Source organism: Balneola sp. EhC07, from assembly GCF_001650905.1.
Lineage (GTDB): Bacteria > Bacteroidota > Rhodothermia > Balneolales > Balneolaceae > Balneola.
In genome coordinates this window covers 57,672-173,014 of sequence record NZ_LXYG01000002.1, presented here as the reverse complement: position 1 = coordinate 173,014, position 115,343 = coordinate 57,672, and the positions used below count along the sequence as shown (strand labels likewise).

Below are 115,343 nucleotides of genomic sequence, written 5' to 3'. Positions count from 1 at the left end.
AGGTTCAGAGGGGAAAAGGTAGAGTTTGATCATTTTCTGATTAACCGAGGAAATATAGCCTCTACATTTGATATCAAGATCTACAATTGGGATCAAGGTGATTATGACCTTGAAGATCTGGAATGGTTGAATGGAACTAAGTCTAAAATTCAGAATACCGACACTTTATTTCAGACAATAACTTTAAATCCGGGAGAGCGATTCGACTTCAGATATTCAGGTGCAATTAATGAAGCTGAAGATGATTCGATCACTTCTATCATTAATGTAGAGGCCATTTCAAGAGAGTTTGACGTCAAGTTGTTAAAACGTGATTCCGTATATGTTTTATCAGGAGCTAGAATTGAGTTAAATAAAACTCAGTCAGGTAGTGAGGAAAAACTACCGAATGAAAACTTTACATATACAATTGCCGGAATAAACAAGGGAGATGTTTCAGCATTACCTAGAAGCGGAATTACGATTGATGGAATAGCGTCGAATAAAATTATACTGCTTGACTCTATCCCTTCGAATGTGAGTTTTGTTCAATTTACAGAAACAACAAACGGACAAGAGCTTTATGGTTATGAAGGGAATGGTAAATATGAATTTACCAGCTCATTACCTTCAGATCCGGCTTTAGTTTCTTTCATTGGTCTTGCTTTTGATGAACTAGGTCCGGGAGAAGAATTTAGTACGACTTTCCAGGTACAGATCAATCCGGGAGCGAGCGATACCGTACAAAACAGAGCAGAAATAAGCTATAGTGATCCGGAACAAAATATAGTTGTTGATGCGGCTTCGGATAATGTAGTTGCATTCCTTCCTTCAAACGGTGCTACGATTGATTATTATACTGATGATACTTTTGGAAAGAAAACAGGTACATCAAGTATAGGTCGTAAACTTAATCTCCAGGCAACTGCTGCAGCATGTAATGAGTTCAGATCCAGGATTGATACAACAGAAATAACGCTACAATCTTTTGAAACCAGTGATTCTGAAAAATTCATTGGAATTGAAACAGGGATCAATACCAGTTTATTCAGAATTGCAGGGGGTGTACCAACCCGAAATGCCGCTGATTTTGATGTGATAATTGGTAACAATATTCTTGAAACGGTTGAAGATGATGTAATCCAAGCAAGATTGAATTGTAGCGGGATCAATAACACCGGAGGTGGTGGTGAAGGAGCTAGAATTGAAACTACGGTTATTGTAGATCCTTATGGTATTGTTTTCGACAGCGAAACTAATCAGCCGATCAGAAATGCAAAAGTAACAGTAATAGATGTTACAGGAGCTAACAATGGCGGTGACGCCGGTGGAAGAGCTAAGGTTTTTGAAACAGACGGAACAACTCCTGCTCCAAGCGAATATGTGACCGGTCCTGACGGTAGATTTGCTTTCCGATATCTTGAAACCGGAACTTATAAAGTTGAAGTAGAAACTCCGGAGGGTTATACCTTTACATCAGAAGTACCATTGGGACTTCTGCCGGCAGGTCGTAAAGTCGATACCTTAGCATCTTATGGCAAGGATTGGGTTTTCAGCAATGTTCCTCAAGGTACAGATTTTGATATTCCTTTAGATCCACAGGCTAGAGGTGTTCTGTTCACCAATAAAACAGTAGATCGTCCAACTGCAGAAATTGGTGATTATATCAATTACACAATTACTATAAAGAGTGAAGCGATTAATACAGTTAGAAACCTGTTTATTGATGATCTGCTTCCATTCGGTTTCGAATATCAATTGGGATCTACAAAACTGGATGGGGTAAAACTTCAGGATCCCGAAGGTGGTAAAGGCCCGAGTTTAAAATTTGATGTAGGAGACATAGAATCAGGAACAACCAAAGAATTAACATACAGAGTATTTGTAGGTCCTGGATCAGAAAAAGGGAAAGGAATTAACGTTGCAATAGCCAAGAGTGACGAAGTAGTAGTTAAAAGCAGTAATGAAGCTAAAGTAAAAGTTGAGGTTCGTGGTGGTCTGTTTAATGACAATGCTTATGTAATAGGTAAAGTTTTCCAGGACTGTAACGAAAATGATATGCAGGACGCCGGTGAAGTTGGAGTGCCTGGTGTGCGATTATATATGGAGAATGGTACTTATGTTGTTACCGATAGTGAAGGGAAATATACATTCTATGCAGTAAGCCCTAATAAGCATGTTCTTAAAGTTGATAACTATTCATTGCCGGAAGGAAGTAAGCTTTCTGTTTTGGATAACCGTCATGCAAATGATCCTTCCAGTAGATTTGTGGATGTTAAAAAAGGTCAACTTCATAGAGCTGACTTTGCAATTTGTGAATGTACTCCGGGGGTAAATGAGGAAATTAATTCCAGAAGAGAGTTGCTTTCTCAAACATCTAAAGATGCACTGACCGGTTCTTTAAAAAGAAGCTTCACATTAAATGAAAGTAACGCTCAATCAGGCAGAGGTCAGTTTGAAAATGCAAGTGGTACTGTAGACGGAAAGGTTTCAGTATCCAAAAAAGCTGCAACTAGCCCTGACGGAAAAATAACAAACGCAGCTAAAGAAGAAGAAATAGCTCCATCACAAGGTGTATTACTTGAAGAAGCCTTAATGAAAGCTGAAGATGGTTTAGGATTTTTGAATCTTTCAAATAATGATACGCTTACAGTTAACAATTATACGATTTGGGCTAAAGGTAAATCAGGAGCCAAGTTCTTACTGACATTAAATGGAAATTTAATTGCTGATGAGAAAGTTGGTCAATCTTCTATTTCACCATCAAATAATTTACAAGGTTGGGAATATGTGAGTATCGATTTTGAAGCTGGTAAGAACGTGTTGGTATTAGAAGAGGTTGATCCGTTTGGTAACATCAGAGGCAGAGAAGAAATACAAGTATTTGCACCGGGTAAAGCAAGCCGACTTAAAGTAACCGCTCCAAGAAATTATGTTTCTGCAGATGGAGTATCTTCGGCCTTGATAAGAGTAGAGATATTGGATGAAAACGATATCAACGTAGGAGATCGTGTATTAGTAACACTGGATACGGAATTCGGAAACTGGAAAGTTAAAGACAATAATACTAATGAGCCCGGAACTCAAACATTTATTGAGGGTGGTTTTGCTGAATTTGAACTTACTTCAACCTCTCAACCAAAAACTTCTATAGTTCGTGCTAATCTTGGTATCATAAAAGGTGAATTAAAAGTTGAATTTTTACCTGACTTAAGACCATTAATTGCTGCAGGTATAATTGAGGGTACACTTAGATTCAACCAACAGGTAAACATAAGCTCCGAAAAAGAAGCTGATGGTTTTGAAAGAGAGTTGAAGCAACTTTCATATGATTTCCAAAACTTTACAGGAGATGCAAGACTTGCTTTCTTTATTAAAGGTAAAATAAGCGGAAGATCACTTTTGACGGCAGGTTTTGACTCTGAAAAGTCAAAAGAAGACAGATTATTTAGAGATATCAGACCAGACGAATTTTATCCGGTATATGGAGAGTCTTCTATTAAGGGGTTCGATGCCCAGTCTTCAAGTAGACTATATGTGCGTGTTGATCGTGGTAAAACCTATGCTCTGTATGGTGATTTTATTACTCAGGATAGAGATCAGAATGTACAACTGGGAACATATAGCAGAGCTCAAACCGGTTTAAAAACAAGTTTCGAACAAGGAAAGATCAAAGCACAGGCATTTGGTGTAAATGCATTCTCAAGCAGAAAAGTAAGAGAATTCCAGGGACAAGGGATTTCAAGATATGATCTTCCTGACAGAGACATTGTAGATAATAGTGAGATCATAGAGATAGTAACTTATGACAGAGAACAGCCTGATGTTGTTTTAAGCGTTGAGAGACTTACTCGTTTCCGTGACTATGTTATTGACCCATTTTCAGGAGTGATCACTTTTAAAAATCCTGTTTCAAGTGTGGATATTGATTTCAATCCGGTATTTATAAGAGCTACTTATGAAGTTACAAACAACCAGGACAGATACTTGATAGGTGGTGTAAAAGCCGAAACGGAACTAAGAGAAGGAATCAAGATAGGTGCAAATGCAGTTCAGGATAACAATCCTGAAAATAATTTCAGATTACTTTCCGGTAATTTCTCTGCGGAAATGGGTAAAGCAACAAAAGTAGTTGGTGAATTTGCTAACACCAATACTGATAATAAGGGCAGTGGTAGCGCAGCACGAGTTCAGGTAAATCACAAAGGTTCCAAACTGGATGTATTTGCTCAGTTAGGTAAGTCAAATGAGAACTTCAGCAATGAAGGTTCCGGTTTAGGACAGGGTAGAACAGAAGCGAGAGCAAGAACGCGTTATAAACTAAACAGTTCAACTTCACTTAAGAACGAGCTTCTATTTACAAGAAACGATACAACCAGTGATCGAACGTTTGGTGGATTGATCTCAGCTGAAAAAACTTTTGGAAACAATATCAACGCTGAAATGGGGCTGAGATATTCTGAAAATTATAAATCAGCTCTCGATTCAACATCTTATAACACGAACATAAGAGGAAAAGTTAAAGCTGATCTTCCATTCCTTTCAGGAGCCTCAGCTTTCGGTGAAGTTGAACAAGATCTGAATGAAGCAGACAAGCGATTAATTGCAATTGGAGCAGATTATAGACTCAGAAAGCTTGCAAAGCTGTACGCCCGACATGAGTTCATTTCAAGTGCGGCAGGTATTAATACACTTAGCGGTTCACAGCAAAGAAATAACACGGTAGTTGGTATTGATGCCAGTTACATGAAAAACGGTAAAGTGTACAGTGAATACAGAGTTAATGATTCTTTTAACGGAAGAAGCGGTCAGGCTGCCATTGGATTGAGAAATCAATTCCAGTTAGCAAAAGGTCTTGGATTGAACTTTGGTTTTGAAAGAGTATTTACTCTGGAAGGTCAGGCTGTGAACGACGGAACAGCAATTACTTCTGCAGTAGATTACACCGGCAGCACAAATTGGAAAGCTACCGCAAGAGCTGAAGCGAGATTTACATCTACTGATAACCTGTACCTGAATAGTCTTGGTTATGGATTGAAATTAAATACTGACTGGACACTTTTAACTAAGAATATCATTTCATTGAATACCAGAGATGGGGTATCCGGTTTAAGCAAATTGCAAGAACGTTTACAAGTTGGAGCAGCATACCGAAGTACATCAACAAATAAATTTGATGCTCTTTTCCGTTATGAATTCAAACATGAAATTGACAAGAATGTTGATGAGGATTTCTTCAGAACTGCACATGTACTTTCTTCTCATGGAAACTATCATCCAACTACAGACCTGACTTTATCAGGTAGAGTAGCGGCGAAGTATTCTTTAGAGTCCGACAGCCAATTAAGGACTTCAAGCTTCCTTGAATTAATTTCAGGTAGAGCTATTTATGATATAGACGAAAAATGGGATGCCGGCATAAATGCAAGTTTGCTGGCTAACAGTGATTTTACAACTAAAGATTATGGACTGGGTGTTGAAGCCGGCTTCTTGGTTGCTACAAACCTTCGTTTAGCTGCAGGTTTTAATTTCTTCGGATATGATGATCAGGACCTCGTTGCAAACAACTATACGCAAAAAGGTGCTTATTTAGGATTCAGCTACAAATTTGATGAGCGTCTATTCGATAACCTGATCCCGGACAGAGTTAAGAAAACTCCAATAATCGACCCAAATAATTACCTGACTTGTGTGGAAATATGTGAAGCTCCGGAAATTGAGATCTTGCCATTTACTGCGGAAGCTATTCCACATGATTTGACTGTAAACCCAATTGCTGCAAGAAGCATCGCTTTCGGAGAACTTGAAACTCTAACTGTACTTCCAAAGCATATCCACTTTAACAACAACAGCACTTACATTAATCAGCCTGCTGCTCAAATGTTGGATAAGGTTGCTAAATTCTTAATCGAACGCGATGAGGATTACTTCATCAGAGTAACCGGTCACACGGATAGCAAGAGTTCTCAATCTTACAACTTAGCACTGTCGGAAAGAAGAGCTAAAGCAGTACGTGCTTATATGGTTGCAGCTGGTGTGGATGCAGATAAATTACAGTTCGAAGGATTGAGCTTCAGCAAAAATGCAGCTCCTGAAAAAGATCGAGTGGATATGGCTAGAAACAGACGTGTAGAACTTGACCTAAGTGTGGAAAACAGAAACATCAGATTTATTTCTCAGGTTGAAGATCTTCAGGTTAACCCAAGAATCAGAGGTATCAGAAGTTGGGATTATGTATTTATAGCAGAGCACAATGCTGTTCCGAGTGGTTTAAATCTGGGTGCAGGTTCATCTCTTAACAGAATTCATGAGTACCTCGTACGACGTGTTTCATTGCCGATGAAAGAATACCAGAATTTAACAGTACAGATAAATGCTCCGTCACTTGAAATTGGAAACAGAGTTAAAGCTATTCTGTATGGAGAAGGCATTGCTCAGGATAGAATGATCGTATCTCAAATTTCCGGATCTGAAGTTGAATTTGATTACTCTGATGATTCATTCTTAAGAATCTATGACCAAACAGATGACATCGATCTTATAAATAACAGTCTTGCATTAAGAATGATGGATAATCTGATGAATATTTTAAGACAAAGAGAAGACTTGTTATTAATAAGAGACTTCTCTCAAAGCTATACTGTACCAAACATGGTAACATTTGCAGGAAGTAGTACTCAATTGAGTAATGAAGTGCAGGCAATTCTGTCCAGAATTGGTTCTTACCTGAAAAATTCAGTATCAGTTAGAATCGCAATAACAGGAGATGGTAGCAGAGCTTCTTCTTCAAGATTGAAAGCTATGAAGGACTACTTAGTTGAATGGGGCATTGATGCAAACAGAATTGAAATCAGTAATGAATCAAGAGCATCAGAAAATCAAGTGAACATTGAATATCTGAATGCAGATTCAATCAACCTTTTAGAATTAGACCTTATCAAAGATGGTAAAGGCGGAGGTAAATAATTGAGTATTAGTAAAATTAAATATCAATTAAGAATAGCCGGACTCTTGATGCTCGGGTATTTATTTTTTCTTCCAACTGAGGATGCAACAGCTCAGGTAGTTGTAAATGAGACAACGCTTACATCGGGTTCTTATACAGTGCCTTCTGGTGGAGAAGTTACTATAACTATAAAAGGTGGTGATGGAGGAAATGGTTCCAACACTATTGGTGGAGAAGGAGCCACTGCCGTTGCTACTTTTGCAGTAAATGCAGGAGATGTAATTCGTTATGTAGTTGGAGAAGCCGGAGTTACTCATGGAGGTTCCAGTGCAGGTGGTGGTGGTAGTACAGGTGTTTATATAAATGATGTATTGGTAATGGTTGCCGGTGCAGGTGGTGGTGGTGATAATTCTAATGGCGCTCTTGGTTTGGGTGGAAATAATATTACTGCAGGTGATTCAGGAACAGGGGATGGACCTGGTGCAGCGGGTACCAATGGAAATGGAGGAGGCACAACTACAAATACAGCAGCTGCCGGTGGTGGTGGTGGTGTGTTTTCTGCAGGTGGTTCGTCTGATGCAGGAGGTGGAGCTCGGGCAGATGCAACTACAACAGATACATCTCAGCTTCTGGATATTGCAAATGGCGGAAATGGCAATGGAACAGGTTCAGCAGGTGGCCGTGGATTTACCGGTGGTGGTGGCGCAGACTCTAATTATAGTGGTGGTGGAGCCGGTTATTCCGGTGGTGGTGGTGCAGGTGCTAATGGTGGAGCAGGTGGTGGAGGTTCATTCATAGCAGCTTCAGCTACATCAAGCAATTTTACAGCAGGAGGTGATGGTGCAGGAAATGAGAATAATGGATCTATTGTTGTTAATTATACAAACAATCCTCCTGGGTTAGAATCTAGTTCTATAAGTGGTACTACTTTAACACTGGACTATAATGAAACTCTGGACGCAGCGTCCACTCCTGCAACAGGTGATTTTGATGTAAGAGTTAATGGTTCATCTATCACGGTAACAAATGTATCTATTAACAATGATATAGTAACTATAACTGTGTCGCCGGGTGTAGACTTGAGTGATAATGTAACTATAGATTATACAGCCGGTACAAATCCTATTCAAGATCAGCAGGGAACACAATCAGCAAACCTTTCCAATGAAGCTGTAACAAATAATACTCCGGATAATACTCCACCGGGAATTCCACAGAATGTATCTGCAAGTGCGATATCAGGTGGTGCTATTAGAATTAACTTTGATGATGTAGATGAATCAAACGGAAGTGGCGTGACCACATATTCCGTAAAAAGAGCTACAAGTTCGGGTGGTCCTTATTCTCAGGTTGGCACTGTAAATGATAATGAAAGCATAAGCTATGCATTTACAGATAATACTCCGGTTAGTGGAACCACCTACTATTACGTAGTTAGTGCAATTGACGGATCCTCTAATGAAAGTGGAAATTCTGCCGAAGTATTTGCAACTGCTGATGGTGTTTCGCCTCAACTGGATTCTGTTATTGTAAATGGAGAAACACTGACTCTTTATTATGATGAACCAATTGATATTTCTTCTGCACCTGCTAATTCTGATTATTCGGTTACAGTAAATGTCACAAATAATAATCCTGTAAGCAGCTTAACGATTTCAGGAAATCAGGTAATACTTACTTTAACCAATGTGATTCAACCTACTGACAATGTTGAACTGGATTACACTCCGGGTATTAATAAAATTCGGGATAATGTAGGGAATTTAGCATCCTCGTTAAATGATCAGTCAGTTACGAATCAAACTACTGGATATACTCCAACACCACCATTGGGTGTAAGTGCTACTGCTATTGCCAATGGGGCTATTGAAGTTTCTTTCCTGGATGTAGGAACAGGAGGGGAAGTTGCCAGATATTGGATCAGAAGGTCCACTTCTCCCGGCGGTCCATACTCACAAGTTGGAGTTGTTGTGGATAACGAAAGTTCTGGTTACACCTTCACAGATAACACTTCTCTTAACGGCAATACATACTATTATGTAGTAGCGTCCGAGGATGGCAATTTAAATGAAAGTAATAACTCTGCTGAAGCTTCAGCTATTTCAGACAATGTTGCTCCTGTTTATGAAACAAGTCTTGTAGGTGGAAGCTCTCTTTTACTCGATTACGATGAAATTCTGGATGCTAGTTCAGTACCCGCAACAACTGATTTTGAAGTTAGAGTGAATGGTTCACAAGTAAGCATCTCAAGTATTTCTATAACAAATGTTAGAGTTAGTATTGAATTAACCAATGCTATTCAACAAGGTGATAATGTAACCTTTGATTACACTCCCGGAACAAATAGAATTCGAGATATAGCCACTAATGAAGCGGCAGCGTTTACAGGCACAAATGCTATTAATTACACTTCTACCAATATTCCATTTGGACCCGATCCATGTCCGATCATTAACGGAAATGATGCTAGTTGGGCATGTTTCGACGGAACTAATAATTCTACTACGATTTCAGCAAAAGTAGGAAATGTTGAAATTGCTACAGTTGATGCTCAAGGTGGTACTCAAACCACATTTTCTCCAAACGCACTTCAGGAATGGTCTACTGGTGCATTTTCAGGAGATCAATTCAATGGCCCTCAGGTTAATGCAAGTGGTAACACCGGTAATGCGACCTCTTTTGATATAAACATAGCTGATGGAATTCCTTCTGACGCATTTATACTGAGCTTAAATAAATTAAAACCAAACTCAGGAAATACTTCTTATACATTAGAAGCTTTTGATGGAACCAATACTAAAATCGTTGTTAATGGTTGGGTAACCGGCCAGGGTGTGGATGGCGGTGTTTGTACAAACTCCGTTAATCTGAATTATACCAATGCCAACACAACGATTGAATTTCAACCTGTAGTTTCTGGTAATCCTTCCTGTACGTCTTCTTCAAATGCAATTTGGTTCAGAGTAAATACTCCCGGTGTGGAAAGAATTGAGATCAGAAAAATCGTAGCTCAAACCGATAATATTCACGTAGGATTAGCTTTGGTTGCTGATTACGGGGATGCACCAAATTCCTACAGAACTTCTTACAATTCAAGAGGTAACGATCCGGCTTTTCATGTATTGAGCAATACCGGAACAAACCCTGTTTACTTTGGTGGTACAGTTGATGCAGATGGAAACGGAGCTGCAGGTTCTCAAGCAAACGGAGATGATTCTGAATCTTCAGGAATTGGTTCGGGAGACGATGAAGATGCAATTACAATACTTCCGGTTCTTAGAACTAATTACACAGAATATGATGTGAATCTGGTTTGTACTTCCGGAGCGAAAGTGGGTGCTTGGCTCGATATAAATCAAAATGGTACTTTTGATAATTCTGAATATGCTTTTGCAGAATGTTTAAGCGGGGTGGCAACACTAAGCTGGGGTGGTCTTTCAGGATTGATTACCGGAGATACTTTTGCACGATTCAGAATTGCGTCGCAAACAAGTAGTGTAGCTTCTCCATATGGAATTGCAATTGGTGGAGAAGTTGAAGATTACGGAGTTAGTATTCAGGAACCTGCTACTCCAGATCTGGAAATTGATAAAGTGGTTGATAATTCCACTCCGGTTCAGGGAGAGACAATCACTTATACTGTATCCGTTACAAACCCTGGAGAGTTTGAAGCAACAAATATTCAGGTTACAGATGATTTGCCAAATGGAATTACATATCAGTCGCATACAACAAGCCAGGGAACGTATAATACTTCTACAAATATTTGGAACATTGGCAGTTTAGCTGAAGGTGATACTACTACAGTTACATTAACTATTGTTGCTACTGTTAATAGCGGAACAGAAGGAAATACGATCACTAATAATGCTGAAATTACTCAGTTAAATGAGAACGATCCCGAGTTAAATAATAACTCTGCTTCAGCCGGAATTACAGTGGTTGCTGAAGCTGCAGATATTCAGGTACTCAAAATTGTAGATAATTCGGTTCCTATTGAAGGTGATTTTATTAACTATACAATTTCTGTTACCAATCAGGGGCCAAGAGATGCTTCAAATCTGAAGATCATTGATCAGCTTCCATCCGGAGTAGTTTTTCAAAGTGCTAATCCGAGCGTGGGAACATATAATAATTCGACAGGAATTTGGGATATAGGTACTTTTATAAATGGAGCCAGCGCGTCTTTAGTTATTAATGTTAGAGTAGATCAAAATACAGAAGGAAACACTATTGCTAACACTGCTGCAGTTCAGACGCTTGATCAGAATGACCCAAATAATTCAAATAACTCATCCACGGTTAATATTACAGTAGACGAAGCAAATGCTCCTACATCTTGTAATGATCGTCCGTTACTTCGATTTACAAATTACACTCTGGAAAGTGGTACGGCTTTACAACTTGGAGCGGTTTATAAGTTTGATTCGGTACTTCCTGGAGTATATGCACGTATCGAAATTATAACTGATAATAACGCGACTATAACTGATATTGATGAAACTAGCGGTACAACGGCTTTTAACGAAGCATTTTCTCCGCGAATTCAAAGTGCTGATGGCAATGATGCTTTCATGGATTTTGAGATTTCATTTTATGATTCAGTTACAAATGTTGAGAAGTACTTGTCTTTTGCGGCAACCTCCAGTGATGTGGATGGTACAGGCGGAAGTCTGAAAGAATACGTCGGTTTTCAAAATCTGAGTTCCTACACCATCGAAAGTACAACTGACCTTGTTATTGGTTCAGCAGGAATTTACGCAACCTACACGCCTGATAATTTCAATGGAGTATCTTCCACAGACCCTGATTTTTCAGACCATACGGTATACAGTGCGTACACTAATGAACCGAAATTCAGATTCAGAGCAGGTATACAGGGTGGGGGATCAACTTCAAATCGTTTATACAGATTAAGTTTTGATCCTTGTGAGATTAACAATTTTAATGATCCGGTTTCAGAAAACATAATTGATGTTTCTGTTACAAAAGCTGTGGATAATGTTTCTCCTTCAGTTGGTGATACTGTATCGTATACCATAACTGCAAAAAATGAAAAAGGAAATGCAGTAGGCAATGTTGAGGTTACAGACCAACTTCCGGCAGGATTAACCTTCGTTTCGGGTACTACAACATTAGGTAGTTATACAAACGGAACAGGAATTTGGGATATAGGCTCGCTTTCCGGATTACAATCTGCAACACTTACCTTAAAAGCCACAGTTAATACAGGGCAGGAAGGAAATACGATCAAAAATACTGCCAGCTTCTCAAATTTTACGGGTGGTGATGGTAATCAAAGTAACAATAGTGCAGAAGTTGATATTATAGTATTTGATCCGTCCTCAGGTTTAAGCTGTAGTGAGCCACCTTTATTTAATTTCAGTAATAATACATTAGAGCAAGGTATTGGCGGGCAGGTAAACGCGGTTTACAGATTTAATAATATCGCGTCGGGACTTGATGCCTTGGTGAAAATAAAAGCAATCAGTAATGCTACTCTGAGTAATATTGATAATAATACTTCAGGTAATAGTGCAGCAAATTTCAGTCCACTATTCCAGGCTACTCAAAGTGGAGGTTATATTGACTGGGAAGTTAAATTTGTTGCTACAGGAACCACGAATCCTGTAAAAAAGAATTTTGCAATGACTGCATTGGACATTGATGGTTTTGTAAATCAGAATGATAACACTCAAACTATTCGTGATTTCTTAGGATTTACTCAGAATCAGTCTAATTCTGTTCAGGGAGGGAATAATCTAACTGAAACTACTTCAGGTGCTTTCCAGTTCTTTACTTCTACTCCTGCAACAGATGGAAACGGGTCATTAGATTTCGATCATATGGCGTACATAAAGTATAATTATACTTCTGTATTTGAATTCAGAACCGGATCCAATTTAACAAATGGTTATACTATTGACCGTTTAGTGGATATTGATTTCGTCCAGTGTAGAAATCAGGATTTTGACCCTGAAGTTGTAACTACTCGTGATGCTGATATTTCCGTAACTAAGACAGTGGATAATGCAAATCCGCTGGAAAACGAATCCATAAATTTCACTATTACAGTTACAAACAATGGACCTGAAAGAGCTACCGAAGTAGATGTTAATGAAACATTACCTTCCGGATTGGCTTTAGTGCAAGCAAGTCCAAGTCAGGGAACTTACAACCAGATTAATAAGATTTGGTCTATCGGTACTCTTAACAACGGCAGTTCAGTAACAATGACTGTGGAAGCAAGCGTAAACTCAGGTGTAACAGCTGATTCTTTGGTAAATAAAGCATACCTGTTGGGACTGAATCAGTTTGACCCAAATCAGGCAAACGATACATCTAAAGTAGCTATATACATCAGTAATAAAGTTGAAGGTATTGTTTTCAAAGACAAAACCGGAAACGGTATAACCGACGGAGACACAAACTTTGGTGATGCTTCCGGTGATCAACAAGCAGTAAAAGATGTGATCGTTCATTTATTTAAAGATGGTGGTGATGGCCTGGCTGACGGTAGTGATGATGTATTCTTAAGATCCGATACAACTACTATTTCTGGTGCATTTACATTTCAGATCGGAGAAGATGCTGACTATTGGGTAGTTGTAAATTCTAAAACAGGAAATCTGACAAACGGTGCAAGCTGGGCCGAACAAGTTTATGCCCCGACAGGAGCACTTTGTTCAGATGGAGCGGGTGGAATTGGAACAAAAGGGTCAGCAGGGAATTGCTTTGGAGGTAGAAGAGGAAATCAATCTGATAATCTGCCTGTAGGAACGGCTCCATCTAATGCTGATCTTGCAAACGCTGAACATGTTGCAAAGTTCACGATGGCAAGTAATAATGTTTCCGGGCTTAACTTTGGGTTCAGTTTTAATGTGGTTACAGATATCAGAGATGGTGATGACGATCTTTCTTCAAATCGTAGTGTTCAAGGTTCGTTGAGACAGTTCATTACTAATGCGAACGAGATCTCGGGCGCTAACACGATGAGATTCGTTCCGTCAGTAGCTACTAATGAAACCGGAAGTGGTGGAAACTGGTGGAAAATCACATTGAGCTCAGAACTTCCTGCAATAACAGATCCTCTTACCACACTTGACGGACGTTCTTTTAATTTGAACTCTCCGCTTTCTATTCTGAATCCTAACTCCGGTACGGTTGGCACTGGTGGTTCAGTTGGTATTGATGGAATTTCATTAAGCACTTTTGAGAGAAAAGAACTGGAATTAGATCTTAATGACGTAGGGAATAACGCACTTTCTGTCAACAGTTCAGGTGCTGTTGTACTAAGACATTTCGCTCTTTTCAATAATGCTAGAACTGTTTCACTCGTAAATATAGTGGGTGGAACTATTGAAAATAATATGATTGGTACCAGAGCAGACGGAACTGATCCAACAGGACTTAACCAATCTGATCTTGGTATTCTTATCACAGGTTCAGGATCTCAAACACCGTTGATCCAAAGAAACTATATCGCTTATACAAAAGACAGCGGAGTGAGATCAGAAAATGGAAATGCCACTATTCAGTTCACTAAAAATGAGGTGTACAGAGCTGGTTCTTCTGTAAATAATGCTGATGGATTAGAAGGAATTGGTACATGGTCAATTACTCAGAACTTATTCCACGAAAATGGAAAAACAAGCGGAAGTGATGTTTACGGTGGAGCAGGTATAGAACTGGGTAATATCGCAGGAACACTGACTTCAGGAAACACAATCAGAAATAACACTATTCGAGATCAAAGAACAACTGGTATTAATGTTTTGAATAGAGTATCAAATACGCTTGTTGAGAAAAACATTATTACAGGAAATGGAACAGATTACTCTTCAAGTCCATATAAAGGAGCTGGGGTTCGGTTAAGTTTCCCGGACGCTCAGTCTCAACAAGGTGTATTTATAACTAAAAACAGCTTCTCCAATAACAAAGGACTTGCAATCGATATCGTTACTTCCGTTAACGGACAAGCTGACGGTGTATCCCCTAACGATGGCGTAATAGAAAATGCTACTACAGAACCAAATAAAGGGCTTGATTATCCTGTATTTACTTTAGCAACTGTAGATGGAAATCAACTTACAGTTGAAGGTTATATTGGTAAGAACTCAACGAGGTTAACAGGTGTATATACCATTGAAATTTATAAAGCTGCAGACGACGGTAATCAGCAGGGATTAATTGAAGAAGGTGGTTCGTTAATTCGTCCTCACGGAGAGGGACAAACTCTTATCGGTACCATCAATACAAATGCAAACGGTACGTTCAGTGAAACTTTTACTGTTTCTTCAACAAGCATTGTTATTAATGACAGAATAACTGCTCTTACTTTTGATTCCGGAAATAACACTTCTGAATTTTCAACCAATCAACGTGTTGTAGCTACCGGAGTTACTGTAAACGGATATGTATATAAAGATGATAATCACAACGCGCTGAGAGAAGGCGGAGAAAGTGGTATTGAAAACGTCACTATTGTTCTCTTTAACAAAAACCTGAATAACTGTAAGAGTGTTCTTACTGATGCGAATGGATTCTACCAATTCAGTAATGTTCTTAATGGCGAGTATGACTTAATTGAATCCTTTGGACAAAGTGTTCCAACCCCGGATGTGTGTACTCCTGCAGAAACAGATCCGACCGATCATATTTCAACTACGCCAAATTTAAGAACAGTAATTGTAAACAACCTTCCGGCACAGCAAAATTTTGGTGATTATGAAGGTTCAAAAGTTACAGGTACAGTTTTTACTGATAACGGAATTGGTGGAGGAACAGCTAATGATGGAATTAAAAATGGAACTGAAATTGGTATCAACGGAACCATTGTTAAAGCATTAACCAGTTCTGATGTATTGATCGAGCAAACATCAGCAAATGCCAACGGTACTTATGAACTGTTTATTCCAAAATCGACCATACCAAGTGGTGGAACTGTTAAAATTCAAGAAGTAAATAAAGCTTCTTATCTGACTATAGACGGTTCTTCAGGTACAACCTCCGGCTCCTATGACAAAAATACTGACGTAACTACTTTTACGAATACAGTTGGGTCTTCGTATACGGGTGTTGACTTTGCGGATGTACAAGTGAGTACTTTTAATACAAATGGTAGTCAGAATGTGCTTCCGGGAGCAATTGCATTCTTTCAGCACACTTTTGAAGCTAAAACTGCCGGAAGTATAGTATTTACAACAAATTCAGTGAATAACCCGAACAATGTTACATGGCCTGTAATACTTTACAATGATTTGAATTGTAATGGTTCTGTAGAAAGTGGTGAAACAATTCTGGATGGGAGTACTCCTGTAGTTGTTACAGCTCAGCAAACATTGTGTTTGTTGCTGAAAGTCAGTGTTCCACAAGGGCTTAATAACGGGTCAACAAGTAATACTACAATTTCTGCAGTGATGAGTTACTCAAATACTTCACCGGTGATCGAACAAAATTTATCAAGAAGTGATCTTGTTACGGTAAATAACAACGAAGCCGGTTTGGTTCTGATAAAAACTGTAGATCAAAATCAGGCATTACCTGGAGCAACTTTAACTTATACGGTTAGTTATCAAAATAATGGAGATGAACCAATAAGTTCTCTTGAGATCATTGATAACACTCCGAATTACACAACTTTTAATACGGCAGCTTGTGGGAGTTTGCCAAACAATCTAACCGATTGTACGATTACAACCCCATCTGTAGGTACTGCAGGTGGTATAAAATGGACATTTACAGGAACACTGCAACCCGGGGGTACCGGAGTAGTAACATTTACTGTTAAAATTGATAATTGAGGCTAATAAAATGCGTAGAGAAATAACAAAACCAATAGTATTTATTGTTGAAGACAATGATGCTTACCGAGTACTTACAGGGAGAATGTTGGAACAGAGAGGATTTTTAGTTCTTTTATTTTCTGACGGATATAAAGCATTGGAAATGCTGGAGTTTATAATTCCGAATATAATTCTGTCAGATATACAAATGCCCGGCATGGACGGGTTTACGCTTCATGAGAAAATTGAAGATCTGTATCCGAATATAAAGGTTCCGTTTCAATACATTTCTTCCACTACGGAGAAAAGTGTGATTGACAGAGCAAATTCTTTAAGTATAGAGCAACTGGTACAAAAACCGGCTAAACCCGAAGAACTTTCCAGAACCTTGAAAAGAGCTATAAATAAGTTTGCCGCAGCATAAATATTCCTGAATAAAAGTTTCATTTTATAGCTTGTTGAGATAGATTCAACGCATGATCACAACCTCAAAAGCTATTGTACTTCGCTCTATTGATTATCAGGGTTCCAGTAAGATAATTACTGTACTTAGCCGTACGCACGGAAAGATCGCTTTAATTGCAAAAGGAGCAAAAAAGCCTAAGAATAAGCTTGCCGGAGCTATTGAAGTAGGGAATGTACTCGAAGTTACTTATTACTATAAAGCCTCAAGAAATATTCAAACACTTGCCGAGGCCTCTATTGAATACCAATCTTTGAACTTCAGAAAAGATTTTGAAAAAGCCTCCATACTTTACTCAACTTTAGAGCTTATTTCTCAACTTATCCATGAAAACGAAGAAAACGACGAGCTGTTTTTATTTGCAAGTACTTTTATTCAATGGCTTGGTGACACAGAACCGGTAACACCATCTGTTTTTCCTTATGTACAATTAAGACTTGCTCAGATAGCAGGTGTGGGTTTAGTGGTTCAGAAGATCAATGAAAATGAAACAGTTTATCTGAATATTAGTAGTGGAACTTTAACGGAAAATCCTGATTCAGAATTATCATACAAGCTAACCAAAAACCAGGCGTTGTTTTTAAAAGTTGGAGTTAATTCCAGGAATACTGAAATTTTTAATATTGATTTTGCAAATGCGGAATTAAAGCAACTTATTCATCATTTAGATGTTTACTTTAAATACCATATTGAAGGCTTTAAAGATCGTAGATCAGATACAATTTTTGAACAGATGCTAAAGGAGACTTGATCATGAGAAAGAGGGACAGATTTTTAACCGGAATACTTTTGATTCTCATCGGGGTAGCGATAGGGACATTATTTGCTTTATATACCATTAATGATGATCTGGCTCCACTTTCAGAAGTACGTTATACAGAAATAATGAAAAGTGAATCACCCTTTTTTGAAGATGAAGAATTAGCAGACATTGATCCCCGGTTTGTTTTTAAAACCATAGCAACAAATGTGACTCCTTCTGTTGTGTATATTGAAACTATAATCCCTGTCTCAGAAAACGGAGAAAGCACTTCCGATAGTTTTTGGAATCGTGTAATTCCCCGCAGAGCACGAACAGTGGGTTCGGGAGTTTTGATAACAAGCGACGGTTATATTCTTACCAATAATCATGTAATTGAGGATGCGGTAGATAAAGGCATTAAAGTAGTATTGAACGATAAAAGAGAATACCCCGCAAAAGTTGTTGGGTTAGATCCCAGTACAGATCTGGCAGTAATTAAAATAGAAGGAGGGAATCATTCAGCTATTACCGTCGGTAACTCAGAATCCGTGGATGTAGGAGAATGGGTTTTGGCGATCGGGAATCCTTTCCGACTTCGGTCAACTGTAACCGCAGGCATTGTGAGTGCGCTTAGCAGAGATGTTCAGATCATTGACGATAATTTCAGAATTGAGAGTTTTATTCAGACCGATGCCGCAATCAACAAAGGGAACAGTGGTGGAGCTTTAGTTAACACCAGTGGACAATTAGTAGGAATAAATACCGCAATTGCTTCTCAAAGCGGAAGCTACCAGGGTTATGGGTTCGCAGTACCTGTAAACTTAGCTATGAAAGTGGCTACAGATCTTATCGAATTTGGTGAAGTTCGAAGAGCTTTGCTGGGAGTCAGTATCGCTTCTGTGGATTACAACAGAGCTGTCGATATTGGGTTGGAAGAAGTAAAAGGTGTGGAGATCATAGTTATTACAGAAAACGGTGCTGCTTTTGAAGCAGGTTTAGAACTTGGAGATGTTATTCTGGAAGTAAATGGAGTGGAAGTAAATGAATCCAACCAACTTCAGGAAAAAATTGCCATCGTAAGACCCGGTGAAAAAGTTGAACTTACGATCTGGAGGGATGGTGAAGAATTCAATCAATTTGTAGAATTAAAAATGCTGGAACAACAACAAATAAATGATCTGGTTGGGATTCCGGAATCTCCACAAGAAGAAGAAAATGAGCCCGAAGTATTTGAGTTGGATGTGGATTTTCATGAATTTGATCTTGGCTTCAGAGTTATTGAAGTGCCTGTTCAAAATGGACAGCTAAATCAGTTGATCATTTCAAAAGTGTATAAGTATTCAGAAGCCTGGAACCGAGGGTTGAAAAAGAATCAAAAAGTAATTTCGGTAGACGAAATTGAAGTTGAAGATCTCGAAAGTTTAAAAGAACTTATCATCGAAAATTTAAATAAAAATAAGTCTGTAACTTTAGAGGTGTTGGATGAAGATAATGCCCGTGGTTACGTTGAATTGAAAGATAATTAATGAAAAATACGACCAAACTAGTTTTCATAGCAATAGTATTATTAATGGTTGCCTGCTCAGGTGCGAACGAACTACAGAACACTAATACCTCAGGGGCCAATGATCTTTATCCATCCTGGTATGGAGCCTATGAGTTTTCTTCGGATACATCCGGTTTTTATGCCAGAGCAACAGCCGTTGCATCTGATGCTGACATGGCAAAACTAAGAGCAGAGAAAGAAGCCCGTGCTTTACTTGAAAGCTACATTGCACAGGAACTGGAAGACGTGAGATCTGAATTAGAAAGAGATGGATCAAGTATAGTTAAAGAGCCAAATTTTATACTCATGCTTCGAAATGCTCATCTTAAAGTAGAAGAGGAAGCATCAGTTGTGGATACAGAACACTTCGAAAAAGATGGAGTGTTCAGAGGTTTTGCTAAAGTAGAAATGAGTAAACAAATTCTTAAAAACTTGATAGAATCCGGGTTTGGTTCAAAAAACTCCTATATAAAAGAATATTTGGAATCCCGGGCGTTTAAAGAATTGATAAGTTTATGATTTTAGAAATTAGATAATTCACTTACAAAAATTGACTTGTTTATGATCCTTACGATTTCCAAAAAAGCTTCCAATTACACCGACCTTTAGAATTATTGGCGAGCAAAGAACGTAATGGAATCGACGGCTCCGAAGGAGTAATCATTACACTCAGGCTGATTCGTGAATATGTATCATTAGAACGAAGACCTTTTGTAATGATTAGTCGATGCAATGGAGTTCGCGCCAATAATTCTTGTCGGGAGTTTTTGGTACTGGCGCCTGTGCTGAGGAAGCTCAGTAGCGGTACAAAAGTACACATAGCAAGTAAATTTACTCACAATACTTAAGTAAAGACCTCCTCTGTCTCCTCCTACAACAGGAGGAGGACTCGTTGATAAGAATTAGAATCAACTCGGGAATTCCCCTCCTTATCCAAGGAGGGGCGAACTACTCAGAACCAAAGAATCTGTTTCGTAGCCGGGGAGGTCCGTTTCCAACGCATAGCATCGAGACCAGATAAAACGCTTAACTTAGCACAAGGGTACCTACTTTTGTCTTGATACAAAAGTAGCAAAAGATCAAGCCGAAGTATTTAAGACGGGCTCACTGATCCTGCGCTGAATAATCCTAAAGGTCTTCATTCATTCTGAGAAGATTATGACACTTTTCACCTGAAAGGATTATTCCTACTTCGCAGACGCTCCCTGATCATGCTCACTTTTCCGTCTTAAATACTAAGAGCGAATTCTTCCAGAACGATCTTTACTAAACTGTCAACGAATTACATGACATCTACAAGGATGTCCTAAATAGCCGCTCATACATTTTTACTTAATAATTTCTATTCTCATTCTGATTTTTCATTTCCTTTTAGTATTCTATTTCCAGTTAAAAATCTAGGACAATTTTTAGGATATTTAGTATGATAAGATTGATTGTGGGTATCATTCTTAGTTCAATTACTATTGGACTGCACGCACAACAAAGAGTGAGGACTATGCCTCCGTCTCCTCAGGAATCATATTTACAATTTCAGGAAAGTTTAAATTCTACGGATTCTCCTGATTCTATAATTGAACTATATACAACTTATGCATTACAGAATCTAAGACGCAATCCGGATACTACAGAAGCTGCTTTAAAAAGAATGAATGAAATGAGTGAGCTACCTGAATTGAAATTAGGTGCTTATTCAGATTTTATCAAAGCTAACCTGCTATCACGGCCATATCCTGATTCTGCATTGAAATATGTACACTCATCTATTCAAAAGTTTCAAAAGCTGGACGATTTAAAATCGATTGTTGGTGTCCTAAATATTGAGTCGAGAATCCACTCTCAATTAAATAATTACCTAGAAGCTGAAGAAACATTGTTTCGTGCTATCGAAATTGCACAAAGCGAAGAGGTTAATTCAAGTAATGAAGAGATTAATAATCTTCTAAACATGTTGGCAGACATGTATATGCGGGTTGGAGCTACTGAAATTGCAATACAAAGATATCAGCAGATGTTGGAAATAGAGACGTCTAAAGAAAGAGAGTGTAGAGTTCGTATAAGTGTCAGTAATGCATTTAAAGCAGGTCATAAATTGGAAGATGCTAAATTATACCTTGATCCCTGTTTAGATGAAACAAATATTACCCTCCCTGTTCAAATTGCTGTTATAAAAAGTTACTCTGATCTGGAAAAAAATCTAGGCAATTACGATGAAAGACTTTTCTATATCAAAAAAGCAGTTTCTCTACAGGAGCAGACCCCATATAGAGATCTAACCGCTTATTTATTTCTAGCTGAAGCTTATTATGATAAACAGGAATATTTCAAATCAGACTCTGTATTACAACAAGTGGGCGAAAGAGAATTAAAACGGGTTCAGCCTTTTACTCAATTCCATATTCTTTTTTTGAAAGCTAAATTGCTTCACCAAGCCAATAAATTAAATGAAACCCTTGTAATATTAGACCAAGCCCTGAAGATTCTAGAACGGCTCCCTGAAACACCTCTCGAAATCGACGTTTATACATTACAGGCGGAAATATATAGCAAGTTGGGTGATTATAAAAAGGCTTATGATATCACTAAAACCAGCGAAACAGTTAGTGATATACTAAGAGAAAGAGTGGATGCGAGAGAAGAAGCTAATTCTAAAGTACGTTTTCAAATGAGGGCTAAAAATCAGGAATTAGCCGAAGTAACAAGCGAACTGGGTACAGTAAAGACCAGAAATGCGATAATCATTATTCTGTTAGTGTTGTTGTCTTCGTATATATTATATCGTTACAGACTACATTTCTTACTAAAAGAGGAGCGAACAAGGAATAAAATTGCAAGAGACTTGCATGATGATTTGAGTGCAACCCTTAGTAGTATCAGTTTTTTTAGTGAAGCGGCTAAAAGAGAGGATTCAAATGAGCCAAGTAGATTTTTACAGAGAATAGATGAAAGTGCAATTGAAGCCAAAGAAAAGATCAATGATATAATTTGGGCTATTGATCCTGAAAATGATGATTGGGAAGCATTTCTTACGAAATGTAAACGCTATGGTGCTGAAATGTTTGAGAGCAAAAATATAAATTATGAGATCGATATTGATACTTCGACCGAAGTACCCCAAAAAATCAAAGCCAGACAAGATCTGTGGCTCATATATAAAGAATTGATCACCAATTTAGTTCGTCATTCTGAAGCGACAAATGCATGGGTTAGTTTTACCACTTCAAAAAATAAAATTAATTTAAGTGTACGAGATAATGGGGTGGGTTTTAGAGAACATAGTGATGGCAATGGTCATGGTATCCCCAATATCAAAAAAAGAATGGATAACGTTAGTCCAAAGAACACTTTAGATATTGATTCCGAACCCGGAAAAGGTACTAAATGGGAATTAAAATTTATTTTTTAGAATTAGTTTTTAATTAAACTTTTCGCGAGAATAAATCTGATTCTACCCGGTGTATTGTACCAACTAAAATATTAAACAATTGAGAAATGAGCTTGATAAAGCGATTCGTCAAATTGAGCATTTTTCTACTTGTTATTAACAACGTTACTGTTGCTGCACAGGATACCTCTTACCGGTTTAAGAATTTTTCCCAAAAAGAAGGTCTTTCTCAATCTACTGTATATTCCTTTATTAAAGATGATCTGGGATATATTTGGATTGGTACTAAAGACGGTTTAAACAGGTTTGATGCAGTTTCTTTTTTAAAATTTTATCCTTCAAACACCGATTCAAACTCCATTAGCAATCGTTCAATTCGGGCACTTGCCAAAGATTCTGATGGATATATTTGGGTAGGCACTGATGGTGGCGGCGTAGATAGATTAGATCCAAAAACGAATCAATTTATTAAACTCTGTGATCTGTCAATTCTTTCGGAATGTGTCTCTGAACTAAATGTAACCAGCCTCCAAATAAGAGGAAACGAGCTTTTAATAGGAACCCGAAGCAGAGGCTTGATTTCATTCCATTTGGTTGATAAAACTTTCAGAAAAAAAATTGAAACAAGCTCCACAATATGGGATATAGCTTCAACCAAAGATAATTTGTGGTTGGCTACCTCTGAAGGGCTGTTGAAAGTAGGAAAAGATCAGACTCAGAACTTTCTTCCGGCTGATAATATCAGGGCGATAAAAGTATTGGAAAACGGCTCGTTGTTAATTGGATCAAAAGATAAAGGAGTTCTCATAATGGAGCTTCAATCCAACAGAATAGAGGTTTTTAGTAACGAATTGAGTGAGAAGGAAATATCATCTTTAGAGATAGATGAAAGTAAACAGTTATGGATCGGTACTGACAATAACGGAATTTTTATTACTGATAATCTGGGTAAAGTTATCGCGAAGTTAAAGGCCCCAAAAACTTCTAATGATACTGACTTAAAAAATAACAGTATCAGAACCATATACAAAGATGAAAACGGTCTGATTTGGATTGGGCTTAATAATGCGGGATTCAGTAACTACTATAAATACAGATATCAGTTTGAAAGCTTTTCTACCGAGAATACAAACAGAAGGCTTTCGGGAGATGTGGTTCTTTCATTTAATGAACTGGATAATGGAAATATTTTAATTGGTCTTGAGCAAAATGGTTTGGTTGTCCATAACATTCAGAAGAATTCATATTATAGTATAACTTCGCTTAGTGATGAAAATGTTATCGCAGTTCTGAAAGATTCTAAGAAACAACTATGGGTAGCTACGGACGGTTCGGGCCTAAAACTTATTAAGGATCAAAAAGAGCTAAACTCTATTGATACTATTGAGAATTTAACCAATGAAAGTGTTTTAAGTCTGCATGAAGGAAGTTCAGGCTTGATTTTAGTTGGTACTTATAAAGGGCTTAACATTATAAAAAATGGTGTTGTACAAAACCGTGATTTTATACCGGACTATCTTCAGGATGACAGAGTGCTTGCCATTGAAAGTTTAAATGAAGAGGAATATTTGATCGGCACATTCAGTAACGGATTAGTTTACTTCAACAATATCTCTAAAGAATTTCGACGAATAACTTCAAACTCAAAAAATAACTCTTCCAAAAATGAAACTCCTGAAAGAGTCCAATCTATCTATACCGATACAAATGGTAGAATCTGGTTAGGAACATATTCCGGTCTCGTTCAATTTGATCGTAAGAATGAACAATTCAATACATATACTACTGCTAATGGCTTGCCTAATGATGTGGTTTATGGCATACTGGAAGACTCAAATAATACTTTATGGTTGAGCACTAATGCCGGAGTATCAAACTTTGACCCTGAGAAAAAGACATTTATAAATTATTCCATACAGGATGGTTTATTAAGCAATGAATTCAATGGCGGAGCTTATTTTAAAGACTCAAGAGGGACCTTTTATTTTGGTGGCATCAAAGGGTATACAGCGTTCAATCCTGAAAAAATTGAAAATGTCAGTTTGTCCGGAGAGATAAGAATTCATTCAATGAATGTAGACGGAAGTATTATTAACACTATTACAGCAGAAGATATAGAAATACAGCATGATCAGGATTATATACAATTCGAATTTTCATATCTGAATTTTGCTAATGCCGATAAATATAAACTTGAATTTAAGTTGTCAGGGTTAAGCGAGAATTGGATTCCTGTAAAAAACAGAAGAAGTATCAACTTTTCTGGTCTTCAACCCGGAGAATATGAGTTTAGTATCAGGGCGTTAAATAATTTAAATGGGATAGAAACGGTATCAAAAAGTATTCCTTTTTACATTAAAACCCCGTTCTGGAAAACATGGTACTTTTCGGTTTCTTTACTCATAATTCTTTTTGGTGCAGTGTATTCTTTATTCAGGTACAGGATGTATTTCCTTTTAAAAGAAGAAAGAACCCGAAACAAGATCGCAAGAGATCTGCATGACGATTTGAGCGCTACACTGAGTAGTATTAGTTTCTTCAGCGAAGCCGCAAAGCGAAATCAGCTGGAATCTTCAGGGAAATTTTTACAAAGGATAGATGAAAGCGCTATTGAAGCCAAAGAAAAGATCAATGATATAATTTGGGCTATTGATCCTGAAAATGATGATTGGGAAGCATTTTTGACTAAATGCAAACGCTATGCTGCTGAAATGTTTGAGAGCAAAGATATTGAATATCAGATCAGTTTCGGAAGTTCCGTTTACAAGATCACAGACTATAGCTTAAGGCAGGATCTTTGGTTGGTATTTAAAGAGTTAGTAACTAATGTTGTGAGGCATTCTGAAGCAACTAATGTCAGGGTGTCTTTTAAAAAGAAAAAATCAGTGCTTCAACTGCTTATTGAAGATGATGGGATAGGTCTCAAAGATAAAGATTTGGATAAAGGGAATGGAATCTCTAATCTTAGATACAGATCAGATAGAATGGGGGCAATATTGAAAATAGAATCAATTTCACCGTCAGGAACAAGGGTGGTACTTTCAATATCGGTATAACTACCTGAACAGGTAGTTGATAAGTCTTTATAATGTTGTTTATTTATTTATGATTAAGATTTCTATAATAGAAGACAATAAACATATGAGGGAGGGCTGGGAAACCATTTTGGATTTCGAACCAGAACTATGTGTAATTGCGACCTATAGCAGCTGTGAAGATGCTCTGAAAGAAAATCAACTTGGAAAAAGTGATGTTCTACTGCTGGATATTGAACTTCCGGGGATGCATGGGACTGAAGGAGTTAAGGTTATCAAAGAAAAGTACGAGCATCTTATCGTGTTGATGGTAACCATGCACGACGAAAACGAAAAAGTATTTACAGCACTAAGAAATGGGGCAGTAGGGTACTTGCTGAAAAAAACATCTCCTTCCGAATTAATTGAAGCTATTACCGACGCAGTAAATGGCGGATCTCCTATGAGTCCTAACATAGCAAGAAAAGTGATCTCTTCTTTCCAAAAAAAACAAGAAATAGAAGTAGAACTGACCGATACCGAAGAACAAATATTAGGTGAATTGGCAGCGGGTCTGTCTTATAAAGCTATTTCAAATAAAATCTATCTTTCTGTTGATGGGGTACGGTATCACATCAGAAATATTTACCAAAAACTGGAAGCAAAAAATCGAAGCGAAGCTGTAGCCAAAGGGATTAACTTTAATCTAATACAACCCTGATCAATCGCTTTACTTAAGAGAGAGTTATTTAAATTTTATAGTAGTTGAATTCTTTGATTTTCATTTAATTTCAGGCTGAAATAAGTATGTTTTTCAGATTAGAATTCCTTGCCTAACAATCGGATAATATTAGATTCCGGAATACTACATATTTAGGTAGTGTAATTTTTTAAAGTCATGATTATTGTGAATTGAAACCCTGAAAAGGTTTAATGTTAATTCAATTCAAAAGTGATGAAAACTTTAAAAGCTACCATTCTTGTCATTTTACTGGGAACTATCGGAGCGCATCTTAATGCTCAGACCAGTATTTCCGGAAACATTACTACAAATACAACATGGACCACAGCAGGAAGTCCTTATATAATAGTAGGGAGCACAACTATTACAAATGGAGACACCTTAACTATTGATGATGGTGTGGAAGTAAAATTCGATAATGGAACTCAGCTTACTGTTTCAGGAGCTTTGGTTGGAAACGGAGTTACGTTCACAGGAAATACAGGGACTTCTAGAGGAGCCTGGAATCGAATATTCACCAATTTTGAAAGTAGCTGGATTCATTTAAGAAATTCAACGCTTCAGTTTGCAACAGATGCTATTTATGTAGGAGCAGGTGAGGTTCGTCTTGATACAGTCACGATCAGTGATTCCAATCGTGGAGTCACGATCACTCAGAATACAAATACAACCATAAATGGGGCTACAATTACCAATAATGAATATCCGATCAATATAGCATCTGAGGGATACATCGCTTATGAAGGATCTAACGACTTTACAGGTAATGACAATGATGTAGTATATCTGAGTCACGCGTCTAACATTGATGTTAACTTTACACTTGAAAATCCGGGTATCCCATATTTACCAAGTGGTTCAAAGTATGTTAGTTCCGGAGATACGTTAACGATAAAGAGAGGAAATATCTTAAAGTTTAATCAAAATCATCAGCTATATACTCAGAATGGCGGGGTAATAATTGCTGAAGGTACTGAGTCGGAACCCATCTACTTTACCTCAAATCGAAATGATAACATTGGAGGAGATACTAATAATGATGGAACTGCTTCTGTTCCTGGTAACAGAGATTGGTATGGTATAACAATAAACGGTAAATCAACAAGCAGTTCTTTTAAACATGTGAATGTGAGTTTTGCAGGATATGTACCTCATTCAAGTAGTTCAGCCTATCAAGGAGGTATTACATTGGTAGAAAATAATTCTCAGGTTGACAGCAGCGCATTCAATAATAACTATTACGGAATTGTACTCAGAGATAGTTCAGATGCGGCTATCACCAATAATACGATTGGAAGCAGTGGAGTGGTACCTGTGGCTTTAACTTTTGACAGTGAACCCGTATTTACAAATAATGCTTTTTCATCTTCAAACAACGAATATGATGCTATTGGATTAATCGGAACTACCATTACGGGAAGTAATTATCTTCCAAAAAGGAATTTTACATCTATTCCTAATGTGACCTATTTGCTTCTGAGAGAACTATATGTGGATACCGGTGCAACTTTAGAAATTGAACCTGGAGTTGTCATTAAATCAACAGGATCAGGAATCAGAGTAAAAGGAACCCTGACTAGTGATGGTACAGTTACAGATCCCATTATTTTTACCTCGGTAAAAGATGATAATGTTGGAAACCCGAATGACACCAATAAAGACGGAAATAACACGGTACCGGGAAATACGGATTGGAGAGGAATTGCTTTGGGAGAGGACTCAGATGCCTCTGTAATCGATTACAACGAAATCAGATATGCTTATTATAACACTAGCTTTCAATATGGATCATCCGGTTCTTCGATCTCTCCAAGAGGTGCTTTAAATTTATACGATGCAGATATTTCAATTACTAACTCTGATATTGGCAACACGTATGAGTTTGCAATTGATTCCAGAGGAACGTCTGCTCCAACGGTCTCAAATAATTCGTTTACGAACACCGGTTCCGTTCCGGTAGCACTCGACCTTTCTTCAGATCCGACTTTCAACGGAAATACGTTAGCAAATGCCGGTTTGGTAGCTATAGGTTATCATGGAGGTACTTTCAATAATGACGGGATAATCAGAGCCAGAACGTTTGCAGGCTATGATAATATCACTTCGGTCCTTTTGTCAGATATTACAATCGCAAGCGGTACTAAACTAACAATCGAGCCCGGTACAGTAATTAAATCACAAACAGGACCTTATGGTGGATTAACTCTTCGAGTAGAAGGTGCTTTAGATGCGGCAGGAACACCGGATAGCTTGATCTACTTTACATCTATTTTTGATGATCAGGTTGGGAATCCCTTAGATACTAATAACGATGGTGGAGGATCTTCACCCGGAGCAAATAACTGGGGAGCTATACGTTTTATGGGTACTTCTGATGATGTAAATTCAGAAATTTCTAATGCGGAACTTAGATATGGCAGGCATGGGGTGATCTTCACAGATGCAGCTCCTACTATTGATAATGTAACAATACTTTCATGTGGTCTGTACGGTTTTGGAATAGAAAGTGGTTCAACGGTTTCCATAAATAATTCTACTATCCAAAATTGTGGTTGGGAACCTATTGCAATCAGCTCAAATGCACTTCCAACGTTTTCAGGTAATAATTTTAATGGAAATGGCTCTAATGCGGTGGGTATTTTAGAAGCAAACACGTTTCATACATCGAGCGGGATAAATCAAGGGAATAAATTTTTTGATACCCGAGAAACAATTTCATCTGATGTGACCATATCTCCATATACGGTTGCCGGATTTACGAATATTCCATTTATAACCAGGCAAAGATGGGTAGTAGGAGCAAATGCGACAGTTACTATTGATCCTTTATCAGTGTTTAAGGGAGATGATATTTTATATGTAGATGGTGCACTAAGAGTACTTGGCACTGAAACAGAACCGATTATCTTTACTTCTTACAATGATGACAGCGCAGGTGGAGATTCTAACAACGATGGGAACAATACTGTACCAAGCCCGGGGCAGTCCGCTCAAATTCAATTCAGGGCATCTTCTTTAGATTCAGCAAACTTAATTAAAAATACTGAATTCAGATATCCGGGAAACCCGATCAGGTTTATTAATGCAGGAGGAAAAATAGATAGTTCTTTAATTCAATTAACCTCAGATAATGGAATAGACATCTCCGGAAATGCTGATCCTGTGATAACCAATAACAGATTTGAAAACATTGGATCGCCAAGTAGCTTTTCAAGAAGACATTCCATCCTAATGGATATGTTTTCAAATCCAACTTTCTCTGGAAACGTTGAATCTAATGTATCTTTGAAAGGCTTGGCGATAAAAGGTGGAACCTGGGGTAGCGATGCTACTCTTCCTTTTCGTTCATTCGCAGGAACTGATAGCATTACCTACCATATGACATCGGGAATTACAATTCCTTCGGGTTCTAAAATTACTATACCGGATGGGATGGTACTTAAAAGAGATACTCGGTTTGGTGCATCCAGAGTAAATTTCAATATGTTTACTGTAAATGGAGCTCTTGAAATAGCCGGTACTTCTTCAAATCCTGTTATTTTTACGTCGGATACGGATGACAGCTACGGACAACCAGCAGATATATATGGGAATGGATCTGTTGATGAAGATGATGATTATAAATCAGGACATTGGATTATTTATAACGCTACCAGCAATGATACAAGTAACATTATTAACAATGCTATTTTTAAATTTGGATCAGAGGCTATTGTTGCAAATAGTGCGAACCCAACAATAATAAACTCAATGTTTGAGCAAAATAGATATGGAATTTCACTTACGGGGGTTTCAGAGCCATATGTTGAAAACAACACTTTCCACAATCTTGATTTTACACCTTTATTAATTTCCTTGGTTTCATACCCACAAACTGTTTCAGGAAATGAAATGAGTGGAAGTACTTACAAGGCTATTGGGGTGCGTACTGAGACATTAGTACAGGATATTACTCTTGAGAAAAGAGATTTCGGAGGTAAAGTTGGTATTCCATACTTCTTTACAGGAACCTATACAGTCGGAACCGGAGCGGTACTTACAATTGCACCGGGAGTGGTGAATAAATTCAATAATAGCCGACAATTAAATGTTCAAAAGGGTTTGATTGCAGAAGGGGGAAACACACCGGACAGCATGATCGTATTTACATCTATATACGATGATTTTTATGGGGGAGATACCAATGCTGACAGTAACGCAACAAAGGCGGAGCCCGGTAACTGGCTTGGAATTAAATACGAAGGAACCTCACTTCAGAATGTATCAAGTCTGGATCATACTATTATTAAACACGCTCGTGGTGGAAGTAGTTACGCCGGAGTTTTAGCGGATAATTCAAGTCCAACTATTACCAATTCCATAATTGCAGAAAACGACCGAGGAATTATGGTGTATGGATCTGGCAACCCCTCTATCACAAATAGTGACATTTCCGGTAATACAGAATTTGGAATATTTAACCGTGATAAAACCTTTACCATTGATGCTACCAATAACTGGTGGGGCAATAACTCGGGCCCAACTCATACTACCAATCCAACAGGAACAGGCGACGAGGTAAGCGACGGTGTTGATTTCGGGGCTTTTACAGGAAGCGGTGCTTCAAATCCTGTTCTCGGTGACGTTTCTCTGAATGGTAAAGTACAATCATTTGACGCCGCAAAATTACTAAGAGTAGCAGCTTTGATCGATACTTTGAATGCGACTCAATTGAAGGTAGCAGATGTTTCAGGGAATGGAACTGTAAGTGCAATGGATGCATCCTATGTTTTACAATACGTAGTTGGTTTAATTGAAGCATTTCCTGCAGAACTGAATTCCAAAGAAAGATTTGATATGAATTCTATCGAAGGAACAGAGGATATGATTCTTACTTTAGGAAATCCTGTCTCAGTAAGCGAAACAGAATTCACAGTTTTAATTAATATCGATAATGTATCCAAATTGTATTCATCAGAAATTACCATAGCGTTTGATGAGAATAACCTGGAATTAATTGAATCAAATGTATCTCAAATCTTTGATGAGGCTATGGTATCAGAGAACAAAGGATCAAGAGGGAAGTATTCAGTTGCAATAGCTTCCGGTGAGCCGGTTTCTGAGAATGGAGAAATAGCTAATTTAACATTCAGACTTAAAGACCGAAACTCATCTCCATCTATTTCAATTGACAGATTTCAGGCAAACGAAGTTGATCTGATGACCACTTCAGTAAGTAATGAAGACCTGTCACTGAATATTCCTGATGAGTTCCAGCTTTATCAGAACTATCCCAATCCCTTTAACCCATCTACAACCATTGGCTTTGATGTTCCAAGCGGTAAGACACTGGTCAGGTTGGAGATATATAATATTCTGGGCCAAAGAGTTAAAACACTCGTAAATGATGTGTATACAGCAGGCCGATACAAAGTAAGCTGGGACGGAACCAATAATGTAGGCGGCAGAGTAAGTACCGGAGTTTATATTTACAGAATGCAAGCCGGCGATATAGTACAGTCCAAAAAACTAACCTTCATAAAATAATTGATGATAAAGGGGGAGCAATTCCCCTTAAAATCATCGAGGTATAAGTTATGAGACTAAGCAAACTAAAGATCTTAACAGTCATTGCGATATCGGCAATAGTTTCGATATCAGCAAATGCTCAGGTTGGGTTAACATTCGAGAGAATAACTTCCGATGCAGGATATGTGGAAGGAGATACCGTAAATATTTCTGTGTTCGCAGATTCAAGCTTAACAGGTGAAGGAGCTCTGGCTCTTACAATGAGGTTGACATACGATGATTATTATTTGTTGCCTCTTTCTGTTAAAACAGACAGCAGCATTTTAAAGGATGCAGGTTGGTCAGTCACTCCAAATTTATCGGATTCTGATGTAATTTCTATCGCTGCAGCAGGAACAAGTGAACTAACAGGTTCGGGGCGTTTATTTTCTATAGATTTTGAACTTGTCCGTAGAGGAACAGGCAATATCTTTTTTGATAAACCGAATACATTCTTCAATGAAAGTGTGGATGATATTCCGATCGTTTATAATAATGATTATGGACAGACCTATATAGCTGCGAAACCTACAATAAATGTAAGTTTGGCAAGTTCAGGTGAGATTGTACTCGGTGATTCCGTACAGGCTTTTGTTTCGGGGCAAGAAGATCCCACAGTCTGGTCTGTAACCGATACTTCTTTAGCGTTCGTAAAACCAAATGGCATCGTTCAATCCAAAGCGTTCGGTACAGTCGGTATAATTGCAGAAGACAACAGGGGAATAAGGGATACCTCTGATCTTAAAATATTAGGTTTCAGATTGACAGGTGAGGACACCACAAACTTTCAGGGACAGGAAGTCACGGTACATATAAACGCTTCTGACCTGACGACTTTGAATGCTCAATCAGGTTCATTTTTTCTGAACACGAACGTAAGCGACAATTTCGAAGTACTGGGAATAGATGCAGGCGAATTACTCGATGGATCAGCTAATGTATCATACAATGTTGAATCAAACGGAATATCTGTAGCATTTGCTCAGACAGCGGATATAATCGGTTCCGGAAGACTATTGAGTATACGTTTGAAGTATTCTGACTCTAAGACGTTCAGTAATTACTCATATTTTAGTGATGTGTTGATAAACGAGGACCTGAAAGGAGGAATGGAACCATTTACAATCCGATCAAACGCGTTACCTTCCTTATCGATAACAAATACAGGGTCAGAAGGTGATTTAGTCGGAGATACTCTTCAGTTTTCAGTGTCTAACAACACAGGTCCTGTAAGCTGGAGTGTTTCGAATAATAGTCTTGCAGAGATAGACAGTAGTGGAAAAGTGATCACAAAAAAGGGAGGTACCTTTTTTATATCTGCTGAAGATTCCATTGGAGCTACTGCAAGTACTAATAACTTCACTTTTTATGATGTGTTGGTTGAACTTCCGGATACGTCAATGCTTGTTACTGATACTTTATACTATCCGGTGAGAATTTCTAATGTCGACAGATCGGGTTCATCTATTCTTTCAACCGATATAACCTTTAGTTATACAAATACACAGTTAAATTACCTTGGTTTTGCACAGGATGCTTCACTTATAGATGGATGGAGCTTTGCTGAAAACCAGCTTACATCTTCTCAGGTTAAATTAGTTGGAGGAGGAGTTAATCCAATAGAAACCAACGGCGATATTGGCTACCTGATGTTTAAAGCAGATACCACTGTTGATTCGGACTTATATTCATACCCAATCTTGAATGAAGTTTTTCTGAACGAAGGATCGCCGAATCTTAAAAAAGATAACGGAAGAATTTTTATATCCACCAAACCACTAACTCCGGAGCTTTTATATCCTGCAAATGGTGAACAAAATACTTCATTAGATCCGAATCTTGATTGGATGAATGCAGTTGGTGCAGAATCTTACGATGTTCAGATCTCTGACAATGGTAGTTTCTCTTCACCGGTTTTAGATACTACCGGAGTTCTGTCTGATAATTTGAATGTAACGGGTCTGTCAGGAAGTACCACGCATTACTGGAGAGTTCGGTCTGTAAATTCAAGCGGAACCAGCAACTGGACTTCTGCATGGTCATTCAGAACACAAGATCCGGTTCCTGAATCACCGGTACAGACTAGTCCATCTGATAATGCCACAGACCAACCGCTGACAACAATTGTGCAATGGAATAGTGTTACTTATGCCACTAATTATCGCGTTGAAATATCAAATGATTCACTTTTTTCAACTACGTTGTTAGATAGCACCCTAAGTAATTCCCAAACATTCATGACGTTGCAGAATCTGGATTACGATATCAAATACTTCTGGCGAGTTTATGCATCTAACGCAACAGGGGAGAGTGCAGCTAGTTCTACCAGAAGTTTTACTACCGAAGATGGATTACCGGATGTACCACAGCTAACATCTCCGCTAAACAATGCAACAGATCTGGATACGCTGGTGAGTTTCCAGTGGAATGCTTCTAATGATGCAGAAGCTTATGAAATTCAGGTTGCGACAGATTCGGAATTCAACATCCTCTTTTTTGAAGATAGCCTGAGTGCTACAATGGTTGAGGACATAAAATTCGAGTTTGCAAGCACGTACTATTGGAGAGTCAGAGCTGTAAATTCAGTTGGAGAAAGTGTCTGGACTTCGGCAAGAACCTTCACTGTAAAAGAACAGGAACCGGAAATTCCGCAACTTTTTTTCCCGGCAGATGATCATGTTGATGTTGATACCTTAACAACATTTGTCTGGAATAACGCTGACAGAGCAAATTCATATACATTCCAATTATCTACGGATAGCTTATTCGGGAGTATATTCTTTGATGTGATCACATCAGATACTTCAGAAAATGTAGGAGGGATGGAATTTCAGCAAAAGTATTTCTGGAGAGTAAAATCTTCTAATTCTGCAGGTGAAAGTGAATACTCAACAGTAAGCTCTTTTACAGTTAAAGCTGAAGATGCTTCCGTTCCTGAATTGTTAAGTCCTGCAAATAATGTTCAAAATAGTGAGCTTTCTCCTGACTTTGTATGGAGTGCAGCACAAGGTGCAACTAAATATGAGTTCCAGCTTTCGTCCATATTGGATTTCTCTTCATTAACAGATAATCAGACTCTGACCGACACTACATACAGTCTTGGCTCCGATCTTGATTATGAAACGCAGTATTACTGGAGAGTTCGTGGAATTGGAGTGAGTGATACATCTGATTGGTCGCCGGTATTTAATTTTAAAACAATATTTGATAAACCTGAAGCTCCGGTTTTGGTTTCACCTGAAGATGAGGCTGTGGATTTAGACATCACTTCTTTATTCAAATGGTCATCAGTAGTAAATGCTGAATCTTATACACTACAAATATCAGAAGTAAGTGATTTTACAACTATGTTTTTAGAATCAACGCTTTCCGATACCATGGAAACAGCTGGTGGGTTTGATTATCAGTCCGTTTATTTCTGGAGAGTAAAAGCTTCAAATTCTACCGGTGACAGCGATTATTCAACTACCTTTTCATTTACTGTAAAAGCGGAAGATGCATCTGTACCGGCACCTTTGTCACCTGAAAACAACAGTGAAAATGTGAGTGTGTCTCCGGAATTTATCTGGACTAATGCACAAGGTGCAGTTCAATATGAATTTCAGCTTTCGGATGATGTTCAATTCAACACAACTTTGGTGTCAGATATACAATCAGACACTACAACCGGAATCAGTAGTGACTTAAATTTTGAGACTACTTACTTCTGGAGAGTTCGTGGAATCGGCGCTGCTTCAGATTATTCTGACTGGTCACCGGTTATGACTTTCACCACTACACCTGATATTCCGAACGTTCCGACGCTTATCAGTCCGGCTGACGGCGCCAATAATCTGGAAATACAGACAGAATTTGTATGGACTAATATTGGGTCTGCTGAGGATTATACTATTCAAATTTCAGGAAGTGATGTATTCAGTTCTGTATTGTATGATTCAACTTTATCAGACACATCAATACTTGTAGATCAATTTGAATACGAAAGCACTTATTTCTGGAGGGTTAAGGCAAGTAATACGGCAGGAGATAGTGATTATTCAACAGCTAATTCTTTTACGACTAAAGAAGCACCTGAAAGTGCTCCGACAGTTAAAAGTGCACTAGGTGAGATCACTCTGGAAGAGGATTTTGCAACATACTTTGTGAAAAGTCTTGATTCAGTGTTTACGGATAATGAATCGCCGGAACTTGTCTATGAGATCGTTTTTACCTCAGAAAATATAAATGCGAGCTTAAATCAGGATTCACTGTTTATTTCATCAGTACAGGATTCTAATGGTGTTAATCAGTTAGTTATTAAAGCTACTGACACAGGTGGTTTGTTTGTTCATGACACACTTACTGTTGAAGTGCTCTCAATAAACGACATTCCTTATGTTGAGAACCTGGTTGATACAGTTTCATTTACTACTAAACTTCCGGGAGAATTTAATTTCGCAGGAAAAGTTAATGACGTTGAGACTCCTTTTGAAGAGCTTATATTTTCCGCTGTTGTTGTACCGGAACAAATAACTTTTTCACTGGATGCAGAAAACGGGCTAATCGAACTTTCTTCAGATACTTTTACCGGAGAAGGATTGTTAACCTTTACTGCTAAAGATGCAGACGGTGATTCAGTTTCTGTAGATGTTATTCTTGTTGTAACTATGTCAACATCAAATGAGGATGATGGACAGTTACCTGCTCAATTTTCACTTTCACAAAACTATCCAAATCCATTTAATCCAAGCTCTACCATTAAATTTGGTATTCCTGAAGCCGCAGTAGTAAAACTGGATGTTTATAATTTGTTGGGACAAAGAGTTAAATCACTTGTTAACGCTCAAAAATCAGCAGGTTATCATACAGTAACTTTTAATGCGTCTGATCTGTCATCAGGAATGTACATTTACAGAATTCAGGCAGGAGATTTTGTGCAAATTAAAAGAATGACTTTGATAAAATAATACCCGAAACCACCTGAATATGCGTTTTTATACCTTCTGATTTGTATTAGGTTAGATTGTCCTTACTAACCTGAACAACATATGTTCATCGAGAAACCTTGTTTTGAAAGACAGGGTTTTTTTATTTCACAACCACTCTATTTTTCACGATATTCAGTCCAATTAAAAGACTTAATCAAGACGTAGCTTTTCGTGAAAGAATTTATTCGTATAGCATCAGGACAAGGTTTTTGGGGAGATCTCCCAATTGCTCCGGTAAATCAGGCTAAAAAAGGGCCTATAGATTATTTAGTAATGGATTATCTGGCAGAAGTGACCATGTCCATTATGCAGAAACAAAGAATGCGAAATCCGGATTGGGGTTATGCACGGGATTTTGTTGGAGTAGTTGAACAAGTTCTGCCCGAGATTGAAAAAGACGGAATTAAAGTGATCAGCAATGCAGGGGGGGTAAATCCTCAGGCTTGCAAGGATGAGATTCTGAAGATCGCTAAAGATAAAGGTTATAAAAACCTTAAAGTTGCCGTTGTAGACGGTGATGATATTCTTCCGAACATTGACGAATTGATTGCAGATGGACATGCCCTTAAAAATATGGAAACCGGTGAGCCGATCACGACGGTTAAAGATCAGTTGTTAAGTGCAAATATCTATTTTGGCTGTCAGCCAATTGTTGAAGCTTTGAAATTAGGTGCTGATGTTATCATTACCGGACGTGTAACTGATACCGGACTTACTTTAGCTCCAATGATCCATGAGTTTGGCTGGGAATACGATGATTTTGATAAAATGTCGGTTGGTACTATTGCCGGACATATCTTAGAATGTGGTGCTCAGGCATCAGGTGGTAATTTCACAGACTGGGAAAAAGTTGAAGATTTTACAGATATAGGATTTCCTATAGTAGAAGCTTATCCAAGCGGTGAATTTTTTGTTACTAAACATGAAGGGACAGGTGGATTGGTTAGTTCGCAAACAGTAAAAGAGCAATTGTTATATGAAATCGGTGATCCGAAAGATTATATAACTCCGGATGTAGTAGCTGATTTTACTTCCATTCATGTTGAAGATGTTGGTAAGAACAGAGTTAAAGTGTACGGAATTAAAGGTGAGCCATTTACGGATTCCTATAAAGTTTCCGCTAGCTACAACGATGGATATAAATTATCAGCAACCTTGGTGTACTCATGGCCTGACGCTCTTAAAAAAGCTCAAAAAGGAGCCGAAATACTGGAAGAGAGAGCAAAGGCTCTTGGCTTGAATCTAACAGAATTCAAAAAAGAATATATTGGATACAATGGTGTGGATGAACGTCCTACCAATGATGATCCCGAGAATGATGATATTGATGAAATTCAAATGCGAATTTCAGTTACAGGACCAAAAAAGGAAGATTTGAACCGCTTTGGTATGGAAATAGCGCCATTGATATTGACCGGACCAAGCGGTGTTACGGGTTTTGCCGGAGGACGTCCTAAAGCAAGCGACGTGGTGGCTTATTGGCCGGCGTTGTTGGCAAAGAAAGCAGTTCAACCAAGAGTAACTATTTACGAAATTAACTAACTAACTAAATCAATCAGAACAGATAATGAAGATTGCAGTAATTGGAGCAGGGGTAGCAGGATTAACAGCCGGAAAAGTATTAGCCGGGTCAGGACATGAAGTTGTTGTTTTTGAAAAGAGCCGAGGCTACGGCGGCAGGTTAGCTACCCGTTATGCAGGATCAGATAATTCCACTAAAGTTGATCATGGTTTACCATATATAGAAGTTTCTTCTCCTGATATTGAACCATTAATTGATGAGCTGGTTGAAGCTGGAATATTAACTCCTTGGCAAGGCCCGTTCGTGCATATGAATGAGAAAGGTGAGCTCTCTGATGTTAAACCATCCAAAAAAAGATACATTGCTCCAAAGGGAATGAATCAGGTTGGGAAAAAACTAGCCAGAATGGTGGATGTCAGAACTGAAACTAAAGTCAGTGGCGTAACACATATTGGCGAGGACCGAACCAAGAAACGTTCCTGGATGCTAAACTTCCCGACCGGTCTAACAGAAAATTTTGATGCCGTTATTCTTGCTACACCGTCAAAACAGGCATATGCAATTCTGAATACAACGATCGATGAAGTTCAAACGCTTAAGCTTCTTCGGGAAGTGGATGATGTGGAATACGCTCCTTCTTTTTCACTTATGGTTGGATATGGTTCAACAGATAACCCTGATTGGGCAATGATGACTTGCGATAATGACGTTATCGAATCTATAACAAATGAAACTTCAAAAAGATCAGAAGACTCAGAATGTGCATTTGTAGTTCATACTACCTCAGAATTTGCAACTAAATTCAAGGATTCTGATCGCGATGAAGTGCAGGAAATTATTCTGGATGAACTCGCGGAGATCTTAGGCGGGTGGAGTGCTCTTCCGGAGTGGAAACAACTGCATTTCTGGAGATACACAAAAGCGGTTAATCCTTTACCATCTCCGTTTATGGAAGTAGTTGGGAACGATGCCCCCATAGCTTTGGTAGGTAGTTATATGAATGGTGATTCTGTAGAATCTGCATATTTATCCGGCCTTGCGATTGGTAAATTCTGGTCAGATAAATTTTCAGACTAAATAAATAAACTTTTAAAACCCGACCTTTTGGGTGCTTTAAAACGATTAAATAGCTATCTCAGTAAATATAAGTGGGCAGTGGTGCTGGGTACCCTGTTCCTTACAGGTGCTAACTTCTTTCTGGTTTGGATTCCCGGTCTTATCCGTAAAACAATGGATGAAGTAGAAGCGCTGAAAAATGCTGATTACGATGGTGCAGACACTCTTTTTTCGACGCTTTTCTCAACAGAAGCCGGAATAGTACTTGCTGAAAATGCAGGCTATCTGATCGGAGCAGTAGCTTTATATGGAATTCTGCTGTTTGCAACACGACAGACTTTGATCGTTTCTTCCAGAAAAGTTGAATTTGATATGAGAAACGAGATTCTGGAAAAACTCATGAAGCTGCCTCAACGTTTCTATGCAAAGTATTCCTCCGGAGAAATTTATGTTAGGGCAACTGAAGATGTAAACAAAGTCCGCGAATACTACGGTCCGGTTATCATGTATAGCATTAACACGATTACCAGAGCGGGTTTTGTGATAACCATGATGTATATAGTGAGTAAAGACCTCATGATCTGGGCATTAATTCCACTTCCGTTCATTTCTGTATTTGCTTACTGGATAACAGGTTACATACACAAGCACTCAATTATAATTCAGGAGCAATACTCTGAACTGGCAGGACAGGCAAAGGAAACCTTTTCCAGTATCCGGTTAATAAAAGCATACAACAGACTCGATAACGAACAAAAGAAGTTCGAGAAGATGAGCGAACAGTATCGAAAGAAAAAGCTTCGTTTAGATATGATCGAATCTCTGTTTCATCCGGCACTAAATTTTCTGATCGGTATCTCTCTTTTAATTGTGATCTGGAAAGGTGGAGAGATGATCATTCAGGGTTCGCTAACGGTTGGTAATATTGCTGAATTCTTGATCTATGTGGCGTACTTAACCTGGCCGGTTGCAGCTTTAGGATATACCACAAACAGATTCCAAAAATCTCTTGCGTCATGGAACAGAATTGAAGAAGTGTTGGATCAGCCTATCGAAATTGAAAGCTTAACAAAAGTTGATGATCAGGACAGTAAAAAACCTTCTTTTGGTTCAATCGAGTTTAAAAATGTAAGTTTCAAATATCCCGATACCACTGAAAATGTGATCAAGAATGTAAGTTTCAAGATCGAGAAAGGACAAAATATAGCCATTGTAGGTAGAACCGGGTCAGGGAAAACAAGCCTTGTACAACTTATCCCACGTTTATTCGATCCAAATGAAGGCGAAGTGCTGATAGACGGACAGGATATCAAATCTCTGGATCTGGAAAAGCTTCGATCAGCTATTGGCTTTGTACCTCAGGATACTTTTCTTTTTTCTGATACCATCAGTGATAATATTTCATTCGGTATTGAGGGAGCTACTACTGAGATGATAGAAGAGGCTGCAGAAAAAGCTCAGGTTAAAGAGAATATTTTGGATTTTGAGAAAAAATTTGAGACTATGTTAGGAGAAAGGGGAATAACTCTTTCGGGTGGGCAAAAACAGCGTACGGCTATTGCAAGGGCATTAATTAAAGACCCGAATATTCTGATTTTTGATGATTCACTAAGCGCAGTTGACACAAAAACAGAAGAAGCCATACTAAAACATTTGAGACAAGAATTAAGTGGCAGGACAACAATAATGATAAGTCACCGTATTTCAACTATAAAAGATGCGGATGTGATTTATTATTTAAAAGATGGTGAAATTGTAGAATCTGGGAATCACCAAGAACTTTTAGCACTTGAAGGACATTATACTAACATGTATAACAAGCAAATACTAGAACAAGAACTGGCTGAAATATAAAACTGGACATATGAGGATAGCCTGAACGCGATTCCTCATTTAAAATAACTTACGGGAGACACACAATGATAGTAGTTCCACTAGGCGTAGCCTCAGCAACCCCAACAGCAGTACGACATTTACCTGCAGTAGCCCTTTGGCGCGAAGGAAGCGTTTTTCTTTTCGATTGTGGCGAAAATGCACAAATGAGAATGCTTCAGGCCGGAATAAAACGCTCTAAAATAGAATGCATTTTTATTTCTCATTTTGACGTGGATCATTATTCCGGACTAATTGGATTGTTATCTACATTACAACTTCAACGTCGCGATAAGCCATTGAGAATTGTTGCTCCGGAAGGAATTCAGGAATATGTGGAATGGAATCTTAAGTTTTCGGGAGTAGAACTCGGCTTTGAGATCATCTTCATAGAAGTAGAAGAAGGAACGGATGAAGCTCGGGTCATCGATGAAGAGGATTATTATGTAGAAGCGAGAGCACTCAAACACAGAAGATATTGTCTTGGCTACCGATTTCAGGAAAAAGATAAACCTGGTAAAGTAAATGCTGAGAAAGCTACTGAAATGGGAATCACGGAAGATCAGCAGTTCAAAGATCTGAAAGACGGACAAGATGTTACCTTAAGCGACGGAACAGTCGTAGAATCTTCTGATATCGTAGGACATCCGCGACCCGGAGACAGTTTTGCTTATGTGACCGACACAGAATACTGCCCGAATGCTGTTAAACTAGGGATGAACACCAACATCCTTTATCACGAAGCTACATTTAGTGATTCGCTATCTGATAAGGCCTCAGAAACAGGACATTCTTCAGCAAAAGATGCTGCAAGAGTGGCTACTGAAGCTCAAACAAAACTGTTGGTTATCGGTCATTTTTCCGCACGATACACAAACGCACATCTGCTTTTGAAAGAAGCCAGAGAAGGTTTTTATCCAGCATGGCTAGCTAATGAGTTACGACCAATTTTTACAGATCCTACCCATGAGCGTGGAATTGTTAAAGCAAAAGTTGAGTTAAAAGATCTGACAAAGGATTCCGGAAGCAGTAGCAGTTACAGCAAAGGAAGCAGTGATCGAAGAGGAGGCGGCAGAAAGAACTTCCGTCCAAGAAGGAAAAGTAGCGGAAGCAATTACAGAAGCAATAGTAGAGATCGTAACAGTGGATATAAAAGCAGAAGGTCTTCAGATAGTGACAGACCCAAAAGCAACGATGAAAACCGTTGGAACAAAGATTCAAGTAATCGCTCCAGATCTTCATACAGAGATCAGGACAGATTTTAAACTGAAAAGCATTGGGTAAGAAAGAAACCAAAAAAGCCGTCGATAGAAAACTAATTCGGCGGCTTTATTTTTATATACGTCCATACAGATGGTTTGTAGTACTTGCCATAGGTTTAACACTGACAGCGGCATTTCTGGGAACTGTACGCCCAAAACTTACTCAGATCGCCGTTGATGATTACATTGCATTCAATGACTTGGATGGACTACTCAAGATCATTGGACTTCTTTTTCTTGCTCAGATAGGTGAGTTTGTACTTCAGGTTATCAACACTTATATCACACGCTGGTTTGGTCAGGGATCACTCTTCTCATTGCGAAATGCAGTGTTTAAGAAAATTCAGAATTTAAATATTCAATTCTTTGATAAGAATCCGATCGGTAAGCTTATCACGCGGACTACCAGTGATATTGAAGCACTTAGTGAGCTTCTTTCAGACGGCGTAGTAGCTATCATCGGGGATTGTTTCCGGATCATATTCATTCTCTACTTTATGTTCAGTATGAGCTGGGAACTTACTCTGGTTACCATAGCGATACTTCCGGCTCTGTTCTATGCTACGTTTTGGTTCAAAGGTAAAGTGCGTATATCTTTTCTTGAAGTAAGAGATCAGATCGCTCGCCTTAATTCTTTTGTGCAGGAGCATATCAACGGAATGGACATCGTTCAGCTTTTCAACAGAGAGAAAAAGCAGCAGGATAAATTCAAAAACATAAATGCGGCTCATCGCAAAGCGCATATTGAAACCATTTTCTACTTCTCTATTTTCTGGCCTTTGGTAGAAGTTATGGCAAGTTTCGCCATGGCGTTGGTCGTTTGGTACGGAGGTGGTCGCGCACTGATGGGTGGAGTGACATTTGGTGTACTTCTGGCTTTTATACAGTACGCTCGACAGTTTTTTATGCCTATCCGTGGACTTTCAGAAAAATTCAATACACTCCAATCTGCACTGGCTTCATCAGAACGAATTTTCAATGTGATGGATATTGAAACTGAAGTTCAGGAACCTGATGAACCCAAAACCATTGCTGATCCGAAAGGGGAGATCACTTTCGAAGATGTTTGGTTCAAATACAACGAAGACGGCGAACAAATTCTGAAAGACGTTTCTTTTACTGCCAAAGCCGGAGAAACCATCGCTATTGTTGGAGCAACCGGGGCAGGGAAGACGACCATCATTAATTTATTACTGCGATTCTACGATATTCAGAAAGGAAGTATAAAACTGGATGGGATTGATATCCGTGATCTGAGTTTGAATGAACTTCGATCTAATTTTGGATTAGTGTTGCAAGATAACGCATTGTTCTCAGGGACGATTTTAGAAAACATCACTTTGGAAAATCCTGATATCAGCAGGGAAGAAGTGATCGAAGCTGCACATAAAGTGGAAGCTCATCGCTTCATAGAAAAACTGAAAGGAACCTACGATTACAAACTTCGTGAACGTGGTGCTTCGCTTTCTATGGGACAAAAACAGCTGATCTGTTTCGTTCGTGCTTTGGTCTACAACCCTCAGATATTAATCTTGGATGAAGCCACTTCCAGTGTGGATTCCGAAACAGAAGCTTTGGTGACTGCAGCTAGTGATAAAATGATGAAGGGGAGAACATCCATTGTAGTCGCTCACCGACTGTCAACCATCCAGGGAGCAGACAAAATTCTGGTGATGCATAAAGGTGTTATCAGGGAATCCGGTTCTCATCAGGAATTGATTCTTCAGGAAAACGGCTTGTACAAAAAACTCTATGAATTACAATATAAAGATCAGCTTGTAGAAGGCTAAGGGTTTGAATACTGAATATTGAACAGGGAATATTCAATGTTGAAGTGGAGATTTTTGATCCTGTTTTGTCATTCTGAGCTTACTTGCGAAGAATCTGCACAGTTTAATTTTTCTACTTAAGAGAAATTCTTTCTTCGCTCGGAGTGATCAGAATGATTTTATCGGATCTAAGGATGCTTTCGGATAGCGTAAATTCTCTTTCTTCCTCAAAATAAGCCTCACAGAGTTGAGAGGTTTTTTTAAACAGCCAGATTTCAGACACAGAATTATCGTTGTTACTTTTAAGTTCAAAATAGTGATCCGGATTACAACCGCTGTACCCAACTCTGCTATTTAGAACCCCATTGTTGATCGTCGGCATATCTGATGTCTTGATAATCCTGTAAGGAGCGCCAAACTCAATATCTTCAGACGGGCTGAACGTTTGATTGTCAGAACAACTGATCAGGAATCCAAAAAGAAGAATTAAACTGAATACTCTCATAAGGTTTGTTTTTTTATGTTTATATCGTTTTTCCAAGATAAATAAAATGAGTTAAGAATCTGCACAGTTTAGTTCAGAACAATTGTAGATAACTCTTTCTTTTGACTCATTTAAAAATAAGAAAAAGGGCAAACTAGACGCTTGTACTAAGCTGGGGAGCTTTTAGTATTGATTCTTACTTAACAAGAGTAAACCTTTTAATGTAGGTGGTGTCAATACCTATGAATTTGAAAAGTAAACCCCCGAATTTAAATTGCTAAATTGAGGCGTAATGATATTCTTACCGGTAGTGAATTTTCCTGAAAATAGTGTATCCATTCTTTCACTTTCGTTGTTTAAAAGTAAAATCAAAACTTCTTGCTCTTTATCTACATTGAATAGAATATCTAGATTTGGGCAAGAACAAAATGGATTTGGATATTCCGATTCTAAATTTGATTGTTCCGAGGCAATATCCTTAGAAATACAAGAAACTCCTCCAAAAAGTATGACTAGTAAAATTGTTAAGTAAACTATTTTAGGCACCTATAGAAACCCATTTTATTGACGAAATTTTATTTTCCAAGATAAATAAAATCAGTTAAGAATCATGTATGAGAAAATACATGAAAATGAATCGGAGAATTTCAGAAAAGCTTCCAATTACACCGATCTTTAGAATTATTGGCGAACCAAGAACGCAATGAAATCGACGGCTCCGAAGGAGCAATCATTACATTCAGGATGATTCTTGAATAAGTATCAAACGAACGAAGACCTTTTGTAATGATTAGTCGATGTAATGGAGTTCGCGCCAATAATTCTTGTCGGGAGCTTTTGGTACTGGAGCCTGTGCAGAGGAAGCTCAGTATCGGTACAAAAGTACATGAACATGTATAAATTATTCGATGGACATTAGAAACCCGGGGATAAATCCCCTTCTAGCTTATGTTCTTGTCTTAAACTCGTACATAAACAAGCAAGGACTTTAGTCCTGATAACAACCGTAAAAGGATTATTCCTGCTTAACAGACGCTTCCGGATCATGTTCTCTTCTCCGTCTTAAATACTAAGGCCGAATATTTCTTAGAACTATCAATTATTGAACAACCCAAGTCAATTTAGAAACTCATCATTGAATATTCCTTGTTCAATATTCTCTTTTCTCACTTTCTTTTCGCTTTTTCACGTCGTTCAAGTTCTTCGCTTAACATCAGATATTCACGGGAAGCATCGTTTGTGATAGAAGTGTTTTCGTGAGCTCTGCGAACCAAATAAGGGAAGGTGTTTTCAACAGAACCATAAGGTAAGTATTTCATACTTCTGACGCCCTGAGTAGCCAGATTGAAGGTAAGATTGTCACTCATTCCGTAAAGCTGGCAGAAGGAAATATTGGGATGATTCTCTACTTTATTTTCTTTAATCAGTTCCAGCAAAATGATACAGCTTTCCCTGTTGTGTGAAGCACAGCAAAAAGCCATGTTATCCCGCTCCTGAAAACTGTAGAGAATCGCTTCGTTGTAAGCGTCGTCCGTATCACCTTTTGTGGGATAAATGGGATCTTCTAATCCAAGTTCTTCTGCTCGCTTTGACTCTTTATCCATATATGCACCACGAACGATCTTTGCACCCAAAACCAAGCCGGCTTTCTTTAATTCAGAATGATGGGAAATCAATCGATCTCTTGAGCTCTTCAGGTACATCTGATACGTGTTGTACAGAACAGGAGCCTCTGTATTGTACAACTTCATCATTTCCATGACCATGGTATCCAGAGCAGGTTGGATCCAGCTTTCTTCCGCATCCACAAAAATACTGGTACCGTTTTCATAAGCTGTTTTACAGATCAGATCAAATCTGGCCATAGCCCGTTCCCAGTCAATGACTTCCTGAGGAGATTTCGTTGAAGACGGGTTGCTATACTTTTCCAACAACTCAAAATCAGCAATTGCGGTGATCTTCATACTTATAAGAGGGATGGAAGCGTGTTTCCCTGCAAAGCGAATAGCTTTAAGAAATTCCTGTGTTACAGCTTCATATTCTTCTTCGGAATCTTTGGCTTCAGCTCCGTAATCCAGAACGGTTTCAACGCCAAATTCTGCAAGATTCTCAACAACAGAAATACAATCTTTAAGGTCTTTTCCTCCACAAAAAACTTTATAGAATGTGTTATAAACTACTTGGTCGGCAAACGGAATTTTCCATTCCACGGCAAACATTCCAAGTTGACTCATACTCAAAACCAGATCAGGATATTGATGCATGATGCCATAGATCCATTTAGCAAGTTTTAGATCCTTAGTGGACTTATACTTGAAAGCAGTTTTAGTATTTGTGAGTAGTTCTTGCATGTATTAAAAAATGAAAGCGCTTTTTGGGCGAGTCAATGATACTGAAAATTTTATAGAATCCATTATGGTCGGCCTACAAAAAATGAGTACCTCCATAACCCTGAATAAGCACTTTTGGTTTCTGAACACTTTACTTGAAAAGTGTTTTTTAGCTCGGTGAATAAACTTCCTGAAATTTCAACATGATTAAAGTTCATCCAGTGTTCAAAAAATTTTAGAGGAGTGTGATCAAAATCCACTATAGCAATCAAGCCATTTTGTGTTAATGAATCGTGTATCAATTCTAAATAATTGCGATCATCCCCGAACATGGAAATAGAGTAAGAGCACAGGATAAGATCAAAAGGCTCGCAGTTGTTTAAATAAGTATTGATAGGAGTGTGAGCTAATTCAATACGATCAAAGGTCTTTATTTTAGCTGAAGCTTTGTTCAGCATTTCTTTAGAGGCATCAACTCCAATGATTTTAGCATCAGGGAACTGTTCAGCCAGTTTGATGATATGCTTTCCGGTTCCACAGCCCAGATCTAAAATCCTTTCGGGACGGAAATCGTCAGGAATTAATTCAAGTAAACGATTTCGTCCAAACAAAATTCCCCAACGTGTAAGATCATAGATCCCGGAATGTACTTTGTAATATGAGTTTACAGAATCAAACATCTACTTCAAGAAGAAAAGTGGAAGGGTAGGTTCCGACTCTGTCGTTCTGCAATAAATAATCCGTAGAAACCGGTACTGGTTTAACTTTGCTTTGAACAAACGGTGGTAAGAATTCCGTGTTTTTATGAACAGATCGCATCAGAATCTTGGCTTTCGGCTTAGCTGATCTAAGAATAGAAATCCATTCTTTTTCCAGCTGATCGGTACCATTTCCAACAAGCCAGTCCTGATGATCTAACAATACAAAATGAGAATATTTTTTTGAGGAAGTATTTAAAAATTCAGTCACAGTTCCGGTTGAGTGGGATAGACTATGGAGTTGTGATCGAATCAGTTCAAAGTTTTCTTTTTTTAGATAATTAGGCCGGCAAGTTTCGGTGTAGTTTCCTTCCAGATACAGCTTCCAGAAGTAATTTTTGTTAACGCCTTGTTTAACGAACAAATTCCAAAGTGTGGTCTTCATATACTCGTTGAGATCGGTAATACTACCGCGCTGAGTATCAGGCACACCGGCAAGACTTAGTATGAGTTTAGACTTCCAGAAATGCTGACTGAATCCTTGCCAAAGAGCCGGAGCTATTTCTGTTTCAAATATTCGGGCTCTTTTATCAGGTGAAGTTTCAGTTATAATAGAATTTACAGCAGAACGTAAACCCTTTATATCGATCAAAAAATTTAAAACTCCTGCAAAATAACCTGTTAGCCCGGAATTATAGAATCCTTTATCCGCGGAAAACCAATGGATATTGCTACTCCAAAAATTCAGGGAATGCGGGTTCAGCAGGTGCTTTATATCATTGAATATTGATTGGTAGTGCTTTGTTTTGCCCGTCAGAAACATAGAATTCAGTTTCTCAAAACTCCCGAATTCAAAAAGTGCATATTTCAGATCCAAAAGTGCGTTTTGGTATGGATTGATGTCGATGCAATCGATTGAACTTGGATAATCCAGAAGATAGTCGAACGCATTATCTCCTGCGCTCGTTATCATTAACAGATCACTGGTGGGATGGAGATTAATTAGATTTCGGTCAATTTCGGGATCTTCCCAGCTGGTATTGTATATAAGAAAATGAGACGTAAGGTATTTAAACCAAAGATTCGAAAGCGAATTTTTCATTAAATAAACTTAGCATATTTTTCAGGAAGGTTCAGCCGAAACATCCTAACAATTTGCCGTCAAATTTGTATTTTTAAAATCAATTAAGGAATCACATGGATACTACAGAAAGAAAGAAAAAAATTGAACAAGGGCTGGAAAAAGCCGGAGATATTCTGGAGCAAAAAGCTATAGAAAGTTACGATAAAGCTCTGGACAAACTTCAATACGAAAAAGACCGCCTGGAAAGAGAATTGCGACATGAATACAGAAATGCTCGTCGGTATGTGAGAGCAAATCCAGAGCAGGGTTTAGGTGTGGCATTTGTAGCCGGACTATTTCTGGGTGTGTTGCTTACCAGAGGCGGAAAAGACTAATTAACTGAACGAATGGGAATTAATAAAGATCACCTAAATGAACTCTATGAGCGCGTGGATTCGCTCAGGAGGTATCTTTGACTACGACAAAAGAAAAGTCCGCATAATAGAACTTACCGAGAAAACCCAGGATCCTGAATTTTGGAATGATCCAACTTCTGCACAGGCAGTTATGAAGCAGATGGATAATGAAAAAGGTCTGGTAGAATCCTGGGATGAACTTAATGATCTGCGTGACAGCATCAATGTGTTTCTTGAATTTGAAGAAATGGGTGAAGATGTTGAAAGCGAGATCGAAGCAGAATATGCCAAGCTCGAGAATAAACTGGAAGCATTGGAGTTGCGAAATATGCTTAATGGTCCGGATGATCAGAGAGATGCGGTGGTAACTTTCAATCCCGGAGCCGGAGGAACAGAAAGCCAGGATTGGGCTCAGATGTTATACAGAATGTATGTCCGCTGGGCTGAAAAGAATGATTTCAAAGTTTCCAATATCGACTATCAGGATGGAGATGTAGCTGGATTAAAATCAGCGACTATCGAAGTACAGGGAACCAACGCATACGGTTTTTTGAAAGCAGAAAGCGGTGTTCATCGTTTAGTGCGAGTTTCTCCATTCGATAGTAATGCCAGAAGACATACTTCTTTTTGCTCTGTTTTTGTTTCGCCATTGATCGATGATTCTATTGAAGTGAACATCAACGAAAGTGAAGTAGAACTTCAGCGTTTTCATTCCAGTGGTGCCGGTGGACAGAATGTGAACAAAGTTGAAACCGGAGTACGTTTGATCTGGGAGGGTGAGCTTTCTGATGGCAGGATAGAGAAAGTAGTTGCTGAATGTCAGCAGGAGCGTTCACAGCTTCAGAACAGAGAGAAAGCTATGGTCTTATTGAAGTCCAGAATCTACGAACTGGAAAAGGAAATTCAGGAAGAAGAAAAAGCTAAGCTCGAAGGTTCCAAAGGAAAGAACGAATGGGGATCTCAGATCAGAAGTTATGTATTTGATGATCAGCGCGTAAAGGATCACAGAACCAATCACGAAACATCCAATGTAAATGGAGTTATGGATGGGGATCTGGATGAATTCATAAAAGCGTATTTGCTAACCATTTCAACGCAGCCCCAGTAAGCATGATCAGGGTAGGAGTAACCGGAGGAATAGGTTCAGGTAAAACTACTCTGTGCAAAGAATGGGAAAGATTAGGTGCATTCGTGGTTTATGCAGATGATCTGGCAAAAAAACTCATGGTTGAAGATGAGGAACTCGTAAAGAATATAAGATCTGTTTTTGGTGATGAGGCCTATCTGGACAATGGGATTCTAAACCGACAATTTCTGGCAGAAGAAGCATTTGAAAAAGGTAGAGTTGCAGAACTGAATCGTTTGGTTCATCCGGTACTTTGGAAAAAGGTTGAGGAAATATCAGCCCAAAAAGAGAGAGAAGGAGCGGATGTTTTCGTTAAAGAAGCGGCGATTCTTTTACAGCATGGAAGACCTGAAGATCTCGATTATGTTGTGCTTGTTGAAGCGGATGAACAACAAAGAACGGAGCGTGTTGTAGAGAGAGATAATTCTGATAGAAAAAAAGTAGAAGGACGGATTTCAGCACAACAAGATTTTTCTACTCTCAGAGATTTAGCAGACTTTGTAGTCACAAACGATGAAGGCGTTACCGAATTAAAGGAAAAGGCAAGATTGCTTCTGAAAGAGATTAGGAAATTTTAAAAGGAAATTGACTAAAAAACATTCATATATTACAGAAAAGCGCTTCCAAATAATTTATTAGGGATAATGACTACACAAAAAGAAGATAGGCTTGTAACGCTTGAAGAATTTATAATTCAGGCACAAAACAGATTTCCGGGAGCTACTGGGGAGCTTTCACAATTGTTAAGAGATATCAGCCTTGCTGCAAAAATTATTTCCCGTGAGGTTAATAAAGCAGGTATTACCAATATTTTAGGTTATGATGGTTCAACGAATATCCATGGTGAGTCTGTAAAGAAGCTGGATCTTTTTGCTGATTCTCAGCTTATTTCCGCTCTTGAACGTTCGGGCATAACTTGTATGGTTATTTCTGAAGAGAATGATGGTATTGTTCAGTTAAGTAGTTCCGGAGGAAAATACATTGTGTATATGGATCCTTTGGATGGATCTTCAAATATTGATGTAAATGTATCGATAGGAAGTATTTTTTCGATTTATATGAGAGAGCCGCGCTTCGATCAAACCTTAAGAGAAGAAGACGCGCTTCAACCGGGAACTAAGCAAGTGGCTGCCGGATATGTTTTATATGGATCATCTACTACACTAGCTTATACTACAGGTTTGAATGTTAGTTTATTTACTCTTGATCCAAGTTTGGGCGAGTTTATTCTTAGTGACCGCAAAGTTCAGATCCCGGATCATGGCAAGATCTACAGCATCAATGAAGGAAGTTATAATTCATGGGAGCTTGGCCTTAAAAAGTACATAAAGTATTGCCAGGAAGATGATCAGGAATCGGGAAGACCATATTCAGCACGATATATTGGTTCAATGGTAGCTGATCTTCACAGGACATTGATCAAAGGCGGGATCTTCATCTATCCGCATAGCAAGCGATATCCGAATGGTAAGCTAAGATTGATGTATGAGTGCAATCCACTTAGTTTTATAATTGAACAGGCCGGAGGAATGGCAACAGACGGACATCAACGAATAATGGATATAGAACCAACAGCCATTCATCAGCAAACTCCGATTTATATTGGCTCAAAAGAGAATGTATCTCACGTAATGGATTTTTTACACGAGTTTGCCGGAAAAGAAGAAGCAGAAGTAGAAATCTAAGTCTAGATGAAAGAATCCGGTTCATAACTTAAACCGGATTTTAAAACATCGGTTCAAAACCGGACTTTCATCCCTTCTTTAATATCATTGGAAATGCTGTATCCTGCATTTGTCTCCACAACATACTTAGCAGGCTCTCCCGATGGTAATGTTTTTGAAGAAAACGGAGTTGTGCTCTTATATATATTCACAATCACACTGTCAGCATTTACGTACATGATGTCGAGCGAAAGAGGGGTGTTCATCATATAGAAGCTCAGTGGTTCTTCATTGTCAAAGTAAAAAACCATTCCAGCGTCAGAAGGCATGGAATTTACGTCCATTAAACCTTGATTTCTTTCAGCTTCATCATCTGCTTTCACAAATCTGAGCGTCGAAACGACTTCTCCATCAGCACTTAAAAAAGAAAGTGTATTTGTGTATTCAAGAACACGTCCTTTGGTTTCAGTAGGGTTCTTCTTTTTTTCAGGCTCTCCACATGCATTCAACAACATGATGGAGAGGGTAATCAGGCATAGTCTATTTAACATTGAAACTTGTAATATGTGTTGATCTTCCAACTTTGTATTCGATAGTGTATTCACCTTTCTGAATGTAAGATTTATTACCGTCTCTATCTGTATCAATTACCAAATCCCATTCAAATACATTAAAACCATATTCAGCACTCTGTTTAGTGGTGAATACTTTATTGCCTTCTTTATTTTTAACAGATATTTCAACCGAATCTCCATTTTTGTTTGAAACGAAATACATCAGATCCACACTCGGATTAAAAGGTTCTCTGTATGGAGCAAACTGGGAACCCCATCTGTCTGAATGTCGAATGTCTTCCGGTGAAAATCCGGTTACCTGTTCATTTATTCTTTCAGAGAGTTTATGAAGAGGTTTAACATCCATTACCCAGATACTTCTTCCGTGTGTACCAATAACCAGTTCATGCTCACGTGGATGAACAACCATATCGTAGCTTGCTACATTAGGAAGTTGGTTCAGATAATGCCATTCGTTCCCATCATCGAAACTGATGTAAGTACCATGATCCAATCCTGCATAAAGAATGGAAGGAACTACAGGATCCTGAACAATCACGTTTGCAACTTCATTTGGGAGATTACCTTTCAAAGATTTCCATGTTTTGCCGAAATCAGTTGTTTTATATAGGTAAGTATCAAAATCATCGAAACGATATCCATTAAGAGAAGCGTATGCTGTTCCTTTGTCATGAACAGAAGCGTGAACTTCACTGACCCAGAGATCTTTAGGAATGCTTCCGGTAACATTGGTCCAGCTGGCACCACCATCTCGAGTTAGTTGAATATTACCATCATCTGTACCAACCCAAATTTGATTGAAGTCTAAAGGTGATTCTGCAATTGTGGTTATAGTTGAGTAGGGGACATTTCCATTCGGATGATCATTAGTAAGATCAGGACTGATTGCCGTCCATGTTTCACCCCGATCTAAAGATCTGCTAAGCTTTTGAGATCCGAAATAAACCACATCAGGATTATGATGACTTAGGTTTACAGGTGTATTCCAATTATAACGGTAGCGTGGCTCTCCGACTGAATGTCGTGGAGTAATTCGGGAAGAAGTTCCTTTATCTCTGTCTAAACGAAAGTAATTTCCGTATTGGAAACCTACATAAACGAGATCTGCATTATTCGGATTAGCAAAAACATGCATACCATCTCCACCAAACAATCTTTCCCAAGGTCTGTTTCTATTTGGTGTGGAGGTAGAAGGACCAACAAAAGTACCATTATCTTGCAAACCACCATAGATATTATAAGGTTTTTCCATATCTACACTTACAGTATAAAATTGGCCTACAGCTTCAGAATTGTGATGAATGAAATTTTCACCTCCGTCATGACTTTCATACAACCCACCATCATTACCTAAAAGTATGTGTTCAGAATCGTTCGGGTCTATCCATAGAGCTTGTTGATCTGCGTGTACGGGATCGTTAGCTGCTTTTCGTGTCCAGCTTTTTCCACCGTCGGTAGATTTAATGAAAGGAACCCCTAATGCATAGATTATATTCTCATCATTAGGATCAACTCTGAGCTCTCCGAAATAATATCCATAGGTATTATAAACACCCGGAATTTCGTAATCATGAGTGATATTCCAGCTTCCTCCGCCATCATCAGAACGATAAACCTCCAAACCCTTGATACTGGTGTTGAAAAGTGCAGCATTCGCATCTCCAAGAAATTCACCTAAAGCTTTTGGCTTATATTTTCCATTCTCAACATCCGCTTTAACACTTTTTGCAGTGTACTTTTCAGGGAAGCCATTTCTGCGAAGGAACGTTTCCAGTTTTTTATTATCCAGCTCCATAAAGTCTTTATCAGACATTTTGATAAATGAAGTCTGAGTGAGCGCATCGCTATCAGAATCTCTTTCTTCTTTGACTTCAAATTGATTGTCCAAAATAGCATAGATCACGTCCGGATTACTTAGGCTCACGTCTAAACCAATTCTCCCAACAAAATCTCCCTGAGGAAATCCTTTTACTGATTTGCTCCAGGATTCACCTCCATCGGTTGATTTATAAATAGAAGATCCGTTTCCACCTTCTTTAAAATTCCATGCTTTTCGATCTTTCTCCCATGTAGAAGCCCAAAGAATATTAGGATCAGTTGGGTGGATTACAAGATCAATCACTCCGGTGCTGTCGTTTACAAAAAGAGTTCTGCTCCATGTTTCGCCACCATCGGTAGTTTTATACACACCTCGTTCATTGTTATATGAATACAAGGCTCCCAATGATCCAACCCAGGCAATATCTTCATTTGTAGGGTGGGTTACGATTCTTCCAATATGCTGAGTGTTTCTCAACCCCGTGTATTTCCAGGTTTCTCCGCCATCCATACTTTTGAAAACGCCTGCACCGGCATAACTGGAACGACTGCTGTTATTTTCTCCGGTTCCAACCCAGATCACATTTGGGTTTGCTCTGGAAATAGCCAGATCTCCAATTCCTAAAGCATCTTCATGATCGAAGACGGGTTTCATTGTATTACCGCTATTCACAGTTTTATAAACTCCACCTGAAGCATAACCCACATAAAATATTCTACTGTTCTCCGGATGTACGGCAATATCAGATACGCGACCACTCATAACCACCGGTCCTACGTTACGGAGCGGATAGTTTTTAAAAGCTGATGATTCTCTGAGTTTGTCGCGCTGCTCAATAGAAGTGTCCAATTCAGCTTTTGTTGTAGACTCAACATGCTGAGCGCTGGAATTATCAGAGATAAAAAGTGCAATAAGTAAAACAAGAAAGGAAGAAAGATTCTTTTTCATAATCATAGTTAGTTTGAAATGTGCAGGATGATATAAAATGATGAGTAAAGATTTAGAAAAAAGTTATTAAGCCGTTCAAAAGATTTCAGATATTTGAAAATAATTGGCTTTCAATATGTTTTTATTGTTACTTACCTGTCATGAAGTATAAAAAGGTACATATAACTCTCTTAATTGTATTTGCGGGCAGTGTTCTGGTATCAGCTAATAGTGGTTTTAGTAGTAAAAAGATTAGTATCAGTTATGGTGATTATTTTAATGGTTTCGGAGAGCATATTGGAACTGATAGTTTAAGTGATGGGAAAATCTATATTGCGGAAAAATGGAAATCCTTAATAGTTAAAAATGCTCTTAAAGAAGGAGGAAGGGAGAATATTCTAATTGCAAAATCTTCTTCGTATGAAATTCCAAGCATTAAAATATTATATGAGTGCTTAGACGTGTTGAAGAGAACAAAGGCAAATGGAGGCTTGAGAGAAGAGGTTTCTGTTTTGTTCACAGATGGAAAAATTACTAGAGGTAAAACAGGGCCAAAGCCCATATTCAGTCAAAATGTAATGATTCAAGAGGTATCAATTCCTGCGTTTCCTGATAAGAAGCAAGATAGTGATGTGGAAGTTGTTATTCACTCTCATGCAATCGGAAGTGTAATAGATATTGATAGATTATACTCAATATCAGCTTTCGAAAAGTCCAAGGCAGATCAAGTAACATTCCATAGATTTAAAATGAACATAATTGTAGGTCATCTTGGCAATGCTGTTGTAAATCCAATTGGAAATACTGTTCATAATAAACCGCTGGGTATTGTAATCTATTATAGAAAAACATGGTCAAAAGTTGGGATTAGGTTTAGTTCAATAGATAGGATTATAGATTATTTGCAAGAAGACATGGTTACTGTAAGGTGAAAGGCAGGAAATAGAAATTTTAAACCAGCAGAGTCTACAGGCTCGGCGGTGTGCACAGAATAGTTATAATTAATGGAAGGAGAGCTTCTGATGGGGTACGGAACGAGGAAAAAGGGTGGAATAAATGAGAAGAATAAAACAATTATGTAATCGAAATGTAATCTTTATCCTCTTATTTCTATTTACCTCATGTTCAAGTAGTAGGATGGTTAACTTAAATACAGGGGTTTTTGAGAGTAAATTCCAAACGGAAGTTCCAGCCATATTAACGTTAAATAAAGACAAAACTTTTACATTTGTCACAAATGGACATATGATCTATACTGAATCCAAAGGGACATGGCAGATGAATGGGGATATCATAACTATTAATAGCTATGAAAATTATAAGTCAGGATATATTTCTAAAGTTGAAGAGTCTAAAATTTCTGGTACTGGAAGAATTCAAGTCGTGGATGGAAATGGAGCCCCTTTATTTTTCGCTGGAGTTATATTGGATAATAACCAAGAAATAATAGTACTAGACTCGCTAGGAAAGGCAAAAATCGCTCAAAAATCCTTTAAGTTGGTAACAATTTTATATCATGATGATATTAAGTTTCGTTTTGAGAAAAAAGATTCTTTAAGCAATAACATAAAAGTTATTGTTGCAACAGATGAAGGCTATAAAGAATACTTCGAAGACCATAAATTTAAATTATCAAGAAAAGGGTTGGCTAGTCTTTCAGAACATCCCACGATAAAAATTGGCGAGTTTTATCAGAAAGTGGTTAAATAAAAAAATAGGATTTAAAGATGTTAATTCCCGGGCGTACCGCACCCAAAGATCTCGTAGTTCAGCAAGTTTGTAACTTGCATTACAGGCAATGCTTTAAATTATATGGTTTAATTTAGTTCCAAAGCTCAGCTGCGGAATGCAATCGGAGGAGCTCCGCTCCGAACTACATCTTAAACCAGCAGAGCCTTCAGGCTCGATGGTATGGACGTGAAATTTTATATAAGACTATGGAATACATTTTATTTTTAAAGAATATTCTTTTCTTCAAAACAAACCCCATATCAATCTTTGAAAGATTCCATAATTAAGGCTATATTTAGAATCTAGGTGAGCGTCGTGAAGGCACTCGCTTTTTTTTGTCCTTATTTCCCGGATCATGCAGCTTGATACCATACAAAAAATTAAAGACTTAGCGACTCCTTTAGTAGAGTCTAAGGATCTCTTTGTCGTTGATATAGAACATAAAACCGGTAGTGGTTTGAATGAAGTATGGTTATATCTGGACGCACAAGATCGTGGAGTTAATCTGGATGAATGTGCAGATATCAGCCGAGAACTAGGTTTTTTGATAGAAGCACACGAGTTATTTGAAAATAAATATCGACTAAATGTTTCGTCTCCGGGACTTAGCAGGCCTCTTTCTGATGTGCGTCAGTACATAAAGAATGAAGGGCGAAAAGCTAAGGTCAAATTCAAGAAAGAAGATGAATACGACAAGGCTGAAGGAATAATAGTTGGTGTGGATGAAAACGGAATTATGCTAGAAGACCAAAACGGGAAATCTGTTACGGTTTTATTCGACGATATAAAAGAAGCAAAGATCGTCCCAAATATTTAATACATACTTAAGCAACGCTGATGCAGAACGACTTATCAAAACAAATTATCTCCTCATTTGCAGAAATCGCAAAAGAAAAAGGAATTGATCGCGATCTATTGCTATCAATATTAGAGGATGTGTTCCGCACTATGATTCGTAAAACCTACGAAACCGATGATGCATTCTCAGTGATTTTGAATGCCGACAGAGGTGAACTTCAGATATTACACATTCAGGAAGTAGTTCCTAAAGAAGAACTTACCGATGAAGTTGCAGAAATTTCTCTGGAAGATGCTAAAAAGATCGATCCTGATATTGAATTGTATGATGAATTAGCACAGGAAGTTCAGATCGTTGACTTTGGTCGTCGTGCAGTAATGATGGCTCGCCAACAACTGGCTCAACGAATTCGTGAGATCGAGAAAGACAATATTTACGATGACTACACAGATCGTGTTGGCGAAATTATTTTAGGTGATGTTTATCAGGTTCGCCAAAACAAAGACATTTTAGTAAATCATAACGGTGTGGAATTAATGCTCCCAAAAAACGAGCAGATCTACAAAGACCGTTACAGAAAAGGAGATACCATCCGTGCAGTTGTGACCGGCGTTCACATGCGTAACGGTAATCCTACAGTTATTATCTCCAGAACTTCTGAGTTATTCCTGGAAAGACTATTTGAAAATGAAATTCCGGAAGTATTTGACGGAATCATCGATTTAGTAAAAATAGCTCGTTCTCCGGGAGATCGTTCTAAAGTAGCGGTTATTTCACACGATGAAAGAGTTGACCCTGTTGGAGCTTGTGTTGGTATGAAGGGAATAAGAATTCATGCCATCGTACGTGAGCTTCAGAACGAAAATATTGATGTAATTAATTACACTGCTGATAAGCATGAGTTTATCAAAAGAGCACTACAGCCTGCTGAAGTTCTTAAAGTAGAACTAGATGAAGAAGGCAAGAACGCAAGTGTATTGGTTCCGGCTGACGAAGTATCAAAAGCGATTGGTAAAGGTGGAGTTAATATCCGTCTTGCGTCAAAATTAGCTGAATGCGAAATTGATGTATACCGCGAAGTTGAAGAAGAAGATGATATAGACTTAGCAGAATTTGAGGAAGATTTTGGCAAAGAAGCGATTGAAGCTTTGCACGAAATAGGCTGTGATACCGCACGTGCAGTATTAGAATTAAATGCTGATGAGTTGGTAAACAGAACAAAAGAAGTTATTGACGCAGAACTCGCTAAAAAGATCATGGATATGATCAGATACGAGTTCGAAGAAGAAGGTTAATTTGCAGGATGTAACATCCGGCTTGTAATTTAACTTTCAATAGACACAAAAAATCATATATGTCCATAAATAGACCAAAACCATTATTTAAAGTTGCTTCAGAGTTTAATGTAACAACACAAACTATTGTTGATGCACTAAGTGAAGACTTTGAAGTAGCTAACAGACCGAATTTCAAAATAACACCGGAAATGTATTCGGTTTTGGAAGGAATCTATGGCGAAGATAAAGCTAAAAGCCAGGATCATGAAAGATCCCGCGAAGAGTATGAAAGTCGCCGTAGTTCTATCATGGACCAACGAAATGAAAGCGTAACTCTTGATTCACTTGAGCCAATTGATGAATCTCTTGGCTTAGAGCCTGAAGATGAACCTGCGGCTGACGAAAAGGAAGAAGAATTACCACTTGAGCCTGTTGAAGAAGCTGAAGAGGAAGAAGAGCCAGAGGTAGTTGCTGAAGAAGAAACAGCTGAAGAGGAAGAAGAAGTTGCCGAAGAAGAGGAGGAAGAGGAAACTAAAACTGAGCCTGCTCCTGAGAAAGAAGAAGAAGTAGAAGATCAGGAAGAATCTGAGGAAGAGGAAGAATCAGAAGATGAAGATTCTGACGCAGATGAAGACTCTGATGATGATGACGAAGTTGAAAGCGAAGAAGATTCTGATGACGACGATGACGACGAGGATGAAGAAGATCAGAAAGAAGAAGAGCCTGAAGAAAAAGAAACTATAAAAGGTAAAGCAGGTAAGTTAAAAGGGACGAAAGTTTTAGGTAAAACTTCCTTTACCAATGACTTAACAGGTGCTACCAAGAAGCGTAAGAAGAGAAAACGTCGTAAGGATCGTGATGATTCCAAACCCGCTACAACAGCAAAGAAGGACGACGATAAGAAATCAGCAAAAAATAAAACCCGTAAGAAGCCAAAAGGTAAGCCAACCGGTAAATCTGAGGTAGATGAGATTGATGTGGATCGCATGATGCGCGAGACCATGCAGAAGATACAGGGTAATTCCAATGTTGGTAGTAAGCGTGGAAAAAGAAGACGTCAACGTAAAGAGGAAAGAGAGGAAGAACTGCAACAAATGCAGGAAATGGAAGAAATGGAAGCAGGTGTCATTGAAGTCACCGAATTCATTACTGCCAATGACCTCGCTGAAGAATTGGAAGTAGGCGTTAACGATATTATTTCTGCATGCATGAGTATTGGTTTGATGATCACCATCAACCAAAGACTAGATGCGGGAACCATAGAATTAGTGTCAGAAGAATTTGGCAAAGAAGTCAAGTTCATTGATGCTGAAGAAATGGATGAAGAACTTGAGATCGAAGAGGACAATCCGGAAGATCTTGAAGATCGTGCTCCGATAATTACTGTAATGGGTCACGTTGATCACGGTAAAACTTCTTTATTGGATTACATTCGTGAAGAAAGAGTAGCAGAAGGCGAGGCCGGTGGTATCACACAGCACGTTGGTGCTTACTCTGTTATGCATAACGAGAAACAAATTACATTCCTAGATACTCCGGGTCACGAAGCTTTTACAGCAATGCGTTCCCGTGGTGCTCAGGCAACCGATATCGTAATTCTTGTTGTTGCTGCTGATGATTCTGTAATGCCCCAAACTATTGAGGCAATTAATCACGCAAAAGCTGCCGGTGTTCCAATGGTAGTAGCGATCAACAAAATCGATAAGCCGGGTTCAACTCCAGATAAGATCAAGCAACAGCTTTCTGATCATGGAGTGATCGTTGAAGATTGGGGTGGAGAAACTCAGTTTGCACTAGTTTCTGCAAAAACCGGTGAAGGAATTGATGAGTTACTGGAAAAAGTACTTATCGAAGCCGAACTAAGAGAATTGAAAGCAAATCCCGGACGAAGAGCAAACGGTGTTGTACTTGAATCCAGACTTGATAAAGGAAAAGGTATTATTGCGAATGTTCTTGTACAAGGTGGTACGCTTAAAGTTGGTGATCCATTTGTAGCCGGACCTTGTTTTGGTAGAGTTCGTGCAATGGAAAATGACCGTGGTGAAAGAATTAAAGAAGCAGGACCAGCAACTCCGGTTCAGCTAATGGGTTTTGATGAAATGCCTCAGGCCGGTGACTCTCTAGTAGTAGCTGAAGATGAAAAAACAGCTAAAGATGTAGCAAGTCAACGTAATCAAATACGTCGTGAGCAGGCAATGAGAAAAACCAAGCACATGACTCTTGATGATCTTTCAAGAAGACTGGCTCTTGGTGAAGTTTCTGAATTGAATATCATTATAAAAGCAGATGTGGACGGTTCTATTGAAGCACTTTCCGGTTCATTACAGAAGATCAGTAATGACGAGGTTGCTGTAAATATCATCCATACAGGTGCAGGTGCAATTTCTGAATCTGATGTATTGTTAGCTTCTGCTTCCGATGCGATTATTATCGGTTTCCAGGTTCGACCTACACAACAGGCTCGTAAACTTGCTGAAACTGAAGAAATTGATATCCGATTATTCTCAGTTATTTATGATGCTGTGGATGAGGTTAGAGATGCACTTGAAGGTCTTCTGTCACCTGAATTGAAAGAACAAATTCTTGGTAACGTTGAAGTTCGTGAGATCTTTAAAGTATCTAAAGTGGGTACAATTGCAGGTTGTTATGTACTTGATGGCAAGATCGATAGAAATAACCCGGTTCGTATAATTCGTGATGGTGTTGTTATTTATGATGGCGCTGTTGGAGCATTGAAACGATTTAAAGATGATGTGAAAGAAGTAGCTGCCGGTTATGAGTGTGGTATCAGCATTCAAAACTACAATGATATTAAAGTTGGTGACAACTTTGAAAGCTACAAGATCACTGAAGAGAAACGCACGCTGGAAGACGCAAATTAAGTAAAGAAGAGGTTTAAATGAGTATTAGAACAGAACGCTTAGGCGGTGTTCTAAAACGTGATTTAGGTGAAATTCTTCAACGAGAATATCAACCTGTCGGTACGTTTATCACCGTAACAAAAGTATTGATGACTGACGACCTTTCCATTGCAAGAGTCTATCTGAGTGTTTTTGCACCAGGAAGAGACGAAAAAGCAATTTATTCGCATCTCGATGAACATATCGATGAGATCCGACATACTTTAGCCGGCAAGATCAGACATCAGGTTCGTAAAATTCCTGAACTTCATTTCTATGTGGATGATACTGCTGAATACGTAAACAAGATCGAGAAACTCTTCGATAAAGTAGATCAGCAACCCAAAGCTCCCACCGAAGACGAAGAGGATTAAACATGGCGAAAGCCCTGCCTCTGGAACAAATTCAGGTTTTTGATACTGAAAATTTACCTTCCCCGGATTTTGATTTTGGGACAGCTTCCATTCTCCTTGTAAACAAACCGCAAACGTGGACTAGTTTTGATGTAGTAAGATATGTTCGCGGAAGATTACGGACTAAAAAAGTCGGACACGCAGGTACACTTGATCCGATGGCGACCGGGTTATTGATTTTATGTTCTGGTAGAGCAACTAAATCTATTTCTCAGCTTCAGGAAATGCCTAAAACCTATATAGGTGAGATTACTTTTGGCGGATCAACTCCTACTTATGATGCTGATTCAGAAGTCGATGAAACTGCACCAACCGATCATATTACTACAGACAAAATCGAGAAAGTGCTTGAAGAACATTTCAACGGCGAAATTTCTCAGGTTCCTCCAGTGTATTCAGCTTTAAAAGTTGGTGGGAAGAGATCTTATGAATTAGCCAGAAGAGGAAAAGCAGTAGAATTAGCGGCTCGACCGGTTACTATTCATTCCCATCAAATTATCAGTTTCGAAAATAATAAACTGTTGATAAGCATTACTTGCAGTAAGGGAACCTATATTCGATCTATCGCACATGATCTTGGAAAGTTGTTAAACTCATTGGGACATTTATCGGGTTTGGAACGAACTGCGATAGGAGAGTATTCTTCACAAAAAGCATTATCACCTCACAAAATTGATGAATTGTTAAATGCCAAAGACTGAGCTCATATTTCTAAAAGATATAGACCGGGTTTCAAATTCGGTTGTAACAGTTGGGACGTTTGATGGTGTTCATTTAGGACACAAAGCACTTATAGAAACGGTAGTTCGGAAAGCTAAAGAACGAAATGCACGGAGTGTAGTAATTTCATTCGATCCTCATCCGCGGGATATCATCAATCCCGGTAGTGCCGGAATAAAACAACTCACTACGATTCAGGAACGAAGAGAGATACTGGAAGAAATCGGGATCGATGTTCTATTGATCATTCCGTTTACAAGAGATTTTTCTTTATTGAGTTCTGAAGAGTTTGTAAAAAAGATCGTTTTTGAAAGGGTGGGAGTGAGTGAATTTGTAATTGGATATGATCATCACTTTGGTAAGGATCGTACCGGAACTATTGAAACTGTAGAGAATCTGGGTAAAGAATTGGGTTTCGATGCATTTGTGGTTTCAAAAAGAGAAATGGGTACAGTTACGGTAAGTAGTACTACCATTAGAAGAGAACTTTCAGAAGAAGGAAATGTAGAGCAAGCAGCAAAACTTTTAGGACGTAAATACTTACTCAATGGAATTGTAATTCACGGTGACAAAAGAGGGAGAAAGATCGGGTTTCCCACCGCTAATTTGAAAGCTGAACATCCAAATAAAGTAATTCCTAAAAATGGTGTTTACGCTGTGAAGGTAAGAGTTGGTGGGAATTGGTATGGCGGGATGATGAACATTGGACACAGACCTACTTTTGATAAAATTGAGTTGAGATTGGAAGTTAATATCTTTGAATTTGATGAAGATATTTATGGTCAAACCATTCAGGTTCGTTTTTTGAAAAGACTAAGAGATGAAATTAAGTTCGCTGGTATTGATGAGTTAGTAGCTCAGTTAGTTAGAGATAAAGAAATTGCATTAAGGGAATTATAAAAGAGTAGGCATAATCAACCATTATTCCTTTTTCTTACAAGAGTTACAATACCACAAAATACAAGCAACTCGTCAACTTCGTTATTTACTTCATACGAATCTCCTTTATATAACTTTGATCTAATTAAAGGATTATTCGCGGTACTGTATATGCTCCATTTTCTGTAAAAAAAATTATCGCTTTTCCACATAAATTCTTTATCAAAAAGAGCAATAGAAGCTTTAGTTCGCCAAAAGTTAAAAACGATTTTACCAATTTGCTTCCTGCTAGTCATATCAATAACATTAATATTCTTCTGACTTAAGCCTTCTGATTCAAAGAAGTACTTTTTCCCATTAATTTTTACATAAGAATTATTTGAGAGCCGTTCATTTCTTATTTCTCCAGCTAGATTGCCATCAATGAAAAGGTCATATCCTATCGCAATAACGTCTTTCTTCCAGCTAAGTAAGGCCATCTCATATGAATTAATTTATAACCAAATTAAGCTTTGTGGATTAATTCTGAAACTATGTTCTGACAATAGTAGAAAGCTATATTTTATTTGAATACTCGTTGTTGGTTACTATTAAAAAGCTTATCTTTGGTACCTATATTAAAACGAGTTTAAGAATAACTGAATTGTAATGAGCATTACTGCAGAAGAAAAAAAAGATATTTTCAAAAAACATGGCGGAGAAGAAGCCAATACCGGTACAACTGAAGGACAAATTGCCCTTTTTACGCACCGTATCAATCATCTTACTGAGCATTTAAAAACGAATCAGAAAGATCACGCTTCTCGTCGCGGATTATTGAAGTTAGTAGGTAAGCGTCGTCGTTTGCTTAACTACCTGATGAAGAACGACATTCAAAAATACAGAGAGCTTATCAAAGAGCTTGGTATTAGAAAATAATTTAAAGGCTCCACCTATCTGGAGCCTTTTTCAATTCTCCCACTTAATTATCTATTTGTGTAAAAGCCAATCTTTAAGGTTAGTGTGGGATAAAGCAATAAACAAAAGACAAAAAGAAATAAATGAAAGAAGATTTTAGAAGTATAGAATTTGCACCGGGAAAGGTGCTATCTGTAGAAACAGGACGAATAGCTAAACAAGCAGACGGTTCTGTTGTAGTTAAAATGGGCGATACTATGGTACTTTGTACTGCAGTTAGCGCAAAAGAACCAAAGCCGGGTCAGGATTTTTTCCCGCTAACGGTTGACCATAAAGAAAGTTTTTCTGCTGCAGGACGTTTTCCTGGTGGATTTATGAAAAGAGAAGGACGCTCTAACGAAAAAGAGATCCTATCCAGTAGATTAATTGACAGAGTTTTAAGACCATTATTCCCAAAGGGATATGTTTGTGATACTCAAGTTATCTCAAGTGTGATCTCATCAGATGATGAGCACGATGGAGATGTTTTAGGTGGAGTTGGTGCTTCACTGGCTGTTCACTTATCAGACATTCCGTTTGACGGACCAATGGCAGAAGTAAGAGTGGGTAGAGTTGATGGTGAATTCATCATAAACCCAACAGTTACTGAATTAAAAGACAGCGACATCGATATGATCGTTGGTGGTACTGAAGACAGTATCCTTATGATCGAAGGTGAAATGGAAGAGATCTCAGAAGCAGAAATGCTGAATGCGATCAAAGCTGCTCATGGAGCAATCAAAAAGCTTTGTGACTTCCAAAATGAGCTTCGTAAGGAATTAGGAAAAGAGAAGAGAGAATTTGTTTCTCCAACTCTTCCTGAAGATGTGGAATCAAAAGTTTCTGAATTAGCTTCTGACAAGATCAAAGAAGTAGTAAACATCGGTCTTGGTAAAGAAGAGTACAACGCGAAGATTCGTGAAGTAAAAGACGAAGTAATGGAAGCTCTTGAGTCAGAAGAATATGACGATGATCAGCTTTCAGTTGCTAAGAAAGTTCTTGGTAACATCGAGAAAGAAGAACTTCGCAATATGATCCTTGAAAAAGGTCGTAGAATTGATGGTCGTGCAACTGACGAGATCAGAGATATCTGGACTCAGGTTAGTTACATGCCGAGAACTCATGGTTCTGCAATTTTCACAAGAGGTGAAACTCAGGCGTTAGTTTCTGCAACTTTAGGAACACGTCGCGATGAGCAAAGCGTTGACACTCTATTTGATCAGGAAGCTAAGCAGTTTTATCTGCACTATAGTTTTCCTCCATACTCTGTTGGAGAAGCAGGATTTTTAAGAGGACCGGGACGAAGAGAAATCGGTCACGGTCATTTGGCTGAGCGTTCTTTAAGAATGATGATGCCGACTTTCGAAGAGTTCGGATATGTTATCCGTATTATTTCTGACATTACTGAATCAAACGGTTCGTCTTCAATGGCTTCTGTTTGTGGTGGTTCAATGGCACTTATGGATGCTGGTGTACCGATCAAAAAGCCGGTTGCAGGTATTGCAATGGGAATGATCGTTGGAAAAGACAACACTGCAATTCTATCTGATATCCGTGGGGAAGAAGATTTCATGGGAGACATGGACTTCAAAACTGCAGGAACGTCAGACGGTATTACTGCTTGCCAAATGGATATGAAGGTTCAGGGCATCAGCTTTGAAACTATTGAAGAAGCTCTTGAACAAGCTCACAAAGGCAGATTGCATATTCTTGGTGAAATGGCTAAAACTATTTCTTCACCAAAAGAAAGCATTTCACAATATGCTCCTCAGTTCCTGAGAATGGAAATCGATGGTAGTGATATTGGTGCTGTAATCGGACCTGGTGGAAAAGTGATTCAAACACTTCAGAAAGAAACCGGAACTGAGATCATGATCGAAGAAGATGATAAAGGTAAAGGTCAGATCACGATTTCAGCTAACGATCTTGATAAAGCTGAAGAAGCTAAGAAAAGAATCAAAATGATCGTTGGTCATCTTGAAGAAGGTGCTACTTACAAAGGCGTGGTTAAGTCGATCAAAGACTTTGGTGCTTTTGTTGAAGTTGCTCCGGGCAAAGACGGACTACTTCATATTTCAGAGATCGATCATACACGTGTAGAGAAAGTTACAGACTATCTTTCTTTGGGTGATGAGATCGAAGTTAAGCTTCTGAAAGTTGAGCACGGCGGAAAACTTCGTCTGTCCAGAAAAGCATTGATCGAAAAAGAAGATTAAACCAGCTGGTTACGATGCTCTGCGTCGTAACTAAACTGTTCCAACGCAGAGCATTGGAACAAGTGCTGCTATCTTTTTAAGAAAGAATTAAAGGCACTGTTCAGTAATGGATAGTGCCTTTTTTATTGGAAGTGGCAAACGAACTTACGTCATCCTGAACTTGTTTCAGGATCTTAAGGAAAAGCTTATTTTTATAACACAATTAGTTTTATAAAAAGAGATCGCACGAAGATCCCGAAATAAATTCGGGATGACCTATCATCATAGAATTTGAATTGACGACTTAATGGAAAACCTTAAAGAAATTGATTTTGTAACCAAGACCACACTTCCTAATGGTCTTAGAATTGTAACAGAAAAAATTGAAAGTGTTAAAAGCATTTCAGTTGGAATCTGGGTAAAAACCGGATCCAGAAATGAAACTCCTAAACAAGCAGGGATCACACATTTTCTGGAGCATATGTTGTTCAAAGGAACTGATAAACGTTCTGCTTACGACATAGCTCTTAGTATGGAATCGGTTGGTGGATACCTGAACGCTTTCACATCATCTGAATACACCTGTTATTTTGCGCGTTGTGTAAATACTCAGATTGAAAGAGCTTTGGATGTACTTTCTGATATGGTTTTGAATCCAAGTTTCCCGGAAGAGGAAGTCGAAAAAGAGAAGAAAGTCGTTATCGAGGAGATGAAAATGTACAGAGATTCTCCGGACGATTATCTTTTTGAGGAATATAATACCAGAATGTTCCAGGGGCATGAATTAGGACGTCCGGTACTTGGACTTGAGGAAACTGTTTCTTCCTTTACCCGAGAAGATTTGTATGAGTACATGGAAGAAAGATACCGTGCCGGAAATTTACTGATCTCTGTTGCCGGAAATGTAGAACATGAGGATGTTGTAAAATTGGTTTCTGAATATTTGGGTGATCTTCCTGCTCTTGATGTAAACAACGAAGAACAACCGTTGAATGAGTTTGATACAAGTAAACTTGAGCTCACAAAACCGATCGAACAAACGCATTATATTTTAGGAAGAAGAGGGTTGAATTTTGATCATGACGATAAGTATCTGCTTTTGCTGGCTAATACTATTCTTGGTGGAGGAATGAGTTCAAGACTCCATCAGAATGTGCGTGAAAAATATGGTTATTGCTATTCTATTCAGACCTTTAACCAATCCTACACTGATTCCGGAATGTGGGGTGTGTACGTAGGAACGGATAAAGATTACGTTGAACATGTTCACGAATTGGTCGTTGCAGAACTGAAATCTATCAGTGAAGAATTAGTTCCTGAAAAAGAACTGGAAGAAGCTAAATCTCAATTAAAAGGAAAACTGTTACTTTCTCAGGAAAATACTAGTAACCGAATGATGAGATTAGCAAAAAGTGAACTATATTTTGACCGTTTTGTAACTTTGGATGAGCTGGTCGAAAACATTGATACAGTTACCTCAGAACAGATCTTAGAATTTTCAAAAGAATTCTTCGATCAGAAATACTTTATGGAAGCAGTTTTAACCCCGGAAGGGTAAACAATTAATAATGATTCAATGATCAATTAAGAATTACAAGCTTTGTAATTCTTAATTGAATAATTCTTAATTCATAATTGAAAATGATCTACATCAACAAATTAAGCGATCACGTTGATAAGCAAGTAACTTTAAAAGGCTGGGTATACAATTACAGAAGCAGTGGAAGCCTTGTATTTATTGAAATGAGAGATGGAACCGGAATCACTCAATGTGTGGTTGCAAAAGATGATGTTTCAGAATCAGATTGGGAAGCAGCTACTTCGCTTCGCCAGGAAAGTTCGCTTGAAATTACCGGTACAGTTAAAGCTGATGAAAGAAGTATCGGTGGACATGAAGTTCATGTTTCTGAAGTAAAAGTGGTACAGATCGCTGAAGATTATCCGATCACACCAAAAGAACACGGCGTTGAGTTTTTGATGAATAATCGTCATTTGTGGTTGCGAAGCCAACGTCAGTGGGCAGCTATGAGAGTTCGGAACGAGATCATTTTCGCGATTCATACATTCTTCCAGGAGCGCAATTTCGTGCAAATGGATTCGCCAATCTTTACCAGTAATGCGGCTGAAGGGAGTACTACGTTATTCGAAACAGACTATTTTGATGAGAAAGCATATCTAGCTCAAACCGGTCAGCTTTACGGAGAAGCGATGGCAATGGCACATGGATTGATCTATACATTTGGACCAACTTTCCGGGCTGAGAAATCCAAAACACGTCGCCATCTAACTGAATTCTGGATGATAGAACCCGAAATGGCGTACTATGATCTGGATATGAATATGGATCTTGCTGAAGACATGATTCGATTCATCACCGCTAAAGTGGTTGAAAAGAGAAAAAGTGAGTTAGAAATTCTTGAAAGAGATATTACTAAACTCGAGAAAGTAGCTGAGAATCCTTTCCAGAGAATTACCTATTCAGAAGCTGTTGAGCAATTGAAGAGTAAAGAGACTGCTGATATGCTTGATCAAATGATCGAAGATCGTAAGCAGGAAAAAAAGGACATCAAGCAAGAAAGAGAAGAGATAAAAAAGGAGCACGGTTCTGCTAAGAAATGGAGAAAAAAGCAGATCGATCAACGTGTGATTGAAATTGGTCAGCGTTTAGATCAGATCGAAGAAGATTACAGAAACATTCCACAGTGGAAAGAATCGGCTCAGAATTTTGAGTGGGGGAATGACTTTGGCGGAAGTGACGAAACGGTATTGATGCTTCAACAGGAAGTTCCGTTGATGGTTCACAGATGGCCTGCAGAGATCAAAGCTTTTTACATGAAGCGAGACCCTGAAGATGAAAGACTTGTTCTTGGTGTGGATGTTCTTGCACCGGAAGGATACGGTGAGATCATAGGAGGGAGTCAGCGTGAAGACGATCTGGAATTCTTAGAAAATCATATCGAAAAGCACGACTTACCAATGGATGTATTCGGATGGTATTTAGATCTACGTAGATTCGGTTCTGTACCGCATTCAGGCTTTGGTTTGGGACTGGAACGAACAGTTGCATGGCTTTGCGGATTATCTCACGTTAGAGAGACGATTCCTTTTCCAAGGATGATGGGACGCTTAAAACCGTAGGTTTTAAGAAATCTCAAATTTCAAACAGCAAATTCCAAATTTGGTCATCCCGAACTTGTTTCGGGATCTTTGTGGAGTACAGTTACTAAATGCTAGATCAATAAAATAACAAAGCCTGTTATTTCCTTTCAGCGTGTTCCATTCTTCTGGGAAATAGTTTTTAATAAAATCTACTCTAGTATATCTTTGATCTTAGTAATCTTAACATTTCGATCAATTGAGTAGGTTTTTTCGTCGGTTTCGATGAACTCGTATATCTGCAAACTTTGGGAATACAATTTCAAACTTTGCTGATGAGTGTTTGAATCCTCAAAACATGGTTCAGCTAATTCGTAGAAAATATCTGCAAGAATATTCAGGTTTTCGTTATCGAAGTTTTTATGCGTTTTAAGATAAGCTAATCCTTTGGAATCCATGATTGAGGATATTTCTTCAATGTCGACATCAAGCTTTTCCTTCAGTTTCTGACTGGTAAAACTTGCAATTTCAGTTGCAGAGTCAGATTTTTTAAGCTTTAATACTTGTACTAAAATTCTATTCAACACTTGGGTAAGCTGTTGAATTTGCTTCATTATGTAGTCTTCGTTTAGCATAAAAATTGATTAAGAGGCTAGAATTCAACAGGAAAATATGTTTCTGATGCTACTGGTTGACCATTTATTTTTCCAGGTTTGAAATTAAGTCCACAATTTTTGAGAATATCGATAGCTGCCAAATAAAGTCCGTATTTATCTCTTTCAAGTACTCCGAGTTCAGAAATTTCACCATTTTCATCAAGTATAAATTGCAAGTAGATAGTGATAGTTTCTTTTTTTTCTATGGTGGAAACAGCTTTCTGAACCATTTGTTGATAACATCGGATTTGATCTCTTGATGGTGAATCAAGCTCTACCCGGTCATCTAATGCAGAAAATGAAGCTACAACGTCTTTATCATTTGGTAAGTTAAATTCTTCTCTGCTAACTTGTCTTTCCGTAACATTGACTGCAGTCAATATTTCGGTATGTTCCTCATATTGAGTGATAGATTTTAGAAGAATTCCACCATCTAAAGCTTTTAGTCTGTTATACCAATTAGCTACTTTATGACCTTTAAATGTTTCGTAGTTGACCTTTTGTGTAGTAGAATAATAAGATTTGGTAGCTTTTCCATCGTAGTTAGTTTTTAAAAGTACAGCCTCATATCCTAATATATTGATTGTACTGTCTTTGAATATTTCAAACTGATTACCTCCAAGGCTAGAATCTCTAGAATCACGATATGTGATATAATCCAGCTTGGCTTGTTCATCATACATTCGTTTAGTTTCATCGTGATAAGTGTACGAATAAGTCATTTCTCCATTTTTATAATAGGTAGACTTGTAGTAAGAATCGGTAATCACATACACTGATGAACTACCTGTCAAGCTGTTGTATAAAGAGTCGATATTGACACTGTTATTATCAGGAATAATTTTATACTCATAAGTTATTTCGCCACTGAATTGGGCAGAAGCATTTACTGAAATAAAGACCATAAAGGTCAAAAAGAATAATTTCATACCAAAGGAGAAGTGTTTGATTTAATCTGAAAAGATAATTTATTGATGATTATTTGAATATAATCTATGTGATTGTATAATCAATTTTTGACATACATTTCATCTAACCTGTCTTTCCATCACCGTCAATATCTTTGCCAACATGAGTTTCCAAAACCTGAAGTGTCTTGATCAGAAGCGCTTTTGTTTTCTGAAGTTCCTGTTCTAAGATCTCAACCCGATCTTCCAATGTATCAGCTTGTGCTCGCTGCTTTTCAAGTTCATCCTGTTGCATCAGGTCAAAGAATATTCCCATAGTGTTCCTTTGTTAGTTCTTTTGAATTATCTATAAACCAAGTTCGTTTATTACAGAAGGAATTAACGCTTCTTTTTGTTCACAACAAAGATTAAAAATTCTGAATGAGGAGTATAATAAATTGATACACAAGCTAACTTTGAGTTAGTGATATCAAAGAATCTATTTCGGTAAAATATAATAGTGAATCTTCTAACCAGCCATAATGAGAACTGTTTGGTAATATCAGAAGCTTTGAGTGTTTAAAAACAGAATGAGCTTTTTCAGATATAGCGACCGGAATGATGTCATGTTTTCCCTGCATGATCAGAACAGGGGTTTCAAATCCTTTTAATTCTTCAGTTACATCATAACCGATTCTTCTCATATCCTGATATACCAGAGTGTTTATTTCAGAATTTCCTTGAGTTAGACGTTCTGCAACTTTTGGCACAAACGACTTATCATTTAAGTAAGCCGGTGCCAGATATTTACCTCTTTGTAAACTTGCAAAATAAGTGGTATCTCCATTTTGAATTTTCCGGGTCCAGTAGTTCAGGGAGTCTCTTTGTAATGAAGTGAGTCTACCGGTAATATTTAAACTAGAAAAAAGACTCATATCCAATCCGCCGGAAGATGATAAGATCAAACCGGAGACTCTACTTGGATGTTTTGATGTGTAATAAGAGGCTAGTATTCCACCAAAAGAATGCCCAAGAATAATCCATTCCTTAAAGTTTAATTCTTTTCTGATGGCTTCAATGTCTTTTACCATCAAATCCAGAGTAATACTTCGTGAGCTTATTTCAGGGAGTTCAGATCTTCCGGTACCTCGCTGATCGTAAATGATGGCTTTGTAAGATTTCCCTAAAATCTCAGCCAAACCTGAAAATCCATCACTATTCATTCCCGGCCCACCGTTTATGATCAAAATAGGTACTCCATCTCCAAACACTCTGAAATGTATTATACCTCCGTTTTCTTCAATAAATTGAGACTGCTGTGCAAGTCCAATTTGTGACAGGAAAATAAAAAGCCCGGTAAGAAGTGAACAGAAAATATATTTCATAAATGTTTTTTTGTCTGATGGCATAGTAATGAAAATGGTATTTCAAATTTTGTAATAAAGTTTAAGAATTCATCATTTCATTAGAACTCACATTCCTTATCTTCATCACCCGATGGCAGCGAAAAAACGAAATAGCAATGATATCTATCAGACCTTGATCAAAGAGATCAATACTCCTGATATGAAACCGATCTATTATTTATTCGGTGATGAAGAGTTCTATTTAGATCAGTTGCTGGATAAGTTTTCTGATGTCATCCAGCCTCATGAAAAGGATTTTAACTTTGATCTGCTGTATGGACAAGATATTAGTCCTGCAAAGGCGTTAGGTGCTGCTCGAAGTTTTCCAATGATGGCTGAGAAAAGAGTGCTTATCATTAAGAATTTCCTGCAGATCGGAAAGGGAGCAGGGAGTGAAGGATCCATTCAGGATTTTATTTCTTATATAGAAAACCCAAACCCAACGTGTTTACTTGTTCTGTTTGATACCGGAAAGCCGGCCGGGAACACTAACCTTGGAAAGGTACTATCAAAGAATAAGAATGTAGGCTATTATCAATTTGAAGCCCTGCCTGACTACTTGATCCCAGATTGGGTGATCAGCTGGACAAAATCTCATCACAAAAAAACAATTGAGCCGGCTGCAGCTCAATTACTGGCCCAGTTTGTAGGGAATAATTTACAGCTTTTGTCTACTGAAATAGACAAAGTGTGCACTTTTCTGGACACTTCTGAAAACGTCTCAGAAGCCGCTGTAAAAAAAATAATCGGCTCATATCGCGAGTATACGGCGATTGAGCTCAAAGAAGCGCTCATGAAGCGTAATTTGGAACAGGCCTTATACATATCGGAACAGATGTTGCAACACACTAAGACAGACACGGGAGAAATTATTCGACTCGTGGGGTTCTTTAACAGTGTGTTTACAAACATCTGGCAAATTCAAAGGCTTGCTGAAAAAGGCAAAGCCAAGAATCAGATCCAAAGCGAACTCGGTATTGCTAGTGCCTGGTACTTTAATAAGCTTTGGGATGATGCTTCGAATTTTCGCTACAGCGATATGCCGCGTGTTTTTGAAGCCCTTTTGGACGCAGATCGCTCCATTAAAGGGTTTACCACTTTAGACTCCACTTCGATTTTATTTCTTCTTGTTAAGCGAATCATCGGTTAATCCGACTTCGCGTTTCATAACAATTTGAACTAAAACTTAGTGGATTAGAAATGGACGCATTTAAAGCAGTATCAGTAAAAGATTACAGTGATGAAGATCTGATGGAATATTTCCAAAACGATCACGAACCTGCATTTACAGAACTAGTGAGACGTTATCAGGACCGCCTTCATAATTTTCTATACCGATATACTCATGACCATCAGGATTGCGAAGATTTAGTTCAGGAAACCTTTCTGAGGGTACATAAAAGCAAAGCTTCTTATGAGAGAATTGCGAAGTTTTCTACGTGGATGTACACCATCGCTTTAAATCTTGCTAAAAGTTTGTACAAGAAAAAGCAGAGAATGTACAAGGTTTCTATTCATAAAGATCCTAATGATTCTGAAGATTTTGAGATGCACATAGAAGATCCAAACATTCTTCCGGATCAGGAATTACACGAAAAATTAAGCCTTGAGCAACTTGAAAAGGCATTAATGTCGTTACCGGAAGATTTCAGAGAGGTAGTTATGTTGAGAGATCTTCAGGATATGACGTACGAAGAAATTTCAGATGCAACCGGTATCCCGATGGGTACTGTGAAGTCCAGAATTAACCGTGGTAGAGCTCAGGTTCAACATATGATAGAAAGTTATGTGGATTTGGGAACTTCTTTCTAAGAACTGACTACAAGGTAATGAAACAAGACACTAGCATTACCTTTTATGAAATTTTTAGACAAAGAATACCATCCGGTCATTGAAAACTATATAGCTGATTACGCTGAAGATAATTTAGAGCTGGTCGAGAGAGACACTTTCGAAGAGGTGCTTGTTCACGATGATGATCTTCGTGAACTTGCATTCTCGGCGAAAGAAGGAAAAAAGCTTTTGAGTATGCTTCAGGAAGTAAAAGCTAAGGAAGGATTTTTAGAGCGATTGAATGATCGGATTGCTCAATCGGAAAACTGATTCACTTAAAGACGAAGTAATATAGCTTCGTCTTTTTTATTGCTAAAATTTACAGTCCGTAATTTTGAATAGACACTGAGAATCAATTTCTTTCAGGCTTAGATCAATTAACTAACTAAGCTCTGATGAAATTTCGCATTTCTGCCTCACTCTGTATTTTATTTACCCTTTTTTTTACTGATATAATATCCGCTCAGGGAAAGTTGACCTTCGAAGATGTAATGAAGTTCGAAGACATCAATTCACCTGTTATTTCCAGCCAGGGCAATTGGATCGCTTATGGTGTTTGGCCTGACAGGGGCGATGGAAAAGTTGTAGTTCAGCATACCTCCAAAAAAGACAGATATGAAATTGAGATGGGAGCCAATCCGAAAATTACTCATAATGAGAATTGGGTAATTGCTTACCGGAATGTTCCATTAGTCGAAGAATTGAAAGCTAAAAAGGATAAACCTAAACGCGGACTTTCGATCCTTAATATTGATACCGGTGAAATTATACAGTTAGACAGCATATCATCTTATTTATTATCTAACGATGGTAACTGGCTGGCCACCAATAGATATCAATCAAAAGAAATTGCGGACTTGAAGCACAAGAATAAGAAACTTGGAAATTCAGTAACTCTTTGGAATCTGGAGAATAATGAAAAATCCGAGTTGGATTTCGTTTCAGAAATGAGCTTCGATAGCTTATCAAATTACTTTGCTTATTCGGTGATCGATACATCGGGCCAAATGAACGGACTTTACATACAGGATCTTGAAACTGATAATAAAGCCTCAGTTCATTCATCAAAAGATGGATACTATTCGAATTTGACTTGGGATAATAAAAATCCTCAGATTGCTTTTACTAAAGCGAGTTTTGATTCCAGTTATACAGATAGCGATGCAAGTCTGCATATTTGGAATGCTTCTGATAGAGAACTTAAAACACTTGTCACTCCTGAAGATGTGAAGGATGGATGGGCTTTAAGAAGTAATAACGATCTTCAATTTGAACAAAGCTATGAGTTCGGTCGCCCAAGATTATTTTTTGGTTTGATGCCTAGAGATATGGTAGATCTCATCACCAAAAAAGAAGACAAAGATGATGAAGAAATTGATATCTACGCAGTGGATGAGATCATTGAAGATAGAGGAATGGATCTTTGGCATGGAGATGATCCGAGGATCAAAACGCATGAAATAGCAACATTCAATGGTCATAAGAACAGAACTTATACAGCTGTGTATCACTTAAATGATGATAGATGGATTCAGTTAGCTGATCAGGAAATGCCATACATTCAGGTTTCAGACGGTGATAATTATGTAATGGGAAGTTCTGATGAGCCATATTTAAGAGATATCACTCACGAAGGATTTTTTCAGGATTGGTACTTGGTAGACCTTGAAACCGGAGAAAGAACGAAAGTAGCAGAAAGGATCTCAAATGGTGGGGCGATGCTGACTCCTAAAGGTCACAGGGTGTTGTATTATAACGACAAGAACTGGCATGTTTATCATGTGGATACTAAACAGACTCGAAATGTTACTGAGAGCTTGAACGTCCCTTTTTATAATGAAGATCATGATTACCCGTCCCAAGTTCCGGGCTATGGAATTGGAGGCTGGGTTAACGGCGGTGACGCTGCATTGATCTATGATAAATACGACGTTTGGCAGATTCCATTAATCAGGGGAAATCATAGAAAGATCACAGATGGCAAAGGCAGGGAGGAGAAAAGGATCTTCAGAGTTCGATCTCTTGGCGATGATAACATATTCCGAAATGATGATGATCTGCTGCTTACTTCATATCACGATCTGAAAAAGAATTTTGGTTTCTATTCAGCCAAAATAAATCAGGAAGGTGCTAAAAGGCTTCTGGAGGAAGACAAGAAGTTCACATTTGTATCTAAAGCAGATGAATCTGAAAAGATATTGTTTAAAAGAGAAGCTTACGATGAATTTCCAAACCTTTGGGTTTCTAATGATTGGAAGTTTAAAAAGACAAAGCAGATCTCTAAACTTCATATGGACCTGAAAAAGAAATGGAATTGGGGAAGTGCTGAATTGGTAGACTGGCTGAGTTTAGACGGGACTTACATTCAGGGAATTGTCATTAAGCCCGATAATTATGATCCGAATAAGAGATATCCCATCATGACTTACTACTATCGTTTTTTTACAGATCGCTTACATGATTTTAATGAGCCTAAGACCAATCACAGACCTGTTTTTGCTCAATATGTCAGCGACGATTACGTGGTATTTCTACCGGATATTCGCTTTGAAATTGGAAGACCGGGATTCGCTGCCACCAAAAGTTTAGTGCCCGGAATTCAAAAGTTGATCGAATTGGGAATTGCTGATGAGGATAAGTTAGGATTGCACGGTCATTCCTGGAGTGGATATCAAACAGCTTTTATTGTCACTCAAACAGATATTTTTGATGCGGCAGTTTCAGGTGCTCCGGTTAGTAACATGACCAGTGCTTATTCAGGAATTCGTTGGGGATCCGGATTAGCTCGTCAATTTCAGTACGAGAAAACACAAAGTCGGATAGGACAGAGTTTGATAGAAGCTCCTGAAAAATATATTGAGAATTCTCCTGTTTTCTTTGCGGATAAGATCACGACTCCAATGTTGATCCAGCATGGTGATGCAGATGGTGCCGTGCCTTGGTATCAAAGTATCGAGATGTATCTGGCTATGAGGCGATATAACAAAGATGTGATCTTTCTGCAGTATCATGATGAGCCGCATCATTTACAGAAATTTCCAAATAAGCTTGATTACGCTATCAGAATGAAGGAATACTTTGATTATTATCTGAAAGGAATAGGGGAACCGGAATGGATCTTAAGCGGAGAGACTTTTCAGGGTAGATAGATCATTATTTGCTCTTAATAAAAGACTTTGGGGCTTATCGCCGAGTCTGAAGGCTCTACTAGTTTAAACTTTAAAGCGGGAGGATTTAAGCTAGCAGGACGTTTACGTCCGGTGAATTAGGATAACGAGATTGTTTTCTACCGAATGCAGAGAATCTAATACTTATTGAGGTTTAGCCTTTTAAAAAATCCAGATCTCGGGTATACACCGCGAGATGACTTTGGGGCTTAATGCCGAGCCTGAAGGCTCTACTAGCTTAAACTCTGAAGTGGGAGAATTTAAGCTAGCAGAATGTTCACATCCGGCGAAATAGGATCACAATCATCTAAAAAAAAATAGAGCGGGTCATCGTTTATCTTTTTGATGGTCGCCCTTAATAACCCTCTAGCAAACCAGCAGTTTCATTCAAAAGTCTGTTTATCAATCTCCCTTTTGCGAATTGAGTAATGATAATAGAAACCGAAGCATTTAATTCAGGAATGTAGGTTGCTTGAGTGCTCCAAAACCCTGAATGAGAATACATATCCATTTCGTTAAACTTGAAGTAAAAGATTCCCATTCTGTAGTCACTGGAAGGGGTATACTCTTCAGGAAAACTCACTTTTGTAATCATAGTATCCAGAGTGGAAGATTGCTCAAAAACATTTCCGGCAAATAGTTCTTGATAAAATCTGGCCATGTCTTTGGTGTTTGCAACCAATCCACCACCGCCATAAAGATCTAAGGATGGATCAAAATTAAAGGTGTCCATTCCTTGAAAATATTGATGTATTCTCTCCGGTGAAGCAGTGAGTTTTTGTTCAATTTTCTCCCACCAGGTTGCATTTAAACCAATCTTTTTGAAGCCAATGAGCTCGCGAACAGCTTTTCCTAAAGATTTCTCAGTGACATTTTCAATGATCTCTCCAAGAAGAATATATCCGGTATCAGAATAACTGAATTGTTCTCCGGGTTCAAAAAGAGGATTACCCCAATCAACGCAACCCTGAACTTGTTCAGTTCTGGTCCACTCATGAGAAGGGTCAGCAAATACTTTTTCGATGTACGTGTTTGATCCGGCATGATCAAATAATCCGGCAGTATGAGTTAAAAGATGTCGTATAGTAATTTTATTAAGATCATATCCATCACTTTTGAGAATTTGAGCGTGTTTACCTGAAATGTGTTTACTGATAGGATCATCAAGCTCAAGCATTCCCTGTTCCCATAGTCTTAACACAGAAACTGCTACATAGGTTTTGGTATTGCTGGCAATTCGAGCTGTACCGTTTTCGGGTAACGGAGCTCTTGTTGAAAGATCTGAAACCCCTGAAGAAACTGAGTAGGAAAGATTTAGATCAGGCGCTTCAACATGCAAAAGAATTCCGGGGATGGTAGAATCTTGTTCAATTGCATTATCAATAAGCTCTTGAAGTGAAAGTTTTAGTTCTTCTGCTTGATATGCATTTACAGAGGAATAGCTGATCAGCAACAGAAAGGGTAGTAGAACGATTTTTTTCATTATTCGGATGTTAAGTTTACTGAATCTATATCTGAACAGTTAATGAAGCAATATATCCGGTACCAGAAAATGACACATTGTCAATCTATTACGTCTTACAGATCAGTAATGAGGTCAAAAATTTAAATAAGAATCATCTATTTCTTGAATGAAATGGTAAAAATAGTGCCTTTATTGATGGTACTATTCACAGAAATTTTGCCGCCCATGTTTGATATATGATTATGAACTAGGTAAAGCCCGACTCCTTTACTGTCTTCGTGGTCATGAAACTTTTGGTTCAGCTCAAAAATCCTGTCAGCATTTGCCTCGCTGTCGAAACCGATACCATTATCGCTAAATGTGAAGGTGATTTTATTACTTTCTTCGACAGCTTTTATTGCAATAACTGCACTTCTTTCAGGATGTGCATACTTAATTGAGTTAGTTAGCAGATTCAGTATTACACTCTTTAAATTTCCCCGGTTAAAAGGAATGGATATATCCGGAGAAATATCCATATTTATAATTGTTTTTGTTTCTCTGATCAACGCTTCAACTGAGTTTATAACTTCTTCAACTGTTTCATTTAGCTTATTAGTTGAGATTGCAGAATAGGCTGAATTCTTTTTATTCAGGATATCCACATAATCATTCAAAGTGCTTTGAAGTTGGTCGGTTGCGGACTTCAGAATATTTATAAACTCTAGAGTTTCTTCATCCTGTATCTTACTTAAATCCAGTAAACTAAACACAGACATAAGGTTACTTACCGGTGTTCTAAGATCATGAGAAGTAGTATAGGTGATATTTTTCAGTTCTTTATTGATCTGAGTCAGATTTGTAATTAACTCATTTCGCTCTTCTTCTCTTTGTTTCGCTTGAGTGATATCTTTTGCCACGGCATAAACCACGCCATATTGATCTACAGGAATTGAAGTCCATGAAAGCCAAACAGTTTCCCCGCTTTTGGTAAGATATCGGTTCTCGTATTTCTTAAACCCTGACCCACTGATAAGTCTCTTTCTGTATTTCCAGGTATGTTCCTGATCCAGTGGATGTATAAACGATTTTATAGATCGGGAATAAAGTTCCTCTTCTGAGAAACCCAACACTCTTGTGACTGCAGGATTGACTTTTCTGAAAAAACCATCAAAACCTGCTATGCAAAACAGGTCATTAGTGTCATTAAAAAAAGGTTCTAAGGGATAATCTGTTAGCGATTCTTCAGCTTTTGCTGTATCTGCTTTACTCATTAATCAATAGGAGTTATATATTTTATGTTGTTTCTTTATCCCCATCCAAAAAAATTGAAGCAGATATACACGTATATTACAACTGCTAACAGTGATATAAAATTACCAACTAGAAAATAATCGTTAGAGATTTTGGAGTTTTTGTCCTCGTGTAAACGTGTACCTATTTTCAACGCTCCAAAGGCGATGATCACGTGTGGGTAGCCTGCTAAAATTCCTACAGACAAAAATAATCTTTCCAACACGCCTTTACCAAACGAGCTCCAGCTTGTATTTGAATGTCCCAGAATAACGTTGATCGAAATATTAGCGAACAATTCCATCACTAACCAACCAACGAGCATATCTCCAATCATAGTTATTTGATGTATGTGTTGATGAAATCTTTTAGCAGATTATACTCATTGATCATCAAAGTTTTTCGTCTTTTCCAGATTTGATCTCGGTTTTTATCATGAAGTTCGCCTACTTCACTATTGTTGTCGTTGTTGATCATATCCAGTATCAAAGGATAATCTTCTTTTTTCCAGTTCAGGATGATCGTATCCAATACTTCAAATATCCTTGAAAGCTGCTCCGTTTGCTCTTTATTCTGAAGTTTAAACCGGAAACGTTTACGATTTCTTTTTTTGGATGAAAGCATTTTTCGGGCTTCGGTTAAACCTTTACCCATCATCTCATAGGCTATATCGGGGTTTATTTCCGTTTCGATCTCGCCCAGTAGAAGTACGTAATGAAGTTTAAAATCAGGTTCTGTTTTGAGTAATTCTTCTTCAAGATGAAAAAGCAGATCTATTCCGGAAGATACCGAGCTCAGTATTCCCTGAAATTCATCCCCCAAGGTAATGGTAAGAGGAGAGAGGATGGCTTTACCGAACTTCTTGTTTGTACTTTCAACAAGCTCTTTCAGTCCTTTGCTGAGCACCTCTCCGTCATAATCGGAGCTGTTAACTACGTCTCCCATAAATATGGGATAGCTATGTTGTTTTTTAGGCATGCTGTATTGTATCAAAAAAAATGAAACAATGCAATTTGTTTCATTAAAAATGAAACAAATGGGTTTGTATCAGATGTAGAAGCTTATATCACACAAGCGTGACACAAGCGTGACACAAGCGTTAGTGAGGGGAAACAATAGGTTCTGTATCATTGAGCCATTCACGAGCGGAGCGAAGTGATCTACTAGTTGAAGCTTGATTTAGATGGAGCAGGAGCTCCTTCTGGTTCTCCCAAGCAGGAACTTGGGAGGGAGATTATAATTAACTTTCAAATAGCCCAAAATAAATCAAAGCTGCAATTATAAAAGGAACAAATAGATTAGTGATAGTATCATATTTTTCAAGTCCAGTTAATTTAGGTAGGTTTTTAAGTTGATTTCTATCTTTAAAAGTTTTTAGGATGGATAAAGCCAATATAAAGTAAAGCAGTGGTTGAATAAAAGCGCTCTTATATACTATAATGAGTTCATATAGTGGGTCTATTTTAAATTTATAACTAATACCCAAAACGAAGAGTAATGCTATTGGAGTGAGCAAAAAAATTAAACTGAAGATGGATTTAGATTTTATTTGAACCCAATCAATTTCTTTGAAGCTGCTTTTTCCTTTTTCAAGGAAGTCTTTTAAAAATCGGATTGTAAATTCTATGGATAGACCGTGAAGCTGTGATCGATATTCAAGCTCAGTATACTTATCAAAGTATTCAAAATAGTATCCATGCTGAGTTTTACCAGGATCATACATAATGAAGAGTTCTGTTGTAGAGTCTTCGATTTTAAGATATTGGCTATATGAAGGTTCTAATAGAAAACCTTTAAAGTCTTCTAAAGAAATCTCGGTTTCTTCATCAGGTTTATTACCACCCTTTTTAATAGTTACACTTAGTCTGGGATTGATCTTAATAGCATCTCTTTGTGCTTTATTTTTGTCTTCTTTTGAAGTTTCATGGTCTTTTCGCTTTCTGGCAGAAATTTGTAAGTCTAAATAGTGGGTTCTAACCGGGAATTTCTCTTCGTTTATATGGTTTCTTGCATCTATTAAGTCATATAAAGAATATGAATCATAGTCAGGGCTTTCTTTTCTTTTTTCCAGAATGTACACTGCAAGCTTTATGGCTTCAGGTCTGAACCGGGAGGGGTTGGAAAGCATCCTTTCCAAAACAATCGATTGTTTTGCAGCCAAACGAATAAAAAGAGGGCTTTCAAAGTCGACCATAACAATTCTAATTAATTCTTATAACTATTTTATTCTGAATAAGAGGCGGTCAATTTTTAAACGATTCCTGAATGCTATCAAACTCACTTTGAAGTTCATCAAAAAGCTTAAACTCGTTGGTTTTGAGATTGTAGTAGTAAACAATTCTTGTTTTTTCGAAGTAATTACGTCTGCCATTTCCAATTAGAGGTTTAGAAGTGTCTTCGATCAATCTATCGAAATAGATCTCATTTTCATTGTCTGAAATCCAGTAAGAATCCAGCTTGAGTGAATCCGGTGTAATTTGTCTTAAGTCAGTGCCGTCTAAGTTCGAGATGTAATACGGCATATTATCATTCTCATTGATTCTTCCATCTCCATTGTCATCAGATAAAGCAATACTGTATAGATTGAAGTCATTGAAAGTGTTGTTACTGCCATAATATGAACTAATTTCACTACCTATACTTACATCAGAAATATATCCATTAGCAGGAAGCAACCTTCTTACTTCCGTACGATCTTCATTAAAGAAAATGATGTTAATTCTGGCTCCAACAATAAAAATACTGATATCTGCAGCACTATTTATGTCATCAATTACTTCTTGAGGAAGTTCCTTGTCTTGAACGACTACGGATGAATAATAAAAATCTGTAGAATCTATCTTAGTTGGACGTTCATACATCAAATGTTGCAGGTCGATATTGAGTTCACCAGCTCTTTCTGCTTTTTTCCCAACGATCAAACCTCTGTCATTTTCATTATATGAATCATTAAAAAAAGTTCTTTTTAACTCGTAAAAACCTTGAGGAATTATCATAATTAGAACTATAGAAAGTGCTATTCCATTAAAGCCCCAAACTATCCTCATAACTTTAGATTTTGGATAAGAATCACTCATATCAATCAGTATTTTATTAGTTGTTTTATGCTTTCCTCAAAAACATTCCTTTTCAAAAACTCATCTTCCAGTGCTTTGTTGAAGGGGACAGGCATATCCAAAGAGCCGCATCTGATTACAGGACCATCCAGTTCTTCAAAGCAATGTTCGGAGATCAGCGCTGAGATTTCAGCCATTGGGCCCATCGTTAGAGAAGGTTCTTGTAAGAGCAACACTTTGTGAGTTTTGGCAACAGATGTCTTGATCGTTTCCAGATCGAGGGGAAGGAGGGTTCGCAGATCGATCACTTCCAGTGAGATTCCTTCTTTGGCTAATTCTTCTGCTGTTTCCAATGCCCACCAAACGCCAATACCGTAAGTAACTATTGTTGCATCAGTTCCTTCTCTGCGAACTTTGGCTTTTCCGAGTGGTTCGTACACTGCTTTCTCAGAAACATCTTCCCGAATACTTCGGTACAGTTTTTTGTGCTCAAAGAATAACACCGGGTTCGGATCGAACATAGAACTGTACAGCAAATTCTGAGCATCTTCAACGGTAGCCGGAACCACAACTTTTAAACCGGGAATTTGCATAAACCATCCTTCCGGAGATTGAGAATGAAATGGACCTGCACCAACGCCACCACCATGAGGAGCGCGAATGGTCATATTTACGGCGGGACTCCATCGGTAATGAGATTTTGCAATATTATTCACAATCTGATTAAATCCACAGGAAATGAAATCCGAGAACTGCATCTCCACCACAGGATTCATTCCCGCGTAAGAAAGTCCTAGCGCGGCCCCTAAGGCTCCCGACTCAATAATTGGAGTATTACGTACTCTGTCGGCCCCGAACTGTTCTAAGAAGCCTTCAGTTATCTTAAACACTCCGCCATACTCTGCAATATCTTGTCCCAGAATAATAGTAGAATCATCTTCTTCAAAGGCTTGCTTCAATCCGGCCTGAATGGCGTCTACAAATCTACGTTCTACTTTTTTACCATTGCTAGGAGCAGGTTTTGAAGTTGGTGCTTCCGCATAAACCGCTCCCAATTCCTTTTCTTTGTTCCAAACCGGTTCATCAGCTTTTAAAGCTTTATCCAGATCTTTTTTGAAGGAAGTTTTTACTTCTTCTTTGATCTTCTCAAACTCTTTTTGATCTGCAAATCCTTCTTTTTCTAAGAATTGCTCAAATCTTAGAATAGGATCTTTTTCAGCCCAATCTTTAAATAAAATATCAGGAACGTAATGAGTTCCGGATGCTTCTTCGTGTCCACGCATACGAAAGGTTTTAGCTTCTATCAAAACGGGCTCACCTTTTAAAGCTAGTTTTCGGGCTTTTTCAATGGTTTCCATTACTTCAAGGATGTTATTCCCATCGATATGAAAGCCTTTCATTCCATATCCTTTGGCACGATCAGAAAGCTTTTCGCAAGCAAATTGTTCATTTGTCGGTGTTGAAAGTCCATATCCATTATTCTCAATAACGAACACAACGGGGAGCTTCCAGACGGCGGCTAAATTCAGTGCTTCATGAAAATCACCTTCGCTTGTGGCTCCATCTCCGCAAAAAGAGAAAGCTACAGAATCTTCATTACGAATCTTTGAAGCTAATGCAAGCCCATCTGCCACCGGCATCATTGCGGCTAAATGAGAGATCATTCCAACGATGTTGTGCTCCAGGGTTCCAAAATGGAAAGAGCGTTCGCGTCCACCACTGAATCCATCCGCTTTACCAAAAAGTTGACAAAACAATGGATAGAATGGAACTTTGCGAGTAGTGAATACACCAAGATTTCGGTGCATGGGCAGGATGAAATCTTCCTTTTTGGAAGAAAGTGCGACACCAACTGCAACGGCTTCCTGACCAATTCCTGAAAACCATTTACTGATTTTGTTTTGTCTGAGAAGGTTCAGCATGCGTTCCTCTATCTGTCGAGGAAGAAGGAGTGAAGTGTAAATTTCAATCGCTTTAGCTTTCGAAATTTTTTTAGAAGTCTTAATCATTGAATTTTTAGAAATATCCGTATCTTGGGGACTTTGAAAAAAGATTGATGAATTTTTTGAACTTTTTTTAAGTATAACTGTTCATCAATAATAACCAAAGCGGTTAATCCATACTATTAATTTTTTAACTATCCTGATTATTGGAAGCACTTGGAAGACAGATCTTAGTTGAATTTTATGATTGCGACAGCTCCTCGATAAATGATGTTGAATTCATTGAAGAAGCGATGCTTAATGCAACAAAGGAAGCTAATGCGACTATTATTTCGCATAATTTTCACAAATTCAGTCCTTATGGCGTTAGTGGAGTAGTTGTAATTGCTGAATCGCATGTAGCCATACACACCTGGCCGGAATATAATTACGCTGCAGTAGATATTTTTACCTGCGGTGATACGATCGATCCCTGGATAATTCAGGAATTTCTCAAGGAAGCATTTTCTTCGAAAAATATATCCAGTATGGAAATGAAGAGGGGTTTATTCAAAGTGCCACAAGGACAAAGATTGCTTTTCAAACCTTCAACAGAAACAGTAAAAGAGAATTAAGATAGAATGAAGTCTAAGATGACAATGGTAGAAACCCCGAATGTATATTGTTTGGTGTCAGGTGCAGCGGAAGGAAATACAAGATTGAACGCTTTTGATAATGCATTGCTTGAGGCAGGAGTTGGAGATACCAACCTGATGAGAATGAGTAGTATTTGTCCTCCGGGAGCAAAGGAAGTTTCCAGAGATGAAATAGAATTACCGGGCGGTGGATTGATTCCTCTGGCTTATGCTCATATTGATTCGCAAACTCCACAAATGTGGATCGCTTCTGCAATTGCAGTTGGTATTCCTGAAGATGAAACGCAACCCGGAGTGATCATGGAATTCGAAGATCATACTCGTTTGGAATATGTGGAAACTATTGTGAAGCAAATGGTTGTGGACGCCTTCGAATATAGAAAGAGAGCTCTTAAAGAGATCAAGTTCGTTGGCGTTGAACATCAGGTTACTAAGTGTGCTGCTACATTTGCGGCTGCTGTTCTTTGGTATAAATAGACATAAGATTTAAGACAAAAGAATTAAGATGAAAGACATGAGAAAAATGATTCAAGAATTTAACAAGTGTGATTAGTATGACGTTTAGCAGTTTAGTTTGCCAATTAGCCATCTTAAATCTTACGTCTTATGTCTAGCGTCTATAACGAGTATTATCACAAAAGAACGGGACTTACCGTTGGCGTAAACAAAGTTCTGTTTTCTGAGCAAACTCCGTATCAGAAGGTTGAAGTTTTTGAAACGGATACATGGGGAAATCTGATGACCATCGATGGAATGGTGATGCTTTCCGAAAAGGATGAGTTCGTTTATCATGAAATGCTGGCGCATGTAGGTATGTTTTCACATCCGAATCCTGAAAAAGTGTTGATAGTTGGAGGTGGAGATGGTGGAACGGCAAGAGAAGTACTTAGACATTTTTCAGTCAAACAAGTTGATATGGTGGAAATTGATGAAGCAGTTGTCAGGGCTTCGAAAGAATTTTTACCGGATGTTGGAGCCTGGGAAGATCCTCGCTTAAATGTGCTTTTTGAAGATGGTATCGCTTTTGTAAAAAATTCGATTGCTGAATATGATGTAATAATTATTGATGGTTCTGATCCTGTTGGTCCGGCAGAAGGTCTGTTTGAAAAGGAATTCTTTGAATTATGTTTTACAGCTTTAAAGAAAGACGGTGTGCTTACCGGACAGACGGAATCGCCATGGGTTGAAGAGTATCATTCAAGCATTAAACAAGTTTTCGATGCATTAGAATTAGTATTTGATAAATCCTCTATGTATCTGGGCTTCATACCATTATATCCCGCAGGAATGTGGAGTTTTGCTTTTGCTTCGAAAGGAAGCCAACCTGAGGAAACGGAAATTGTTGAAAGAATAGAGAAGGGATTATCAGAGTTTGGTAGTGATCTGAAATACTATAACAAGGACGTTCATCAGGGATCGTTTGCATTACCGAATTTTGTAGCCGAAATTATTTGCTAGACTCATCGTTTAGCATATATGACTAAATTCCTTTTCTCTTTAGTAGTATTGATCAGTATACCCGGGATAGGTTTTGCTCAGGAAAGATCAATACAGGTATTAGAGAACGGTGAAATCTACAGAAGTATAGTCTTGCCGGAAGAAAATCAGAAAAGTAGAATTCAACAACTAACGACTTTCTATTCTGATAACGGGTATTTCGATGTTCAGATTTCATCAACAGCTGAAGAGCCAATCCAAGTTAAAACCGGACAAAGATATCGAATAAGGAGTTTAGCTTTTGAACTTGAAGTAGATAGCGTATTTGTTGCTTATGAGATTACTGGAGAGTTTTACTCAAAAGAGTTGATTGAAAAACGTATTAACGAAGAATATCTTAAAACAGTAGAAGAAGGCTATTTAAATGCTAAGGTCAGTATAGAGGAAGTAAACTTAGATTCTCTGTCGAAAGCCGTTTCTATTACAGCTAAAAAAATATGCAGCGAGCAGATCCGCGTCAGCAAGACCATTTTTAAAGGAAACACGATAAATTCTCAAAGCTATTTATCCAGATTGGCTCAAATGGAAGATTCCCTTGTGGCTTCAAAGGAAAACCTGGACCGTATCAGAAGAAACCTTAGTTCTAGTGAGTTAGTTGAGCAAGTCTCAGATCCATTTATATATTTAGAAAATGACAATTATGTAGTTCTGTTTGAAGTTAAAGAGCAAAATCTGAATCAACTGGATGGATTGATCGGTTTTGTGCCTGATGAAACCGGTAAGGGTCAAATTGTTGGAGATCTTGATATATCGCTTTGGAATGTGTTAAGAGAGGGCAATGCCTTCGAATTACAATATCAGCGCTTAAAACCGGAAACAAGCCGCTTAAACCTCGGAATATCTCAGGATTGGATAGCAAATATTCCGTTAAGCATTGGAATGGATTTCTCTTTTTATCAGAATGACACAACTTATCAAACGAGGAACATTGGGTTGTCGGGCAGTTATTTCCTTAATTCTGAATTTAGTATTAAAAGCAGGATTTATTCTCAAAGTTCGATCTCAGGTTCCACCTCGAACTTTTCAAAAGAACCGGACGGGAAGAAGCAAGGCGGTGATCTTGGATTTAACTTTTCAAAACTGGACAGGAGGGAGGTTCCGACTTCAGGCTTTTCTTTAGATGTTATCTACGGAGTTGCGAATAAAGATATTGAGGAGGATTCAGCACTGGCTTTTCGTCAACAGAGATTAGAGACGAAAGTAAGAAGCTATATACCACTGTTCGAGAAATCTGTTTTAGCGACGAGCATCAATGGGTTTTATGTGATCGGAGATCAGTTTACAGAAAGCGATCTGGTCAGGTTCGCAGGAGCTAATTCTTTAAGAGGCTATTCAGAAGAACAATTTACAGCATCTGAATTGCTTTGGGGAGATATCGAATATCGTTTCCTTACGGATCAGTATTCTTATCTATTCCTGTTTACTGCGGCCGGTATTTATAAAAGACCACAATTATATTCCGAAACAGACAATAGCTTTATCCAAAAAGATTTTCTTTACTCAGGCGGATTCGGATTAAGCTTCAGAACTGCAATTGGAAGATTGAAATTTACGTATGCACTTTCATCTACCGAAACATTCGGAAATGGAAAAGTGCATTTTGGAATAAGTACAGGTCTATAAATTCTTATTCCTTACAATGTTTGGCTAACAATTCGTCAACTTCTTCCGAATCCAGTGCTTTTGCTTTATTAAAATCAGAACAAGCTTTTTCTGTCTGATCCAGCTTAAGATAATTTTCGCCGCGCTCTTTAAATACTACAGGGTCAGCGTTATAGATTTCAATTGATTTCGTATAATCATCTATGGCTTCTTGATAGTTCTCCAGATTAACATGGGTTCTTGCTCTGTAGTCATAAACTTCTGCATTCGTTTTTTCAACGTTAAGAATTTCAGAAAAGTCAACCAAAGCATCTGTAAACAATCCTGCTTCATATTCTGCTATTCCTCTTTGATAAATGTAATCAAGATTATCCGGGGATTTCTCAATCAGTTGCGAATAGACTTCAAGAGACCTCTCAAATTCCTCCATATCCTTCAAGACAAAAGCCTGATTTGCAAGAAAGGTGAGCTCTGTTGAATCAATTTCAAAAGCCTTTTGGAAGTCTTCGATAGCTTCTTCATGCAGTTCAAGTTCGAGGTTTACTAATCCTCTTCGATTGTAAACATTTGGGTTATCTGCGAGATATTTCAGCGTGAGATTGTAATAGTTTTTAGCCTTTTCAAAGTATCCTAAGTTTTCATAAGAGAATGCGATATTAAAGCTAGCATTTGTGTAAGTAGAATCAATGGACAAAGCTTTTTTATAGTCTGCAATCGAATTTTCATAAAGTTCCTGGATCATAAAGTTATAACCGCGGTTGTTCCAGGCATCCAGATACACTGAATCTTGTTCAATGGCTATATTGAGAACTTGTTCAGCAAGATCAAACTGTTCTGTGTATATATATGCCAGCCCAAGATTGTTATAGGCTTTTGCATTTACTGAATCCATTGCCAGAGATCTTTTGATATCAGTAATCGCATTATTAAAGTCACCGATCTGTAATTTGGCAAAACCTTGATTACCTAACGCTACGCTATATTCCGGATCTAATTCCAGTGCCCTGCTGAAGTCACTTAAAGCTGCATAAAAATCTCCTTTATTAATTTTAGCAACACCTCTCAGGTTATATAATTCCTTTGACTCTTCAATCTGAAGGGCTTTATTAAATTCTTCAATAGCAGCGTCAGGTTTACCTGATTCAGTGTATTCTATACCTAATTCATATATGCTTATTAGAGAGTCAGCTTGTTCATCAGCTTCCTTTTGTGCAGCTTGCATAAAAAAGGTTATAACCTGAGGACAAGTGGATGCTAATTTTGTCATCATTTTTGGAAGTATCTCTGATTGGAAATAAGCATCATTTTCTTCATCTGTTTTTGATGAATCTTCAAACATAGTTTCCATTTGATCCATTTCTTGGCCCATCACATCTTCAAAGCATTCTTCTACTTCATCAGATTCCATATTTTCATTTTCTATAGCATCTGAGGTAATACAGACACACATTGCATCCACAAGTAAATCGAGCTCTTTATCTTGGGAAAAAGATAGTTGTGAAAAAAGAAATACTAATAAAAGGCTTGAAAGTAGTTTTTGGTAGAAAGTCATTGTTTGAAGAAATAAATTTAAAATAGTTTAGAGTTTTTATGATACCATATGTTAATTAACCACCAATCCACACGGTACCAAGTCGGAATGAATAGTATTCTTTTATATCGCTATCCGGATCAGGATTTTTAATTTTACGATGTGGTTTTTTTAAGCGCTCTTTAAACCATCTTCTCGTTTCATAAAAGTCTTTTTCCGTAGCATATTCATCAATCTCGCCAATAGTAGTGTCATCGAAATGTTCTTCATCCCAAGCATATTCCCATTCAAGTGATTGAATCCTATTGCTTAGTTTTCCATAATTCGTAGGATCGATCTTTTTCTGATCCTCAGGTTTATGAAAGGTGCTTTCATAAAAGTCCAAAAAACTATTTATACCACATACTACCTGTGATTGTGAGAAGCGCTGATCATAAAGCCATATTTTGAGATAATAGGGTTCATCCAAAGTATCCAGAGTTGTTTTCCAGCTGTCGTAAGTATCCAGCAAGACTTTCAGAATTTCTTTTCGTGCTTGTCCTTTCGGCTCTGGGTAGGTAGAATTTCCTAGTGAGAGATTGCTGTATGGAGGAACCCAAATTTTAGCATAATCTCTTTGATTTGAGCGAATAACATCCAGATCTAAATCTATGATTTGTGATCTCCATTCCTGGATTTGATGAAGTACCTGATTAAAGCCCCGAATTTTTTTTGTTTTCATATATTTAGATCCACTTCTGATCTTTTTCATCAACAGAAAGTTCAAAATCAGTCTCACCGGTATGTTTAGTACCTTTAGGTTCTATCAACATTACCCAGCATTCTTTGTCAGCGACAGGGAAATGGTCGACACCTTTTGGAACTACATATAATTCACCTTCTTTAAGATGTACATCTTTGTCTCTGAATTTAAGCAATAGTTTACCTTTTACTATAAAGAAAACTTCATCTTCGTCCGGGTGATTGTGCCAAACAAATTCACCTTCGATCTTTGCGAGTTTTATAAGTTGCCCGTTGCACTCTGCGATGATTTTCGGAGACCATTGGTCGTTGAACTGGCTAAATTTCTTCAGCAGATTAATTGAATTACTCATCCTGAAAGAAAATAAAAAGGCCATGCAAATGCACAGCCAATTAAGAAAAAAATGTAATTATTTGAATCAGGAATTATTCATCATCTAATCCATAAAATTCAGCAACCTGATTGTAGTTTCTGTAATCTAGACCTTTGCTTTTGAATAACAATGAAGGGGGGATGGCAACTACTCGTAATACATCTCCATCAAAGAGATCTTCATTTACTTCATTATTATCAGCAACCTCACCTTCTAATAAAAGATCGAAACTGTTTATATCAAACACATATCTGAGGTTTACAAGATCATTCTCAAAAGGAGTGCTGAAAGGCAATGCGTGCCATGAAGTAGTTCCTTCAAACTGTAAATAGCCAAGAACTAATCCTTCATCCACAGTAGATTCATCCAGCAAGTCCCATTCGAATTCATTTATAGAAACAAATTCATCAACGATGTCAAAGTCATCAGCGAAAATTGTACTTGTACTAGAATAAATTTGAACTCCGTCTGCACCGTCATTTCCTTGTGGTCCACGTGGACCTTCATTTGTTATAGTACATGCTTGAGTTAGTAATAATATTGAAAGTAGTGGTAATAAAGATTTTGAATGTTTCATGACTTACTCCGTTAATGTTAAGACTTCTTTTTTAAAGCCTGAAAGAATTTATCTAACTGCAAACAAGGTTGTTATCACATGTTTGGGTTAGGCAATTGATGCGATATTTTAGGTGAAAGGTGAAAGGTGAAAGGTGAAAGGTGAAAGGTGAAAGGTGAAAGGTGAGAAAAGGGAAAAAATCAGTGATCAAAAAAACCCTGACTCAATTAAGAACCAGGGTTACGAAGAGCGAAATTTGATGTCTAATTTCAGTTGGTGAAGTACATGATAGTTGCTATCACCATAAAGTTAATGATACTGAGAGGAAGTAATCTTGCCCAACCCAATTTCATTACCTGATTGTATTTGAAGCGTGGAATCGTCCAACGAACCCAAATAAATACAAAGCACCAGAAGCAAACTTTCAAGGTAAATACAGATACATCCAAAATACCTTTTAACCATATATTCATGTCTGCAGGTATATAAAGATCAGCAAATGGAAGGTGGTAACTACCAAAGAAGAACGTTGTTATTAAGATACTTCCAATGAATACGTGCATGTATTCAGCCAGAAAGAACATTCCGAATTTCATAGAGCTGTACTCTGTGTGAAAGCCACCAACTAGTTCCTGCTCTGCTTCTACAAGATCAAAAGGAGTACGATTTGATTCTGCAAATGCACAAATAATGAAGATCACAGCACCAAGTGGATTTACAAAGAAATTCCACCACATAGATTGTGATTCTGCTATATCAACTAAGCTGAGAGATCCTGTCATCAAAATTACAGAAGCAACAGCCATTCCCATTGGCAGTTCATAGCTTATCATTTGAGCCGCTGCTCTCAATCCACCAAGAAGAGAATATTTACTATTTGATGCCCAACCCGCTAGCGTTACTCCATAAACACCAAGAGAAGCAACAGCAAGTAAATACAGAACAGCTGCATTAATATCGGTTACATACAAACCTGCACCAAAAGGAATAACTGCAACAGAAAGCAATGCCGTGATCACCGGAATCATCGGAGCAATTGCGTGAAGTTTTTTGTATCCGTGAGTAGGGGTTACATCTTCTTTTAAAAGTAGCTTAAGTACATCAGCCAAAGGTTGTAGTAAACCGAAAGGTCCAACACGATTCGGTCCAACACGATTTTGTATAAAAGCAGCGATTCTACGCTCAGCATAAACAAGAATAGCAGCTGAGTTCAAATAACTTATCATTCCAACTCCGAGAACGATTGCCCAAACAGGTATTGCTAAAGGTCCGATTTCAAGAATAGCTGGATTCATTATGCAGATACCTCTTCTTTATTCATTCCGGTTAACTGGATTCCGTTTTCATCGTCCATTTTCTCATAACTAACACCTTCAAAACTAGAATTTGAAGAAGCGATCTCATCCATTATTTCTCTGGATGTGCCAAATTGGACAGACAATCCTAATCTCTTTCCAAGATTATTCATGAGCTCCCAGGTTGGAGTACAATCAACTTTGTTATCTTCGTTAACCCAGTTGTCAAAATTGGTTCCATAGCGATCAAGTCGACCCTCCGACATCTCAAGATCCAATTTACGATGAGTGTATTTGGTTTCTTTCGCAGGAAGGGAGCGTTGAATTCTACCTTCTACGTTTACATAACTTGCAGCGTGTTCAGCAATACAAGTAATTGGAATAACAAGATCTGTTGACTTTGATGTTTCTGTCTCGTTAGTAGCAAGTGAAATTACATATGGCTTTTTGAGATCTTCAGAACCAAGTACCCCACGATCTACTAATTCATCGTTTAGCAGTACTACAACTTTTGCTGATTTAATTGCTGCTTTGAGATCTTCAGCTGAAGTTTCAGAAAAACCTAGAGCCTTAACGCCTTTTGTATTTGGAGCCTGATCGTCCGTTAATAAGAAATCATCACCAAAACCTTCTTTAACATCAGGAGAGAAGTGGAAATCATTTACGCCCCAAGTGCTGAATGTTTTCATCAGAGCATAATTTTCCTCAACAGATGCATGAGCTGAACCTAATACCAGAACATCAGCAGGTTTTACAGCTTCAAGCTTTTCTGCAAATGTCTCAATTGCATTGTTCCACGAAGTTTTGATCTGATTATCACCATCCGCTTTAATAGAAGGTCTTGAAATACGATTCTCATTGAATTTTGTGTAAGCCATTCGTGATTCATCAGGCATCCAGTGAGTATTCACGTTCTCATTGTAACGAGGAGTAAGACGTAATACCAAATTATCACGAGTCCAAAGATCAACATTAGTTCCTTTACCTCCGGTAATATCGATGCTTGGAGTCTGATTCATTTCCCAAACGCGAGCCTTAAATCTGAAATCGGTAGAAGTAAGTGCTCCAACGGGACAAATATCAACAGTATTCAAAGAATATGGATCATCAAATTCCATTCCCGGAGCAGTAATCGGATAGTTTTTATCGCCCCTTGAAGCAATTGTAAGCTGATGTGTACCGGAAATCTCCTCAGTAAATCTAACACAGCGTGTACAGTTGATACAACGTTCCGCATCTAAAGTTACTCTTGGTCCAAGTTCAACTCTTTTAGGCTTATGAACTTTCTTGACTTCAAAACGGGAGCCTTCAGGTCCGTATTTATAAGTCTGAATTTGAAGAGGACATTCTCCTGCTTGATCACAAATCGGGCAATCAAGAGGGTGGTTGATCAGGATCAACTCCATAGTGTCTTTTTGAGCACGTGCCACTTCTTCGCTGGATTCCTGAGTATGAACAACCATTCCATCGGTCATTTCCATGCTACAAGATGTCTGCATTTTAGGGAACCAACGAATAACTCGTTCACCATTTTCATCCAGTTCGTATTCGCCTGTTTCCCGATTCTGTACAGGAGTTCCAACTTTTACATAACACTGGCGACAATTTGCAGGCGCGCTCATTTCAGGGTGGTAGCAGAAGAATGGTACTTCTTTACCATTATCCAAAATGAACTGGAGCAATTTAGGTTTGCCCTCAAATTCGTATCGTTTACCGTCTATAAATATTTCTGGCATAATTTCTTATTTAAACCACAGAGGGCACTAAGCTGTTTTTCTCTGTGTTCTTTGTGGTTGATAATTAAGCAAGTGCATATGTACTTTTTTTGCACCGAGCTTCAAATTCGTCTCTAAATCTGTCAATAGTATAACGCACCGGCCATGCAGCAGCATCAGCAAGCGCACAAATAGTCCGTCCTTCCATCTGTGAACAAAGATCGATCAATAATTCAAGATCTCTGATCTCGCCGTCACCGTTTCTGATCTTCAATAAGATCTTTTCTAACCAACCGGTTCCTTCACGACATGGAGTACATTGTCCACAGGACTCATGATGATAGAAATGAGAAATTCTCCACAGCATTTCAACCATGTCAGTATCTTCATCCATCACGATCATTCCTGCAGTTCCCATCATAGAACCGGCTTCACGCAATGAATCAGCATCCATATTAACTCCATCAAGAGCATCACCTCTAAGAATAGGAGTGGAAGAACCACCGGGAATCAATCCTTTAAGTTTCTTTCCGTTTCTCATTCCACCGGCAACTTCTTCGATCAAAGTGAGAACAGGCATTCCTGTTGGTAATTCATAAACTCCGGGTCGGTTAACATGTCCTGAAATTCCATAAAGAACCGGTCCGGGATGAGTTTCTGCTCCGATTCCGGAAAACCAATCAGCACCATTTTTAATTACCAATGGCACACACGCAAGTGTTTCAATATTGTTGATTGTGGTTGGACGTCCCCATAATCCTTTTTGAGCAGGGAAGGGAGGTTTAACTCTTGGATATCCACGTTTTCCTTCCAGAGATTCAAGCATGGAAGTTTCTTCACCACAGATGTAAGCTCCTGCTCCGCCAGTAACATGAAATTCCACATCAAATCCGGAATCAAGTATATTCTTTCCGATAAAGCCTTTGTCGTAAGCATCTTTAAGAGCTTTCTCCATCATCTTTATCCAGGAGTAATACTCTCCACGGATGTATACATAAATGGCGGAACACTGCATTGCATAAGCTGCAATAAGAGCTCCTTCAATGAAAAGATGAGGATTGTATTCGAATATCTTTCGGTCTTTAAAAGTACCCGGCTCTGATTCATCACCATTACAAGCTAAATATCTTGGTCCGCCGTCAGGTTTCGGCATAAAAGACCACTTTAAGCCTGCATTAAATCCTGCACCACCACGTCCACGGATATTTGCAGCTTTAACTTCATTAATTACTTTTTCAGGATCCCAATCGTTAGACAAAACCTTTTTTAGAGAGTCATAACCACCATTTTTGGTGTAAACGTCGATCTCATGAAGATTTGGGGTATCCGGGATAATTACGGGAGTATATGATTTCCAATCGAATGACATTTCTTAACTCCTTTCCGTGTGTTGTGGCATACCAACCGATTCAAATTCAGGCATTTTATCTGCTTTCAAGCTTTCAATAACTTCATCAAGCTTTTCTTCTGTAAGATTGTTTACATACACATCGTTTGTGATCTGCATCATTGGAGCATATCCACAAGCTCCTAAACATTCCACAGATTGGATGCTAAACATTCCGTCTTTGGTAGTTTCACCTGCTTTAATGCCAAGTTTATTTTCAAGATAATGAAGCATATCATATCCGCCACAAAGCTGGCAACTTGTTGTAGTACATACATCAAGTACATACTTGCCCATTTTCTCTTTGTAATACTGAGTATAGAAAGTTGCAACACCGTGTACGTGGGAAACGGGCAGGTCTAAAGTCTCAGCAACCAAATGCTGTACTTCAGGTTCCACATGTCCAAATCTTCGTTGAGCAACCCAAAGAGTAGGTAAAGTAGCCGGCATTACTTCCGGGAACTTAGCTTTGATAGTCTCAATCTCTTTTAAATCTTCCGGGGTGAATTCGTAGTTATTCGCCATTATTTATCTGCTTCTCCCATTACAGGGTCAACTCCACCAATCACAACTACAGTATCAGCAACCATCTCTCCATCGAGGATGTTTTCGAGTACCTGCAGGTTTCTGAATGAAGGAGTATTAATTTTAATTCTCCAGGGATGTCCGGTTCCGTCACTTTGAATGTAATATCCAAGCTCGCCTTTTGGAGACTCTACAGCATGGTAGCATTCTGCTCCGGCAGGCGGACAAATTCCTGTATCGGTCATCATAAAGTCGTGAATCATACCTTCCATCGAGTAATAAACCTCATCTTTTGAAGGGTAGGCATGTTTAGCATTGTTAGATCTGATCGGGCCTTTAGGCATTTTATCTAAACACTGCTGAATAATTCTGATACTTTCTTTCATTTCTTCCATACGCACAAAGTATCTGGCAAGATTATCGCCTTCTAAACGAGTAGGAACTTCAAATTCTACTTCGTCATATTTCGAATATGGAGTAATAATTCGTTGATCAACAGCAAAACCCGAAGCTCTTAAAACTGGTCCCGTTGCTCCAATATCCAGAGCTTTGTCAGTTTCCAGAACACCAACATTCTCGTTTCTGTCGATGAAGATTCTGTTTCGGTCTAAAAGTCCATGCCAGTCTTTAAGCTCTTGCGGGAACTTAGTGATGAACTCTTTGATGATTGCAGAAGCGTCACTGGTCAAATCATTAGCAACACCACCAATTCTGGAATGCGAAACCGTAAATCTGTGTCCTGCGATCTGATCCATAATATCATAGATCTTTTCACGCTCACGGAACGTCCAGATAAAGAAGGAAATTGCTCCGGCATCCATAACCATTGTTCCCAACCAAAGAAGGTGAGAGGACATTCGTGCCAATTCACAACCGATCATCCTTATATATTGAGCGCGGTCGGGTACTTCAACACTTGCAATTTTTTCGACAGCCAAACAAAGCGCAACATTATTGCTGTAAGGAGAGAGGTAATCCATACGATCCGTGTATGGCATAAACTCCTGATACGTTTTGTTCTCAGCAATTTTTTCAACGCCTCTGTGTAGATATCCAATATCAAGTTTTGTTTTCTCGATGGTTTCTCCACGCAATTGAAGTACTAAACGAAGAACTCCGTGAGTTGCAGGATGCTGAGGACCCATATTCAGGATCATCTTGGCATTTAATGGATCATCGATATCCACATCTTCAATAGTAGTATGTTTGTCTTCAAGACTTTTATATATACTACGCTGATGTTTCTCCTGAAACTGCGGATTTACTCTACTGTTAATATCTGTTACTTTCATATGCCTTACTCCGTATCTGGTGTTGTGTTCGGCAATTCTATCGATCCCGGAATTCCCAAAAGAGGAAATTCTTTTCTCATCGGGAAATACTCAAAATCTTCAGGCATAAATATTCTTCTTAGATCAGGGTGGTTTTCAAAACGAACTCCGAACATATCGTAAACTTCGCGTTCGTTCCAACCTGCAGCCTTCCAAACCGAAGAAACTGATTCTAATGTTGGGTTTTCTTCTTCTACACGAACTTTAATAAATACTCTGGTTTGTGTACGAAGGTTCATAAGGTTATAAACAACTTCAAAGCGCTCGTCAGAAGTGTAGCGATCGTTACCAAAAACATCGCAAAGGAAAACAAAATGCTGCTTCTTTTTAAGATATTTTGATATTTCCAGAATTGAATCAGCTTCAACCCGTACAAAAGTGTCTCCGCTACTTTGATAGACTTCTATAAGCTTATCAGAAAAATTTTCTGTAAGTCCATCTACCAGAGTTTGTAAAGTGTCATTTAATTCTAAGCTCATAGACTAGGTATCCAAAAGAACAGAATGTTCTGTTTTAATTTTGTCTTGAATTTTCATTAGTGCGTGTATTACAGCATCCGGTCTTGGTGGGCAGCCGGAAACGTAAGCATCAACAGGAAGGAAATTATCTACTCCCTGAACTACTCCGTAGCATCTGTGCATTCCACCGGTAGAAGCACAGGCTCCCATTGCGATACACCATTTCGGATCAGGCATTTGATCCCAGATTCTGCGAATCGCATGTGACATTTTATAGGTAGTCCAACCTGCAACGATCATTACATCACTTTGACGAGGGGAGAAGCGAAACACTTCTGACCCAAATCGGGATACATCATACTTCGGACCTGCAAAAGCCATCATCTCAATAGCGCAACAAGCTAAACCCATTGGCATTGGCCATGCAGCATTTGCGCGTCCCCAATTTATTAATTTGTCTAAGCGGGTGGTTAAATAACCTTCACCAAGTGCGGATTCAATTCCCATTATAAACTCTAAATTTTATTTGTTTTAAGATCCCAGTCTAAAGTTCCTTTTTTCAAAGTATATAAAAGACCGATCAGAAGTATAGTTATAAATACCATCATTGAAATGAACGTTCCAAGTCCTAAATCTAAATATCTTACTGCCCATGGATAGATAAATACAACCTCTAGATCGAACACGATAAATTCCATTGCGACCAGATAAAAACTGATCGAATATCTTTCACGGGCTTCCCCAACAGGATCCATTCCACTTTCATATGGATTCAATTTGTGCTTGTTTGGACGGTAGGGGCCAAGTATTCTTGACAGAGTCATTAGTAGAAGAGCCAGAACGATGGCGATACCGGCAAGAATTAAAATAGGAAAATAACTGTCGAGCATAGAATTATTAAGTCACAATTAATGAGCTAAAAGTTAGCCTCAATGTTTGGCAATGTCAATGAAATCGGGCGTGAATATAGGCTTAAATTTACTTTTTATGAGCAGGAATTTTTATTAAGAATAATTCTAAATAAAATGAACGCGAAAGCTATTCAATTCGGTTTAACACTTACATAAAAAACCGTACATTTATAGAAAAGTACATAAAGGTTATCGTTTGAAGAAAATAAGAATGGAAATTTTAGGATTATCAACAAGCCCAAGTAGTGGAGGGGCTTATGCGTTGATACTATCCGAAGTAAAAGGTAATCGACGACTTCCTATCATTATTGGTTCGTTTGAAGCACAAGCTATTGCTCTGGAGCTTGAGAATATAAAACCACCACGACCAATGACTCATGATCTTTTAAAGAATATGATTCTCAGTTTCAATGCAGAGATCCAATATATTTTTGTAAATGAGTTATCAGAAGGGACATTTTATGCACAGGTTGTAATGGATAGGGACGGTGAAATTGTAGAACTGGATGCTCGCCCGAGCGACGCTATTGCACTCGCTGTGAGATTTGGTTCAGATATTTTTGTTTCGAACAGTGTTTTAAGAGAAGCAGGAATTTCTACAGAACCTGATTCAACTACATTGGAAGAAGCTTTGAATGTTGAGATCGAAGAGCCGGTAAAGAAAGGTTTATCCAGACTTGAAGAACTTAATCAGGCACTGAAAGAAGCAATTGAAGCAGAAAACTACGAGAAAGCTGCAAAAATCAGAGATACTATTCAAAAACTTAAGGCCAATTAGTGACTAAAGAAACTTACTCTTTCGAGAAGCTTCCATTTTCGAAATTATTTAAAACCTACGTATCGAAATTTGCAGACCTCGACGATTTTTATTCTGTAAACCCTTTCTCTGATTCTGAGATCGCATCAAAAGCCAAAAGGATTGAAAAGCAGGAATCTCACAAAAAGTTTATTAAGGCTCTCAAAGATTTACATTCTGAATTGGACATTGATCAAAACGAACAAGTAGAGAAACTTGCTGATCCGGATTCTTTAGCCATTGTTACAGGACAACAGTTGGGAATTTATGGCGGACCGGTATTTACCATTTATAAAACTATTTCTGCCATTTTGCTCGCCAAAGAATGGGAAAAGAAATTAGCAAGACCTGTGGTTCCGGTTTTCTGGCTTGCAGATGAAGATCATGACTTCGAGGAAATTGCATGGTTTGGCATTCCCGGTAATAATGAGTTTAAAAAGCTTGAGTATACAGACCAATCAAATGGAAAACTTGTATCAGATATTAATATTAAAGACGGTATTGAGGAATTAAAGAGTTCTATCAAGTCTGAAATGTTTGATACAGATTTTACTGAGAAACTTTGGGACCTGTTTGACAGATGTTTCAAAAGCGGAGTGACATTCAGAAAAGCTTTTGCTTTAATGATGGATGAGCTATTTGGAAAGCATGGTTTATTAATAGTGGGAAGCAATTTTGAACCGATAAAGAAAATTGTAGCTGATACTTTTAAGAAGTCTGTTACTCAGGCTAAGGCAATCAATAAATCTCTTGAAGAACAATCAGGTAAATTGGAAGCTAACTTTCATCGTCAGGTAGTACTTGGAGAGTCTAACCTTTTCTACATAGATGATGATGAGCAAAGATTAAAGCTGGATCATGAAGAAGGTATATGGAGTGCCGGAGAGAATAGTTGGTCGGAGAAGGAATTACTTGAACTGATTGACATCAAGCCTGAGAAATTTTCTCCTAATGTATTTCTGAGACCTGTGATTCAGGATCAGCTTTTACCAACTTTAGGGTATGTGGCAGGCCCCGGAGAAGTAGCTTATTACGGTCAAATGAAAGAACTTTACCCTCATTTTGATCTTGAAATGCCCATAATTTTTCCACGATTCAGTGCTACTTTAATAGAATCGGGAATAGATCGCATCTTAGAGAAAATCCCATTTGAGTTTCACAGATATGGTGAAAGAATTGAAGATCTGGAAAAGGAATATGTGAAAATCTCTGAATCCACTGATGTTGAAGCTTTATTCAAAAACTGGAAAGAAAGTATTCAGTCTGCTTCAACAGATCCAAAAGATATAATTAAAGAAATTGATGGTTCTTTAGATGGTTTGGTAGGGAAGACCGTTTCAGGCTTTGAAACAGAACTGGATAAGATAAAAGGAAGGGTTTACAGATCTATTAAACAGCAGGAAGAAACTCAGCTTCAACGTATCAGAAAGATAAAAGCTCAGCTATATCCGGATAATGGACTGCAGGAGCGGATGGTTTCATTTATGTATTTCATGAACAAATATGGAGTGGATGTTTGGGATAACCTTTTGTCAGATCTTGAGAAAGAACCACTGCAATTAGACTCTCATCATTTGATAAGATTATAATGTCTGTCTCTGATCAAAAATCAGAACTAAGAGCTCGATTGTTAAAGCTCAGAATGTCTATTGAAAAAGAAGATTGGCAATCCTGGTCCGAGACTATAATTAATGAACTAAAAAAAATCCCGGAGTTTATTGATTCAAATGTAATCCATTGTTTTGTTTCAATGAATGATCGTAAAGAGGTTAACACTCACTCTTTATTGAATGATCTGATTTCTTCCGGAAAGAAAGTAATTGTTCCAGTTACAGATTTTGAAACCGGAGAATTGAAGCATTCTGAGTTGAGATCATTTAAAGATCTGAAGGAGAATAAATGGGGAGTTCCGGAACCGGATGAAATCCATCCTCAAACACAGGAAACAGATCTGATCCTAGTCCCTTTGCTGGCTGCTGATAACGAATTCAACAGGCTTGGTTACGGGAAAGGGTTTTACGATCGTTTCTTAAAAAAAGAAAATGCAGTTAAAGTCGGGCTACTATTTGATGACTTTCTTATTGATCAAGTTCCCGTTGAGAACTTTGATGAGAAGCTGGATATTTTAATTACTGAAAAAAAGATTTTAAGACGTAACAATAGCGATTTGGGTTCGTAGTAGCGCACAGGAGAAAAAATTATGGCAGAAAAAACACGACAAAAAACCGGATCTAAAACAGGCTCAGCAACACTAGAGTTTGAAGACTTTGAATTACAGTCTGCAATGCAAGACTTTTTAAAAGAAGAACCTAAAGAAGAAGGTAAAGGAGTTTGGAATTTTTCAACATTTGCCGGTCTTGGTATGCTTTTTATCGCATTCACTTTTTTGCTTCAATTAATAGGTTTCCCAATGGGACAAGGTCTCTCTGCTTTTGCTCAGGATGCAATTAGTGCTTTACCAATAATTGGTGGAATTCTTGTGACGTTAGTTGGTTTTGGTTTTTTAGTTGGCGACAGAAAGAAAGAGAAAAAAGCTAAAAAAGAATCACGCAGAAAAAGAAAGGCTCAAAGTAAAAAGAATATATACTCCAGCGATATTCATGGTGCTGAAGAATTTACAAGTACACTGAATAATGATCTGGATTCTTCCGGGAAGTCTTCAAGTTCCAGCAACTATAGTTATGACAATTTCGGTTATCGTCATGCTAAGAGATTGATGAAATCCAGAACTAACAAAAAGATTGCGGGAGTATGCGGAGGTTTAGCTAAATATTTCGGATTAAGTTCTACAGTAGTTCGTTTCATTTTTGGCGCCGTTTTTATCATGGGATGGGGAACAAGTTTACTTATCTACATCGGTCTGGCCTTAGCGATGCCAAAAGAGCCTATCGAGATGATGGATGACTTTGATTTCTAATCATTGATTTCTTTTCCATATTTATCCATTTCATAACCGCATTTTTTGCATGTCCACCCTCCATATAAAAGTTGACGTTCAGTTTGCGGTTTTCTTATTATGGGTTGTTTTGTGTTACAATTTGGGCATTTAACTCTTTTAAGATTAACACCAAAGAAATCTTCTCTTGTGATCATAATAGCTACTCAATTATACATTGATCCAAAATAATTCAAATTATCTTGAGATTAAAATTCTTCTTAGATTCACTACATGCTAATTACATTTGAAGGAATTGACGGAAGCGGGAAATCGACTCAGATTTCTCTTTTAAAAGATCACCTCTCTAAATCCGGGAAAGAAGTACAAGTACTTCGTGAACCGGGTGGAACGGATATTTCTGAGCTAATCAGAGGGATGTTGTTGAACCCTGAAATTGAGATCGATCCGGTTACGGAGTTGTTACTGTTTTCTTCGGCGAGATCTCAATTAATTGCGGAAAAAGTAAAACCACTTTTGGCTGAAGGAGTAGTTGTTATACTTGACCGGTTTTATGATTCCACAACAGCGTATCAGGGTTACGGTAGAAAGAGTATCCCTATTGATCAGGTACATCAGATCAATAAGATCGCTTCACATGAAATAGCTCCTGATGTAACATTTTACCTTCGTCTCAGTTTGGAAGAATCCGCGAAGAGAACTGCTCATATGCAAAAAGACAGGATGGAGCAATCCGGTATTGAATTCTTTCAGAATGTGATCAAGGGTTTTGACGAACTCTCTAAATCTGAAGATAGATTCGTGACTATCGATGCATCAAAAAATGTTGATGAGGTTCATGATTTGATCCTGTCTAAGCTTCCTTTTTAGCGATTCCGTTTCAAAAATATCAAAATTTGGCTAAATCCATCATTTCGCTGAAAGTGGGGTGATGGAGGTTCAAACAAAGCTCCTCTTATCTCAAATCAATTTTGCGTTTATAACCCTGACAGAGTTAATTAATGACGATGGATTTATAAGATCTGAAGTTTAAACCCTGTTTGGGTTATGAATACAAGTCTTATTCAAAATTCGACCACACGGACGAGTCGATCATTATTACAATTCTCTTAGCAAATAACCCGTAGCTTTAATAAGTTCTTAGTATGAAATATGTATGGATAACCATCGGGATATTACTTTGCTTGGCAAGCGGGTGCAAGAAGGGAACGCCATCCTCACCGGATGAACCGACTCCAAATATGCCGGCTACCTTAAACATTGAAGTGCCGAATTCTTTCGTCACGGATAGCTTATACACGTACACTTTACGCATAGAAGATGAAGATGGGATTGACAGCATTTGGTTTGATCTGGATGCTCAAGCCGAAGATTCCAGAGTATTCAGCAACTTTGCCATAAAATTGCCCGGTGAATCTATAAACTGGGATACTTCGCTTACCGTTGAATTCTACCAACCGGCTACGGCAGAATTTACATTATCGGTAAAAGACCGTGCAGAAGAGCCCAAAATCGAAGAGAAAAATCAATCAGTGGCGGTTCAACTTTCTCCGAATCAAACAACCAGGTTTAGTAGTAATTTTGAGCCCGGCAGGGTAAACTCTCCGCTAAGCTGGACATGGAAAGCTTCGGATAAGCAAGGAATCCTGGACGCCATTGCCGGTTACGTGTATGAAGGGGAAACAGATACTGCATTCGTAGAATTAACAGTAGGTGATACCGAAGCAGAAACCACGCAGGAAATAACTTTTCCCAAATCAGGAACCGTACAAGCCTTTCTTCGAGTTACGGATTCCCGCGATGAAGTTACTCAGCAAACTCAGCAAATAACAATTTTAGCCGAGCTATTACCCCGCCAAACTACTATTGATATAGGGAAACCCGATGTAAGTATGGAAGTACACAGAAACGAACTCATTGCTTCCGGTACAACAAATTCTGAGGGTATTTTTGAATTTACTGAAGAACTTCCCAAAGATAGTTTGGTAAACTATTCGATTACAGCCGATGCACTCGGTCTTACAGGATCAGAATTTGAACTGACCAGTACCGCCGACCAAACTATTCAACAAAATATTGAGGCAGTACCCATCACAATTAGCAACACCTTACCAGGACAATACCCGCGAACAACAGATACACAAGACTTAGCTTTACTTGTAAGTGTACAAGACACAGAAGGAAGTGTACCTGTAACAATTAATCTTGTATACAACGGAAATAATTTCGATATAGATCAGGCAACAGGAACAAACTGGGACTTTAGCACCTCTGCACAAGACCCAGCAGGAGTAACTGAAGATTTTACTCTGGAAGTAGAAGCTTTGTATAGTGATAAAAGTCAAACAGTTACAAAAGAAATATTTGATAGAAGAGCCTTAGATTATCTGCAAACAAACTTTAACGTAGTAGAACGAGAATCGCTACAAATCGATTTAGCAGAAGTGTTGAGTTCAGAAGCAGAAATAACTCAAGCATCAATTAGCGATGTAGCAAACGGATTAGACGTAAGTAATAATGGATTAGTGTATACACTCACACCAATAGAAAATATTTCTGCGGATAAAACATATGCGTTTAGTGTTGATGCCGAGAATGCAGATGGAACGTCTGAAAGTAGACAAGTACATCTCACTTCAGAAGCACTACCTGAATTTAGTGCGACTGTGGTAGATCACGTAAACGAACAAGCAGTGTCAAAAGCGTACGTAGTCATTGAACGAGAAGATAAAAGTGTAATTGATTCGCTTGTAGTGAACGGAGGCGCATTTAGTTCAATAGAAATACCTTCAAACGCAGAATCGTTTAGATTTGGAGAATTACGGAACGAAAGGCCATACGCACTTGAACACCGAGTATTTGTGCAAGGAGGAGAAAACCTTACTATTCCTGTAGGAAATAGAGATTCATTTGATAAATTCAAAAATTCAAACGGGACTCATACAGAAGATGAACTCATGCGTCGATGGGCAGACTCAGAAATTATTTGTGGTCATGGAGGTTTAGCAGGCCTAAATAATAACCCTGATTTACATTATAACTTAGAAGATGAATTATGTGGCTGGGCACCAGAAAACAATTATCTCCCTACCAAAATAGTTGTGGCAAAGCATATCACTCAACGGGTGTATGCTTTTATTGATGGCAAACATAGCTTTATTGTTCGGGAAGACAGCATGAGTGACATAACCTTAAACATTATAATAGATAACTTTGATAATGAATATCGAATAGCATTACCGGATCTGCCCGTGCTCACCATAGTAGATTCATTATATTACGACTACGAAGACCAAGAAGAAGATGCAATGTATATTGTCCCTTATAGTAAGCCAAATGACTCAAGAGGAACGGTTGAGTTTTATGGAACCAAAGGAGTTGATACAGGTATAATAAAACACGGTCGTGTAACCTTGCGATCGAATTCAAGTCAGGATGCTAGTCCTGAATCTCAAAATAAAACTCAAGATCAGGAGTTTGGTGCTCTGTTGTTTGAACAGGGTCGCAGTCAAGCACAAAATCTTGGGAATTATGAAAGCATTGTTAAACAAGGGCACCCCAACAACAATGCATTTGTATTTCCACTAAACCTATGGATGGGTTGGATGGCAACGAGTGATTTATACAAAGATGCACCGAATAAAAACATGTTTACGAACGCATCAATAATTCCAAAAGCATGGAATCCAGACTACACGAGTCTAACAACTTCATGTGATATTTTACCGGGCGACTGTTCTGATAAAGGATACTAATTGCGTGAATTATTCTAAAGAAGGGTTTATATATCAGTCTCGCGAAATTTGTTTATCTATATCATTCCATCATTTCGCTGAAAGCGGGATGATGGAGGTTCAAAAAAAGCTCCAGTTATCTCAAGTCATGTGAATGTTCCTTCAACTAAACTCCATCAGCCGGAGTACCGACAGATGGGTAGGTAGATTCTACAATTTACTTCATTCCATCATTTCGCCTTGGATGGTTTAACTTGTGGAGCAAATTGAAGTAATTATAGAAACCTAAATGTTGGTGTTATTTAGAAAGCGGGGTGATGGAGGTTCAAACAAAGCTCCTCTTATCTCAAATCAATTTTGCGTTTATAACCCTGACAGGGTTAATTAATGACGATGGATTTATAAGATCTGAAGTTTAAACCCTGTTTGGGTTATGAATACAAGTCTTATTCAAAATTCCATCAGCCGGAGTACCGACAGATGGATGGGTAGATTTTAAAATTTATCTATCACCTTTGATTTGAGTTATTTTAGTCTTGTTCAAATCTGGTTTAAGCCAATAGAACAGAGAAGGGAGCACAACCAGATCAGCTATCACAGCAAAAAATATTGTTGAAGAAATCAGGATGCCCATTAAGGTTGTAGAGGTAAACTCGCTGGTTATGAGTGTTCCGAATCCCAGTAAAAGAATCATGCTGGTAATAATAATGGCCCGACCAGTTTTTTGAGTAGTTATTTCCAAGGCATCCTGGATGCTCAAGCCTCGTTTTAATTCGATCCTGAATCGTGCTAAATAATGAATGGTGTCATCAACAGCTATCCCAAAAGCAATAGTAAAGATCACGGCAGTAGAGGGTTTTATATCCACTCCCAAATAACCCATTATTCCTGCAATTAAAACCAGAGGCATGATATTCGGAATCAGTGATATGATCACCATCTTTAAATCTTTGAACAGAAAAGCCATCAATATTGAAATACAGATAAAAGCCAAGCCGATACTGGAAGCAAGAGAATAAACCATTTTCCCAACCAGGTTTGCACTTAAAACGGTTGACCCTGTAACGGTAATTTCTTCATTGTTAAAATTCTGAGACAGGTATACATCAATGGAATCTCTGATCTCATTAATACGCCTCGATCCTGCATCTTCTGTTTGAGCAGCAATCCTCAGTTTTTGATAATCAAAATCTGTTACGTTTTGCAGGATGTCATTATCAGTTATCTCCAAGAGAAGTAAGTATTGTGCGATAAGATTCTGATCAACGGGGAGAGAAAACTGAGAGGCATCTTCTGGAGACATTACCTGATGTAATTCTTTTAAAAGAGTACTGAAAGAAGTAGCACGTTTTATTTCTGGATAAGACAGCAGGTGTGTTTGTAGATTATCTATTTTTTGTATCAATTCCGGGTCAGTGATTCCTTCAGGCTCTTTTGTGTCAATAACAAATTCTAAAGGGAATGCCGGAGCCAGATTTTCAGAGAAAAAGTCACTGTCTTTAATTAGTTCAGAATCTCTGCTCACATCATCAAATACACGACCGTTTACCTGAAGTTGATAGATTCCGATTCCAACAACAAAACAGATCAGCAATGCACTCAAAGAAATTGCTTTATAATGCCTTCTATTAAATGCGGAAACGTTTAACAATTTATCTCCAATCCATGGATACAGTTTTCCTCCTGTTTCACGAAAGACTTTTTTAATATTTGTGATCCTCAGAATCGCCGGAAGGAACAGAATGGTAATGGTGTAAGCAATCAGCACACCTACGGCTGTGTAAATGCCGAAGCGTTTCATCGGAACTACAGAACTGGTCAATAGAGTACCAAATCCAATTGCTGTGGTGATACTGGTAAGAAAAGTAGCGCTGCCAAGTGTAAGTAGCATTTCGATTATTGCTTTTCTTTTTTTGAGTCCGTTTTGGACAGCATCATCAAATTTGGAGATCATATGTATGGAGTCGGCAACACCGACACAAAGCAGAATAGGGGCGATGGTGCTACTCATTATTTCCAGATAACCACCGCTTAAAGTAATAACTGCAACCGTAAAGAGTACAGTAAACCATACTATAAACATAGGAATCAAAACTCCGGATATGCTTCGGTATAAATACCACAATAGTAAAATGATCAGAACAGAAGAAAAGGAGATATAGAATATGACTTCCTCGTTGAGAATATTCACATACTGATTTCTGAAAAAAGGAATACCTGTGATCTTGAAATCTTTGGAAGGATAGTTACTTAAAGTTGACTGTAACCGGTCAATAATTTCATTGCGTGTTTCATAGGTATTATTTTCCTCATCTATCTCAAGAAAAAAAGCAGTTGTAGTGCCGGCTTTGTCAATTAGAAATCCTTCTGTAAAAGAGTCGGAAGTGATTCTCTCTTTGATGGTATTCAAGTTGGATTGTAAAGAATCAGTATCGAGAAAAGGGTCAAATTTAAGTGTGCCATTCAGATTAACCATTTCTTCAGCCGACCAAATGCTTTGAACCTCTGTTACATTGGGAATTGTTTCCAGAGTATCTACAATTGCTTTCAGATCCAGTAGACTCGAAACAGTAAAAAGAGAATCTGATTTAAAGCCCACCATGATCACATTGTCATCTCTGCCAAACTCATCTTCCAACAAACGATAAGATTGAACAGTGGGATCAGTTTTGGGATAAAAGTTTTCCAGGTCGAAATCGGTTCTGATCTTTGAAGCCGGGAAGATCGCAGCTATAACCAGTAGAAATATAAAGAAAGTGACCAAGCGTGGGTTATTGATCACAAAGTCAGCGAATTTATGCATTTAATCAGTGCAGAAGTAAGATGATAAGTTAGTTCATGAGACAAACTGAAATTATCTGAAAGAAATTCCAATCAAAGCAATCCATGTGCAAATACTGTTCGTAGTATCAATTGAAATTAATCATAAATCATAACAACCAATCACAATGAATTTCAAAAAAATAACATACTCCATTCTGAGCTTAGTATTGATCGGCTCTATCATAGTATTTGCAGCAGATCATATCGATGCTCCCGCAGTAGAAGGAACGAAAGCTGATATCACTGATTATTATGCGTTTGAAGGTTCTTCAAGCAATAATTTAGTTTTTGTAGCAAATGTTCAAGGTCTATTATCTCCTTCGGCAACCGCTGGTGCAGAGTTTAGTGAAAACACCATGATTCAATTTAATATTGATAACACAGGCGATAATGTAGAAGATCTGGTAATTCAGGTGATCTTCGCTGACGGCGTAGCATATGCTTACGGTCCGGTAGCTCCATCTGAAACAGGTTTAACAAGTGGTGTTGAGTTTAACGCTACTAATAATGCTTCAGTGGCTATTACGGAATACGGAAGCTCAGCTAATATTGGTATCAATAATGGTATCTCATTATTTGCAGGACCACGTGACGATCCTTTCTTTATGGACTTTGCTCAATACGGTGAAATTATAGCAGGAAATGCTTCCAGCTTTAACGATCCCGGTTCAGATACTTTTGCAGGAACTAATGTAATGAGTGTTGTAGTGGAAGTACCTAAGTCTACTTTAGGAAGTGCTGAAACCATCAATACATGGGTTCAAGCCAAGAATCGCGTTAACTAAGACGAACTAATTATATCAAGAATTTTAAAATTATTATCAAAATGAAACTTTCAAAATTATTTACACTTTTATTGGTTGCAGGCTTAGTTTTTACAGGCTGTAGCAACGACGATGACGACGGGTCATCAACTCCTATTGCTGAAGATGCTCGTTTCACGACAGCAGATCAAATGGGACGTCCGGCAGTGAACACAGTATTTATTTCTGCTTCAAGTAAGAACAGTTTTAATACTACACTTCCATCAAACCAAAGCGCTGCTTTCAGAACAGAGATGGAAACCAATCTTTCAGGTTTAAGTCCGGCATATGCTAACGAGTCTGATGCTAATGCATTAGGTCAAAACAGAGATGCTTTTATAGATCTTTTAGCAACGGATGTACTTAATGTTAGTCTTACCGGTAAAACTACGTTCTTCGACGGAACAAATGTACTTACAGGTAGAGCACTTGCTGATGATGTTATCAGTACTGAATTACTACTGATTTTCGGTGGAGAAGATGGAACTGAATTTCCGGGACTATCTGATGACAATGTGGATTCTAACGATAAAGCATTCTTAAGTACATTTCCGTACCTAGCTGCACCGTTCTAAACAGAACAAAATCTTATAAAGAGCCCCGATTCAGGGGTTCTTTTTTACCTAAAACTTAAAAAGCGTTGATTATGTTAAAGCGAATTTTATTCGGGGTTCTATTAGTATGTACCACAATCAGTTGTACTCAGAACACGGAACCCATTGTAAACAAAGAAGAGATAAAGCCATTTATAGATGAGAAAAAATTTGTTCAAAAAAGTGGCATTGAGAAAGTAAATGAGGATATAACTTTTTGGACTTCTAAACTGGAAGAAAATGAAACACCTGTTTATAAAGTTAAACTTGCTTCTGTGTATCAAGCAAAATTTGGAATCACAAAAGATGTAAGCTATCTGGCAAAAGCGGAGGAGCTTCTTACAGAATCAAATAAATTCTATAAAGAGCAAAATGCCGGTGTTCTTCAGGCATTAGCTCAATTATCTATTACCAAACATGATTTCAGAAGTGCTATAGATTATGCTGAAAAAGCACTTTTGATTGGTGAAGATAAATTACTCAGTCATATGATCATTTATGATGCGAGTATGGAAACCGGAGATTTTGAACATGCCAGCTATATTCTGGAAAATGAGATTACTAATAAATCTTCCTTTAATTATCTGATTAGGAAATCACAATTTGAAGACTATTCAGGAAACGCATCAGAATCTATAAGTGCTCTTGAAAAGGGTGCAGAACGTATCGATTACAGCGAGTCACTTTCATCATGGGCTCATAGCAATTTAGGCGATCGTCTGGGACATGAAGGAAACGTTCCTAAGTCTTACGAAATGTTTCTTAAAGTATTGAAAAAGAAAAGATCAGGTGCTTCATATCTGCATTCTTTAAAAGGAATAGCGTATATCGCGTATGCACATGATGGAAATACTGAGTTTGCTAAAGAGATCCTGGATTTTGTTCATAGTAACCAGGAATCACCTGACGCATTACTGATGTATGCTGAAATTGCAGAATATGAAGGCGATGATTCTCTAAAAAGAGAATATTTAAATGAGTTTTACAGCAAAGCATCCGATACTAAATATTATGGAATGTATGATGCAGAATTAATTCAACTGGCTGCTACGGAATTCGGTGATTTTGAAGTAGCTGAAGCTCTGATCCAAAAAGAATTAGAAAACAGACCCAGTCCAATAACCTATGATCTTCAAGCCTGGGTAAAGTTTCATAAAGGCGAGATTGAAGAAGCCAGATCTATCTTAGAAGATAAAGTTCTTGGCAAAACCTACGAGCCTGTACCTGCTTATCATGCCGGAATCATTTTGAAAGAAGCCGGTGAAGAAGAAAAAGCAAACAAACTTCTCAACTATGCTAAAGAAGCAAGTTTTGAGTTAGGACCTGTCACTGTTAGAGATATAGATACTAATTTAAATTAGGACCATGACAATGAGCTTAAAATATATTCTTACTATCTCATTTGCGGCATTCACTGTATTATTTTCCGGGACAATTTTTTCCCAGAGCATTTCAGATGAAGTGACAATATCCGGACAAATACTGGATCGAAAATCCGGTAAACCAATAGCAGGTGCTACTGTTAAAAGCGGATCATAATTTAAGGGGGGCAGAGTATAGAAAGGCAGCTAATCAGGGACAAAAAAATCCCCCACATATTCCTATGTGAGGGATTACATGATGAGGAGATAATTCTGCTTACTTAAATCAGCAGATTTTCTTGTTTACTTAATAAGCATCATTTTTTTAGTGCTTAAGAAGTTACCGGCCTGTAATCGATAGATATACATTCCGCTTGAAAGTTGTGCCGCATCGAACGATACAGAGTACGTTCCTGCTGCTTTTGTTTCATTTACCAGAGTAGCTACTTTTTGGCCCATAATATTATACACATCAATGTGCACCTTAGAAGCTTTTGGCACATCATAACTTATGTTGGTAGAAGGGTTGAATGGGTTTGGATAGTTCTGCTTCAGGGCAAATTCAGAAGGTAAATTTTCAGTTTCGATAGAAGTTACAACTGATACTTCTACAGTTTGGGTGCTTTTAGAAACCGCACCTTCATTGTCTGTTACAGTTAATACTACTTCGTACTCATCAACAGAATTATATGTGTGAACCGGATTTTTATCGGTACTTGTACTTCCGTCACCGAAATTCCATGAATATGAAATTATAGCTCCGTTCGGATCTTTCTCATCATTCGATTCATCGATAAAGGTGACTACGTTATCACCGTTTTCGAATCCGCTTTTTTCAAGTTTGAAATCCGCTGTAGGTGCGTCATTAACAGGTACAACCGTTATCAACACTGAATCGGAAGCGGTAGCACCAAAAGAGTCCATTACCGTAACTTTAACGCGTTCCTGCCCGAAGTGATTTTCTGGAGCCGAGAAGCTTAAAACATTACCATTTGCAGAACCTGAAATCTGGCCGCCTTGTATTAAAACTGTCAGGCTGGACAGTTCATCGTTAGCGTCAGTAATAACCTGACCCAGTTCGAAAGTTAAAGCTTCATCTTCAAGAAAACTCATTTCAACCGGAAGATTTATATCCGGAGCAGCATTTTCAATGGAGTTTTTCAAATCTATAATACGACCAGATCCCCCCATTGGGTATCTGCTTGCAAATACAATTTCACCAAGAAAATCTTCAAGGTAAATCTGTAGTGATTGTTGGTAAGTGATACCAATGGTCTTGAATTCTTTACCTCTGAATGGATATTGATCACCACCACGGGCTGTGAAATCGGCAGTAACCAAATCTACAGTTGGTGCACCTTCAGCAATCTCACCATCAATTACTATGGCAGTTCCATCTGCAAGAGTAATGGTTTTAATACGATTGCCCTGAGTTGCTATAGTCTGACC

At 38.2% G+C, this 115,343-nt stretch carries 83 protein-coding genes (2 of these 83 cut by a window edge); 50 read left to right on the top strand and 33 right to left on the bottom strand.

The window, feature by feature from the left end:
• The 16 genes from A8B79_RS01720 to A8B79_RS01645 all read left to right on the top strand — a co-directional run.
• Window positions 1–6,945, top strand: partial view of an OmpA family protein gene (locus tag A8B79_RS01720; protein WP_066217228.1) — the 3' portion only. Its footprint begins 231 nt before the window's first position; only the last 6,945 of its 7,176 coding nucleotides appear in the window; the start codon falls outside the window, past its left edge; the stop codon is at window positions 6,943–6,945.
• Window positions 6,946–16,728 (top strand): SwmB domain-containing protein, encoded by a 9,783-nt coding sequence (locus A8B79_RS01715; protein ID WP_066217226.1) that lies wholly within the window; start codon window positions 6,946–6,948, stop codon window positions 16,726–16,728.
• Window positions 16,729–16,738: 10 nt separating this feature from the next.
• Window positions 16,739–17,134: a response regulator gene (locus tag A8B79_RS01710; protein ID WP_066217545.1), complete on the top strand. Its 396-nt coding sequence runs from the start codon at window positions 16,739–16,741 to the stop codon at window positions 17,132–17,134.
• Between the two features lie 52 nt (window positions 17,135–17,186).
• The gene (recO, locus tag A8B79_RS01705) at window positions 17,187–17,924 is read left to right on the top strand and encodes a DNA repair protein RecO (protein WP_066217225.1); all 738 of its coding nucleotides are present in this window, start codon (window positions 17,187–17,189) and stop codon (window positions 17,922–17,924) included.
• Between the two features lie 2 nt (window positions 17,925–17,926).
• Entirely contained in the window at window positions 17,927–19,441 is a 1,515-nt protein-coding gene (locus tag A8B79_RS01700; protein ID WP_066217224.1) for a S1C family serine protease, read from the top strand.
• The gene (locus A8B79_RS01695) at window positions 19,441–19,980 is read left to right on the top strand and encodes a hypothetical protein (protein ID WP_066217222.1); all 540 of its coding nucleotides are present in this window, start codon (window positions 19,441–19,443) and stop codon (window positions 19,978–19,980) included. The genes A8B79_RS01700 and A8B79_RS01695 overlap by 1 nt, the downstream gene beginning before the upstream one ends.
• Before the next feature lie 1,129 nt (window positions 19,981–21,109).
• Window positions 21,110–22,867, top strand: coding sequence for a tetratricopeptide repeat-containing sensor histidine kinase (locus A8B79_RS01690; RefSeq protein ID WP_161485127.1), 1,758 nt, complete (start codon window positions 21,110–21,112; stop codon window positions 22,865–22,867).
• Window positions 22,868–22,980: 113 nt separating this feature from the next.
• Window positions 22,981–25,902, top strand: coding sequence for a ligand-binding sensor domain-containing protein (locus tag A8B79_RS01685; protein WP_161485126.1), 2,922 nt, complete (start codon window positions 22,981–22,983; stop codon window positions 25,900–25,902).
• Window positions 25,903–25,951: 49 nt separating this feature from the next.
• Complete coding sequence (locus A8B79_RS01680; protein ID WP_066217215.1) at window positions 25,952–26,581, top strand: response regulator transcription factor; 630 nt, start codon at window positions 25,952–25,954, stop codon at window positions 26,579–26,581.
• Window positions 26,582–26,815: 234 nt separating this feature from the next.
• Window positions 26,816–32,128: a right-handed parallel beta-helix repeat-containing protein gene (locus A8B79_RS01675; RefSeq protein ID WP_066217213.1), complete on the top strand. Its 5,313-nt coding sequence runs from the start codon at window positions 26,816–26,818 to the stop codon at window positions 32,126–32,128.
• A gap of 50 nt (window positions 32,129–32,178) precedes the next feature.
• Complete coding sequence (locus A8B79_RS01670) at window positions 32,179–37,095, top strand: T9SS type A sorting domain-containing protein (RefSeq protein WP_066217210.1); 4,917 nt, start codon at window positions 32,179–32,181, stop codon at window positions 37,093–37,095.
• A 192-nt stretch (window positions 37,096–37,287) separates the two neighbouring features.
• A complete protein-coding gene (locus A8B79_RS01665; RefSeq protein ID WP_066217208.1) occupies window positions 37,288–38,658 on the top strand; it encodes an acyclic terpene utilization AtuA family protein in 1,371 nt (456 codons plus the stop codon).
• A 25-nt stretch (window positions 38,659–38,683) separates the two neighbouring features.
• Window positions 38,684–39,715 carry an NAD(P)/FAD-dependent oxidoreductase gene (locus A8B79_RS01660; RefSeq protein WP_066217206.1) on the top strand — a complete coding sequence of 344 codons (1,032 nt, stop codon included), beginning with the start codon at window positions 38,684–38,686 and terminating at the stop codon, window positions 39,713–39,715.
• Window positions 39,716–39,796: 81 nt separating this feature from the next.
• A complete protein-coding gene (locus A8B79_RS01655; protein ID WP_235603519.1) occupies window positions 39,797–41,548 on the top strand; it encodes an ABC transporter ATP-binding protein in 1,752 nt (583 codons plus the stop codon).
• 65 nt (window positions 41,549–41,613) lie between these two features.
• Complete coding sequence (rnz, locus tag A8B79_RS01650; RefSeq protein ID WP_066217203.1) at window positions 41,614–42,831, top strand: ribonuclease Z; 1,218 nt, start codon at window positions 41,614–41,616, stop codon at window positions 42,829–42,831.
• A gap of 11 nt (window positions 42,832–42,842) precedes the next feature.
• On the top strand, window positions 42,843–44,618 hold the full coding sequence (locus tag A8B79_RS01645) for an ABC transporter ATP-binding protein (RefSeq protein ID WP_066217201.1): 1,776 nt from the start codon (window positions 42,843–42,845) through the stop codon (window positions 44,616–44,618).
• Window positions 44,619–44,730: 112 nt separating this feature from the next.
• On the opposite strand, the gene A8B79_RS01640 is transcribed toward A8B79_RS01645, so the two are convergent.
• From A8B79_RS01640 to A8B79_RS01620, 5 genes are all read right to left on the bottom strand, one after another.
• Window positions 44,731–45,102, bottom strand: coding sequence for a hypothetical protein (locus A8B79_RS01640; protein WP_153038321.1), 372 nt, complete (start codon window positions 45,100–45,102; stop codon window positions 44,731–44,733).
• Window positions 45,103–45,321: 219 nt separating this feature from the next.
• Window positions 45,322–45,627, bottom strand: coding sequence for a hypothetical protein (locus tag A8B79_RS01635; protein ID WP_066217196.1), 306 nt, complete (start codon window positions 45,625–45,627; stop codon window positions 45,322–45,324).
• Window positions 45,628–46,247: 620 nt separating this feature from the next.
• Window positions 46,248–47,432, bottom strand: coding sequence for a proline dehydrogenase family protein (locus tag A8B79_RS01630; protein ID WP_066217194.1), 1,185 nt, complete (start codon window positions 47,430–47,432; stop codon window positions 46,248–46,250).
• Between the two features lie 62 nt (window positions 47,433–47,494).
• A complete protein-coding gene (locus A8B79_RS01625; protein WP_066217192.1) occupies window positions 47,495–48,091 on the bottom strand; it encodes a class I SAM-dependent methyltransferase in 597 nt (198 codons plus the stop codon).
• The gene (locus A8B79_RS01620; protein ID WP_066217190.1) at window positions 48,084–49,211 is read right to left on the bottom strand and encodes a BtaA family protein; all 1,128 of its coding nucleotides are present in this window, start codon (window positions 49,209–49,211) and stop codon (window positions 48,084–48,086) included. Before A8B79_RS01620 ends, A8B79_RS01625 begins: the two co-directional genes overlap by 8 nt.
• A 95-nt stretch (window positions 49,212–49,306) precedes the next feature.
• Between A8B79_RS01620 and A8B79_RS01615 the strand changes: the two genes are divergently transcribed.
• The 4 genes from A8B79_RS01615 (at window position 49,307) to fbp (ending at window position 52,399) form a co-directional block, all read left to right on the top strand.
• Window positions 49,307–49,567, top strand: coding sequence for a glycine zipper domain-containing protein (locus A8B79_RS01615; protein WP_066217188.1), 261 nt, complete (start codon window positions 49,307–49,309; stop codon window positions 49,565–49,567).
• Between the two features lie 12 nt (window positions 49,568–49,579).
• A protein-coding gene (gene prfB, locus A8B79_RS01610) for a peptide chain release factor 2 (RefSeq protein ID WP_153038320.1) occupies window positions 49,580–50,696 on the top strand; the annotation gives its coding sequence in 2 pieces (ribosomal slippage) (window positions 49,580–49,645 and window positions 49,647–50,696; 1,116 coding nt in all).
• Window positions 50,697–50,698: 2 nt separating this feature from the next.
• Window positions 50,699–51,292 carry a dephospho-CoA kinase gene (gene coaE, locus A8B79_RS01605; RefSeq protein WP_066217185.1) on the top strand — a complete coding sequence of 198 codons (594 nt, stop codon included), beginning with the start codon at window positions 50,699–50,701 and terminating at the stop codon, window positions 51,290–51,292.
• 66 nt (window positions 51,293–51,358) lie between these two features.
• Window positions 51,359–52,399: a class 1 fructose-bisphosphatase gene (fbp, locus tag A8B79_RS01600; RefSeq protein WP_066217183.1), complete on the top strand. Its 1,041-nt coding sequence runs from the start codon at window positions 51,359–51,361 to the stop codon at window positions 52,397–52,399.
• Between the two features lie 53 nt (window positions 52,400–52,452).
• Here the strand turns inward: fbp and A8B79_RS01595 are convergent, their stop codons facing one another.
• Both A8B79_RS01595 and A8B79_RS01590 read right to left on the bottom strand, forming a co-directional pair.
• Window positions 52,453–52,929 (bottom strand): DUF192 domain-containing protein, encoded by a 477-nt coding sequence (locus tag A8B79_RS01595; RefSeq protein WP_066217181.1) that lies wholly within the window; start codon window positions 52,927–52,929, stop codon window positions 52,453–52,455.
• Window positions 52,919–55,720 (bottom strand): WD40/YVTN/BNR-like repeat-containing protein, encoded by a 2,802-nt coding sequence (locus A8B79_RS01590; RefSeq protein ID WP_066217178.1) that lies wholly within the window; start codon window positions 55,718–55,720, stop codon window positions 52,919–52,921. Before A8B79_RS01590 ends, A8B79_RS01595 begins: the two co-directional genes overlap by 11 nt.
• Before the next feature lie 140 nt (window positions 55,721–55,860).
• Between A8B79_RS01590 and A8B79_RS01585 the strand changes: the two genes are divergently transcribed.
• The 8 genes from A8B79_RS01585 to A8B79_RS01550 all read left to right on the top strand — a co-directional run bounded on the left by A8B79_RS01585 (window position 55,861) and on the right by A8B79_RS01550 (window position 64,439).
• Window positions 55,861–56,631 (top strand): hypothetical protein, encoded by a 771-nt coding sequence (locus A8B79_RS01585; protein ID WP_066217176.1) that lies wholly within the window; start codon window positions 55,861–55,863, stop codon window positions 56,629–56,631.
• A 205-nt stretch (window positions 56,632–56,836) separates the two neighbouring features.
• Window positions 56,837–57,409 (top strand): hypothetical protein, encoded by a 573-nt coding sequence (locus A8B79_RS01580; RefSeq protein ID WP_066217174.1) that lies wholly within the window; start codon window positions 56,837–56,839, stop codon window positions 57,407–57,409.
• Between the two features lie 376 nt (window positions 57,410–57,785).
• Entirely contained in the window at window positions 57,786–58,247 is a 462-nt protein-coding gene (rimP, locus tag A8B79_RS01575) for a ribosome maturation factor RimP (RefSeq protein WP_066217171.1), read from the top strand.
• Window positions 58,248–58,267: 20 nt separating this feature from the next.
• Window positions 58,268–59,524: a transcription termination factor NusA gene (nusA, locus tag A8B79_RS01570; RefSeq protein ID WP_066217169.1), complete on the top strand. Its 1,257-nt coding sequence runs from the start codon at window positions 58,268–58,270 to the stop codon at window positions 59,522–59,524.
• Window positions 59,525–59,583: 59 nt separating this feature from the next.
• Window positions 59,584–62,388 (top strand): translation initiation factor IF-2, encoded by a 2,805-nt coding sequence (gene infB / locus A8B79_RS01565; protein ID WP_066217167.1) that lies wholly within the window; start codon window positions 59,584–59,586, stop codon window positions 62,386–62,388.
• Window positions 62,389–62,405: 17 nt separating this feature from the next.
• Complete coding sequence (rbfA, locus tag A8B79_RS01560; protein ID WP_066217164.1) at window positions 62,406–62,780, top strand: 30S ribosome-binding factor RbfA; 375 nt, start codon at window positions 62,406–62,408, stop codon at window positions 62,778–62,780.
• 2 nt (window positions 62,781–62,782) lie between these two features.
• Window positions 62,783–63,520: a tRNA pseudouridine(55) synthase TruB gene (gene truB, locus A8B79_RS01555; protein ID WP_082894025.1), complete on the top strand. Its 738-nt coding sequence runs from the start codon at window positions 62,783–62,785 to the stop codon at window positions 63,518–63,520.
• On the top strand, window positions 63,507–64,439 hold the full coding sequence (locus tag A8B79_RS01550) for a bifunctional riboflavin kinase/FAD synthetase (RefSeq protein ID WP_066217162.1): 933 nt from the start codon (window positions 63,507–63,509) through the stop codon (window positions 64,437–64,439). Before truB ends, A8B79_RS01550 begins: the two co-directional genes overlap by 14 nt.
• 14 nt (window positions 64,440–64,453) lie before the next feature.
• Here A8B79_RS01550 and A8B79_RS01545 read toward each other — a convergent pair whose 3' ends face one another.
• Complete coding sequence (locus A8B79_RS01545) at window positions 64,454–64,897, bottom strand: hypothetical protein (protein WP_066217160.1); 444 nt, start codon at window positions 64,895–64,897, stop codon at window positions 64,454–64,456.
• Between the two features lie 169 nt (window positions 64,898–65,066).
• Here A8B79_RS01545 and rpsO point away from each other — a divergent pair, with 169 nt between their 5' ends.
• The 4 genes from rpsO (at window position 65,067) to A8B79_RS01525 (ending at window position 70,687) form a co-directional block, all read left to right on the top strand.
• Window positions 65,067–65,336: a 30S ribosomal protein S15 gene (rpsO, locus tag A8B79_RS01540; RefSeq protein ID WP_066217156.1), complete on the top strand. Its 270-nt coding sequence runs from the start codon at window positions 65,067–65,069 to the stop codon at window positions 65,334–65,336.
• A gap of 122 nt (window positions 65,337–65,458) precedes the next feature.
• Window positions 65,459–67,570, top strand: a complete 2,112-nt coding sequence (gene pnp / locus A8B79_RS01535) for a polyribonucleotide nucleotidyltransferase (RefSeq protein WP_066217154.1) — start codon at window positions 65,459–65,461, stop codon at window positions 67,568–67,570.
• 286 nt (window positions 67,571–67,856) lie between these two features.
• Complete coding sequence (locus A8B79_RS01530; RefSeq protein ID WP_066217151.1) at window positions 67,857–69,107, top strand: M16 family metallopeptidase; 1,251 nt, start codon at window positions 67,857–67,859, stop codon at window positions 69,105–69,107.
• Between the two features lie 83 nt (window positions 69,108–69,190).
• Entirely contained in the window at window positions 69,191–70,687 is a 1,497-nt protein-coding gene (locus A8B79_RS01525) for an asparagine--tRNA ligase (protein ID WP_066217149.1), read from the top strand.
• 170 nt (window positions 70,688–70,857) lie between these two features.
• Here A8B79_RS01525 and A8B79_RS01520 read toward each other — a convergent pair whose 3' ends face one another.
• The 4 genes from A8B79_RS01520 to A8B79_RS01505 all read right to left on the bottom strand — a co-directional run bounded on the left by A8B79_RS01520 (window position 70,858) and on the right by A8B79_RS01505 (window position 73,573).
• Window positions 70,858–71,280 (bottom strand): hypothetical protein, encoded by a 423-nt coding sequence (locus A8B79_RS01520; RefSeq protein ID WP_153038319.1) that lies wholly within the window; start codon window positions 71,278–71,280, stop codon window positions 70,858–70,860.
• 17 nt (window positions 71,281–71,297) lie between these two features.
• Window positions 71,298–72,230 carry an energy transducer TonB gene (locus A8B79_RS01515; RefSeq protein ID WP_066217145.1) on the bottom strand — a complete coding sequence of 311 codons (933 nt, stop codon included), beginning with the start codon at window positions 72,228–72,230 and terminating at the stop codon, window positions 71,298–71,300.
• Window positions 72,231–72,333: 103 nt separating this feature from the next.
• Window positions 72,334–72,525: a hypothetical protein gene (locus A8B79_RS01510; protein ID WP_066217143.1), complete on the bottom strand. Its 192-nt coding sequence runs from the start codon at window positions 72,523–72,525 to the stop codon at window positions 72,334–72,336.
• A gap of 133 nt (window positions 72,526–72,658) precedes the next feature.
• Complete coding sequence (locus A8B79_RS01505) at window positions 72,659–73,573, bottom strand: alpha/beta fold hydrolase (protein ID WP_161485125.1); 915 nt, start codon at window positions 73,571–73,573, stop codon at window positions 72,659–72,661.
• A 112-nt stretch (window positions 73,574–73,685) separates the two neighbouring features.
• On the opposite strand from A8B79_RS01505, the gene holA reads away from it, so the two are divergent.
• The 4 genes from holA to A8B79_RS01485 all read left to right on the top strand — a co-directional run bounded on the left by holA (window position 73,686) and on the right by A8B79_RS01485 (window position 78,576).
• Complete coding sequence (gene holA / locus A8B79_RS01500; RefSeq protein WP_066217139.1) at window positions 73,686–74,744, top strand: DNA polymerase III subunit delta; 1,059 nt, start codon at window positions 73,686–73,688, stop codon at window positions 74,742–74,744.
• A 50-nt stretch (window positions 74,745–74,794) separates the two neighbouring features.
• On the top strand, window positions 74,795–75,406 hold the full coding sequence (locus A8B79_RS01495) for a sigma-70 family RNA polymerase sigma factor (protein WP_066217137.1): 612 nt from the start codon (window positions 74,795–74,797) through the stop codon (window positions 75,404–75,406).
• A gap of 45 nt (window positions 75,407–75,451) precedes the next feature.
• The gene (locus A8B79_RS01490; protein ID WP_066217135.1) at window positions 75,452–75,697 is read left to right on the top strand and encodes a hypothetical protein; all 246 of its coding nucleotides are present in this window, start codon (window positions 75,452–75,454) and stop codon (window positions 75,695–75,697) included.
• 125 nt (window positions 75,698–75,822) lie between these two features.
• Window positions 75,823–78,576 carry an alpha/beta hydrolase family protein gene (locus tag A8B79_RS01485; protein ID WP_066217134.1) on the top strand — a complete coding sequence of 918 codons (2,754 nt, stop codon included), beginning with the start codon at window positions 75,823–75,825 and terminating at the stop codon, window positions 78,574–78,576.
• Window positions 78,577–78,949: 373 nt separating this feature from the next.
• On the opposite strand, the gene A8B79_RS01480 is transcribed toward A8B79_RS01485, so the two are convergent.
• From A8B79_RS01480 to A8B79_RS01450, 7 genes are all read right to left on the bottom strand, one after another.
• Window positions 78,950–80,077, bottom strand: coding sequence for a serine hydrolase domain-containing protein (locus A8B79_RS01480; RefSeq protein WP_082894024.1), 1,128 nt, complete (start codon window positions 80,075–80,077; stop codon window positions 78,950–78,952).
• Between the two features lie 137 nt (window positions 80,078–80,214).
• Window positions 80,215–81,312, bottom strand: a complete 1,098-nt coding sequence (locus A8B79_RS01475) for a PAS domain-containing sensor histidine kinase (RefSeq protein ID WP_066217132.1) — start codon at window positions 81,310–81,312, stop codon at window positions 80,215–80,217.
• 35 nt (window positions 81,313–81,347) lie between these two features.
• Window positions 81,348–81,668 carry a hypothetical protein gene (locus tag A8B79_RS01470; protein WP_066217130.1) on the bottom strand — a complete coding sequence of 107 codons (321 nt, stop codon included), beginning with the start codon at window positions 81,666–81,668 and terminating at the stop codon, window positions 81,348–81,350.
• Window positions 81,669–81,670: 2 nt separating this feature from the next.
• Window positions 81,671–82,309 (bottom strand): SatD family protein, encoded by a 639-nt coding sequence (locus tag A8B79_RS01465; RefSeq protein ID WP_066217128.1) that lies wholly within the window; start codon window positions 82,307–82,309, stop codon window positions 81,671–81,673.
• A 262-nt stretch (window positions 82,310–82,571) separates the two neighbouring features.
• Window positions 82,572–83,492, bottom strand: coding sequence for a hypothetical protein (locus A8B79_RS01460; protein ID WP_153038318.1), 921 nt, complete (start codon window positions 83,490–83,492; stop codon window positions 82,572–82,574).
• Between the two features lie 82 nt (window positions 83,493–83,574).
• Window positions 83,575–84,408: a hypothetical protein gene (locus tag A8B79_RS01455; protein WP_066217124.1), complete on the bottom strand. Its 834-nt coding sequence runs from the start codon at window positions 84,406–84,408 to the stop codon at window positions 83,575–83,577.
• Between the two features lie 5 nt (window positions 84,409–84,413).
• Window positions 84,414–86,396: an alpha-ketoacid dehydrogenase subunit alpha/beta gene (locus A8B79_RS01450; RefSeq protein ID WP_066217122.1), complete on the bottom strand. Its 1,983-nt coding sequence runs from the start codon at window positions 86,394–86,396 to the stop codon at window positions 84,414–84,416.
• A 140-nt stretch (window positions 86,397–86,536) separates the two neighbouring features.
• Between A8B79_RS01450 and speD the strand changes: the two genes are divergently transcribed.
• The 4 genes from speD (at window position 86,537) to A8B79_RS01430 (ending at window position 90,085) form a co-directional block, all read left to right on the top strand.
• Window positions 86,537–86,944, top strand: coding sequence for an adenosylmethionine decarboxylase (gene speD / locus A8B79_RS01445; RefSeq protein ID WP_066217120.1), 408 nt, complete (start codon window positions 86,537–86,539; stop codon window positions 86,942–86,944).
• A gap of 6 nt (window positions 86,945–86,950) precedes the next feature.
• Window positions 86,951–87,442 carry a pyruvoyl-dependent arginine decarboxylase gene (locus A8B79_RS01440; RefSeq protein ID WP_066217118.1) on the top strand — a complete coding sequence of 164 codons (492 nt, stop codon included), beginning with the start codon at window positions 86,951–86,953 and terminating at the stop codon, window positions 87,440–87,442.
• Between the two features lie 129 nt (window positions 87,443–87,571).
• Complete coding sequence (gene speE, locus A8B79_RS01435; protein ID WP_066217116.1) at window positions 87,572–88,423, top strand: polyamine aminopropyltransferase; 852 nt, start codon at window positions 87,572–87,574, stop codon at window positions 88,421–88,423.
• Between the two features lie 18 nt (window positions 88,424–88,441).
• Window positions 88,442–90,085: a BamA/TamA family outer membrane protein gene (locus A8B79_RS01430; RefSeq protein ID WP_066217115.1), complete on the top strand. Its 1,644-nt coding sequence runs from the start codon at window positions 88,442–88,444 to the stop codon at window positions 90,083–90,085.
• A 4-nt stretch (window positions 90,086–90,089) separates the two neighbouring features.
• Here A8B79_RS01430 and A8B79_RS01425 read toward each other — a convergent pair whose 3' ends face one another.
• The 12 genes from A8B79_RS01425 to A8B79_RS01370 all read right to left on the bottom strand — a co-directional run bounded on the left by A8B79_RS01425 (window position 90,090) and on the right by A8B79_RS01370 (window position 100,867).
• Window positions 90,090–91,616, bottom strand: coding sequence for a tetratricopeptide repeat protein (locus tag A8B79_RS01425; protein WP_066217113.1), 1,527 nt, complete (start codon window positions 91,614–91,616; stop codon window positions 90,090–90,092).
• Window positions 91,617–91,671: 55 nt separating this feature from the next.
• Complete coding sequence (locus A8B79_RS01420; RefSeq protein WP_153038317.1) at window positions 91,672–92,316, bottom strand: hypothetical protein; 645 nt, start codon at window positions 92,314–92,316, stop codon at window positions 91,672–91,674.
• 4 nt (window positions 92,317–92,320) lie between these two features.
• Window positions 92,321–92,689, bottom strand: a complete 369-nt coding sequence (locus A8B79_RS01415) for a cupin domain-containing protein (protein ID WP_066217530.1) — start codon at window positions 92,687–92,689, stop codon at window positions 92,321–92,323.
• A gap of 73 nt (window positions 92,690–92,762) precedes the next feature.
• Window positions 92,763–93,287 (bottom strand): hypothetical protein, encoded by a 525-nt coding sequence (locus A8B79_RS01410; RefSeq protein WP_066217110.1) that lies wholly within the window; start codon window positions 93,285–93,287, stop codon window positions 92,763–92,765.
• Window positions 93,288–93,535: 248 nt separating this feature from the next.
• On the bottom strand, window positions 93,536–94,561 hold the full coding sequence (nuoH, locus tag A8B79_RS01405; protein WP_066217108.1) for an NADH-quinone oxidoreductase subunit NuoH: 1,026 nt from the start codon (window positions 94,559–94,561) through the stop codon (window positions 93,536–93,538).
• Window positions 94,561–96,297, bottom strand: a complete 1,737-nt coding sequence (locus A8B79_RS01400) for a molybdopterin-dependent oxidoreductase (protein WP_066217106.1) — start codon at window positions 96,295–96,297, stop codon at window positions 94,561–94,563. The genes nuoH and A8B79_RS01400 overlap by 1 nt, the downstream gene beginning before the upstream one ends.
• A gap of 64 nt (window positions 96,298–96,361) precedes the next feature.
• Entirely contained in the window at window positions 96,362–97,645 is a 1,284-nt protein-coding gene (nuoF, locus tag A8B79_RS01395) for an NADH-quinone oxidoreductase subunit NuoF (protein WP_066217103.1), read from the bottom strand.
• 3 nt (window positions 97,646–97,648) lie between these two features.
• Window positions 97,649–98,188 (bottom strand): NADH-quinone oxidoreductase subunit NuoE family protein, encoded by a 540-nt coding sequence (locus A8B79_RS01390; protein WP_066217102.1) that lies wholly within the window; start codon window positions 98,186–98,188, stop codon window positions 97,649–97,651.
• Complete coding sequence (gene nuoD / locus A8B79_RS01385) at window positions 98,188–99,480, bottom strand: NADH dehydrogenase (quinone) subunit D (RefSeq protein ID WP_066217100.1); 1,293 nt, start codon at window positions 99,478–99,480, stop codon at window positions 98,188–98,190. Before nuoD ends, A8B79_RS01390 begins: the two co-directional genes overlap by 1 nt.
• A gap of 5 nt (window positions 99,481–99,485) precedes the next feature.
• The gene (locus A8B79_RS01380; RefSeq protein WP_066217098.1) at window positions 99,486–99,998 is read right to left on the bottom strand and encodes an NADH-quinone oxidoreductase subunit C; all 513 of its coding nucleotides are present in this window, start codon (window positions 99,996–99,998) and stop codon (window positions 99,486–99,488) included.
• A 3-nt stretch (window positions 99,999–100,001) separates the two neighbouring features.
• A complete protein-coding gene (locus A8B79_RS01375; RefSeq protein ID WP_066217096.1) occupies window positions 100,002–100,484 on the bottom strand; it encodes an NADH-quinone oxidoreductase subunit B in 483 nt (160 codons plus the stop codon).
• 8 nt (window positions 100,485–100,492) lie between these two features.
• Complete coding sequence (locus A8B79_RS01370) at window positions 100,493–100,867, bottom strand: NADH-quinone oxidoreductase subunit A (RefSeq protein WP_066217093.1); 375 nt, start codon at window positions 100,865–100,867, stop codon at window positions 100,493–100,495.
• 217 nt (window positions 100,868–101,084) lie between these two features.
• On the opposite strand from A8B79_RS01370, the gene A8B79_RS01365 reads away from it, so the two are divergent.
• From A8B79_RS01365 to A8B79_RS01335, 6 genes are all read left to right on the top strand, one after another.
• On the top strand, window positions 101,085–101,666 hold the full coding sequence (locus A8B79_RS01365; protein WP_066217090.1) for a bifunctional nuclease family protein: 582 nt from the start codon (window positions 101,085–101,087) through the stop codon (window positions 101,664–101,666).
• Entirely contained in the window at window positions 101,666–103,273 is a 1,608-nt protein-coding gene (bshC, locus tag A8B79_RS01360; protein ID WP_066217088.1) for a bacillithiol biosynthesis cysteine-adding enzyme BshC, read from the top strand. Before A8B79_RS01365 ends, bshC begins: the two co-directional genes overlap by 1 nt.
• Window positions 103,273–103,863, top strand: coding sequence for a 5-formyltetrahydrofolate cyclo-ligase (locus A8B79_RS01355; protein ID WP_066217086.1), 591 nt, complete (start codon window positions 103,273–103,275; stop codon window positions 103,861–103,863). The genes bshC and A8B79_RS01355 overlap by 1 nt, the downstream gene beginning before the upstream one ends.
• A 21-nt stretch (window positions 103,864–103,884) precedes the next feature.
• The gene (locus tag A8B79_RS15925; RefSeq protein WP_082894023.1) at window positions 103,885–104,601 is read left to right on the top strand and encodes a PspC domain-containing protein; all 717 of its coding nucleotides are present in this window, start codon (window positions 103,885–103,887) and stop codon (window positions 104,599–104,601) included.
• Window positions 104,602–104,853: 252 nt separating this feature from the next.
• A complete protein-coding gene (tmk, locus tag A8B79_RS01340; protein ID WP_066217083.1) occupies window positions 104,854–105,450 on the top strand; it encodes a dTMP kinase in 597 nt (198 codons plus the stop codon).
• A 275-nt stretch (window positions 105,451–105,725) separates the two neighbouring features.
• Window positions 105,726–108,335, top strand: coding sequence for a hypothetical protein (locus tag A8B79_RS01335; RefSeq protein WP_153038316.1), 2,610 nt, complete (start codon window positions 105,726–105,728; stop codon window positions 108,333–108,335).
• Window positions 108,336–108,816: 481 nt separating this feature from the next.
• Here the strand turns inward: A8B79_RS01335 and A8B79_RS01330 are convergent, their stop codons facing one another.
• On the bottom strand, window positions 108,817–111,117 hold the full coding sequence (locus A8B79_RS01330; protein WP_066217078.1) for an efflux RND transporter permease subunit: 2,301 nt from the start codon (window positions 111,115–111,117) through the stop codon (window positions 108,817–108,819).
• A gap of 145 nt (window positions 111,118–111,262) precedes the next feature.
• Here A8B79_RS01330 and A8B79_RS01325 point away from each other — a divergent pair, with 145 nt between their 5' ends.
• The 4 genes from A8B79_RS01325 (at window position 111,263) to A8B79_RS16110 (ending at window position 114,072) form a co-directional block, all read left to right on the top strand.
• Complete coding sequence (locus tag A8B79_RS01325) at window positions 111,263–111,922, top strand: DUF4331 family protein (RefSeq protein WP_066217076.1); 660 nt, start codon at window positions 111,263–111,265, stop codon at window positions 111,920–111,922.
• A 41-nt stretch (window positions 111,923–111,963) separates the two neighbouring features.
• Window positions 111,964–112,515, top strand: a complete 552-nt coding sequence (locus A8B79_RS01320) for a DUF4331 family protein (protein ID WP_066217074.1) — start codon at window positions 111,964–111,966, stop codon at window positions 112,513–112,515.
• A 71-nt stretch (window positions 112,516–112,586) separates the two neighbouring features.
• Window positions 112,587–113,894 (top strand): tetratricopeptide repeat protein, encoded by a 1,308-nt coding sequence (locus A8B79_RS01315; RefSeq protein ID WP_066217072.1) that lies wholly within the window; start codon window positions 112,587–112,589, stop codon window positions 113,892–113,894.
• Window positions 113,895–113,904: 10 nt separating this feature from the next.
• A complete protein-coding gene (locus A8B79_RS16110) occupies window positions 113,905–114,072 on the top strand; it encodes a hypothetical protein (RefSeq protein ID WP_161485124.1) in 168 nt (55 codons plus the stop codon).
• A 125-nt stretch (window positions 114,073–114,197) separates the two neighbouring features.
• Here the strand turns inward: A8B79_RS16110 and A8B79_RS01310 are convergent, their stop codons facing one another.
• Window positions 114,198–115,343: the 3' end of a choice-of-anchor I family protein gene (locus A8B79_RS01310; protein ID WP_066217069.1), read on the bottom strand. Its footprint extends 4,071 nt past the window's final position; 1,146 of the gene's 5,217 nt are visible here — the last part of the coding sequence; its start codon lies off the right edge, out of view; the stop codon is at window positions 114,198–114,200.

What these genes read in the sequence shown, in the direction of transcription:
- A8B79_RS01710 (WP_066217545.1), top strand. Translation starts at nt 16,739, where the DNA reads ATGCGTAGAGAAATAACAAAACCAATAGTATTTATTGTTGAAGACAAT.
- A8B79_RS01595 (WP_066217181.1), bottom strand. Translation starts at nt 52,929, where the DNA reads ATGTTAAATAGACTATGCCTGATTACCCTCTCCATCATGTTGTTGAAT.
- A8B79_RS01490 (WP_066217135.1), top strand. Translation starts at nt 75,452, where the DNA reads ATGAAATTTTTAGACAAAGAATACCATCCGGTCATTGAAAACTATATA.
- A8B79_RS16110 (WP_161485124.1), top strand. Translation starts at nt 113,905, where the DNA reads ATGAGCTTAAAATATATTCTTACTATCTCATTTGCGGCATTCACTGTA.
- A8B79_RS01505 (WP_161485125.1), bottom strand. Translation starts at nt 73,573, where the DNA reads ATGAAATATATTTTCTGTTCACTTCTTACCGGGCTTTTTATTTTCCTG.
- A8B79_RS01515 (WP_066217145.1), bottom strand. Translation starts at nt 72,230, where the DNA reads ATGAAATTATTCTTTTTGACCTTTATGGTCTTTATTTCAGTAAATGCT.
- A8B79_RS01695 (WP_066217222.1), top strand. Translation starts at nt 19,441, where the DNA reads ATGAAAAATACGACCAAACTAGTTTTCATAGCAATAGTATTATTAATG.
- A8B79_RS01425 (WP_066217113.1), bottom strand. Translation starts at nt 91,616, where the DNA reads ATGACTTTCTACCAAAAACTACTTTCAAGCCTTTTATTAGTATTTCTT.
- A8B79_RS01335 (WP_153038316.1), top strand. Translation starts at nt 105,726, where the DNA reads ATGAAATATGTATGGATAACCATCGGGATATTACTTTGCTTGGCAAGC.
- A8B79_RS01510 (WP_066217143.1), bottom strand. Translation starts at nt 72,525, where the DNA reads ATGGGAATATTCTTTGACCTGATGCAACAGGATGAACTTGAAAAGCAG.
- nusA (WP_066217169.1), top strand. Translation starts at nt 58,268, where the DNA reads ATGCAGAACGACTTATCAAAACAAATTATCTCCTCATTTGCAGAAATC.
- A8B79_RS01680 (WP_066217215.1), top strand. Translation starts at nt 25,952, where the DNA reads ATGATTAAGATTTCTATAATAGAAGACAATAAACATATGAGGGAGGGC.
- A8B79_RS01375 (WP_066217096.1), bottom strand. Translation starts at nt 100,484, where the DNA reads ATGGGAATTGAATCCGCACTTGGTGAAGGTTATTTAACCACCCGCTTA.
- A8B79_RS01325 (WP_066217076.1), top strand. Translation starts at nt 111,263, where the DNA reads ATGAATTTCAAAAAAATAACATACTCCATTCTGAGCTTAGTATTGATC.
- A8B79_RS01550 (WP_066217162.1), top strand. Translation starts at nt 63,507, where the DNA reads ATGCCAAAGACTGAGCTCATATTTCTAAAAGATATAGACCGGGTTTCA.
- A8B79_RS01475 (WP_066217132.1), bottom strand. Translation starts at nt 81,312, where the DNA reads ATGAGTAAAGCAGATACAGCAAAAGCTGAAGAATCGCTAACAGATTAT.
- A8B79_RS01380 (WP_066217098.1), bottom strand. Translation starts at nt 99,998, where the DNA reads ATGAGCTTAGAATTAAATGACACTTTACAAACTCTGGTAGATGGACTT.
- coaE (WP_066217185.1), top strand. Translation starts at nt 50,699, where the DNA reads ATGATCAGGGTAGGAGTAACCGGAGGAATAGGTTCAGGTAAAACTACT.
- A8B79_RS01615 (WP_066217188.1), top strand. Translation starts at nt 49,307, where the DNA reads ATGGATACTACAGAAAGAAAGAAAAAAATTGAACAAGGGCTGGAAAAA.
- pnp (WP_066217154.1), top strand. Translation starts at nt 65,459, where the DNA reads ATGAAAGAAGATTTTAGAAGTATAGAATTTGCACCGGGAAAGGTGCTA.
- A8B79_RS01530 (WP_066217151.1), top strand. Translation starts at nt 67,857, where the DNA reads ATGGAAAACCTTAAAGAAATTGATTTTGTAACCAAGACCACACTTCCT.
- speE (WP_066217116.1), top strand. Translation starts at nt 87,572, where the DNA reads ATGTCTAGCGTCTATAACGAGTATTATCACAAAAGAACGGGACTTACC.
- A8B79_RS01545 (WP_066217160.1), bottom strand. Translation starts at nt 64,897, where the DNA reads ATGGCCTTACTTAGCTGGAAGAAAGACGTTATTGCGATAGGATATGAC.
- A8B79_RS01400 (WP_066217106.1), bottom strand. Translation starts at nt 96,297, where the DNA reads ATGCCAGAAATATTTATAGACGGTAAACGATACGAATTTGAGGGCAAA.
- A8B79_RS01670 (WP_066217210.1), top strand. Translation starts at nt 32,179, where the DNA reads ATGAGACTAAGCAAACTAAAGATCTTAACAGTCATTGCGATATCGGCA.
- A8B79_RS01415 (WP_066217530.1), bottom strand. Translation starts at nt 92,689, where the DNA reads ATGAGTAATTCAATTAATCTGCTGAAGAAATTTAGCCAGTTCAACGAC.
- A8B79_RS01690 (WP_161485127.1), top strand. Translation starts at nt 21,110, where the DNA reads ATGAATGAAATGAGTGAGCTACCTGAATTGAAATTAGGTGCTTATTCA.
- A8B79_RS01470 (WP_066217130.1), bottom strand. Translation starts at nt 81,668, where the DNA reads ATGATTGGAGATATGCTCGTTGGTTGGTTAGTGATGGAATTGTTCGCT.
- nuoF (WP_066217103.1), bottom strand. Translation starts at nt 97,645, where the DNA reads ATGTCATTCGATTGGAAATCATATACTCCCGTAATTATCCCGGATACC.
- rimP (WP_066217171.1), top strand. Translation starts at nt 57,786, where the DNA reads ATGCAGCTTGATACCATACAAAAAATTAAAGACTTAGCGACTCCTTTA.
- A8B79_RS01675 (WP_066217213.1), top strand. Translation starts at nt 26,816, where the DNA reads ATGAAAACTTTAAAAGCTACCATTCTTGTCATTTTACTGGGAACTATC.
- A8B79_RS01700 (WP_066217224.1), top strand. Translation starts at nt 17,927, where the DNA reads ATGAGAAAGAGGGACAGATTTTTAACCGGAATACTTTTGATTCTCATC.
- A8B79_RS01620 (WP_066217190.1), bottom strand. Translation starts at nt 49,211, where the DNA reads ATGAAAAATTCGCTTTCGAATCTTTGGTTTAAATACCTTACGTCTCAT.
- holA (WP_066217139.1), top strand. Translation starts at nt 73,686, where the DNA reads ATGGCAGCGAAAAAACGAAATAGCAATGATATCTATCAGACCTTGATC.
- A8B79_RS01520 (WP_153038319.1), bottom strand. Translation starts at nt 71,280, where the DNA reads ATGCTAAACGAAGACTACATAATGAAGCAAATTCAACAGCTTACCCAA.
- A8B79_RS01465 (WP_066217128.1), bottom strand. Translation starts at nt 82,309, where the DNA reads ATGCCTAAAAAACAACATAGCTATCCCATATTTATGGGAGACGTAGTT.
- A8B79_RS01410 (WP_066217110.1), bottom strand. Translation starts at nt 93,287, where the DNA reads ATGAAACATTCAAAATCTTTATTACCACTACTTTCAATATTATTACTA.
- rnz (WP_066217203.1), top strand. Translation starts at nt 41,614, where the DNA reads ATGATAGTAGTTCCACTAGGCGTAGCCTCAGCAACCCCAACAGCAGTA.
- A8B79_RS01660 (WP_066217206.1), top strand. Translation starts at nt 38,684, where the DNA reads ATGAAGATTGCAGTAATTGGAGCAGGGGTAGCAGGATTAACAGCCGGA.
- A8B79_RS01315 (WP_066217072.1), top strand. Translation starts at nt 112,587, where the DNA reads ATGTTAAAGCGAATTTTATTCGGGGTTCTATTAGTATGTACCACAATC.
- infB (WP_066217167.1), top strand. Translation starts at nt 59,584, where the DNA reads ATGTCCATAAATAGACCAAAACCATTATTTAAAGTTGCTTCAGAGTTT.
- A8B79_RS01640 (WP_153038321.1), bottom strand. Translation starts at nt 45,102, where the DNA reads ATGAGAGTATTCAGTTTAATTCTTCTTTTTGGATTCCTGATCAGTTGT.
- A8B79_RS01330 (WP_066217078.1), bottom strand. Translation starts at nt 111,117, where the DNA reads ATGCATAAATTCGCTGACTTTGTGATCAATAACCCACGCTTGGTCACT.
- A8B79_RS01355 (WP_066217086.1), top strand. Translation starts at nt 103,273, where the DNA reads ATGTCTGTCTCTGATCAAAAATCAGAACTAAGAGCTCGATTGTTAAAG.
- A8B79_RS01525 (WP_066217149.1), top strand. Translation starts at nt 69,191, where the DNA reads ATGATCTACATCAACAAATTAAGCGATCACGTTGATAAGCAAGTAACT.
- A8B79_RS01495 (WP_066217137.1), top strand. Translation starts at nt 74,795, where the DNA reads ATGGACGCATTTAAAGCAGTATCAGTAAAAGATTACAGTGATGAAGAT.
- rpsO (WP_066217156.1), top strand. Translation starts at nt 65,067, where the DNA reads ATGAGCATTACTGCAGAAGAAAAAAAAGATATTTTCAAAAAACATGGC.
- A8B79_RS01320 (WP_066217074.1), top strand. Translation starts at nt 111,964, where the DNA reads ATGAAACTTTCAAAATTATTTACACTTTTATTGGTTGCAGGCTTAGTT.
- A8B79_RS01370 (WP_066217093.1), bottom strand. Translation starts at nt 100,867, where the DNA reads ATGCTCGACAGTTATTTTCCTATTTTAATTCTTGCCGGTATCGCCATC.
- nuoD (WP_066217100.1), bottom strand. Translation starts at nt 99,480, where the DNA reads ATGAAAGTAACAGATATTAACAGTAGAGTAAATCCGCAGTTTCAGGAG.
- A8B79_RS01480 (WP_082894024.1), bottom strand. Translation starts at nt 80,077, where the DNA reads ATGAAAAAAATCGTTCTACTACCCTTTCTGTTGCTGATCAGCTATTCC.
- A8B79_RS01440 (WP_066217118.1), top strand. Translation starts at nt 86,951, where the DNA reads ATGAAGTCTAAGATGACAATGGTAGAAACCCCGAATGTATATTGTTTG.
- A8B79_RS15925 (WP_082894023.1), top strand. Translation starts at nt 103,885, where the DNA reads ATGGCAGAAAAAACACGACAAAAAACCGGATCTAAAACAGGCTCAGCA.
- A8B79_RS01420 (WP_153038317.1), bottom strand. Translation starts at nt 92,316, where the DNA reads ATGAAAACAAAAAAAATTCGGGGCTTTAATCAGGTACTTCATCAAATC.
- A8B79_RS01485 (WP_066217134.1), top strand. Translation starts at nt 75,823, where the DNA reads ATGAAATTTCGCATTTCTGCCTCACTCTGTATTTTATTTACCCTTTTT.
- recO (WP_066217225.1), top strand. Translation starts at nt 17,187, where the DNA reads ATGATCACAACCTCAAAAGCTATTGTACTTCGCTCTATTGATTATCAG.
- rbfA (WP_066217164.1), top strand. Translation starts at nt 62,406, where the DNA reads ATGAGTATTAGAACAGAACGCTTAGGCGGTGTTCTAAAACGTGATTTA.
- A8B79_RS01450 (WP_066217122.1), bottom strand. Translation starts at nt 86,396, where the DNA reads ATGATTAAGACTTCTAAAAAAATTTCGAAAGCTAAAGCGATTGAAATT.
- tmk (WP_066217083.1), top strand. Translation starts at nt 104,854, where the DNA reads ATGCTAATTACATTTGAAGGAATTGACGGAAGCGGGAAATCGACTCAG.
- truB (WP_082894025.1), top strand. Translation starts at nt 62,783, where the DNA reads ATGGCGAAAGCCCTGCCTCTGGAACAAATTCAGGTTTTTGATACTGAA.
- fbp (WP_066217183.1), top strand. Translation starts at nt 51,359, where the DNA reads ATGACTACACAAAAAGAAGATAGGCTTGTAACGCTTGAAGAATTTATA.
- A8B79_RS01390 (WP_066217102.1), bottom strand. Translation starts at nt 98,188, where the DNA reads ATGGCGAATAACTACGAATTCACCCCGGAAGATTTAAAAGAGATTGAG.
- A8B79_RS01580 (WP_066217174.1), top strand. Translation starts at nt 56,837, where the DNA reads ATGGTTAACTTAAATACAGGGGTTTTTGAGAGTAAATTCCAAACGGAA.
- A8B79_RS01590 (WP_066217178.1), bottom strand. Translation starts at nt 55,720, where the DNA reads ATGAAAAAGAATCTTTCTTCCTTTCTTGTTTTACTTATTGCACTTTTT.
- A8B79_RS01585 (WP_066217176.1), top strand. Translation starts at nt 55,861, where the DNA reads ATGAAGTATAAAAAGGTACATATAACTCTCTTAATTGTATTTGCGGGC.
- nuoH (WP_066217108.1), bottom strand. Translation starts at nt 94,561, where the DNA reads ATGAATCCAGCTATTCTTGAAATCGGACCTTTAGCAATACCTGTTTGG.
- A8B79_RS01625 (WP_066217192.1), bottom strand. Translation starts at nt 48,091, where the DNA reads ATGTTTGATTCTGTAAACTCATATTACAAAGTACATTCCGGGATCTAT.
- A8B79_RS01455 (WP_066217124.1), bottom strand. Translation starts at nt 84,408, where the DNA reads ATGAGTGATTCTTATCCAAAATCTAAAGTTATGAGGATAGTTTGGGGC.
- A8B79_RS01430 (WP_066217115.1), top strand. Translation starts at nt 88,442, where the DNA reads ATGACTAAATTCCTTTTCTCTTTAGTAGTATTGATCAGTATACCCGGG.
- A8B79_RS01630 (WP_066217194.1), bottom strand. Translation starts at nt 47,432, where the DNA reads ATGCAAGAACTACTCACAAATACTAAAACTGCTTTCAAGTATAAGTCC.